Consider the following 115,343-nt stretch of genomic DNA (forward strand, 5'->3'; position numbering starts at 1 on the left):
TTGTTTTAACAATATCAAATGAAGATGTGGCAAACAGAAGAAGAAATGGAACCACAGCACAATAAAAGGCATTTTTTTGTAATGTTCTTTGTCTGCGACTGGCGTAAGGCCAGTGATAGGCCAATACTTCCCATTCGATTTTTTCCGGATCGCGCTTTATTTTTTCAAAAAGCGAGTGCGTTTCCTCCTCACTCGGAATCTCAGATTTTAATAACAGACTTTCTCTTTCATTCAGCATAATGTCACCCCTCAATATAAATTCTGACCTGCGGCTCAAAGCGCGTTTTCATCGGCCCCAGTTTATTCAACCCATGGTTACTTAGCGAATTAAACTAGAGAAAAAACATATCAAGCGAGCAACCCAAACATATGCATCAAACTATGATTTCCACTGAACTTTAGAATCAACACTTAACTTTATTCAAGAGCAATTAATTCAGTGGCAATCAAAAAAACACACATCACATACAAATCCGTTAAGTGAAATCACACATCCTGATATTCGGTGGGTATTCTTCTGCTTTCCTGAGAAAACAGGTCCACCATTTCAATATTAATATTACGGTTTTTTGAATTACTATTAATAAAATCAATTATTTTATTTTTATCGCCATGATTACAAAAAACATCAACCCTGAAGATGCCGTAATGAGAGAATCTTCTATCTTCATCTGACTCACCTTCAATATCCCAGGTTTTCATAAACAGTCTAAAATAATCTCTTGATTCATCAGAGTCATCATGAATTCGGATCAAAGCCACCTCATCTAGACTCCCAACCTGTCGCATTAATCCATATTTTTCAAAATTTACATTTGCTAATACGAGCCAGGTAATACCCAACCCGCCGGCACCAACCAATGCCACAGGACCAATCATGACCACAGAAATAACGGTCAGTACCGCGAGCACGCCTACCATTTTTTGTGCGATCTTTGTGGCTTTTGGAGGAGAATAAGCATGCTCTTCAGTGATCAAACCGTGCTTACTGAGCATGTAATGATGGCGGTGGTAATTAAAAACAGTGAGTCCTGAATAGTAATAGCCCACGAACATGCCAAATCCAACTAAAATCCAAGTCCAAGGCTCGGCCACCGTCTCTATAAGATCGAATCCAGACGCAAAAAAAATAAAAGCGAACATAGGAGCAGCACAATAAAAAGCATTCTTCTGTAAGGTTTTCTTTCTGCGACTGGCGTAAGGCCAGTAATAGGCCAATATCTCCCATTCAATTTTATCCGGATCATTCCTTATTTTTTCATAACGTGAATGCGTTTCCTCATCACTCGGAATCTCTGATTTTAATAACAGACGTTCTCTTTCATCCAGCAAAATGTCACCCCTCAATATAAATTCTGACTTGTGGCTCAAAGCGATTTTTCATCGGCCCCAGTTTTTTCTTCACTTCATCGTGACTTAGCGCGTTGGCAACCAGATTATCGGCGGTAAGTGAAAAGCTGAAATAGTACAAGTTGTCATTGTCTCGCTCATCACTGTTCGGATGCTGGCAATAAGCCAGAACCATGTCGATATTGCGCTGGTTTTCCTGCAGTGGCAGATAACACTGATATGTCAGTGTCGTTGACTTCTCTGTATCACTGTCTTGCTTTTTCCAGACGCCAAGCTTTTGCTCCAGCACGGTGCTCACCGCGTCTTCCGCTGACTCGACAAACATTACCCCCAGCAGTTTTCCGGCCACCAGCCTCGGCAGCTCAATATTCAGCCAGACCCCTTCCATCACTTCGGTCCGCCGTGTTGCTGCCGGGTAAGTACTGGTTTGTCTGTACTCTGTACGTCTGTTGGGCATCGCATGAATCACAGGACTCCAGTACAACTGGTGTAATGCCTGCAGCGCCTGTGTCAGTTTCGGTCTGTGGTAGTGATTGTCTCCGTCCGGTTGCCATACCGGGAGCTGATCGGTTCCCCAGGGGCCGCTCGCCAGCCACTTCTGAAAATCGTTGCGCTCAAAATAATCAATCAGCTGATTGATTATCATCAGAGAGAGGCCAATGCCAGCTGAAGCGAACAATACCCAGGGCGCAAATGCTGCCGCAACTGCCCCTCTGCTGGCCTGTAACAGCTGATAAGCACTGATATATGCCTGTCCCCCTAACGCCATTGTTTTTGCGCCATGTATTACTTTCAGTTCATCTTTCGCTTTCAACAAAGTAAACAAGGAAGGAACAAACTCCATCACGGCTGAAATTAACCCGAATGAAGCAGCGACTTTAGTCAAGTTAGCGAAGCGAATTCCAGCTTTGGCTTGATTAGCACTGATTCTTGTATCACCAGAAAACCGAATGTCTTTCAGATCGTAGTAAGTATGCTTAAAAGACTTACCCGCACTATTAAAAGCACTCCAGGCCGGAGCCTGAAATACGGCCACCAGACTGCTGCTGGTGGCTATCATCCGCTGAGTAATGCCGGACAATTCACTGACGGTATAGACATTATTGGTTTTCAAACTTTGGGTGTAACTGACCAAATCCCTCAAATTCACCAGCACCACCAGCAAATCAACACCGCTGGACACCATGACAGAGCCCATCCTCAGGCTGGCGTTTTCAATGTTGGCTTTGACGGTTTTTGTCCCTTCTTCTTTCAGGTAATCCGCTTCTATCTGCGCATACAGGGGTTTTTGAGCCAGGTGCGCATCACGGACAGCCATTAACTGGTTACGCCTTACACCGGCCTGATAAGTTTCCTCTGCGATCTGATCAACCGTTTTACCCAAAGCGCGCTCACTGAGCCTGATAAAAACGCGATGATCATGGTTCACCCGGGTCTGCACCACTTTCTCAGCCTGACTCAGATCTTTAGTAATTTGTTGTAACTTTTGCTCCCAGGCCTGAATCTGGCTCTGGTATGCCCCCTTGATGTGTACTTCTGCAGAAGTTGCAAAACTTTCAGCCAGGATACCGAGATCAAGGGCTTTCTTTGCATACGGATTGGCGCCGAAAAAGGTCAGTGAGGAGGCAAGTATGTGGGCAATGCCACTGACAGACTGAGTGGCTCCGGCTTTTAACGGAGCGCTGATGGTCTGCGTAAAACTGTCATGAATCGTCGACAAAAATGTCGCGAAACCACCCAATTTCGCGTGCGACTGCACGCCCGGATCATTCATAAAGGCTAAAAACGCCCCATAACTGATTGTGAAATCTTTTGATGCCGAGGCGCTGTCCACCGCCTCAGTGGTATCAGCATTGTCTGCCAGTGTAATATCGCCACGGCACTTGAGATATAAGTCATAAGCGTCATACAGCTCACAGCTGTAACCTGTTAAATACAAGGGGAATATCGTACTCGGGCTACCGTATTCATTCTCCAGCCACTCATTCTGAGCCTGAGTTAATCGACTGTAAAGTAAAGGCGTAACCAGATTACCGTGCAGGGCTTGCATGGCATTCTGGCCAGCAGGCGAGAAAATATCGACAAACGCTTTTCTGTAGACATCTTTACCAAACTGTCGCAGCATGGCCAACGTTGCGTCTCTGTGCGTCTCGACCAGCGGATAACAGGTGCCTTCCTGCTCAAGATAGGCGATCTTATCTTTGATCAGCTTATCACGGTCAATCATGCGGCGATTTTTTCTTACGTTGTACCAGTCTTTATAAAATGAGCGATAAGCAATATTTCCCCGTTGCTTGCGAAAGGCTGCTTCTGCTTTTTGTAATTCGATCCCTAGGCCATAAGCCCTGGCATCACCGCCGTTAGTGCCTAACATTGCTGCCGCTTCATACTGGCGCCGTTTCTCATACAGTTCACAAATTTCCTGATAAATCACCAGTTGCTCACTGCGTGGCATCTCATCCAGCAGATAGGGATAACGGATGTCCATTCCTTCCGGAATATCAGTCGCCGTAATCTGCATAACCGCTTCCATTAATTGGTTTTGCAGTACTTCATATTCCAGCCAGTCCTGCCACTCTGCCACAACTGCGGTAAAACGGATCCCCATCTCACACAGATCGCTGAACATATCGTGAATGGCAACCAGATAACCCGATTCATTGGCGGGCAGGCTGCTGGTGATATCCGTCGCTGCTGCGACAGGTTTCACCTCCAGATCTAAGGTCACGTCAATCTTTTCTGGCGTATCCGGGCTCTCTACGGTCACTGTGGTTTCGGCGGGCGTTTTGGTGTGTACCAGACCGGTAAAGCGTTCAATCTCTCCTGCCTGCGCATCAATATCAGCCACTTGGTCCAGCTGATCGATGCCAACGATATGATCGCCGGGATGGGTTGTCAGGCGGGAGCAGTCAATGTGACGGGCATGAAAACGAACACTGGGGCTTGTTGCAAACAGATAGAACATGGGCCAGGACCAGCGGTGTTTACTCCAGGCAATGCGAATGGATGTATCGCTGTTATAGGTCAGAAAAGGCTGGCTGGTTCCGAGCGTACCGCGCTCTGTTGGCCCCTCGACGGGATCCAGTGTTTTAAAATCATAGTTTTCCTGCTCATAGCGAGTCAGAGTCACACCGGATAACGCATACTCGTCCAGCGTTTTGGCCGTTTCGTTATACACATATAACCAGCCATCCCGTAGCTGACGCAGAGTATATTGATACGGTGCCACTGACTGACCAGAAAAATAGCCTCTGCCCCGCCATCCTTTCGGCAAACCATGCTTCGGCTTGCCATTCTCGTCGTTCTCATCCAAGGCATAGCGAACCGGAAACAAATGACAGGGCGTCACTGTTTTTTCTTTTCGCTTTTTAACAGGGGTTTGCGGTTCGACAGGCGGCTGTTTCAGCTTTTCATTTTCCCACATCATGGAACGCTCAGGTGGCTTAGCCACCGCCTTACCACCGTTTGCACTCAGATCATTCGGACGCGAAAGAGGCATCTCGCCTTGTTCATATAATGCTTTTGCCTGATCATATGTGTACTGGTGTTCTTCCCAATACATGGAATGCCGGGGAGGATACGGGAAAATTTTGCCTGCCATACTGAGATCTCATTATCGATTAATTCGTGCTATTCAAATCTATTTATTTATTTGATAAAGCAAGATTTGCGCCATTAAATCAATACTTATAAATCAGCATGTTACATGTTAACTGTGTTTCACCTTGCCAATAAGTTGGAAATTTTTCTCATTTTTTGGATCCTGACTTCAAATCTGGTCCGGCCCACCCCGTTTTTTCATCAAAAAAGGGAAACCAACGTTTCCCTTTTTATTTCCGGCAGATGAATGGCAGTGTCAGCCCGTTTCCAGAATCACAGTCGCGACAGCATAGTGTTTTTCATCTGCAATAGTCAGGTGAATATGGCGGACCGCCATCTGCGCGGCCAGTTCGGCCGCTTTCCCGGCCAATGTTAACTCTGGCTTACCACGTTCGTTATTGGTGACAGTAAAATCCTGAAACGAAACACCACAGGCTATGCCTGTACCCAGCGCTTTGGCGGCCGCTTCTTTGACCGCAAAACGCTTGGCCAGGTAGCGGCCTGCCTGCTTATGCTGACTGAAAATGATTAATTCTTCAGGTGTCAGTACCCGCCGGGCAAACGTCTCACCGGCACGGTCGAGTACATGCTCGACACGGGCAATTTCAGCAATGTCTGTTCCCAGACCGACGATGGCCATGTTACCAGCGCGCTTCCAGCATCACAGCTTTCATGTCTGCCACGGCTTTATGCAGGCCGTCAAACACGGCGCGGCCGATGATGGCATGACCAATATTGAGCTCGTAAATCTCCGGCAGGGCCGCAATCGGTTTGACATTGTGATAAGTCAGGCCATGGCCGGCATTGACCTTGATACCCTGATCATGGGCGTAACTGGCGGCGGCGGCAATTTTCTTCAGCTCAGCCTGTTGCTCAGTTTCCGATGTCGCATCAGCGTAATGGCCTGTGTGTAGCTCAATATAATGTGCGCCACAGGCCACCGCGGCATCAATCTGCGCGCGATCTGCATCAATAAACAGGGAAACCAGAATACCTGCAGCAGAGAGTTTCTCGGTCGCCGCTTTCACTTTGTCCAGCTGACCCACCACATCCAGACCGCCTTCTGTGGTCAGCTCTTCGCGCTTTTCCGGCACTAAGCAGACGAACTCAGGTTGAGTGTCCAGTGCTATTTGCACCATCTCATCGGTCACTGCCATTTCCAGATTCATACGCGTCTGAATGGTGTCACGCAGAATACGGACATCGCGGTCAGTAATATGACGACGGTCTTCGCGTAAATGAATGGTAATACCATCAGCGCCTGCGCGTTCTGCCACTTCAGCTGCATGCACCGGATCCGGATACCGGGTGCCGCGGGCATTACGCAAAGTTGCAACGTGGTCGATATTGACGCCGAGCAGTATATTCTTCATGTAGCGGTACTCCTTCCTCTAGGGATAAACAATTCCCTGCTTTTTAATGGTTTGCTGCCAAGATACGGTTTCAGGGCCATGCGTGTAAAGCGCTTTGCGGCCCTGAGCTGATCCTGGGTTTCAAAATGCCGGGCGGCAATGGCTTTGAGTTGTCGACCGGTAAACGTCAGCTGGCCGGCAACCAAAGAAGCAATAAACCCTTTTTGCTCCCGATAGTTATAGGTCATTTCATCGTCAACAGGCAGCCCGCTGCCTGCACAATGAAGGAAATCCACCCCGTAGCCCAAGTGATCCAGCAATGCCAGCTCAAAACGCCGTAATGCCGGTTCGGGATTGTCTGCCTGAGCAAGCTCCCGCAATACATTGAGATAATCCAGAAACAGCGCTGGATAAGGCGTCTGAACTTCCAGCACCCGGGCCAGGATCTCATTCACATACAAGGCGGAATACAGGATATAGCTGCGCATGGGCAGCCCGATACTGATAGGTTCGGCATGGGTCAGCACCGGCATACTGCCACGGCCAGTCCATTTAATGAATAGTGGGGTAAATGGCTGAAGCGCTCCTTTGAGATTGGAGCGCTTACGGCGGGCACCTTTAGCCATCAGGGTGATCCGGCCGGACTCTTCGCTGAAGACGTCCAGGATCAGGCTCGTCTCACTGTAGTGACGAGAGTGCAGAACAAAACAGCGCTGCAGCCCTTCCATCGCTGTCCTTAAAGATCGTCGATATAGCCAAGACTACGCAGGGCGCGTTCGTCATCTGCCCAACCGGATTTCACTTTCACCCACAGCTCAAGGTACACCTTGCGCTCGAACAGATCTTCCATGTCCAGACGGGCTTCGCGGCCAATGGTTTTGATTTTCTCGCCACCCTTGCCTATCACCATCTTCTTCTGACCTTTACGCTCAACCAGAATCAGGCCGTTGATATCAAAGCCATCGGTTTCCGGATTGTAGTCAAAGCGTTCAATTTCAACCGTCACAGAATACGGCAGTTCTTCGCCGGTAAACCGCATCAGCTTTTCACGGATAATTTCGGAAGCCATAAAGCGCTGCGAGCGATCGGTCACGTACTCTTCCGGGAAGTAATATTCCCCTTCCGGCAGACAATCGCGGACTATCTTCTCGACATCATCAATACCGGTACCGTGTTTGGCCGCAATAGGGACAATGGCCTTAAAGTCCATTTTTTTCGCCAGTTCCTGCATGTGCGGGAACAGATCGTACTTCATTTTGACGTTATCGACTTTGTTGACCAGCAGCACCACAGGCAGGCCGCTTTTTGCCAGCTTGTTGAGCACCATTTCATCGTCCGGCGTCCACATGGTGCCGTCTACCAGAAACAGCACCAATTCGACATCGGTCAGCGAGCTGCTGGCCGCACGGTTCATCAGGCGGTTAATGGTGCGCTTTTCCTCGATATGCAGCCCGGGGGTATCCACATACACAGCCTGATAGCCGTCTCGGGTATCCACGCCCATAATCCGGTGGCGGGTGGTCTGCGGTTTACGCGAGGTGATCGACAACTTCTGCCCAACCAGACGGTTCAGCAGTGTTGATTTACCGACATTCGGACGGCCAACGATGGCAATAAAGCCACAATGTGTTTTATCTGTCATGATTCTAACTGCTTCAATGCCAGTTCTGCCGCAGCCTGCTCAGCCTTGCGCCGACTACCGCCTTTACCAACCACAGGGTTATCCAGCCCCGAGACGTCGCACTGTACAGTGAATTCCTGATTGTGTGCTTCACCCTGCACCTTAGTTACAGTATATGCCGGAAGCGGCAAACGACGCCCCTGAAGGCACTCCTGCAGACGGGTTTTCGGGTCTTTCTGGTTTATACCGGGTTGTATGGTGTCCAGACGACTCTGATACCAGCTCAAAACGATATGGCGGACACATTCGATATCACTGTCGAGGTAAATTGCCCCAATTATGGCTTCGACACAGTCAGCCAGAATGGAATCGCGGCGATAACCGCCACTTTTCAGTTCGCCCGGGCCCAGCAGCAGATGGTCACCCAGCTCGAATTCGCGGCCTAACTCAGCCAGCGTTTTACCCCGAACCAGTGTGGCGCGCATCCGGCTCATATCGCCTTCGTCGACCTTAGGGAAGCGATGATATAGCTCATCGGCAATTACAAAGCTCAGGATAGAGTCACCCAGGAACTCCAGACGCTCGTTGTGCGTCCCGTTGGCGCTTCTGTGTGTCAGCGCCAGGGTGAGTAATTCGCTGTTCTTAAATTCGTGTCCCAGCTTACGCTGGAGTCTTTGTACAGGAGATGTCATTTTTTCCCGATCAGTCTATGCCTCCGATGCGGCTGAAGCGCACACCGGTAGGAATCCAAGAGGGAAGTACACTATCGGCACTTCGTTCAAATTCAAAGCTGATCCAGATCCCGACCGCCTTGCCAACCAGATTTGCTTCCGGCACGAATCCCCAGTAGCGGCTGTCAGCACTGTTATCACGATTGTCACCCATAACAAAGTAGTGACCTTCAGGCACCACCCACTCAGCCAGTCCGGGACGCGGTTGATAATCAAACGTCTGATTCGGCCTTAGCGGATGGATCAGAATGTCATGTTTCGCCTCACCAAGCTGCTCAGTAAACTGGATCAGCCGGGTTCTGTTCTGAACAAAGTCACTGTCGTGCATCTGGCTCATCATGACAGGTTTACATTCTGTGGTGCCTTTGGGTGCAATACAGATCTGCTTATTGTCACTATAGCGAACTAAATCGCCCGGTAATCCCACAACGCGTTTAATGTAATCCACGTTAGTGTTTACCGGGTATTTGAAGACAGCAATGTCTCCACGTTCAGGTTCACCGGTTTCCACCAGTTTATGACGGAATACAGGATCGCGCAGACCATAAGCAAATTTTTCAACCAGAATGAAATCGCCAACCAGCAATGTCGGCATCATCGATCCGGATGGGATCTGGAACGGCTCATATATAAACGAGCGAAATACCATGATAATTGCTATCACAGGGAACATAGAGCTGGTGGATTCAACCCAACCTGGCTGAGGCGCAACGGCTTCTAAGGTTTTAGCATCCACCTGACCACCGGCATTGGCCGCCGCTGCGTCGATTTTCAACTGACGCTTAGGTGCCCAGAGGAACCGATCCAGTGCCCAGATAATCCCGGTCACTATGGTTGCCAGCACTAAAATTAACGAAAACAGATTTGCCATTGCTGTTCCTAATGTCCCTATGATGAATTTTTCATGGTCTCTCAGGGTCTGATGACCCTAACCATTCCGCCGCATAATGCGGCGGAAGGCGGACTCGAATTATTTGTCTTTACCTACATGCAGTATGGCAAGGAAGGCTTCCTGCGGCAGTTCGACATTGCCGATCTGCTTCATTCGCTTTTTACCTTCTTTCTGCTTCTGCAGCAGCTTTTTCTTACGGCTCACGTCACCACCGTAACACTTGGCGATAACGTTTTTGCGTAGCTGTTTCACGGTCGAGCGAGCAATAATGTGGTTACCGATCGCTGCCTGAATCGCAATATCAAACATCTGGCGAGGAATGAACTCTCTCATTTTCTCAACCACATCACGACCACGCGATTGCGCATGATCTTTATGGGTAATAATAGCCAGTGCATCAACACGATCGCCGTTTAACAGGATATCTACCCGAACCATGTCGGATTCCTGATAACGCTGGAAGCCATAATCCAGAGACGCATAGCCGCGCGATGTCGACTTCAGGCGGTCGAAGAAATCCAGTACCACTTCTGACATCGGAATGTCATACGTCAGCGCAACCTGGTTACCGTGGTAAACCATGTCGACCTGAGAGCCGCGTTTTTCCACACACAGTGTGATCACGTTACCCAGGTATTCACTTGGCACCAGAATGTTACAGCGGGCAATTGGCTCACCAATGACTTCAATATCATTGATAGGCGGCAGTTTGGCCGGGCTGTCAACATACAGCATGTCGCCGTTACTCTTCTTCACCTCATACACAACAGTCGGTGCTGTGGTGATCAGATCCAGATCGTATTCACGCTCCAGACGCTCCTGAATAATTTCCATGTGCAGCATGCCCAGGAAACCACAACGGAAGCCAAAGCCCAGAGCGGCAGAACTTTCTGGCTCGTAGAACAGCGAGGCATCATTCAGGCTCAGCTTGCCCAGTGCATCACGGAAGTTCTCATAATCGTCAGACGATACCGGGAACAGGCCTGCATACACCTGAGGTTTCACTTTCTTAAAGCCTGGCAGCGCCTTTTCACAGCCATTCTTCGCCAGTGTCAGGGTATCGCCCACCGGCGCGCCCAGTATGTCTTTAATACCACAGACCACCCAGCCCACTTCGCCCGTCCTCAGGATGTCTTTATCCACCTGTTTCGGGGTAAAGATACCGATACGGTCAACGTTCCAGGTCTGCCCTGTGCTCATGACCTTGATCTTATCGTTCTTCTTCAGGGCGCCGTTTTTAATGCGGACCAGAGAGACAACACCGAGGTAGTTATCAAACCAGGAGTCGATGATCAGCGCCTGTGGCGGCGCATCCGGATCGCCTTCCGGCGCAGGGATTGAGCGCACGATATTTTCCAGCACCTCGTCAACGCCCAGACCGGTTTTGGCGGAGCAGCGGGTGGCTTCTAACGCATCGATACCGACGATTTCTTCAATTTCTTCCGCGACACGCTCAGGATCAGCGGCTGGCAGATCGATTTTATTCAGGATCGGCACAACTTCCAGATCCATTTCAATCGCGGTATAACAGTTAGCCAGTGTCTGGGCTTCCACACCCTGACCGGCATCGACCACCAGCAGCGCACCTTCACAGGCCGCCAGCGAACGGGAGACTTCATAGGAAAAGTCTACGTGCCCCGGGGTGTCGATAAAGTTGAGTTGATAGGTTTCACCATCTTTTGCCGTGTAATTGAGCGTCACGCTCTGGGCCTTGATGGTGATGCCACGTTCACGTTCAAGATCCATTGAGTCAAGGACTTGCGCAGCCATTTCACGATCGGAAAGGCCACCGCAGACTTGAATCAAGCGGTCAGATAACGTCGACTTACCGTGGTCGATATGTGCAATAATCGAAAAGTTACGAATGTGCTTCATGAATTGGCGTGACTAACTCGTGATTAAAAAATGAATGGGATCTTACGATCAAGTTGGCAGATTCTACCGAATTTCAACGGCTGCTGCTATCTTTCGATAGTGCATTTGTTTCCAGCCCTTGCGCAACAGGTTTTCCGAGTACCCGGATCAGGCTGGGTTGATAATCCCCCAGGGCCGATAATCTTCTGGCGCGATATCGTGCAATCAACAGTCCTATCGCCCCGCCCGCAAGGGCGCAGGCAATCACGCCTCCTTCGCCGCCACCGGCCAGTTCGACAAACCACCACTGGCCCAGCAAAGTCCCCAGTAACATACATAACAGCGGCAGCACGTAGACCAACAGTGCCGATTGCAGCACGCTGCGCTCAGATAACCCTATTTCGACCAGCTGCCCGATGTGGATAGACTCAGTAATATGGGACGTCGACAAGGTCAGTTGATGCTGGCGACCGGGCAACACTTTGCTAACCACGCCTGTGCCACAGCTGTTTTGCGAGGCACAAGATCCGCAGCTGGTTTGCTGCTGACAACTGACAGTGATCTGCTTTTTATCAACGGCCACGACTGTGGCCAGTGAATGCATCATGGCTGACTGGCTCCCTGAAAAGAGACCGATTCCGCCACCCGGCGTGCCGTTGCCGGTGGTATGTCACCGACTACCGTGATCTCTTTATCTTTCAGTAACTGGCTGTGCAGCGTTCGACGCCCCTGGCGAACCAGTTGCTCACGCACACTGAAACCATCTGCTGCCGAGACATAAATAGAGAAACTAAACAGCCCGTCCGTATACATCTGGCTTTCAACCAGACGCTCAGTCAGCATCAGGCGGTGCCGGTTATGCGAAATACTTTCAAAACCCAGCGGCAGCCAGTCGACCTGCCAGGACAACTCCACCTGCGGCTGTGGCGGTAACTGAACCACCTCCGGCAGTTTCACTGATTTCAGGCTTTCCAGTATATCGGCCACTTTGTCATTCACGACAAAAGACACTGCACGGTACTGCTCTAAAGGCTCACCATCCCGATCCAGTAAATCTGCCCGCAAGACTAAATGAGAACGGGTGTCCATCCACAGCAGGTAGGAATAGCGGGCGCCGTCTTTGGGCGCGATACGTACCACATCACAGGCTGTTCCCGCTTCGCGGGAGCGCCCCATGGGGATGAAATCATAAAACTGGGCCAGCTCAGCCACGTTGGTGCGCATAATCGGTGGCAAAGGAGCCACCATGCGATTACTGTCGATGGTAAACGGGTCCAGCCCGGGCTCAAAGTAACTGACTTCTTTGCCACGCTGAATCACCTCACGCGGCGGGCCGCTGAGATAAACCAGATGTGCAAATGTCTTCCCATCTTCTACCGCATGGCGATAGCGTAAGGGTTCAATACTGTTTTTCTTGATGAGGATGTAAGACACCTCATAGCTCAACTGCCTGGTTGCCTGATCCATTTGATGCAACAAAGCCTCTGCAGAAGTCATAGCGTCTTCTTCCGCAGAGGCTTGCCAAGGCATAGCCAAGCTGACCAGTGTCAGAGCACCGACCAGAATTTTCTTCATATCACCGCCACGAATCAGTGTGATTCCAACAGGGTTCTATCCAGACTGCCATCTTCCGCATTCAGGCGCAGTTGCAACTCATAGTCCTGCAACATCGCATTAATACGACGTCTTTGTTCCATCAGTTGTGCTTCGCTTGGCGATTCGGTCCGGGTACGAACAGAATCCCGCGTCAGGCTGACTGGTTCAGCAGTTCCGGCAAAAGGAATGGTCTGTAAAACAGGCACCTGAGTATTAGCATCACTCGCTAACCCAGCCTCTTCACCACCGTTATATTGTTGTACGCCGACAATCACTGCCAAAGAAACACAGGCAGCTAATGCCACCTGACCAAATTGTGTCAGCCAGGCTGGCATAGTGCGACGTGCCAGATGGGGCTTGGGTTGCTCCACATGCGGCAGAGACACGACATTCGCCGACGCCGCGACGCTGTCTGCATCAGCAAGGCTGTGCGCGGGTTCATTGTCGAGCGCCATCGCCACGTTTCCGGCGATATCCCACTTGGGATGCCCCGGCGCTTCACCGTGCATGACATCGCTCATCAATTGATAAGCTTGCCAGCTTTGCTTTGCATTATCATCCACCAGAAGCTGGTTTATGATACTTTGATCAACGTCTTCACCATCAAGCAAAGCCGAAATCTTTTCTTTATCAGCCATCTTTGTCACCGTTTGGCCCAAATATTAGCGCTGCATTAGGGGGGCAATACGTTTCTCTACCGCCTCCCGAGCCCGGAAAATACGGGAACGTACCGTACCCACCGGACAGCCCATGACTTCCGCAATTTCCTCGTAACTCAATCCTTCAAGTTCGCGAAGCGTAATTGCGGTTTTCAAATCATCCGGGAGGCTTTCTATGGTACTGAATACCACCCGCTTCAATTCATCTGACAACATTTGGTTCTCAGGGTTCGAAATTTCTTTTAATGCACTGCCATTTTCATAGTACTCGGCATCTTCCGCATCCACGTCTGTTGCAGGCGGACGGCGCCCCTGAGCCACCAAGTAATTTTTTGCTGTGTTCACAGCTATGCGATATAGCCAAGTATAAAATGCACTTTCCCCACGAAAAGACGGTAGCGCACGGTAAGCTTTGATAAAGGCTTCCTGCGCCACATCCGGCACATCACCGGAATTGCCAACATAACGGGCAATAAGGTTACAAACCTTGTTCTGGTACTTTACGACCAGTAAATTAAAGGCTTGCTTGTCCCCTCGTTGTACTCGCTCAATCAGTGCCTGGTCAGTTAACTGCTCGCTCATTCGAGCGTGTACTCCTCTGTCTGTGACAAGGTCATCTCTGCTCTGAACCGTACCGGATGCAGCCAATTTACCCATCCTGTGTTCAGAACTATTTATATTCTATGGACATAGAAGCCTAAAGAATTACTGACCCCAAAAAAAGCGCAAAGTTCCCGCACACCTTACTGGCACATTCGTCCGGGTGCAACTGCCATTCATTCTGGCAGATCTACACCGTCAGGGGCAATTTGCCTTACCTAGTTTTACAGATCAAAAAAGCCCCACATAAAGGGTTTTTTGGTAATATGGCGAGCTTACCACAGGGATATGAGATCAATATGAACGAGAACCGAGAACACAGTTGTGACGTCCTGGTCATCGGTAGCGGCGCAGCAGGCCTGTCTCTGGCCTTGCGTCTGGCTCCGATGTGTAAAGTGCTCGTCCTGAGTAAAGGCCCACGGAGTGAAGGGGCGACTTACTATGCTCAGGGCGGTATCGCTGCTGTTTTTGATGAAACAGACAGTGTGGACTCTCATGTTGAAGATACTCAGATTGCCGGTGCCCATCTTTGTGATGAAGAAGTGGTTCGCTTCATTGCTGAAAATGCGCGCGATTGCGTGCAATGGCTGATAGATGCCGGGGTGCCCTTTGATCAGGAAGACAACAGCACCGACGATCATCCTCGCTACCACCTGACACGCGAAGGCGGCCACAGCCACCGCCGGATTCTGCACGCGGCCGATGCGACAGGCATGGCCATGCAAATGTCGCTGCAGGACAATGTTCACAACCATCCGAATATTGAAGTGCTGGAGCGCCATAATGCGCTGGATCTGATCACCAGCCATAAAATAGGTCAGACCGATGCGCCCAACCGGGTTCTCGGCGCTTACATCTGGAACCGCCAGCGTGAATCCGTCGAAACCGTGCGGGCCAAATTCGTGGTGCTGGCCACCGGCGGGGCTTCTAAGGTCTATCAGTATACCTCGAACCCGGATGTTTCATCCGGTGATGGCATCGCCATGGCCTGGCGTGCTGGCTGTCGCGTTGCAAATCTGGAGTTTAATCAATTTCATCCGACCTGCCTTTTCCATCCAGAAGCGCGTAATTTCCTGCTGACCGAAGCTCTGCGTGGCGAAGGTGCGTATCTGCGCCGTCCGGATGGCTCCCGCTTCATGCAGGAGTTTGACGAGCGTGCCGAACTGGCCCCGCGGGACGTCGTTGCCCGTGCGATCGACTATGAGATGAAGCGACTGGGTGCAGATTGCATGTATCTGGATATCAGCCATAAGCCCGCTGATTTTGTGACCAAGCACTTTCCGACCATCTACGAGAAACTGCTCGGCTACGGTATCGACATTACCAAAGATGCCATTCCCGTCGTCCCGGCCGCCCACTATACCTGCGGCGGAGTCATGGTCGACAGGCAAGGACAAACGGACCTGAGCGGCTTATATGCTATTGGCGAAGTCAGTTATACCGGCCTGCACGGTGCCAACCGCATGGCATCCAACTCGCTGCTGGAGTGTGTGGTGTATGCCTGGTCTGCTGCTAATCACATCAGCCAGCATCTCAATGAAGTGACCTTACCGTCATCCATCCCGCAGTGGGATGAAAGTAAAGTCTCCAATTCAGATGAGGAAGTTGTGATTCAGCACAACTGGCATGAATTGCGTCTGTTCATGTGGGACTATGTCGGCATAGTACGTACCACCAAACGCCTGGAGCGAGCCATGCGCCGGATACAGTTACTGAAGCAGGAAATTGATGAGTACTACAGTAACTTCAGGGTGTCCAACAACCTGCTGGAGCTGCGTAACCTGCTGCAGGTCGCCGAGCTGATGGTGCGCTGTGCGCTGGAGCGAAAAGAAAGCCGGGGCCTGCATTACACCCTGGATTATCCGGATATGCTGGAGACGCTGTCACCCACCATACTGGACCCGCGCCATCCGCAATAAAAACAATACTTACGGGAGCCACACAGGCTCCCGTTTATTCTATCTGCCCTACTCAGCGCTCAGCTCATACTTGGTACGTTTTAATGGCCTGCGATAAGGTTTGTGCCTGCACGGAAACAGAGTGGGCCGCCTGCACATTTTCCTGTACCACTACCACATTGCTATTGGTGACATCGCGGATCGACACCACACGCGATCCAATATCGTCAGACACCTGGCTCTGCTGCTCCACCGCCGCGGCAATTTGCGTGCTGGAATCCAGTATCCGCTGCATATCGGCAATCACGGTTCGGATCTTAGCCTCCGCGCTTTGCGCCTGAGCCACACTGTCATCCCCTTGTGCCCGGCAGTGCTCAATATGACTGACCACTTGCTCCGTCTGCTGCTGCAGTGAACTGATAATACTGGTAATTTCCTGCGTTGACTGCTGGGTGCGCATTGCCAGAGATCGTACTTCATCAGCAACGACTGCAAATCCTCGTCCCTGCTCACCAGCCCGGGCGGCTTCAATGGCTGCATTCAATGCCAGCAGGTTGGTTTGCTCAGCAATGTTTTTAATCACCACAACCACTGAACCGATACTGTCTGATAAACCGGAAAGGCTGGAGACTTCCCGGCTACTCTGTGCCAGCCCTGCTGATAGCTGATCGATCCGTGAACGCGTTTCGACAACCTCCGCTAACCCCTGCGTAGCTTCATTATGGCTTCGGCCCGTCTGCGCTGCGGCTTCATGGGTAATGTGAGCCACTTCGCTGATTGTCGCTTGCATTTCTGTACTGGCCGCCGCCACAGAATCACTGTCCACCAATTGGGCTGCCAATGCCTGCTCTGCGTCCTGACTGCGACGCTGAAGCTGGGAAGAAGCCGCACCCAGTTCAGATACTGCAGACTGAACATCACCAACCAGCTTGCGTAAGCTGTTCAGCAGATAATTAAAATGCGTCCCCATAGCGGCAAGCTCATCGTTACCTGTCGTATCAGCGTTTAGAGTAAGATCATGACTGGTTGCAATACGATTCATTAAGCGACTCAAGCGCTCAACCGGGGCCAAAATAGACGCGCTGATTTTCCATGAAAGTACGCTCAGTCCTGTCATGATGAGCGCGACAAAGAGCCAGGTCATGCGGTTTATTGAATTCTTTACCTGGTCAGCTTCTTTATCTATCTGTTGCTGCATTTGTCCGAATTCAGCCTCAACCTGATGAGATAGCGTGCGGATCTGTCCTCTGAGGCCGTCTTTATGAGTCAGACCAATTCGGGTTTTCTGTGCCACCAGTTGATTAAATACCTGATTAAATTCACGGTAATCTTTACCTAACTGCTTATCAAGCAGATCCCCGTATTGCGCGACATGTGCCTGATAGTCCGCCAGCAACCTTTTATCATCGGTCGCTGCAAATAGTTTTGCAGTCAGAATCAAACGATAAGTATTCAAGGCCTGAGTACTCCCGGAACCCACTGCCATTAACTGCTCGCCGCTTTGATACAGTGACTGATATATTCCTTCTGAAGCTGTCAGTCCCAGCGTCTGATAACCCGAGACCACTGCCTGCATACCTGCATGATAATCATGTATCTGGCTCTGCAAAGATGCCACTTGCGGCAGATGAACCGACAAAGTGCTCAAATCTTGCTGTAACTGCACCAACTGCGACTGAAATTTACCGTAATTGTCATTGAAGGTCTTAAGGTACTTAAGATCCATGCGGGCCAGAAAATCTTTCTCGTTTCGCCTGAGGTTAAGCAAAGTGACTTCCAACTGATCAAGCTGGCTGCCGGCCTCTTCCATACTTAGGAGCTTATGATTGGTATAACTGTTGATTCCAAACAATAAAAAAATAGCTGTGATACTTAACCCTGCCAGCCCCAGCAGCTTATGCCTAACCTTCATTACACAAAATCCCTTAAAAGCATAAAATGTCAGCGGTTTATACACCGAGAAACTAAAAAGGCATTATAAATCCCCAACCTATCAATTACACCAAATATGAAGCAGAATATTACTCCGTGCTGTTTTCTAGGCGCAATACTGTAAAAACAGTCTGTTTAAGAATGACATTACTTCCAGAACCAGTTAATAACGGCAATCAATGTCACCCTTACCCTCAGCAGGTACGGCAAAAGAGGCTCAGCATACGGAAATCTTTGTCTGAGCAGGCATCACGGCTGACAGCAAGCCAGTAATACTGATGGGTGTGTTTCAACTCGATAACCAGTAACCGGGAGGTCAGCACACGGGTATGCATCAATTGCCAGCGGCAGTGCTGCCATTCAATATGCCGGTCATCAAATAACATCAGCGTGCCATGAAGGGAAGCGAGCTGGATTCTGGCGCAGAGGTACTCGCCCCACAGCCATTCACAACACAGCCACCACAAAGGCACGGGCAGCACATCGGCAAGCATCAGAAAAGACAGCAGGCTTGCCACTGCCAGATATGCTCCGGTTAAAGCGGCAAGCAAGAGAGAAGAAGGGTAAAGCGTAAGGTTAGCGAAGCTTGCTCTTGTTGTGGGCAACAATCTTGTCCACCATTGCAGCATGCGCAGGGTTAGTACTGCGTCCGTGCTCCATCAGCCAGTTGAACAGGTCCGGATCATCGCATGTCAGTAAAGATACAAAATCCTGGCGATCCTGCGGGTTTAAATCATCAAAGCACTCTTCAAAGAACGGCATGATAATAACGTCCAGCTCCAGCATGCCACGACGGCAGGCCCATCTAATTCGTGCTTTATCGTCTGCACCTATCATTTCCAACCTCAACTCCTGGTGGTGTTCATTCTGCGGCAATACTACCAGCCAGTTTTCCTGCCGACTATCTGCAGTCACATATGGCACAACAAAATGAGAGCTGGTCGTGATAATACCCGACACAAAAACTCAGGTACTTTTGCTTGCAGGCTGACAAAGCTCAGCCAGATCGATAACATAGCGCTTATTCGAAGCTTTTCTGAAGGCTGAAGTCAGCTTTCCTTATCAACGACGGATTCGACTATGAGCACCTGGTCAGATAATTTGCAATTCGACACACTTTCACTTTCCGCTGACGCTCCTCTGCCATCACTTGCCCTGGTAAATCTCACCCATTGGGGACTGGTGACTCTGGTTGGTCAGGACAGCATTTCCTATCTGCAGGGACAAGTCACCTGCGATGTGGTGTCTCTGGATGCCAGAAATTCAACGCTCGGCGCCCACTGTGACGCCAAAGGTAAGATGCGCACCATTTTCCGCCTCTTTCATCACAGGGACGGTCTGGGCTGGCTGCAACGTAAAAGTGTCATGGACACCCAATTACCTGAGCTGAAGAAGTACGCCATCTTTTCAAAAACCACCATAGAAGCCAGTACAGACGTCTTACTGGGCCTGACGGGTGAGCAGGCACAAGCCACTATAGACAGTGTGCTGGGTGGTGAGGGAGAGGTACGGGCATTTGACAAAGGTACCGCGGTGAAAATTGATGCCCAACGCTGGCTCCTGGCGGTTGATAGTTCGGTAGCAGGCGAGATCGCAGAAACAATCGCCGCCAAGGCCGTGTTGTCAGATGACTCACTCTGGGATCTGTACGATATTCGTCAGGCCCTGCCCCGTATTGATACCGAAACCGAGCTGGAGTTTATTCCACAATCCATGAACTTGCAGGCACTTAACGGTATCAGCTTCAAAAAAGGCTGTTATACGGGCCAGGAAACGGTCGCCAGAGCCAAATGGCGCGGCATCAACAAACGGGCGATGTATATTGTCTCTGGTCAGGCCGAACACTGTCCAAAAGCCGGGGATGTGCTGGAACGCAGTGTCGGTGACAACTGGCGCAAAGGCGGCACAATCATTGCCGGCTATCAGTTCAGTGATCAACAGTCTCTGGCTTTGGTCGTACTGCCAAACGATCTGGAGGAAAACACGGCTTTTCGTCTGGCTGCCGAGCCTGAAAACCAGTGGCAACAACTGCCCCTGCCGTATTCACTGGATGAAGAGGCATAATGCTCGATACACCTATCACGCGTTACCTGCAGCAGGAAGGGATTAACTTCCTGCTGCTTCCTCATAACAAGCCTGCCCGCACCATACAGGAAGCCGCTGAAGCGCGGGGCGTAGAACCCCATCGGATGGTAAAATCAATTTTGCTGCGGGATATGGGCGGATTACACGTTCTGGCGTGTGTCCCCGGCACCAGACAAGTTGATCCTAAAAAAGTCCGCACCTTATTTGGCTGTCGCCGGATGACCTGCGCAGACGCCCAAGACGTTGAAGAAGTCACCGGGCTGACTATCGGCACCGTTGCCCCTGTCGGGCTCAGACAGCCGCTGCCTGTGGTTTTTGATCTGTCACTCTCTCACTATCAGACAGTCAATATCAGCAGTGGTAATCGAATGGCGGGAATTGAATTGGCAATGCAAGATCTGGTTCAGCTGTGTAAACCGCTGTATGGCGATATCTGCCGCTAGTCAAAAACGGGCCTCGCTTCCATTTTTTGCGTAACCATTCATCCTTTCCGCAATTTAACGCACAGATCAGAGCAGTTGCACGGGTTAGCAGAAAATACTTTTTTGCTGTCTTAGCCTCATGCTTATGTACAAAAAAACACCAATACATTCCTGCTGCAAATACTGTAACCGTCAGCCAGTCTGAACGGACAAGATCACATAAAGCACTGATTAAAAACAATAAAAATTAATACCTCCTGAGTTGCATTTCCCTGAAAACCGCCCTGTTTTAATTGAGTATCCACACAGCAATTCAGAATAATACTCTGCGCAATGACAGATATGTAAAAATTAATTACACCAACACAGGATTTTACATAAATATTATGCTGAGAGTATCACAAATATTTCATAATCATTTCTCTATAATGGCCGCGATATAAACACAACAACAATAGAAATAAGGCAAGGTTGCTCATCATTATGCGCATGTTTAAACAATATTTACCGAAACTGGTAGCCAAACACGTTAGCAGGCTATTCAGTGGCCGCTTATACATTGACGGTCGTGGCGGGTATGAATTTGACAACGGGCTGCTCAAAGTGCCCGTAAAGGCAGAACAACGTCATTTCAAGACCGTGAAAGAAGTAAATATGGAGATCCGCCGGCTTAAAGAAGCGGCCTGATAGCCATATGTCAGGCCGGTCCAGTCACCGGCCTGATTATTAAGCTTAGCTGATATCACTCGTCTTCAGAGGTAAACTCCTGATATCCTTCGGCATCCAGCAATTCATCCAACTCACCTTCATCGTCGGCTTTTATCTGGATCAGCCAGCCATCTCCATACGGATCGTTATTCACCAGCTCAGGAGACAATTCAAGGTCTTCATTGATCGCCACCACTACACCGGATATAGGCGCATACACATCTGACGCCGCTTTCACTGATTCCGCCACCGCAAACTCTTCGCCGGCCTCTGTTACTCTGTCTACTTCCGGTAGATCAACAAAGACCATATCCCCCAGCATTTGCTGCGCGTGATCTGTAATGCCGACAGTATAGATACCGTCCCCTTCAGGACGTACCCATTCATGAGTATTGGTGAATTTCAATTCAGAAGGAATATGAGCCATAAGTAGATCCTTACCAAAACGGCGGCGCCGATATGTTCACAAAAAGAGGTCTAACCTTCCCTTACAAAGGCTTCGTCTTGCCTAACTGTTATTACTGTAGGAGAAAAAAAACAGATTGAAAGCAATTACACGCACAAAAAAAAACCGCCTCTTACCGAGACGGCTTTTTCAGAATTAGCATTCAGTTAAATTGGCCTTATTCAGCCTTGGCTAATGCCGGCAATTCTCCGCTCAGCCCCAGGGCACGGCGCATAAACTGATCTTTAACCCCCGGCGCATGATTAACCAGCAACAATCCCACATCGCGGATTAGCTTTTTCGCCGGATGGCTGCCTGCAAACAACTCCCTGAATGCTTGCATAGCCGCAATCATTTTCGCCGCTTCGGCTTTTCGCCAGCGTTCGAAATAACGCAGATGCTGTCGGGCACCTATATCCTTGTCCTGACGCCATAACGCACTCACAGTCTCCGCCAGACTGGCCGCATCCAGCAAACCAAGATTCACCCCTTGCCCGGCCAGCGGATGAATTGTGTGCGCGGCATCACCAATGAGTGCCACGCGGTCACGGACAAAATCACGGGCATAACGCATTTTCAGCGGCACGGACTGACGTTCACCTTCCAGACGGCACACTCCCAACCGGCAATCGAACGCCGCTGACAACTGATGGCTGAAGCTGTCGGCATCCAGGGCCATTAAGTCTTCCGCCTTCTGCGGGGAAACTGACCACACGATCGAGCACAGATCCGGCTCAGACAAGGGCAAAAATGCCAAAGGGCCGTCCGGTGTGAAAATTTGCCGGGCGGTTTGTGCATGAGGTTCTGCGCAGCGGATATTGGCAACAATGGCGTGATGACCATAATCCCAGTGAGTCAGCGGAATATCCATCTGGCTGCGCACCCATGAATTGGCACCATCCGCCCCCACGACCAGTTTGGCCGTCAGGCTTTGGCCATTGTCCAGTGTCAGCCAGGCTTCACGCTCGCCAACAACCATCTGCTGGCAGCGCACCGGGGCAATCATAGCCACATTGGGCTGAGCATTCACTTTGTCCAGCAATGCCAGCTGGATCACGCGATTCTCAACGATATGACCAAGATCAGGCTGCGCCAGAGAGGCTGCATCAAAGCTGATATCGGCAAAGCTGTCCTGCTCCCAGACATCCATTTGTTGATAAGGGCTGATTCGGCGCTCCGCCATGCCTTGCCAGGCACCGATACGGCGCAAAATCCGCTCACTGGCACGGCTTAATGCAGAGACTCGGACATCCGGTAACGGGGCCAGTTCAGGTTCGGGCAAGCGGCCTTCAATGACGGCAATACGGAGATCGGTGTCTGCCAGAGCTGCGGCCAGCGTTAAGCCAACCATACCGCCACCGATAATGGCTATATCCACATTTTGCATCATGATTATCTGTCTACCTGTCCCATCGCTCGCTTCATGAGCGGCGCTTTAATTGTATCCATTACACTCATCGCCATCAGGCCGGCATTACGTCCGGCAACCAAAGGCCAGTGTTCATTTGCAAACAGTTTCACCAGGCAGGTTGTCATCGCCACCGTGGCTGTCTGGTCTGGCTCCCGACGCTGACGAAAGCGGCTTAAAACCGCCGTTGAACCCGGATCTTCACCGGCCTGATAGCCGGCAACCACCTCTTCTGCCAGGGTCACAACATCACGCAAGCCCAGATTAAACCCCTGCCCGGCTATCGGATGCAGTGTCTGAGCGGCATTGCCGATCACGGCAAAACGGTGAGAAACCCGGCGCTCAGCCTGACGCAGACTCAGCGGATAGGCAAATCGCTGACCTGTTCTTTCCATCTTGCCCATGCGCCAGCCAAAGGCGGCCTGTAATTGCGCCAGAAACGTCTCGTCGTCCCACCCCATCACTTCCTGCTGCTGTTCTGGCGATATGCACCATACCAGCGAGCTTCGTCCGTGACTCATCGGCAACAAGGCCAGGGGACCATAAGGCGTGAATCGCTCAAAGGCTTCGCCCTGATGAGACAAAGCGGTAGAAATATTGGCAATCACGGCGACCTGTTCAAAGTCCACACTCTGATGGCCTATGCCCAATTGCGCGCAGCAGCCGGACACGCCGCCATCGGCCGCCACCAGTAACCTGGCCTGCAGAGATTCGTCAGTAGAGAGCTGCAAACTGACCACATCCTGCTCACGATGCAGCGTATGGATTCTGGCCGGGCAAAACAGATCAATCGCCGATCTTTGCAACAACTGCTCGAGGAACACAGAACCCGCCTGCGCCAGTTCAATCACATAGCCCAGCGCACTGATACCGTACTCACTGGCTGACATACGGGCTAACCCGGAATGGCCGCGATCAGACACATGAATACGAGAGATGGCCGTGGCGTCATCCGCCAGGGATGACCAGAGACCAAGTTGCTCCATTAACCGGACGGAGCCTAAAGACATGGCAATACTGCGGGCATCATAGCCGGGATGGCCTGTCTGTTCAGGAGAAACCGCTTCAACAACGGCAATACGCAATTTACCCTGGCTCAGGGTATCTAGCGCAAGGGCAAGGCTGGCACCTGTCATGGCTCCGCCCGCAATGACAACATCATACTGCTTCACGTCTGTCCTACCTCAAACCTGCCCTGTCAGTGCAGCGTTGGCGCATCGCTCTGCCCAGACTGGTGTCGTGACACCAGCTCGAAGTAACAGGTCAGGGTGCACATTCGAACATGCTCTATGACCTGCTCAAACAATGCCGCCTGCTCTTCCAGATCATCTTCATCATCGATGCCAAGCTGTGCTATATCCTGCAAATCGCCCAATGCTTCCTGCACTGAAGCTGGCAGCTTTTCTTGATTCAGTCCCATCAGACCCAATCCGGACAAAAAACAGTTAACCCATTCACTCAGAGCTTCCGCCCGCACCATCAAATCGGCATCATCATCTGGCAGTAGCAAAGACGCGTCAAAACCCGTACCAGCCAATTCCTTCGAAGTAATCTCCACCAGGTTTTGTGTCAGCGTTCTTGCATCACCGTCCAGAGACTCGCCATTATTGGCGTAATCTGAGATCGGACCAATCCAATGTTCACCGACAGCGGGTAACCCTCCGCACAGCATACCCGTCAGTAATCCGTGTAATTCTGAGGGCGTAACCGCCAGAGACTGACTTTTCAGCGCGGCTTCAACCGCTTCATAAGCCGGCAACTTTACTTCGCTCATGGGCTTTTTCACCTTAATAAGATTGGTGTCAGATGGGTTTGTGATATGCTACCACTAAGGCTGGATTCAGGCTAACCTAAAGCAAAAGGCGGTTGATTGAGTCGATATTTTTACTGTCATTCATCGGCCCTTTGGCAAAAATAACACCGAAATGATGAAGATTTGTCATCTCTCTTGCGGGTCGTTCATGCAGACAGGTCGCATGCTTGCAAGTTAAATAGGCTTTTTCTATATTAGCGGCCGATCTTCGCTTCACGAATTCACAGTGACTGACACGGATACAAAACAGCTATGAGCTCGCAGGCAGTTGAAATTGAAATTTTAGGCCGTACCATTAAGGTAAATTGCCCCGTTGGCCAGGAAACAGCGTTACGTGCAGCCGCGGCGGACTTTGACAATCGCCTGAATGAACTGTCACAGCGAACCAAAATATCCAACCCGGAGCAGCTACTGATGTTTACCGGGCTCAACATATGCAGTGAACTGCATAACGAACGAAAAGAATTTAACAGCAATGCCGATTCTTTGTCCGAGCGCATCGGTCAAATAACAGAAACTCTGACAGAGGCATTGCAAAATCAACCGCAACGTTGATAATGGATTGACCCTGGGGTGTGCGTCAGCGAATCGACGTCCCCGAGCCGATAAGCAAAAAACCAGGATTTGCTTTTATTAGCTATTGAGCATGCTCAGCACGACTGAGAAGCCTACGGTTAATGTTGCCGATCCACCTTGAACGTCTGGTTCAAGGGCTACCATTCGCAACGGCACCTTGGGGCACCCCCCTCTTTTTTCTATTCTGCTCACAGCCAGCAGTTCTCTCTTTGAGCAGGCGACGACAGGCATAGAATGTTATGGATGCATCTCACCCGCAAGGCTTCACGGCACAAACAACCCAAACCACACGCCAGCAACTTCGCCAGCAGGTTCGCCTTAAGCGCCAGGCCCTGACCCCGCAACAACAAGAACAGGCAAGTAAGGCTGTGCTGAGCCGCTTTTGTCAGCTCAGAGAGGTTCGCCAGTCGCAGCATGTGGCTTTATACCTCAACAATGACGGTGAGTTAGATACCGAACCGTTAATCGAATGGCTGTGGCACCAGAACAAGAACGTCTATCTGCCCGTGTTACATCCCTTCAGCAAAGGTCACTTATTATTTCTGCATTATCGGCCAGAAACGAAAATGCATTGTAACCGCTATGGCATTGCAGAACCTGTGCTGGATGTCCGCCTGGTGAAACCCGTTCACGAATTGGATCTGATCTGTACCCCTCTTGTCGCTTTTGATGAGCAGGGACAACGGTTAGGCATGGGGGGCGGATACTACGACCGCACATTAAGCCAGTGGCATTATAATGGCGCAGGTCCTCGCCCCCTCGGACTGGCCCACGACTGCCAGCAGGTCCGGCATCTGCCGGCAGAAGCCTGGGATGTGCCACTGCCAGCCATTATCACCCCCTCGGCACACCATCACTGGTAAACATCCCGGTGCCAGTTACCTAAACAGGGATCTTCATCATGATTTTAACCTGCCAGAGTATCAATGGTCGGCTATAATCAGCGCTCCGCAATCCATAGGCCATCACAAGGAAAAAGCATGACACAAGATGAAATGAAAAAAGCGGCTGGCTGGGCAGCCCTGGACTACGTGACCAAAGACAGCATTGTAGGTGTTGGTACCGGCTCCACCGTCAATCACTTCATCGATGCGCTGGCAACTCGCAAAGAAGAAATTAAAGGTGCAGTGTCCAGCTCTGTTGCATCAACACAGCGTCTGGAAGCTATCGGTATTCCGGTATTTGATGCCAATGAAGTGTCTGCGCTGGATATCTACGTGGATGGTGCAGACGAAATCAACCCTGACTTTGACATGATCAAAGGTGGCGGTGCGGCACTGACACGTGAAAAAATTGTGGCGGCCATTGCCAAGAAATTCATCTGTATCGTCGACAACACCAAGGAAGTCGATGTATTAGGTACTTTTCCTTTACCGGTCGAAGTCATTCCCATGGCCCGTTCCTACATTGGCCGTGAGTTAGTGAAGCTGGGCGGCGATCCTGTATACCGTGAAGGTGTCATCACAGATAACGGCAATATCATCTTAGATGTGCACAATCTGAAGATCACCGACCCAAAAGATCTGGAGAATAAGATTAATGCACTGCCAGGCGTGGTCACTGTGGGGCTTTTTGCCCGGCGCGGTGCGGATGTCCTGCTGGTAGGTTCTCCTGATGGCGTGAAAACTGTCACTAAATAACAGTTTCAGCGCGATTCATAAGGCTTGATGACTAAACGGCATAATATATGCCGTTTTTTATTATCCATTTCGTAATATTCTCGCCACTTCATCGAAATTTTTGATACTTTAATGTGAACGCAATCGTTTAAGCTCACCAGACGGCAACACAGGATGTACGCCTGTCACCGTGCGACATCACAATGTGCTGTTGCATGCACACGATATCCTGCCCGCTGTATGGAATCCCTGTTGTTTTTAAGGAAAAGGACCATGGCAAAAGTTTCACTGGATAAAGACAAGATTAAAATTCTGCTGCTGGAAGGCGTTCACCCCTCTGCGCTTGAAGTGCTCACACAAGCAGGCTACGAGAATATTGAATATCACAAAGGTTCGCTGGCGGGTGATGAACTGCTTGAGGCGATCAAAGATGCCCACTTTGTTGGTATTCGCTCCCGTACCCAGCTGACGGCAGAAGTCTTTGATGCGGCCAAAAAGCTGATTGCTGTTGGTTGCTTCTGCATTGGTACCAATCAGGTTGATCTGACTGAAGCCAACCGTCGTGGTATTCCTGTTTTTAACGCTCCCTTCTCCAATACCCGCAGTGTGGCCGAACTGGTACTGGGTGAAATTCTCCTGTTACTGCGCGGCATTCCGGAAAAAAATGCCAAAGCACACCGTGGTGAGTGGCAAAAAACAGCTGATTCCTCCTATGAAGCCCGGGGTAAGAAGCTGGGTATCATAGGCTATGGCCATATCGGGACTCAGCTCAGTATTCTGGCTGAAAACCTGGGTATGGATGTGTATTTCTATGACATCGAAAACAAGCTGACCTTAGGTAACGCAACCCAGGTGGATTCCCTGAGCGAGCTGCTCAATAAATCCGATGTCATCAGCCTGCACGTACCTGAGACACTGGACACTCAGAACCTGATGGGTGCCGAAGAGTTCGCGCGCATGAAGCCGGGTTCGATCTTTATCAATGCCGCTCGCGGCACAGTCGTCGACATAGATGCATTGTGCAGCGCACTGGAAAGCAAGCATCTGGCCGGTGCGGCGATTGACGTCTTCCCGGTTGAGCCTAAAACCAACAAAGATCTGTTCGAGTCACCTCTGACACGCTTTGATAACGTTATCCTGACCCCGCACATCGGTGGCTCGACTCAGGAAGCCCAGCAAAACATTGGTATCGAAGTGGCTGGCAAAATAGTGAAATACTCAGACAACGGTTCAACCGTGTCGGCCGTTGGCTTCCCTGAGGTGTCTTTACCTGAGCACCGTGGCTGTTCGCGTCTGCTTCACATTCATGAAAACCGTCCGGGAATCCTGAATCAGATCACCACCATTTTCGCTTCTGAAGGTATTAACATCGCAGCACAGTACCTGCAAACCAGCCCTGAACTGGGTTATGTGGTGATTGACGTTGAGACCGAACGCTCAGAAGAGGCACTGAATAAGCTGAAGGCGATCGACGGTACGATCCGTGCCCGTATTCTGCATTAATTCTGCCCCCTGAAACCAAAAAGCTCACCCTGAGGTGAGCTTTTTGCTATCTGGCTCGCTGAATTATTTTTCCAGACGAAAAACCACTTCCACTCTGTCACGGAAAGTAATCTCGGCATCCTGATAGGTAGCCTGAGTTTCCATCGCCGCATCCATTTTCATGTGTCCCATGACAGGACGAGGCATAGGATCAAAATAACGGATGTTCCACACTCCATCGATATCGGTATCAAAGCCTTGCGCCAGTGACTTGGCCTTACTCTGTGCATCTTTTATGGCTGCCTGACGGGCTTGTTCCATATACTTCTCGGCATCACTGACTTTCAACTCGATATTCTGAATCCGGTTGATGCCGTCACCCAGCGCCCTGTCCAGATAGGTATTCAGCTTTTCCAAATCCCGGACTGTCACAGTAACCTGACGCGTAGCCTGATAACCCACCAGTTCAGGGGGGGCATCATTGCTGCTGTGATACTGCGGATGCAGATAAATGTTAGCGCTTTCGATATCCGCCCGTTTTACGCCGCTTTTTTGCAAGCGGTCCATAAAGGCCGTAACGGCTTTATCTGCTGCCTGTTTTGCTTCCTGAGCCGTTTTACGATTTTCTTCAACCGCTACTGTAAAAACAGCCATGTCTGGCTGAGCAGTTATTTCCCCCACACCAATGGTTTCCAGACGGGGAAAACTGTCTTCTGCCATTGCCATCGGACTGATCAGTGTCGCTCCACTCAAACAAACAGCAAGTAAGGTTTTATTCATAACACCATCCAAATCATAACGTTAGGTTGAAGCTCATTGGCCTTATGCTGTTTTTGACACCGGACAGAGAAAAAATATCCCTGGATCGCAAAAAATTTTGCACATCATTTTATTAAAATGTCAGTTATCAATAATCACATGCGCTTGCTGGCAGATCTTCCTACTGGGGCAGACGCTTTCTTGCATGATCCAGTAACTGAGCCGTTACTTCACTAAAGACGCCGCTTTCCAGCGCCCAGTGATGCCAGTAAATTCTGCGTGTCAGCATGATACCCGGGGTCAGGTTGACTAACCCACCACTGTCCAGTTCTGACTCTATCTGTATTTTAGGTATCAGGCAGTATGCCACGCCCTGTAGCGCCAGTTTGACGAAGGCTTCTGAGGAACGCACTCTGTGGGTCAGCACGCTGCCACGAGGCAGATTAAAATGCTGCTGAATGAAGACTTCATGTAAGTCGTCATACTGGTCAAATGCCACAGCCGGGGCGCGCATCAGCGCCTCGCGGTCGACCCCATCAGCAAAATACCTTGCCTGGAAGTCCGGGCTGGCAACACACAGATAATCCATCCGGCCAAGGTAATCAGACACACAGCCGGGCATTGCCGTGGCTTCCATACTGATAGCCCCGACCACTTCCCCGCTGCGTAACCTGTCCAGGGTTCTGCTTTCATCTTCCAGCATCAGGTTAATTTCGATACGTCGTTGCCTGAGCAGCGGACTAAGCGCTGGCAGCAACCAGGTAGCCAGACTGTCAGCATTCGAGGCAATGGACATCTGTAATGGCTGGCTTTGCTCCCCGGGCCGGATATCCGGCAGCAGTTCTTGCTCCAGCAGACGAACACGGCGGTACAGGCCCAGCAATTTCTGGCCAGCCGGTGTAGGTCTGGGTGGCTGCTCCCGCACCAGCAGTGGCTGAGCCATGTGTTTTTCCAGCTGTTTTATCCGTTGCGAGACCGCAGACTGAGTGATGCACAGCATTTCTGCCGCCCGCTCAAAGCCTCGCTGAGACACCACGGCATCCAGCGCCTGTATCCAGCGATAATCCAGTCCTTCCATGCCACCCTCGAGTTATTAGAAATTCTTATAAATCATAAAAATTATTAGATTTACTAAATCATAGCGAGCGATTTAAGCTTTAGCCAGATGAAAGCTGTATAGCCCGTTATTTTCACCACAGAATAAGGACAATATCACTCATGAGCCTATGGCCGTTATTACAAGGCTTTGGCCTTGGCGCCAGCATGATCATTCCGATTGGCGCTCAAAATGCGTATGTACTCAATCAAGGCATTAAACGTAATCATCATTTAACCACTGCCGCAGTATGCAGTCTGCTTGATGTGCTGTTCATCAGTCTGGGTGTCTTCGGTGGCGGCGCGCTGCTGTCCAGCAATGAAAGCCTGTTGCTGGCCGTGACGCTGGGCGGGATCGCTTTTCTGCTGTTCTATGGCAGTCTGTCTTTAAAAAGCGCCTTTAGCCAGTCCTCTGAAGAAGAGGCACAGATGCAGGTAATGGCTCGTGGCAGGCGGGCTGTGATCGCTGGCGCGCTGGCCGTGACTGTACTTAATCCGCACCTTTATCTGGATACGGTTGTTATTCTGGGTTCAATTGGAGGACAGTTTGAAGGTCAGGACCGTATTGCTTTTGCCATAGGTACCATACTGGCATCTTTCGTTTGGTTCTTTACCTTGTCGATTGCCGCCGCGAAGATGGCGTCAACCTTGTCCAGACCCAAAGTTAAACGCGCGATAGATAGTGTTGTCGCCGCCATGATGTTCATCATTGCCGCCCATCTGGCTCACAGCCTGCTGGCACAGTATGTGTTCTAACATCAACAGAGTGCGTGCCATAAACAACAATGGAGCCAAACGGCTCCATTGTTGTTCCAATCCAGTTGAAATTTACTCTTCAACCTTGTTGAGATGTACATCCATTTGCGGAAACGGAATCTCAATACCTTCTTTATCCAGCTCTTCTTTGATCGCCTGAAGCAAATCAAAATACACAGCCCAGTACTCGGCCGTTTTCACCCAGGGACGAACCACAAAATTCACTGAAGAGTCAGCCAGTGCCACCACACCAATGGTTGGCGCAGGCGTTTTCAGCAAACGCGGCTCAGCATCCACAACACGCTTGAGCACTTCTTTGGTTTTCTTCAGATCCGATTTGTACGAAACCCCGATGACATAATCAATACGACGGGTTTCATGCTTGGAGTAGTTGGTGATAGCTCCGCCAATCACAGCCGCATTAGGAACAACCACCATTTTATTGTCCGGGGTATTCAGTACGGTTTGAAAAACCTGAATAGATTCGACGGAACCGGCCACACCGGCCACTTCAACATAATCACCTGATTTAAAAGGACGGAAGGCCACAATCAGCACACCGGCAGCGAAGTTGGACAGTGAGCCCTGCAAGGCCAGGCCAATGGCCAGGCCGGCGGCACCGATAATAGCGACCACAGAGGCCGTTTGCACGCCAACACGGCTTAATGCCGCAATCAGCACTATCACAAATAACAGGTAGCGAACCAGTGATTGCAGGAATTTGACAACCGCCTCATCCATTTGTTTACGGCGCAGCATTTTGCCGAATCCGCTCGCCACCCCTTTCGATACCAGATTACCAATAAACAGGATTAACAAAGCAGAAATCAGGTTAACGCCATACTGGATTAACAGTTCCTGATTATCGACAACCCAGTTTCCCGCTTGTTTAATACCATCAGCCAACTCATTATTGGCAATAGTATCCACTACTTTATCCGTTACACTCTCAGTCATAGCGATCTCTCTACATTGGGGATGATCCGGTAATGCTCAAGTCCCGTGATACCTAACAAACAGAACGAAATTACCCTAAAAAATCTCTTATCTGAACTCAGATAATTATGATACGACATGCGCAATCATTGCCGTCATAGCAGTCACAAGCAAGACTTTTTTATGCGGCTTAAAGTAACTTTATTCAGCTCTGGCTATTAAACCAAATAAAAAAGCCCGCAAAGCGGGCTTTTTACTATCTAATCTGCTCGGATGACAAATTACAGCACGTCTACGGCATTCAGATCAGAGAAAGCTTGTTCCAGGCGCTTCACCATAGAATCCTGACCTTTACGCAGCCATACGCGTGGATCGTAGTATTTCTTGTTAGGTGCGTCTTCACCGGTTGGGTTACCGATCTGGCCCTGCAGATAAGCTTCATTTTCCAGGTAGTATTCACGGATACCGTTCCAGGTAGCCCACTGAGTATCGGTATCGATGTTCATTTTGATCACACCATAGCCGATAGATTCGCGGATTTCTTCCAGAGAAGAACCTGAACCACCGTGGAATACGAAGTTCAGCGCGTTAGGTGCGATACCGAATTTCTCAGAGCAGTAAGCCTGAGAATCACGCAGGATAGTTGGTGTCAGAACCACGTTACCTGGCTTGTAAACACCGTGTACGTTACCGAATGACGCTGCGATAGTGAAACGCGGGCTGATCGCATTCAGTTTCTCATAAGCGTACGCAACATCTTCTGGCTGAGTGTACAGAGAAGATTGATCCAGGTGAGAGTTATCCACACCGTCTTCTTCGCCACCGGTACAACCCAGTTCAATTTCCAGCGTCATGTTCATCTTGCTCATGCGCTCAAGGTACTTGGCACAGATTTCGATGTTTTCTTCCAGAGACTCTTCAGACAGGTCAATCATGTGCGAAGAGAACAGCGGCTTGCCGGTTTCAGCAAAGTGCTTTTCACCCGCATCCAGCAGACCATCAATCCATGGCAGCAGTTTTTTCGCCGCATGGTCAGTGTGCAGAATCACTGGCACACCGTAGGTTTCAGCTACAGCGTGAACATATTTTGCACCTGCAATCGCACCCAGGATCTGGCTGTTCTGACCTTCCAGTTTCAGGCCTTTACCTGCAAAGAAACCTGCACCGCCGTTTGAGAACTGAACAACAACAGGGGCTTTCACTTTCGCGGCAGCTTCAAGCACTGCGTTGATAGAGTCCGTGTTAACTACGTTAACCGCTGGCAGAGCAAATTGGTTTTCTTTTGCTACTGCAAATACTTTCTGTACGTCGTCGCCAGAAATCACACCAGGTTTTACGAAGTCGAAGATCTTAGACATAACAATAGTCCTATTAGCTTTTAGCTTTGTTGTCTGGGTTTAAAGATAAACACATTGCTAATGTGTGCGGCCAAACACTTAAAGTTCACGCCACACACAGCGCATTCTAAGCGCAGGGCAAGTCCCCGCGCGCAGTTATCAGGCTTTCGCTCGTTCTTCCAGCATAGCAACTGCCGGCAGTTTTTTGCCTTCCACAAACTCCAGGAACGCACCGCCACCGGTTGAGATATAAGACACTTTATCTTTGATACCGTACTTATCAATGGCTGCCAGCGTATCGCCGCCACCGGCAATAGAGAAACCTTCAGAGTCAGCAATCGCTTGCGCCACGACTTCAGTCCCTTTGCCGAATTGCTCAATCTCGAAAACGCCGACCGGGCCGTTCCACAAGATAGTTTTGGCTTCTTTGATAATGCGGGCCAGCTCAGCAGCAGAATCCGGACCGATATCCAGTACCATGTCGTCTTCTGCAATATCAGAAGCTGACTTAATGGTCGCTTCAGCCGTGTCAGAGAATTCTTTGGCGCAGACTACATCAGTTGCAACCGGCACATTGGTTTGCTCCATCAGCGCTTTCGCTGTATCAACCAGTTCGGCTTCGTACAGAGATTTACCAACACCGTGACCTTCAGCTGCAATAAAGGTGTTCGCGATACCGCCACCCACCACAACCTGATCGGCAATCTTAGCCAGTGATTCCAGCACTGTCAGTTTGGTCGACACTTTAGATCCGCCAACAATCGCTACCATAGGGCGGGCAGGATTACCCAGCGCCTTACCCAGAGCGTCCAGTTCTGCGGCCAGCAGAGGGCCGGCACACGCCACAGGCGCAAACATGCCCACACCGTGAGTAGATGCCTGTGCACGGTGAGCCGTACCGAATGCATCCATCACAAAAACGTCACACAGTGCCGCGTATTGCTTAGACAGAGCTTCGTCATTTTTCTTCTCGCCCACGTTAAAGCGAACGTTTTCCAGCACTACCAGTTCACCTGCGTTCAGATCCAGACCATTCAGGTAATCTTTCGCCAGCTTCACATCACAATCGAGCGCGTCTTGCAGATAGTTCACGACAGGCTGCAGAGAGAACTCGTCAGCATATTCACCTTCGGTCGGACGACCCAGGTGAGAGGTAACCATTACCTTTGCGCCTGCTGCCAGGCATTGCTTGATCGTTGGCAGAGATGCCAGGATACGTGCATCAGAAGTTACTTTACCTGCTTTTACTGGCACGTTCAGATCGGCACGGATCAGCACACGTTTACCGGCCAGATCCAGATCAGTCATCTTGATTACAGACATGGTTTGTCCTCTCAATAGTCTTACTGTGTAAATGATAAATACGTTCAGCCCTGCGATTTTGCCTGGCTGGGAAATTCAGAAACGTCTTTTAGCTGACCACTCACCTGATGCATCACCAGTGCTGTATCCAGCATACGGTTGGCAAACCCCCATTCATTGTCGCACCAGATCAGTAATTTCAGCAGATGCTGATTACTGACACGGGTCTGGGTGCCATCAACAATGGCGCTGTGGGGATCATGATTGAAGTCAACAGAAACAAGTGGTGCTGTGGTGTAATCGACAATATCCGTCAATGTACACCTGGCAGCCTCAGCCAGGGCTTGATTTACATCATTAACTGAGACATTAGTCTTCACCGTGACGCTCAGATCCATCGCGGTGACGTTAATTGTAGGAACCCTGACTGAAATCGCCTCAAATTTATCCGCAAATTGAGGAAAAATACGGCCTATACCTAAGTGCAATTTTGTGTCTACCGGAATGATCGACTGGCTTGCAGCGCGTGTCCGGCGCAGGTCAGTATGGTAGGCATCGATCACCTGCTGGTCATTCATGGCGGAATGAATGGTTGTGATAGTGCCGGATTCAATGCCGAAAGCATCATCTAGCACTTTAATCACAGGAACAATGCAGTTGGTGGTACAGGAACCGTTGGAAACAATGCGATCTTGAGGTGACAGGCTATCTTGGTTAACACCGAAGATGATGGTGTTATCAATGTCATTGGCAGCAGGATGGGAAAACAGGACTTTCTTGGCACCGGCCTGAATATGGGCTTCGCCGTCGGCTCTGGATCCGAACACTCCGGTACAGTCCAGAACAATATCCACTTCCAGATCCCGCCACGGGAGCAACTGGATATCATTCAGATGAAGAATACGAATCGCGTCTTCACTCTGACCATTGGCAATGAACAGGTGCTCCTGATCATGGCTGACCTTGCGGCCAAAGCGACCATGACTGGAATCATACTGAAGCAGATGGGCCATCGCTTCAGGCTGAGCCAGTTCGTTCACCGCCACGACTTTTATCTGGTGATGTTTGCCGCTTTCATACAAGGCCCGCAGTACACTGCGGCCGATACGGCCAAATCCATTAATTGCGACTCGTAATGTCATATCCGTGCTACGTAAGTGAAAAGCCGCTCTAGTGTATACCAAGCGTTAACGAGATTCATCCTAATTGTGACCCGCCTCACTCCCCAGGACGATTGTCTGTGAGCGTAGCGCAATACCAGTAAATACGCCCACTGTAACTGCATCCTTCCTTTATAACAGATATGTAAATAGTGCTTTACCGGAATAAATAAATCTCCCGTCCGGCGTATTTTTTTCATTGTCCGAAATAATTTTTCTGCAACCTATCAATAACAATTGTTCCCAGCAGTGGATCACCACAGCTCAATCCGGCCATCACTGCTTAGAGAGTAATACGCACCGGGACATCAAGAGACCGGGATGCATTTCGCAAAGAGAAGACGAGGCTGCAAACTCACAAAGAAGGGGGATGGTCTGATTTTTCAATAAATACCAGTATTATTCACCAACAAGATTACAAACCACACGATGAAGATAATCGTTTGGCTGAAAAATATCTTATTTCCACACATATCTAGTTGTTGATTTTGATCCCATACCAGTTATTATAGCCGTCTAGACGGAGGTAGCTCTATACATACAGACTGATGATTTATCACGCAGACTGATGAAAATCACACCTCCAATCACCTTTAAAGTTTTTCTAATAGTGAGAATACTCATGGCGAAACACCTGTTTACTTCTGAGTCGGTATCGGAAGGCCATCCAGATAAAATTGCAGACCAGATCTCAGATGCAGTCCTGGATGCGATCTTAGAACAAGACCCGAAAGCACGTGTTGCGTGTGAGACTTACGTAAAAACCGGCATGGTCATGGTCGGTGGTGAAATCACTACCACTGCCTGGGTGGATATCGAAGAGCTGACCCGTCAGACGGTGCGTGAAATTGGTTACGTGCATTCAGACATGGGTTTTGATGCCAACTCTTGTGCTGTACTGAGCGCAATTGGTAAGCAGTCTCCAGACATTAACCAGGGTGTTGACCGCAGCGACCCGAAAGATCTGGGTGCAGGCGATCAGGGTATCATGTTCGGTTACGCCACCAACGAAACTGAAGTACTGATGCCAGCTCCTGTGACTTATGCTCACCGTCTGGTTGAGCGTCAGGCTAAAGTCCGTAAAAACGGCACCCTGCCTTGGCTGCGCCCGGACGCAAAAAGCCAGGTCACCTTTGCCTACGATCAGGGCAAAATCGTGGGTATCGATGCCGTAGTTCTGTCCACTCAGCACTGTGACAGCATTGAGCTTCCTGTACTGCAAGAAGCAGTAATGGAAGAGATCATCAAGCCAGTTCTGCCGGCAGAGTGGCTGACCCAGGACACCAAATACTTCATCAACCCAACCGGCCGCTTTGTCATTGGTGGTCCAATGGGCGACTGTGGTCTGACTGGCCGTAAAATCATCGTTGATACCTACGGCGGTGCAGCGCGTCACGGCGGTGGTGCCTTCTCGGGTAAAGATCCATCGAAAGTGGACCGCAGTGCGGCATACGCCGCCCGTTATGTGGCAAAAAACATTGTCGCGGCTGGCCTGGCTGATCGCTGTGAAATCCAGCTGTCGTACGCTATCGGTGTTGCCGATCCAACATCTATCATGGTGGAAACCTTCGGCACCGAGAAAGTCTCTCATGATCTGATCGTGGACGCCGTGCGCCATCACTTCGACCTGCGTCCATACGGCCTGATCGAAATGCTGGATCTGCTGCAGCCTATCTACAAAAAGACAGCGGCATACGGTCACTTTGGCCGTGAAGAGTTCCCTTGGGAGAAAACCGACAAGGCAGAGCTGCTGCGCGATTACGCCAACATCAAGTAATCCGTTCTGAATCAGCAAGGCTGTGATTCTTACTCGTGAAAAAGGAAGCTTCGGCTTCCTTTTTCATTGCTTTCCTTTCGCTCCGTCCGCTCCCCTGTACAGCTCTTTCAGCTTAGGGCCACCTATGATCTAAAAGCAGATCAAGCTGTTACCCCATCTCTAAAAAACAGATAACAACATGAAAATAAAAACATTTTAGTGCTTTTTACTTCCCATGTTCCAATCGCTCAATAAGCTGATCATCTGTGGCTGTACAGCTTACTGAGGTTTTGACCACCTATGATCCAAATGCTGTCATTGCTGTACAAGACGCATTTCAGGCCTGTCGCGGGTAGAAAATCAGCGCCAGACCTTTCATACTGAGTCCCTTGTTTGTTCACCTTTCAGCGTTATGGACTCACTACAACAAGCGATTATTGAGCGTACCCTCTCCTGCCTTCGCCTGGCTGAAAAAAAGCTTGGTAAACAGTTTCCTCAACCGGCAATTCGTTTTACCCAGCGCGGTAAAATTGCAGGCAGTGCCCGGATGCAGAGCTGGGAGATCCGCTATAACCCAATACTGCTGGCAGAAAACCCGCAGGCTTTTCTGAACGAAGTGGTTCCCCATGAGCTCGCCCACCTGCTCACTTATGCCTGCCATGGCAAAGTCCGTCCGCACGGCCCTGAGTGGCAGAAGATAATGACTGAGGTGTTTAATGTACCGGCACGAACCACGCACAGCTTCGATGTATCTTCTGTGGGCGGACGTACTTTCCGCTACCGCTGCCAATGCCGTGAGCATCAACTCACTGTCAGACGGCATAATAAGATTCTGCGTCAGCAAGCCATCTATCACTGCATGCAATGCCACCAGCCCTTAACGCTTGTTGCTGGAAATACGCCGCAGTGATACTGAAAATTTGATTTTTTACACACAGATAACGTGAAACACTTCTAAAAAATTCCGGTACTGATAACATCATCAACCCTGTATTCAGTCACCGGAAATCCCATGTTAATCAAGCTGAAATGGCGAATAGCCGTCGTACTGCTAAGCGTCAGTGCCCTGCCCCATCCCGTATTGGCAGACTCACCGCCAACCTTCTCCAAAGCCAAAAAACTGCTGGTAAATATTTATCAGGATCACAACGAGAGCTTTTACTGTGGCTGCCGGATTGAATGGCAAGGGAAAAAGGGCATCCCGGACTTAAACAGCTGTGGCTATCAGGTACGCAAACAGGAAAAACGTGCCAGCCGGATTGAGTGGGAGCACGTGGTTCCAGCCTGGCAATTTGGCCATCAGTTGCAATGCTGGCAGGATGGCGGGCGTAAAAACTGCCGTAAAGACCTGACCTTCAACCGGATGGAGGCTGACATGCATAACCTGACCCCGGCCATCGGCGAAGTGAACGGCGATCGTTCCAACTACCGCTTTACCCCCTGGCGTGAAAATGACGGTGCCTATTACGGTCAGTGCGATATCAAAGTGGATTTCAAGAACCGCCGGGTGGATCCGCCACCACGTGCCAGAGGCGCCATTGCCCGCACCTATCTTTACATGGAGCAGGAATACCGCTTCCGGCTGGCGAAAAATCAGCGTCAGCTGATGCAGGCCTGGCACAAGAGCTACCCGGTCAGCCCCTGGGAGTGTGAAAGGGATCGGAGAATCGCGAAAATCCAGAACAAGCACAACAGCTTTGTGCTGGAAGCGTGTCAGCAGGCCGGACTTTAATATAACAACGGCTGAGATCAGGGAATCTCAGCCGTTTGCCTGTGCTTAGTGACGCAGCATCTCATCTAAATAGCGTTTGCTGTTGTCCGGCACCGGCTCCTGACGGTAAACGCGCTCATATCGGGCAGACATGACTGACGTACGAGCCTGACACCAGCCATAACCGTATGGCAAATCCACTGGCGTGACGCTTTCTATGGATGCAAATTCCGCACTCAGATCCTGCTGCAATATACTTTCCGATACCAGCCTGGCGCGCGGCACAACCTCTTTCTGTGCCAGCCGATTGCGCTGCCCCCAGCCAATGATCAGATCGTCACAACTGTAGTTAGCAAAAGTCGGTGAAGAGGTAAACGCCACATCAGAGAACGCACCATATTCCCGCCACATCATGTAGGCTTCAAACAGCATGGCAACATCTTCAGCCCCGGTGTAATACCCGTAAAAATCGGCGGCACCATCGGGCTCGAACGCCGCGCCGGCCTGCTCAGGCGACATGGTGGTTGACGCAGATGCTCCGCCAAAATAACGCTCTGCCATCAACTGCAAACTGTCCGCAGAAAGCCCATGGGTTTGCTGCAATGCCGTCTGAATCCAGTGGCCTTTCATCAGCTGGATGTTTCTGCCTATGCTGGTTGTCACATCCAGCACACTGAGTTGATCCGGCGGCAGGAAGTCATTGGCATGAGCCAGTTCATGGACCAGCAGGTTAAACAGACCCGGTGCTATTTCAGACTTGCTACGCCAGTTATTGACATTCGCATCATAGCTGTTGCTGTAAGTGACATACTCTCCATTGCTGTGCACATAGCGCTGCATAGCCAGAAACGGCAGCGACTCGGTAAAGCCCGCACGGTAATCCTGCTGCTGGTAGATATCATTCCATTCGGCCTGATTACGCCACAGATAACGCGGATCGATATAAATACTTGCGGTGTCTGTGTGATAGAAAGACGGGCGGATATCAAGACTGAGTACGATGACATTAAGTGGCCTGAACAGGTTCAGCACATCCTGCGGTAAGTCACGCACCACATCCATAAAGCTGTCCCCCATCCAGTGATGAGACACCAGCAGCCGCTCGGCAATATCCTCCGGGGTCAAATCGCCCTGAATGTCATAGCCAAGCGGCGCGATATCCTGCATCTGGCAAGACTGCCTCTGCTTATAGATGACAGCACAATCCTCGGCTGCCAATCCGTACTCACTGGTACTCAGATACGGTTGCAGGCTGGCCAGCAAAGGATCGCCATCCACATTCAGACTGCGCTCGCCCGACTTGCCGTCACCACCACAGCCCGCCACCAACAAGGTCGTCATAAGGAGCGCCAGTCTGCGCGTTCCTTGTGTTATTGTCATTTTGGTTATATCCCCTGTATAACAGCCCCGCCGTAAAGCCGGCATTTTAGGGGATACGGGGTTCAATCCCTCTGACTTTTTGCCGGAGTTATGAGCCGTATCAATGTCGGTTCGTACAGCTTTTGCGCGAGATAACACTTCAGCGCAGTTCCGCAGCATTGCATCGCGCCTTATTCAGCACTGTGCAATGTTCGGTACATTAGCACCAAGCTTGATATACTGACGCCAGGAATAACCATCAAAGCCAACGAATTATTACTATGAGAGTGCCACGTATTTTTCATCCTGAGACTCTGCCTGCCAGCGGCAGAGTGCCATTAAGTGACGACGCCGCCAACCATGTCGGCCGCGTGATGCGCATGCAGCCAGGCCAGGAAATTCTGTTGTTCGACGGCAGCAATGCTGAATTTCCGGCCGTCATTACTGAAGCCGGTAAAAAGCATGTCGAAGTAGAGATCTCTGCCCGTGTTGAACACAGTGTTGAGTCCCCTTTGGATCTGCATTTGGGCCAGGTGATATCCCGTGGCGATAAGATGGAATTCACGATTCAGAAATCCGTCGAGCTGGGCGTAAACAGCATTACGCCACTGATCTCTGAGCGCTGCGGCGTCAAACTGACTCAGGACAGGTTCGATAAGAAACTGTCCCAGTGGCAAAAAATCGCCATCAGCGCCTGCGAGCAATGCGGCCGCAATGTGGTGCCGGAAATCCGTCCTGTAATGAAACTTGAAGACTGGTGCGCGGAAGAATTTGACGGTCTGAAGTTGAATTTGCACCCAAGAGCCCAATATTCCATTAATACCCTGCCCACACCTGTTAACCGGGTCCGTCTGCTGATCGGGCCGGAAGGCGGTCTGTCGGAGCAGGAAATCAGTATGACAGAAGCATTCCGGTTCAGCGAAGTGCTGCTGGGTCCCCGGGTTCTCAGAACTGAAACTGCCGCTATGACGGCGATAACTGCGCTACAGGTCCGCTTTGGCGATCTTGGCTAACCAAGGAGAAAAGACATGATCAAATTGGGTATTGTGATGGATCCCATCCAGTCCATTACCATCAAAAAGGATTCCAGCTTTGCGATGATGCTTGAAGCGCAGCGTCGCGGCTGGGAGATCCATTATATGGAAATGGCTGATCTGTCTCTGGAGCAAGGCAAAGCGATCGCCCGGACCCGGATCGTCAAACTAAAGGAAGATCCCAACGACTGGTTCAGCTTTCACGGTGAGCAGGAAATCGAGCTGAGCGAGCTCGATGCCGTGCTGATGCGTAAAGATCCGCCGTTCGATACTGAATACATCTACGCCACCTATATTCTGGAGCGTGCTGAAGAACAGGGTACCCTGATCGTCAACAAGCCTCAGAGCCTGCGCGACTGTAACGAAAAACTCTACACCGCCTGGTTCCCGGAGCTGACGCCAACCACCATAGTGACCCGCCGGACAGATAAGATCCGTGCTTTCCAGCAAGAACATGGCGATATCATTCTCAAACCGCTGGACGGTATGGGCGGCTCGTCGATCTTCCGCGTTAAGGCCGGGGATCCTAACCTGTCGGTGATTATTGAAACCCTGACCAATCACGGTGAATACTACTGTATGGCGCAAACGTTCGTGCCGGACATCAGTAACGGCGACAAGCGCATTCTGGTGGTAGACGGCGAGCCTATGCCTTACTGTCTGGCCCGTATTCCGGCCGAAGGGGAAACCCGCGGAAACCTGGCAGCCGGTGGTCGCGGTGAACCCCGCCCGCTGAGCGAGACTGACCGCAAAATTGCCGAAGCTGTTGCACCGGCACTGAAAGAAAAAGGGCTGATTTTTGTGGGTCTGGATGTGATTGGCGACAAGCTGACTGAAATCAATGTCACCAGCCCAACCTGTATCCGCGAAATTGAAGCAGCGTATGATATTTCTATTACGGGCAAACTCATGGATGCCATCGAACGCCGCCTGAAAACCGCTTAATACGGATACCGCCTGGACGTGTTGTCTGCTGACGTTGACAACACGTCACGTTTTCATTTTTAACGGCATCTCTCTCAGACTTACCATTTAGGCTATTTAGTTCTCATAATGTAGTTAAGAGAGTCTGTCTGAGAGTGTGTAAGGACTGAACGATGAATCTCACCAATCATTTTCTGGTGGCCATGCCCAGTCTGCAGGATCCACACTTCAAACGCAGTGTGGTGTATGTGTGCGAGCATAATGATGAAGGCGCAATGGGCATTGTCATTAACCTGCCTATTGATGTGTCCGTCGGCAGCATGCTGGAGCAGATCAAGGTCGAGCGCGACTTACCCGTTGCCCATCCTGCCAGTCTGGAAAAACCTGTCATGATAGGCGGCCCGGTGGCCGGTGACCGGGGATTTATCCTGCACAACAGTAAAGAAGAATACAGCTCCAGCCTTGATCTGACCGAAGAGATCAAGATGACCACATCAACCGATATCCTGCCATTGCTGGGTACTAAGGATGAGCCGAGCCAATTTCTGGTCGCGCTTGGCTATGCCGGCTGGACCGCCGGTCAGCTGGAACAGGAACTGGCCGACAACAGCTGGCTGACCATGGAAGCCGATCCTAAGGTAGTGTTCGAAACCCCGATCAATGAACGCTGGGACAAAGCCGTCGCCAAACTGGGGATCCATTCTGCTAACTTATCCACTGAAATAGGACATTCATGAGCACTTCTCGAACCGTACTTGCCTTCGACTATGGTACCAAAAGCATTGGTGCCGCCATCGGCCAGGAACTGACGGGGACAGCCAATCCCCTTTCGGCCCTGAAAGCCAACGACGGTATTCCCAGCTGGGAAGCGATTGAAAAATTACTGAAAGAATGGCAACCCGATCTGATTGTGGTCGGCCTGCCGCTGGATGTTTACGGCCAGGAGCTGGAAAGTATCACCCCACGCGCCCGCAAATTTGCCAACCGCCTGCACGGCCGGTTCGGATGCCAGGTCGAATTACATGATGAACGCTTGAGTACGGTCGAAGCGCGCTCCGATCTGTTTGCCCGCGGCGGCTACCGCTCGCTCAGCAAAGGCAATGTCGACTCTCAGTCTGCTGTCGTTATCCTCGAAAGCTGGTTCGAACAGCAATACGGTTGATCGCTCTGTACAGCGTTTTGAGTGTTGAGATCATGGGTGACCTAAAACTCTGAGCCCTGCAAATTAGCGATATCATCATAAGAGCCCTGAAAGTGAATGCTTTCAGGGCTTTTCAGTCACTTTGCGTTATCTGGCCACTGTGATCGTAAACTTATATTTACCCGGCCACAAACATCGCAAACGGAATCGCCAGCAGCAAACTCAGCGCGGTACGGATAAACCAGATCACCACCAGGCGCCCGACACTCAGCGGAATGGAGGTCGACAGAATGCAGGGAATCGAGGCAGAAAAGAACAGCACGCTTGACACACAAATCACGCCCGCAGCCATACGCACCACAAACTCAGCCTCGCGCAGCAACAAAGCAGGCAGGAACATTTCCGCCAGACCCGATGCCGAGGCCTGCGCCAGTTCTTTGGCGCCATCAATGCCCCACACCGCGGTAAACGGGTAAAACAGATAGCCCAGCCATTCAAACACTGGGGTGTATTTCGCCACCAGCAAACCAATCAGGCCCACAGACATGATGGAAGGCAGGATGGAAATGGTCATGACCAAGCCGTCTTTGATGGTAGATAAGACATTGCTGCCCACAGCCGGTGCCTGACGGGCCACATTCATGCCGGTCTGATACGCCGTCTGCAGTCGCCCCGCATTACCGGCCTCAGGCTCAGGATCAGCCACAGCTTCATCCATCTGACGTAGCGGCGGCAAACGGACAGTAATCGCAGTAACAATGAAAGTGATCACCAGAGTGCCCCAGAAATACAGGTTCCATACCGACATCAGATCCAGGGTTTTCGCCACTATGATCATGAAAGTGGCCGACACGGTCGAGAAGCCGGTGGCGATAATCGCCGCCTCTTTCGCTGAATATTGCCCTGATTTGTATACTCTATTGGTGATCAACAGACCCAGAGAGTAACTGCCGACGAATGAGGCAACCGCATCAATGGCAGAGCGCCCCGGCGTACGCCAGATGGGCCGCATCACAGGCTGCACCAGGATACCAATCAACTCCAGCAAACCGTAGCTCACCAGAAACGACAGAAACACCGCCCCGACAGGAACGATCAGCCCGACCGATATCACCAGCTTTTCAAACAAAAACGGCAACATGTCTTTGCTGTGCAGGAACTCTGGTCCTGCCCCTGTTACCGCCATCAGCGCAGCGCCGGCGCCCATGACTTTCAGTACAGAGAAAACTTTGTCTGTCAGACTCCTAGACCATTGGCCGCTGACAAAAGGATAGACGGCACCGATCACTATCATGGCAAAGGCATACCAGCCGACACCGCTCCCCAGCCAGACTTTGATTTGACTAACCAAATGATCCAGCGGGATCGTCGATTTTCCATTTACCGAAATTGGCACGAAAAAGAAAAATATCCCGACAGCACTGAGAAACAGTAAGCGGAAACGTGCCAGCGCATCCGATGCACTGACACGAGACTGAGATTGTTCCATGTTAATCACTCCCTCTACACGTTATTTGTATATACATATAAAGAGAGAGCAAACAGAGCGCAAGGTGGTTATTTTGAAACCACTAGGGGGATCACAAAGATTTAACCTAACAGTAACAAGATCACAGCCCGTACAGCTTATCCCGCTCTGGGATCATGGCTGTGCAAAAGCTTCCCTAGTCGTATCCGCTATCATTCAAACCGGATCGTGACCCCGTCCAGTCCGCCTCCCGAGCTCTGGCCAGACTGGCCGGTTTTGATCATCAGGCGCAAATCATTGGCCGAATCAGCATAACTGAGGGCATCGTTCTCGCGGACTTTGCCCTGTCTGAACAGCGCATACAGCGACTGATCAAAGGTGATCATGCCATGCTCACGGCCTTTGGCCATGGTCGCCTTCAGTTCATGCAATTCTCCGCGCCGGATAAGATCCGACACTCTGGGTGTGTTGATCAGTAACTCAAACACCGCATGGCGGCCCTCACCGGAAGGATCGGGGATCAGCTGCTGCGCCAGTATCCCTTTCAGGTTCAGCGACAAATCAAACAAAAACGATTCGCGCCGCTCTTCGGGCACTAAATGCAGTATCCGTTCCAGCGCCTGATTGGCATTATTGGCATGCAGAGTCGCCATGCAAAGGTGGCCGGTTTCGGCAAAATTGATGGCATGCTCCATGGTTTCCCGATTGCGTATCTCGCCAATCAGAATCATATCCGGTGCCTGACGCAAAGAATTTTTCAATGCCACTTCATAGCTTGCGGTATCTAGGCCGACTTCACGCTGGGTCACTATGCATTGCTGATGCTGATGAATAAATTCTATCGGGTCTTCAACCGTCAGAATATGACCGCTGCTATGGCGGTTTCTGTGCCCTGTCAGCGCGGCCATGGAGGTTGACTTACCCGAGCCGGTCGCCCCGACCACCAGGATCAAACCCCGTTTCGCCAGCGCCATGGCTTTCATGGGTTCAGGCAAGCTGAGGGAATCCATATCGGGGATGACGGTTTCAATACGGCGAATCACCATACCCGGCTGCTCACGCTGCCAGAAGGCGCTGATACGAAAACGGCGCTCACCGCGTACCAGTGCAAAGTTTGCCTCTTTCAGCCCGACAAACTCCTGCCACTGTTCAGCAGACATCGCCTGCTGACACAAGGCAGTCAGCTGCTCTGCCGACAAACATTCACCCAGAGAACACAGGCGCCCGTTCACTTTCAACTGGCAGGGCGCCGCCACGGTGAGATAAACGTCGGACGCCTGCTTGTCGGTCATCTGGCTGAGAATAAAATCCAAATTCATGGCTGATTTTCCTGCCTCATAATCCCTGATTACGCTCAACTACCCGGGCTGCTTCCTCGGGTTCAATCAATCCCTGAGCCATTAAGCGGTTCACGGCCTGCTCCATTGTCTGCATCCCCATTCCGGCTCCGGTCTGGATCATGGAATACATCTGGGCCACTTTATCTTCCCGGATCAGGTTTCGGATCGCCGGGGTTGCCAGCATAATTTCGTGGGCTGCCATCCTGCCACCGCCGGGGCATTTGAGCAGGGTCTGAGCGATCACCGCCCGCAGTGATTCCGACAGCATAGAACGCACCATGGCTTTATCATTACCGGGGAAAACATCAATGATCCGGTCGATTGCTTTGGCTGCCGAGCTGGTGTGCAGAGTGCCCAGCACCAGATGACCGGTTTCGGCCGCGGTCAGCGCCAGACGTATGGTTTCCTGATCGCGCAATTCGCCCACCATGATCACATCAGGATCTTCGCGCAACGCCGAGCGCAGCGCATTCTGAAAACTGTGGGTATCACGGTGCACTTCGCGCTGATTGATCAGGCAGCGCTTACTTTGATGAACAAACTCCACCGGATCTTCAATGGTCAGAATATGACGGTGAGTGTGGGTGTTAATATGATCCACCATAGCAGCAATGGTGGTCGATTTGCCTGAACCGGTTGCCCCGGTTACCAGCACCAGCCCACGCTGGCTCTGGGCTATCTGGTAAAAGACCTCAGGTACTTGCAGGGTTTCCAGCGAGGGAACAGACTGGGGAATAGTACGGAACACCGCGGCACACCCGCGGGACTGCTGAAACGCGTTGACACGAAACCGTCCGACATCGGGCAATAAAAAAGAAAAATCCACTTCCAGCTTTTCTTCATATTCACGCCGCTGGCCGTCATTCATAATGTCGGTAATCAGCCTGTGCGTCTCTTCATGGCTCAGAGGCGGTATGCTGAGCGGCCTGACATCACCGTCTACCCGAATCATTGGCGATACCCCAGCGGAAAGGTGCAGATCGGAGGCGTTATGCTTTACACTAAAGTCCAGTAGCTCGGTGATATCCATACATTTTCCCTAAAGAATCGATTATGAGTAGTATCAAACAAAATATTACACAGGTCACCCGCGAGATCCGGCAGGCCTGCGAAAAATGCGGCCGCGATACAGATTCAGTGCAACTGCTGGCGGTCAGTAAAACCAAACCGGTCAGTGCTATCGCTGAAGCCATTGCGGCGGGACAACGCGCCTTCGGTGAAAACTATGTGCAGGAAGGCGTTGAGAAAATTCAGCACTTTTCTCAGTCGGACCCAGCCTTAGTCTGGCATTTTATCGGCCCTGTCCAGTCCAACAAGACACGCCCGATCGCCGAACATTTCGACTGGGTGCATTCTGTCGACAGGCTTAAAATCGCCCGCCGCCTCAGCGAGCAGCGCCCGGCAACGCTGCCGCCACTGAAAATACTGCTTCAGGTCAACACCAGTGGCGAAGCCTCTAAATCAGGTGTCGACTTTGACCAGCTGGCAGAGCTGGCTGTCGAAGTTGCCGCATTGCCCAATATAGAACTGCGCGGATTAATGTCGATACCGGAAAAAGCCGACGATTATGCCAGTCAGTTCCAGGCTTTTTCTGCACTGGCGAAAGCCAGAGAGAGTTTGCAGCAACGCCTGCCGCAAACCACATTGGATACCCTGTCGATGGGAATGAGCGGCGACATGGAAGCGGCTGTGGCCGCAGGCAGCACTATGGTGCGCATCGGGACCGCTATCTTTGGTGCCAGGGATTACAGTTAACTTCGCTTGAAGCATCAGGCGCTTATTACGTTCAGAAGGATTTCTCATGGAACAACGTACAATCGCTTTTATCGGCGCCGGCAACATGGCCCGTTCCATCATCGCCGGCCTGGTTGCCAGCGGTTATCCCGCCGATAAAATCACCGCAACCGCGCCCAGTGCCGAACGCCGGGAACCACTGGCCCGTGAATACGGCATTCATACCGATAGCGACAACCTACGCGCCGCCCAGCAAGCCGAGGTCATCGTACTGGCTGTCAAACCCCAGCTGATGGCCAGCGTTTGTGAACCGCTGCAAGCCATCAACTTCGACGGCAAACTGGTCATTTCCATTGCTGCCGGTATCTCAGTGGCGCGCCTGCAGGAGATGCTGGCGGCCAAAGTCAGCCTGGTACGTGTCATGCCTAATACCCCTTCACTGATTGGTAAAGGAATGAGCGGTATGTATGCCGATTCATGTGTCAGCAGCCAGGATCGCCAATTTTCTGACAACCTGATGGCAGCGGTAGGCAAAACCTGCTGGGTAACGCAAGAGTCGGGAATTAATGGCGTGATTGCCGCTGCCGGCAGTGCGCCCGCTTACTTTTTTCTGTTCATGGAAGCCATGCAGAATGAAGCGATTCGTCAGGGCTTTGACAAGGATACCGCGCGTGAATTGGTTCAGCAGGCCGCACTGGGCGCAGCCGGCATGGTAATCGCCAACCCGGACACAGAGCTGTCGACCCTGCGTGAGCAGGTAACCTCAAAAGGCGGTACCACAGCAGAGGCAATCCGCACATTTAATGAAGCGCAACTTAGTGATATCGTAGCCAAAGCCATGCAGGCCGCTGTCAGCCGCGCACAGGAAATGGAAAAATTATTTTAAGGTAACAATATGAATGCTATTGCTTTTTTAGTCAGTACCCTTTTTGATCTTTATATCATGGTGGTACTGCTGCGACTGTGGCTGCAATGGGCCAAAGCGGATTTCTACAATCCCTTTTCCCAGTTTGTGGTGAAAGTCACCCAGCCAGTCCTCGGCCCGCTGCGTCGTGTGATCCCTTCAATCGGCTCGCTCGATCTGGCCACAGTGCTGTTTGCTTACCTGCTCACGGTAGGAAAGTTTATCGCTCTGCAATTAGTGCTGACCAATGGCGGAGTGGCATTCAGCCCTGATTTGTTCTGGATCGCCGGATTATCTTTGCTCAAGGCGGCCGGTGGACTGTTGTTCTGGGTGCTGCTGATCCGTGCCATCCTGAGCTGGGTCAGTCAGGGACGCAGCCCGATAGAATACGTGATGCATCAGCTGACAGAACCTATGACAGCGCCGATTCGCCGCATCATTCCGGCCATTGGCGGTCTGGATCTGAGCGTACTGGTGCTGTTTGTTGGCCTGCACTTCGCCAATATCCTGATGGGCGATCTGATTGGCCCTATCTGGTTCCAGCTGTGAGCCTGAGCCCAGTCAGTAGAGATAAAGCGGATCTTATGATCCGCTTTTATGTGCAACCCAGAGCCAGCCGGGATCAGCTTGTCGGTCTGCATGGCGAGGCGATCAAAGTGGCCATCACGGCCCCGCCGGTTGACGGCAAAGCAAACAGCCACCTGATCACGTTCCTGGCTAAGCAATTCAGAGTCAACAAAGGACACGTCATTATCGAAAAGGGAGAAACGGGCCGTCACAAACTCGTACGGATACAAGCACCGCAAACCATACCCCCGCTCGTCAGCGCCTTGCTGTAATTCTGATTCCCGCAAAGACGCTGTCAGCGTACCACTCTATACTTTAAACAGTTAACGCTTTATCCCTTTAGAATGTAAGGTCTTACTCCATCTGGCATACTTCAACAGGATAGAAGGACAACACCATGAAACAGTTACTGATTGCTGTTATTGCAACCATAGGTTTTGCCCTGCCAGCACAGGCAGAACAACTCAAAAATATCGGCGAGCTGGAAGTGCACTATTCCACCTTTCCGTCTACCTTCCTGACGGCGGATATCGCGAAAAATTACCGTATTCAGCGCAGCCGTTATTCAGCATTGATCAATATCACTGTGCTCGATACCAGCGTCGAAGGTAAACCGGCTGTCGCGGCAGTAGTTAAAGGCACAGCGCGTAATCTGGTCGGCAATGAGAAAAACCTCACTTTCCGTGAAGTACGCGAAGGCGATGCTATCTACTACATTGCCGAGCTGAGCCATGCCAATGAAGAACGCTTCCGTTTTAATATTGATGTCTCCCGCCAGTCCACCAGCGGTAATATTCAGTTCGAACAGACCTATTTCGCCGAATAAGCCACTCAGCCAGATAAAGAGGAAGATCACTCTTCTTTTCTGTCTTTGGCATTTGCTCTGGCTGTGGGTATCATAGCGCCCCAGCCTTACAGACCAGGAGTCTTCATGAGCAAACTAGTACTTGCGACCGGCAATCAGGGTAAAGTCCGTGAAATGGCCAACCTGCTTGCCGATTTCGGTTTTGAGGTCATCGCCCAGACTGAGCTTAACGTCTCTGACGTTGCCGAAACTGGCACAACATTCATTGAAAATGCCATCATTAAAGCGCGTCACGCCGCCAGAGAAACCGGCCTGCCCGCAATTGCCGATGACTCTGGCCTGGAAGTGGATGCCCTAAAAGGGGCGCCGGGGATTTACTCGGCCCGTTATGCCGGAGCAGGCGCCAGTGATCAGGCGAATCTGGAAAAACTGCTCGATGCCATGAAAGACGTACCGGAGGCTGAACGCACCGCCCGCTTCCACTGTGTGCTGGTGATGATGCGCCACGCCGATGATCCGACACCTCTGGTTTGCCACGGTAAATGGGAAGGCCGTATTCTCCGCCAGGCCAAAGGCGAGAATGGCTTTGGCTATGATCCTGTTTTCTGGGTACCGGAAGCCGATTGCGCCTCAGCCGAGCTCTCCCCTGAACATAAAAAGCAATTGTCACACCGCGGCAAAGCCTTGCAACACCTCTTTGCTGCCCTGAAGGACGCCTGATGTTAGTACCGCCACCACTGAGCCTGTATGTACACATTCCCTGGTGTGTCCAGAAATGTCCCTACTGCGATTTCAACTCCCATGCGCTGAAGCACGACATTCCCGAGCTGGATTACATCGACGCGCTGCTTGAGGATCTGGCTATTGACCTTGATCGCTATCAACTGACTGATGGCAGCCGGGCTCTGCACTCCATTTTTATCGGTGGCGGCACCCCGAGCCTGATTTCCGCACCGGAGATCGGACGACTGCTGGCGGGCATTGAAGCTAGAATACCGTTCAGCGACAAGATTGAAATCACCATGGAAGCCAATCCCGGCACTGTGGAAGCCGGTCGGTTTCAAGCTTACCGTGAAGTGGGCGTCAACCGGATTTCTATCGGCGTACAGAGTTTTCAGGATGACAAGCTCAAACGCTTAGGCCGGATTCACGGCAAAGATGAAGCTGTCCGCGCTGCCGGGCTGGCTCAGGAAGCCGGACTGAACAGCTTTAATCTGGATCTGATGCATGGCCTGCCGGATCAATCCGTTGAAGATGCCATGTCGGATCTGAGGCAAGCAATCGCCTTAAACCCGCCGCATCTGTCCTGGTATCAGCTGACTATCGAGCCCAATACGCTGTTTTATTCAAAGCCGCCGACCCTGCCGGATGACGATGATCTGTGGGATATTTTCGAACAGGGCCATGTGCTGCTGGCCGAGGCCGGTTATCAGCAGTACGAGATTTCCGGGTACAGCAAGCCCGGTATGCAGTGCCAGCACAACCTCAATTACTGGCGCTTTGGTGATTATCTTGGCATTGGCTGTGGTGCCCACGGCAAGGTGAGCTTTACTGACGGTCGCATCACCCGTACGGTGAAAGTGAAACACCCGCGCGGTTATCTCAATCCGCAAAAGGCGTATTTGGATCAGGAAACCCAGGTTGGTAATGAAGAGCGGCCGTTTGAGTTTTTCATGAACCGTTTCCGCTTGCTGGAGGCCTGTCCGAAGCAGGACTATGTGGAGCGGACCGGTCTGTCACTGGACACTATTCGCCAGCCGATCACCTGGGCGCTCGACAAGCAATACCTGCTCGATCAAGGCGACAGCTGGCAAATCACTGAACAGGGAAAACTTTTCCTCAATGATTTACTGGCCGCTTTTGTCGAGGAAGACCAGTAACAGGCAATCGTTCGCTGGCAGTGTACTGCCAGCGACTTTTCTTCATACGCTCTGTCCGTCTGAAGCTGTCAGAAGATAGAACGGCCGATGCGCTCTGCCAGTAACTCCAGTGCTGCGGTGCCGGCCACAGAATTTCCCGAGGCATCAAGCTCGGGCGACCAGACCGCAATCGACATTTCTCCCGGCACAATAGCGACAATACCGCCACCAACCCCTGATTTACCCGGCATACCGACACGATAGGCAAATTCACCGGCACCATCATACAGACCGCAGGTTGCCAGTAGTGCATTGATTTGTTTGCTTTGGGTAGAAGATATCAGCGGAGTATCTGTGCCCAATGGTAAACCTTTGTTAGCCAGATAACTGAAGGTCCGGGCTAGATCAACACAGCTCATTTTAAGCGCACAGTAGCCGAAATAATTACCCAGTACAGGCACAACGTCGTTGTTGAAATTGCCGAACGCACGCATCAGATAGGCAATCGCCGCATTGCGGTCGCTGTGCTGCATTTCCGATGCAGCCACGTCCTTGTCGTAGGCGATCTCCGGATTACAGGCCAGACTGCGCACCAGCTCCAGCATACGGTACTGCGGCGCGGAAAGCCGACTGTGCAACAGATCCGACACCACCAGCGCACCGGCATTAATGAAAGGATTACGCGGAATACCCTGCTCCAGCTCCAGCTGGATCATCGAATTAAACGCATGGCCCGATGGCTCTTTACCGACACGGGACCAGATTTCATCAGCCTCATACAATGTCATAGCCAGAGTCAGACTCAGCACTTTGGAGATCGACTGGATTGAGAAGCCTTCTTCGCTGTCGCCGGCCTGAATAATTTCACCGTCGTTATAGCAGACTGCGATGCCTAGCCTGTTGGCGGGAACCTGTGCCAGTGCAGGGATATAGCCGGCGACTTTGCCCTGGCCTATTAAGGGTCTGACTTCATCCAGAATCTCGTTCAGCAACTGCTTATTTGGCTTCATTCACTGTCTCCAGAGGACAAAAAAGCCAACTCAGAGGCTGGCTTTTCAGGCTAATAATGTTTTCAGGTCAACATCTTACTCTATGTTGGCCCGCAATGGCTTTGAACCATAGCACATTATTCTGTTCTCGCGAACTTCATATCCCACACACCGTGACCCAGTCGATGTCCACGGGCTTCAAACTTAGTCAGCGGACGCTCCTCAGGTCGGGGGATATAATCACCATCCTGCGCCGTATTTTCATAGCCAGGCGCAGCTTTCATCACATCCACCATGTGTTCTGCGTAATTTTCCCAGTCAGTGGCCATATGGAAAATACCGCCGATTTTCAGCTTTTTACGAACCATTTCCACGAAAGCAGGCTGCACAATGCGGCGCTTATGGTGACGGGCTTTGTGCCACGGATCAGGGAAGAACAACTGGACTGTATCCAGGCTGCCGTCCGGGATCATGTGCTCAAACACTTCAACGGCGTCATGGCACATCACACGCAGATTTGTCAGGTCTTCCGCTTCCGCGGCCATCAGACAGGCGCCTACGCCAGGGCTGTGCACTTCAATACCGATAAAGTTTTTCTCTGGCGCATTCTTTGCCATCTCAACCAGAGAGGCGCCCATACCAAAGCCAATTTCCAGCACCACATGGCCTTCACGACCATAAACCTCAGTCCAGTTCAGTGGTTGCTTGTTAAAATCGATCCCCATGTTTGACCAGTTATTTTCCAGCGCCTGTTGCTGGCCCTTGGTTAAACGGCCTTCACGACGCACAAAGCTGCGGATCTTGCGTACCAGCTTACCGTCTTCTGTATATTCAGTCAGGGTGACGTCAGCGTTTGTTCTGGATTCTTGGCTCATGGGTCCTTACCTAAAATATGGAGTGTTTGGCACTAATGGATCCGGCATTATCCAAAGTTCACGGCCGAGTGCAAGTGCCCTGACAGATTGAAGCCGGCAGCGCTTTGTGTTGCAATCAGCACCGCAGACGCAAACTTGCCTGCACCAATTCTATAATAAAGTGAGCAATTCCCTGTGAGCACTAGTTTTTCTGACGCCATTCTGGTCTGGTACGACAAATATGGCCGCAAAACCCTGCCCTGGCAGCACGAAAAAACGCCTTATAAAGTCTGGTTATCTGAAATCATGCTGCAGCAGACCCAAGTGGCCACTGTCATCCCCTACTTTGAACGTTTCATGGCACGCTTCCCAAGTGTCACCGATCTGGCCAAGGCCGATCAGGACGAAGTTCTGCACCTGTGGACGGGACTGGGTTATTACGCCCGCGCCCGAAATCTGCACAAAGCCGCCAAGCAAATAGTGTCTGAACACAATGGTAAGTTCCCGGAAACGATTGAGCAGGTTATGGCCTTACCCGGTGTGGGCCGATCCACAGCAGGGGCTGTGCTTTCGTTATCTCTCAAACAACATCACCCGATTTTAGACGGCAACGTAAAACGAACACTGGCCCGTTGCTATGCCATAGAAGGCTGGCCGGGGAAAAAGCCGGTCGAAAACGCCCTGTGGGAAATTGCCGAGAAGAACACTCCGGCGCAGGGCGTGGAGCGCTACAACCAGGCCATGATGGATATGGGGGCGATGATATGTACCCGCAGCAAGCCAAAATGCGAACTCTGCCCGGTGGCCGATCTCTGCCAGGCGAAAGCACAAAACCGTCAGGCCGATTTTCCAGGTAAGAAACCCAAGAAAACCCTGCCAGAAAAACAGACCTGGTTTGCCATCTTTCAGCATGGTCATGAAGTCTGGCTGGAACAGCGGCCTCCTGCCGGTATCTGGGGCGGATTATGGTGCTTCCCGCAGCACGACAGCGAAAATATCCAGCCTCTGCTCAGCCAGCGCCTTGGCGCATCGGTATCGGACCAACTGCAGGCTGAACACCTCAACGCTTTTCGCCATACCTTCAGTCACTATCATCTTGACATAGTGCCGCTGAGATACCAGCTCACTCAATTGCCATCAATGATCAACGAAAACAGCAAGGGGCAATGGTATAACCTGCTCAATCCACCACAGGTAGGATTAGCCGCCCCTGTCGTACAAATTCTGGAAAGCCTGCGTTACGAGCTTGAATCGTGACGGGATAACCGAGAAACTAGTGGTAAGAAACCAGTGACCAGTCTTTGATGACTGGCAAATAAAATAACTGAGGATCCCATGAGCCGTACTGTATTTTGTGCCCGACTGAAGAAAGACGCTGAAGGTCTGGATTTCCAACTGTATCCAGGTGAACTGGGTAAACGTATTTTCGATAACATTTCAAAAGAAGCCTGGGCTGAGTGGCAAAGCAAACAGACCATGCTGATCAACGAAAAGAAACTCAATATGATGGATCCGGAGCACCGCAAGCTTCTGGAAACAGAAATGGTGAAATTCCTGTTTGAAGGTCAGGATGTTGTCATCGACGGTTATACGCCACCGAGCGAGTAACACCCAGCACCAGTTTCATGTGCACGAATGTCACGTTCTCAGGCGCCGATGCCTGAAAAACGTACCGTGAACAATAATAAAATGACATTATTTGCCAAAAGCAAGTGATGTCATTTTTTATATGAATAACATGAAAAAAACACTCCTTCTTGCCACAGTAGCACTAAGCCTGAGTGGTTGCAGCCGTGAACTGGTTGAAAATATCTATGGTGTTAATTACGCACCGACTAATCGGTTTGCCAAAAATCTGGCACCATTGCCCGGACAATTTACCAAAGATACCGCGGCCCTTGACCGTCTGATCCATAGTTTCAGCGGCCAGGTTAAACAGCGCTGGGGAGATGATAACGTCCTGATTGCCAGTAAGCGCCACTACGTAAAATATACCGATGGCTACCAGAGCCGGGCCCATGTCGATTTCGACAAAGGGGTAGTGACCATTGAAACAGTCGCGACCACCAATCCCAAACAACACCTGATCAATGCGATTGCCACCACACTGCTCACTCCCGCCGATCCCGCTGAGGTGGATCTGTACTCTGCCCAGGATTTCGCCCTGAGTGGCAGCCCGTTCTTACTTGGCCAGATTCTGGATCAGGACGGCAAATCTATTGAATGGTCCTGGCGGGCTAAGCGTTATGCCGAATATCTGGTCAATAACCAGCTCAAGAAAAAACAGGTTCGCTTTCAACAGGCCTATTACGTGGATATCCCCATGGTGGCAGACCACGTCAGTAAACGAAGCTACAAATATGCCGACATAGTGCGGGAAGCTTCTCGCCGTTATGGCATAAAAGAAGATCTCATTTACGCCATCATTAAAACAGAAAGCAGCTTCAACCCTTATGCCGTCAGCCCGGCCAATGCCTATGGCCTGATGCAGGTTGTGCCTAAAACCGCCGGCGCCGATGTCTTTAAGCTGGTGAAAAAGCAAGCCGGGCAGCCATCTCCGCAATACTTGTTTGATCCGGCCAAAAATATCGATACAGGTACCGCCTATTTTTACCTGCTGCAAAACCGCTATCTGAAAGAGGTCCGCAATCCACTGTCGCTGCACTACAGTATGATCTCAGCCTACAATGGCGGCACCGGCGGCGTATTGAGCGCTTTCAATCGCAACCGTAAACGGGCAATGCAGGATTTAAACCAGCTGCAACCAAATCAGGTTTATTGGGCGTTAACCAACAAGCACCCCAAAGCAGAAGCCCGCCGTTATCTAGAGAAAGTGACCCGCTACCAGAAAGAGTTCCACAACGGAAAAATCTGATACAGAGTAATAACTTTGCGCTGAATGACCGGAATAACGCCGACGCCTGAACCTCAGCGAACAAAAAGCGAGCAAGCAATCGACATTCGCACTTTTTTATGGAAAAAGGTATTGACGATGAGGGCCAAAACCCGTTTAATAGCGCTCCGTTGCCTCGATAGCTCAGTCGGTAGAGCAGAGGATTGAAAATCCTCGTGTCGGTGGTTCGATTCCGCCTCGAGGCACCATATTTTTTATGGTGTTCTGGTAACGTCATAATGCAAGACAATTCCCCCTTAGTTCAGTCGGTAGAACGGCGGACTGTTAATCCGTATGTCGCTGGTTCAAGTCCAGCAGGGGGAGCCAATTAATTACATTGCTTAACTGCGGTGTATGTCCTCCAAACTGGTAAGCACTTAGTGCTTAATGTCGCTGGCCTGGCCGGCCGCGTTAAGTCCAGCAGGGGGAGCCAAATTCGTGTGCCGACTTAGCTCAGTAGGTAGAGCAACTGACTTGTAATCAGTAGGTCACCAGTTCGATTCCGGTAGTCGGCACCATTTATTTAGAGTAAAGCAGTAATGCTTTACCCTGCCTCGATAGCTCAGTCGGTAGAGCAGAGGATTGAAAATCCTCGTGTCGGTGGTTCGATTCCGCCTCGAGGCACCATATTTTTTTATGGTGTTTTGTTGACACTATAAAGTAAGACAATTCCCCCTTAGTTCAGTCGGTAGAACGGCGGACTGTTAATCCGTATGTCGCTGGTTCAAGTCCAGCAGGGGGAGCCAATTAATTACATTGCTTAACTGCGGTGTATGTCCTCCAAACTGGTAAGCACTTAGTGCTTAATGTCGCTGGCCTGGCCGGCCGCGTTAAGTCCAGCAGGGGGAGCCAAACAGCAAAGCGAAGATTACTCATCTTTGCTCTGCCTCGATAGCTCAGTCGGTAGAGCAGAGGATTGAAAATCCTCGTGTCGGTGGTTCGATTCCGCCTCGAGGCACCATACAATTCCCCCTTAGTTCAGTCGGTAGAACGGCGGACTGTTAATCCGTATGTCGCTGGTTCAAGTCCAGCAGGGGGAGCCAAATTAGAAACCCTGGTCGCAAGACCGGGGTTTTTCTTTATATGCCCGTTAAACGTCTCTATTCAGCGTTATTATCCCCTTAACCAGCAATGAATCATCCGACATACTGAATGCTGCGCATCCATTGTCGCTGGCCTGGCCGGCCGCACTTGGTCGCCACACATCTCTACCACTAAACCGCTCGGAGGTGCTGTATAACCTCCCCGCCCGCCTTTAATTTGTCCGGCTGAGTGACTGATATGATCTTTATCAACGAGTCAAAGCTGCAACTGCGTATCAGAAACCAGCTTTTAGTCCCAAGTATTTAATACGCGATGCAAATTATCATACAAGGTTTTGAGTCACTTCCCTTATTTACATTCCATGGATTGCCTGTTGAGCACACTTCGTCCAAACCCTTAGATGCAATTACGCACTATTCAACTTGTTTTAAGGAGAGAGAATGTTAGTTCAATGCGCTTCATGGAGGAAAGGGCTGCTGTGCCTGGGTATTACTTCAGTGCTCAGCTCATTATCAGCCACGGCTCATGCCCATGGCTATATGGACTATCCACCGGCCAGACAGGAAATCTGCGATCGTGACGGTGGTTACTGGGATACAACAGACGGTTCAACGATCCCAAACGCCGCCTGCCGGGCCGCCTTTTTACAATCTGGCTGGTATCCTTTTATTCAAAAGCCTGAGTTTGCCCGTCTGGTGTCAGATTACAATAATCAGGCTGCTGTCGAACAAGCCATTCCTGATGGCTCGCTGTGTTCAGGCGCCGATAACAAAAAATCCGGCATCGATCTCCCCTCCCCTTACTGGCAGAAAACCCTGGTCGATCTCACTGACAATGGCCAGCTGACACTGCTTTACCGAGCTGAAACGCCGCACAGTCCCAGTTTCTGGAAGTTCTATCTCAGTAAACCTGGTTTTGACAGCGCAGCACAGTCGCTAGCCTGGTCGGATCTGGATCTGGTGGCAGAAGTAGGAAATGTGCCGACCACCACAATTAACGGTCTGAAGTATTACCAGATGACCATCACCCTGCCAACGGATCGTACCGGTGATGCCGTACTGTTCACACGCTGGCAGCGCGCGGACCCGGCCGGGGAAGGCTTTTATAACTGCAGCGACATTCGTTTTGCAGGAACAGACACAGGGCAGCCTGACAGCTGGATCAGCGCGGGCGCTTATGTCAAATCCACCGACATTGCTCAACCCGGTGAGTCAGCCTGGTTCCGTATTTTTGATCAGAATGGTCAGGAAACCGTATCGGAGCAGTTAGCCATTACCACCGCCAACCAGTCTCAGGCTGTCTGGTCGGAAACCCTGGCTGCCACAGTCAATCAGGCTTACCCGCAAATGGTACAAGTCGGCAAGCAAGACACTAATGGTGCCATTGCTTTTGATACTCAGGATCTGTTCGGCAATCAGGTTTACCTGAAAAATCAGGGATACACCTACCAGCTGGATATCAAAGTGATACCGGCTGCCCCTGAGTGGATCGCCAGTCAGGTTTATGTCGCCGGCGACAAGGTCATCTTTCAGGGCCAGCTCTACACAGCGAAATGGTGGACAAAAGGAGATCAGCCCGGTCAGGCCGATGTCTGGCAGTTAAACTAACCGGACTCTGGGTGGTATTAACTGTAAAATACCACCCTTTGTTCGCTCTGCAGCACCAGCCCTTACCAGTCCAGAAAGCTATTGTCATATCAATCAGTAACCATAGTTCATTCAAAAGGTAAATAGCGAAAACTTATCCTCTCAAGCCAGATCATGTTTTGTCACTTTCCTTCTCTGAACGATTCACAACCTGAATTACTATTTTTTCACGACGAAAAATAACTCCTCCTTACCGCATGTCAGGAGGCCTCTTATGCATTACCAAGAGACCAGGGAATGAAACTCAGGACACAAACATATTGGCTATCAGGCATTATTCTGTTCGCTTTGTTATTTATCATGATGACTGGCCTGTGGACGCTGCGAATGGCCAGCAATCAAGATAATGAATCCAGAGTCACACAGTTATTTAACAGCACATTCAATATCTTGATTGAAATAGAGAAAATGTCGAAAGAAGGGATTCTCGAAGAGCCTCAGGCCAAAGCACTGGCGACCCGTCTGCTGCAAAAAAACATCTATAAGGACAATGAATATGTCTACGTTGCTGACAGCAAGCTGATGTTTATTGCTGCGCCGCTGGATCCTCAGTTGCACGGCACCAGCTTCCATGACTTCAAAGACGGCAACGGTAACAGTGTCGGTAACATTCTCAAACAGGCCGTGGCAACCAGCGGAGGCAAGCTCGCTCAATACACCTGGACGCAGAAACAGGCTGACGGCAGCATTGAAGAAAAACTGTCTATCGCCCGCCAAACGCCCCACTGGGGCTGGTATGTCGGTACCGGCATTGGCTATAACGAAGTCAATCAGCGTTTCTGGTCCACCGCCAGCTGGAAACTCGTCCTTTGCCTGTTCATCACAGTGGCGATTCTCAGCGTCCTGATTTTTGCCAGTAAGCGCATTATTCATCTGCTGGGCGGCGAACCCGACGATGTTCAGGCTGCAGTTCAGGCTGTTGCCGACGGCAAGATCACCACACATTTTGCCCACCGGGCTACGCCGGGCAGCATTTACTATGCCGTCCAGACCATGAGCCTGTCACTGGCGGAACTGATCAATAACCTCAAGCAATCCATGACGGCGCTGCGCAATGAAATAGACCAGGTCTCGTCACGTTCCGGCATGATTACAGGACTGACTGACAGTCAGCAGCAATCCACCGTTATGATTGCCACCGCAATGACAGAAATGGCCTCTTCAGCCAATAATGTCGCCGAATCGGCCAGTGAAACGGCCAGCAATACAGAGCGTGCCGATCAGCAAAGCCAGGTCACTCAGAACCTGATCTTGTCAACCGTCGATAATATTCAGGGACTGGCGGATCAGCTAGGTATCGCCAGTCAGGCTGTTGCTCATCTGGATACCGAAGTAAACAGTATCGCCAGAGTGCTGGAGGTTATAGGTGATATCGCTGAGCAAACTAACCTGCTGGCCTTAAATGCGGCTATCGAAGCGGCCAGAGCCGGCGAACAGGGACGCGGTTTTGCGGTCGTGGCCGATGAAGTCCGTAACCTGGCGGGTCGCACGCAAAACAGCACCAAGGAAATTCAGCAGATGATCAGCCGCCTGCAAAACGGATCGCGCAATGCCATTCAAACCATGGAAACCTGTGCCGAAACCAGCCAGTACACTGTGCAGCAATCGCGGGAAGCCTCGGATGCGCTGAACCAGATAGTCTCGGCCCTGGAGAGCATTACCGAAATGAGTCACCAGATTGCCACCGCAGCCGCCGAGCAGACACAGGTCAGCGACGATATCTCAGCGCGAATTAACATGATTGAAGAAAACGGCAATCAGTTGTCTGACGTGGTCAATCAAAGCCATAGCAGTACCCGTTCGCTGCAAGGGCTGTATCATGAACTGGAAACCTGGACCGGAAAATTCAGTCTGAAATCCTGACTTGATTTTGCGGACTGAGGATAACAGCCCCCACGTGTCCGTGGGGGCTGAATCTTTATCAGGAGAACCGGAAAAGTCACCAACAATTATCAGCTGACCGGCAACGCAAGAGCCTGAGCGTTTTTGCTTACCAACAGGCAGGAAAGATTAAAATCCAGCCAATCCGTACAAAAAAAGGAATCTTGTTCGTTTTTTTTTAAAAAAACCATTGACGGTATAACGCAAAACCTTTTTAATGCGCCCCGTTGCCTCGATAGCTCAGTCGGTAGAGCAGAGGATTGAAAATCCTCGTGTCGGTGGTTCGATTCCGCCTCGAGGCACCATATTTTTTATGGTGTTCTGGTAACGTCATAATGCAAGACAATTCCCCCTTAGTTCAGTCGGTAGAACGGCGGACTGTTAATCCGTATGTCGCTGGTTCAAGTCCAGCAGGGGGAGCCAATTAATTACATTGCTTAACTGTGGTGTATGTCCTCCAAACTGGTAAGCACTTAGTGCTTAATGTCGCTGGCCTGGCCGGCCGCGTTAAGTCCAGCAGGGGAGCCAATTTAGTTTTTAAGAATAACTTAAGAACAAAAAAAGCGCCGACTTAGCTCAGTAGGTAGAGCAACTGACTTGTAATCAGTAGGTCACCAGTTCGATTCCGGTAGTCGGCACCATCTTTTAAACCTCGCTTATGGCGAGGTTTTTTTTATCTGTACTTTTTGCACAGTTTCCACGACATTAAGCCCATTTTTTATTAACGACATTCTTAATAATCGATTTCAGAGCGCGATTGTGATACACATTTCACATAGCACGGAATAACCTCTCCCTTACCCGACTGTCAAAGCATGACAGGCACAGGACGCACCGTGCATTGCCCGCCTGAAATAGCAAATGCATAGAAAAAGGTAATGACAAGCATAGAACTCCCTACAGAGTGTTTAACTCCAGGTCTGTATATCAAACTGCCGTTACAGTGGACGGAACATCCGTTCATGCTTAATCATTTCAAAATTAAGGATAACCAGCAGATCCGTCTGATAAAAAACCTCGGGCTTAAATTTGTTATTCTCTATCCGGATAAAAGCGACACCCACCCTCTGCCGGAAAATTCGCTCAATACCGAGCAGGATGTCATCTCGGAACAAGAAGCCCGCTTTATCAATAAACAAACCGATAAGTTGTGGAAAGAAAAGCAACGACGCATTGAGCATCTGAAGAATTACAAACGCAGCCTCAACCGCTGTGAGAAGAGCTTTCAGCGCTCTTTGTCCAAGTTACGTGCTATTTCACAAAAAATAAAAAACCGTCCGGTGACGGCATTTGCCGATGCAGAAGAGCTGGTCAACGACATGGTGACAGCCTTACTGGATAACGACAATCTGGTACTGCACCTGATGAGCGATGCGAAAGAATCGGAAGATATTTACTACCATTCGCTGAATGTGGCCGTACTTTCCATGTTGCTGGCCAAATCCAACGGCATGTCAGCCAGCGATATCAAAACCATTGCGCTTGGTGCCCTGTTTCACGACATAGGGAAACAAAAAATACCCACACATATTCTGCGCAAAATAACCCCTCTGACCGAACCAGAAGCCAATTTCCTCAAGCTGCACCCGAAATACAGTCTTGAACTGGCAGAGCTGGGCGAAAACTTCCCGGAGGCTGCCAAACCCATTCTCAGTCAGCACCATGAACTGATGGACGGCAGTGGTTATCCACTGGGCCTGCAGGGCCACCAGATAAATCGCTTTGCACAATTGGTCGCTGTTGTTAACGCTTACGACAACTTGTGCCACCCTATGGATCCCGGCAAAGCCAAAATCCCCTACAGCGCACTTTCCTACCTGTTTAAACACAAGAAAGGGCAATACAGTGAGGAATTTATCGCGTTAATGGTACGTATGATGGGCGTCTATCCGCCGGGCAGTGTCGTGCAGCTTTCCAATCAGCAGGTCGGCATGGTCATTTCCGTCAATGCAAAACGACTGCTTTACCCCAATATTTTGATTTACGATCCGAGCGTGCCGTCCAATGAAGCACCTGTGCTTGATCTCGAACAAAGTGAGCTAACGATAGAACGGGCACTGCATCCGCAAAAACTGCCCGAACCTATACGTCAGTACCTCAATCCCAGAGCCCGTATTTCTTACTACTTCGAGCAGGAAAACGGATAAGGGCTGACAATTCAGCCCTATCGCTGGTGCGCTTTACCAGCTGAACATGTCTTTGATCCAGCCGTCAGGTTTACCCTCCCGGCAATGTGCGGACAGCGAACCCGTCGGATCCCAGGCCGGCAGCGACTGCTCGCCCTGGCAATCCAGGCCCAGCGCACCGTTTTGCAACCTGTGATACTTGAGCGTACTGAGTTTCTGCGGCCAGCTAAGCTGCAATCGCTCAGGCTGACGGCGCTCCAGATAGCCGCTGTAGAGGCGAAGAGCGCCGCTGGCTCCGGTCAGTTTCACCGGTTTATTGTCATCCCGGCCAATCCACACAGTTACCACTTCCCTGCCGTCCGCCCCGACAAACCAGCTGTCGCGGGTATCATCTGTGGTACCTGTTTTGCCGGCCAGAGCGGCCCAGCCAAATCTGGGTTGCAGATAACGTCCTGTTCCCTGAGTGACAACCCGTTTCATCGCATAAGTTGTCAGCCAGGCCGCTTGTTCGGGTACCACCTGACGGCCGGAAGGCAGATGACGGTAAAGCACTTTGCCCTGACGGTCGACCACAGCACGCAAGGCTGTCTGGTCGGCACGGCGTCCTCCGCTGGTCAGGCTCTGGTACATCTGGCTGACGTCAAACGGCGACAAGGTAAATGCCCCCAGCAAAATAGAAGGCAGGCGTGGCACGGCTTCTTGGGCGACGCCAAGATCAGCGAGCGTGGCTATCACATTATCCAGCCCGACCTGCAGGCCCAAATTCACCGTAGGGACATTCAGCGAACGTGATAAGGCATCATACAAAGGTACCTGGCCGCGGTATTTACGATCATAGTTTTGCGGGCGCCATTCGCTGCCCTGATTGCCTTTGAGCAAAATCGGCTTGTCGTCCAGTGTCGTTGCCAGACTGAACTTCTCAGGCTGGCGCAGAGCGCTCAGATAAACGGCTGGTTTCACCAGCGAACCAATCTGCCGGCGACTGTCGAGTGCCCGGTTAAATCCGGCATAGCCAGGGCGGCTGCCACCTATCATGGCCCGGATCTCACCACTGTGTCGGTCCACTGCCACCATAGCGGTTTCAATCGGACTCCCGGCTTTTTTCTCCAGTACCGGGATCCACTGAGCGACAGCGTTTTCTGCTTCTTGCTGAGACACTGGATCCAGAGTACTGAAAATCCGCAAACCGACACCCGGCGTGAAACGGTTACCGACTTTCTCTTTCAGCTCCCGCTGCAGCAGCTGGAAATACGCAGGCTGCCGACTGGCGATCACTGGCTGCTTTTGGACATCCAGTTTTCGAGACGCAGCCTGCTCATATTCAGCACCGGTCAGGATATTTTGATCCAGCATCAGTCTGAGCACCAGATCCCGCCTGTCTCTGGCGCGCTCGGTATGCCGCCATGGGTTGTAATACGACGGGCCTTTGACCATGCCCACCAGCATGGCCAGCTGATCTATGCGCAGCTCCTGCAAAGGCCGGCCAAAATACAAGCGCGCGCCCAGGCCAAAGCCATGAATTTCCCGGCTGCCGCTCTGGCCGAGATACACTTCGTTCAGATAGGCTTCCAGAATACGGTCTTTGCTGTAGCGGTAATCGATAATGATGGCGATATAGGCTTCCTGGATCTTGCGCCACAGCGAGCGTTCGCGGGTCAGAAAGATATTTTTTGCCAGTTGCTGAGTCAACGTGCTGCCGCCCTGCACGGTTCGCCCGGCTTTGAGGTTTACCAGCGCCGCACGCAATATGGCCAGTGGCGACACCCCGCCGTGGTGATAGAAATCCCGATCTTCAGTCGCCAGCAGCGCATCAATCAGCACTTCAGGAAACTCTTCTCTTGGCGTGAAAATCCGCTGCTCCCCTTCTTTGGTGCCCAACATCCCCAGCATTTTGGGTTCGACACGAAGATAACCCAGCGCCTTTTCCCGCCCGAGATCGTCAATCCGGCTCAGGCCGCTGTCACTAAATGTCAGCATCACGTGGCGCTGGCTTTCATACCCGTCATCAAACTCAAACGGACGGCGCACCAACTCAATGCGGGTCGACGAGGCTGAATATTCCCCGGCTCGCTGCGGGGTACGAACTTTGTGATACTGCAAAGCGTCCAGTTCACGCTTCACTTCACTCAGAGTGATCGCCTGACCGGGCTGCAGATCCAGTACCCTGCCGTACACAACGGCGGGTAAGTCCCAGAGCTGGCCTTCAAATTTGTCCCGCACCAGCGTGTCCAGATAGATACCCATCACCACCACCACGGCCAGAACCGCCAGCCCCAGCTTAAGGCCGGAGAACAGTACCCAACGCCCTATGCGGGCGAGGCGGCTGGTCGGCGGGGTGCGCCCGGATCGTGTCTGGGCCGCTTTTTTGCGCGGCTGGGTTTTGGCTTTTTTGCTGGCAGGAGCGGTTTTCCTGGTGGCTCTTGGCTGTTTTCCCGTTGGCTTTTTGGGCGCGGCCAGGCGATGCTTGGACTCTTGGATCATCATGATGTCTTAGCTTAGCTATCAGGCTGTCAGTTTCAGCGCAGCACATGCTGGCCGACTACATATATTTCTTGGTTTTTCGTGTCGGGGCATGATTGGCAGGATCATCAGGCCAAACATGCTTAGGGTAACGGCCCTTCATTTCTTTTTGTACTTCTTTGTAGGCACCTTGCCAGAATGCGGCCAGATCTGAGGTGATCTGCAACGGCCGCTGAGCCGGGGAAAGCAGCTCAAGGACCAACGCCACCTTTCCCCGGGCAATTCTGGGTGAGACCTGCTCGCCGAACATTTCCTGCATGCGCACCGCCAGCACAGGGGCCTGACCGGGCTGATACCGTATCGGGTAGCGTGATCCGGTCGGCACCTGATAATGGGTCGGCAGCGCTGCATCCAGGGCTTGAGTCTGCTCCCAGCCAATATACGCTTCCAGAGCGGCGCTCAGGTCCAGTTTCACCAGCGCTTTCATGCTATGGATCCCTGTCATGAAAGGCAGCAGCCAGTCTTCCAGAGCCAGCAACAAACTCTCTTCATCCATACCCGGCAATGCCATCTCAGGTAACCAGTTTACGGCACACCGGGCACGAGTCAGCAGGCCTTCGCTGCGCGTATTCCAGGGCAGTACACCCAGCCCCTGACGGCGAATAGCATTGAGCAAGGCTTCGCCGGCGCGGGCCGGATCAGGCTCAGCCAGCGCAATACGTTTAATGATCAGCTTGCCGCAACAATATTGCTTTTCAGCGACCAGGCGCCCTTTTTTATCATCCCAGTCGAGCCATTCTCTTTCACTGAACAATTGCGGCATCGCCTGCTGCAACTGCCCCATATCGGCCGCTACGGCTGAAAATACCCGGCTGTCGCCCTGCCTGGTTTTCACTACATCAGCCACCACCAGAGCAGGCTCACCCGCCAGAGGATGGTCATCTTCTATCACCACGCCCTGCCCGTTCGCCAGCTGAAAGCGACCGCTCTGCCCCCGCGAGATGGCAACGCGATCGGGAAAGCCCGCCGCCATCAAAACAGGCAGCCAGCGGCTGTCTGTCCGCCATTCTCCCCGGATCTGTTGCTCCGCCACCCCGAGTTTAGACAAGTGCTGTCTGGCTCGCTGCCTGTAGTAAGCACTGCGAGGTAGCTGGCCCGATTCCAGCAAATGCAGCTGGAACGCCAAATCGGGATTACTCATCCCTCTGGCCGGCTCTTCTAACAGCGCCACCAGCATGGCGGCAGTCATGCGCGCGTTCACCTCCAGCGATCTGGCATGCGCCAGAATGGCGGCCAGCCGGGGCTCAGTACCCAGTTGCTGGATGGCCTTGCCTTTGCCGGTGAGCTGGTGACGAGAGTCCATTGCGCCCAGCGCGACCAATAGCGCCTGAGCCTGCTGCAGCGCCCCCTCAGGCGGTACATCCAGCCAGCGCAGCTCACTGGCTGACACACAACCCCACTGGGCCAGTTCCATCGCCAGATGGCTCAGATCGGCACGCAGGATTTCCGGCTCAGGTACCGCGGGCTGCCGGGCCAGTAACTCTTCACTGTACAACCGCAAACAGATGCCAGGCGCCAGCCGCCCGGCACGTCCGGCTCGCTGTTCCGCCGATGAGCGGGCAATACGCACTAATTCCAGACGGCTGATACCGGTCTTGGCGTCCCAGCGGGCAATACGCTCTAAACCACAGTCCACCACCAAACGGATACCTTCAATGGTCAGACTGGTTTCCGCAATATTGGTGGCCAATACAATTTTCCGTTTCCCCTTGACGGCAGGCTGTATCGCCTGCTGCTGGGCTTTACTGTCCATTTGTCCGTACAGTGGCGCAATCATAACATCCGGGCTGACGGCCGTTTGCAGCCACTCGGCCAACCGGCGGATCTCTCCGGCGCCGGGCAGAAAGACCAGTACTGAACCCGCTTCGGCTGCCATCAGCCTGAGGATTTCGCGCCCGGTCCATTCAATCGAAACGCCATTGCCCTGCTGGGCGCTGGTCCCCTGACTCTGGTATCTGTAATCCACCTGATAGCTGCGGCCTTCTGATACCAGATAGTCAGCATCGGGCAGTAACGACTGCAAAGCCTGATGATCCAGGGTGGCTGACATCACCAGTAATTTCAGATCGTCACGTAAAGCCTCCTGCACTTCCAGCGCCAGTGCTAACGCCGTATCGGCATGCAGGCTTCGTTCATGAAACTCGTCGAAAATCAGCAGTTCTATGCCGGATAGTTCAGGATCTTGCTGCAACATCCGGTTCATTACCCCTTCCGTCACTATCTCCAGTCTGGTGCTATCACTGACCCGTGTTTCGCCCCGCACCCTGAGACCTATGGTCTGTCCGACTGTCTCGCCCAGCTGAGCCGCCAGATAGGATGCAATGTTACGGGCCGCCAGTCGGCGCGGCTCCAGCATGACAATTTTTCCGGCCACAGAGCCCGCCGCCAACAGTGACAGCGGCAACCGGGTGGATTTACCCGTACCTGGCGGCGCCTTGAGAATCATCTGTGCACTGCGCTCAAGCGCCTGATGCAAATCAGGCAGCACCGCATCAATGGGGAGTTGTGACAATATCTTTACCTTATGTCATCTTCTAAGGAGGAACCTGTGTTTCAGGCCACACAGAATGTTCAGAAAAATCGGATGTATTGTACTCAAACAAGGGTAACGGTGCCATCCAACCGGCAGGAGATCACTATGACACATCACTCCGGACAACCCGATTTTCCACCCCCACCAGACAGCCGCCGCATGTTTTTTGCCCTGCCGCTGACGGAACCACCAGCAGCTAATCAGGCACCGTACCAACGCCTGTGTCAGTTGAAGGATGCGATACCCGGTAAAGGGCGTACCGTACCGGATGCCAACCTGCATATGACGCTGGCTTTCCTCGGACAGATCACCGATAAGCAAGCCAGCCAGCTCATCAGGGATGTCAGCCAGCTCGCCATCCCGGCGTTCTCAATGCATTTCAATCTGCTGCGTTACTGGAAACGCAGCCGGGTACTCTGGCTGGGCAGCGATACCTGTCCCGAGCCTTTAGAGCTGCTCGCCACTCAGCTCAATGGGCTCGCCCAGGCGCTCGGGCTCAGACAAGACACCCGGCGCTACACTCCGCACATCACGCTCAGGAAGAACCTGCGCCAGCGCCCAGTCCTTCCTGACGAACAACCGGATTTTCTTTTTCACTTTCAGCGCTTTGGTCTGTATATTTCTGAAACCAACGGGCCAGGCGTCCGTTACCGGCTCGCGAACCAGTGGCCACTTATTCAACCAGAGATCGCCGTACAGGACAGCGAATGACTTACACACCCTCCCTGCAGCCAGCCACTCTCATTAAACGTTATAAACGCTTTCTGGCCGATATCGCGTTGCCCGACGGCACCGTCACGACCATTCACTGTGCCAATACGGGTGCCATGACAGGGTGCGCCGAACCCGGTTCCACTATCTGGTATTCCACTTCGGACAATCCTAAGCGGAAATACGCCCACAGCTGGGAATTAACACAAACAGAGGACGGACACTGGATTTGCATTAATACCGCCAGAGCGAATCAAATTGTGGTCGAAGCACTCAAAAATAACCACATTCCGGAATTATCCGGCTATGCTTCATTGCGCACAGAAGTGAAGTATGGTACTGAAAACAGCCGGGTAGATATTGTTCTGGATGATCCCTTACTGCCGTCCTGCTTCATTGAAGTTAAAAGCGTCACTTTGCTGGAAGATAATGGCCGCGGGTATTTTCCGGATGCTGTTACCACCCGAGGACAAAAGCATTTAAGGGAGCTGGCAGACGTTGCAGCCACGGGTCAGCGCGCTGTGTTATTTTTCGCCGTCCTGCATTCCGGGATTGAAAATGTCGCCGCGGCGCACCATATAGACCCGGTCTATGATGAGTTACTGGAACAGGCAGAAAAAGCAGGGGTGGAAGTCCTCTGTTACCGTGCAGAAATCAGCCCGACGGCTCTGACTTTGAGCCAGCGGATAGAATTTGCTCAGTAACGCGGAAAAATGATGCTTTCTTCACAATGGTATAAAATTGAAGATATGCAGTAATTGCCACGTTATATCCTTTCTGCTATAGATACCCGCCAAAATTAACCAGTGACGGTTATTCGGTATATGTTAGGAGATGCTATATGCCAGAGAGCAAGGTTAAAAAATCGTTAGGCATCCTGGCTATTGCTGGGGTTGACCCGTATCAGGAAAAAGCCGGCGAAGAATATATGGGTGAAGCGCAGCTAGAGCACTTCCGCAAAATTCTCGGAGCCTGGCGCAACCAATTGCGTGAAGAAGTTGACCGTACCGTTAACCATATGCAGGACGAAGCGGCTAACTTTCCGGACCCGGTTGACCGTGCAGCGCAGGAAGAAGAATTCAGCCTGGAACTGCGTAACCGAGATCGTGAGCGTAAACTGATCAAGAAAATCGAAAAAACGCTGCAACGTATCGAAGATGACGATTTTGGTTTCTGTGATTCATGTGGCGTGGAAATTGGTATTCGCCGCCTGGAAGCCCGTCCGACAGCCGACCTGTGTATCGACTGTAAGACACTGGCAGAGATCAAAGAAAAACAAATGGCTGGCTAAACTGCCCTTTGTAAACGTAATCTGACAAAAGGGAGCCAAGGCTCCCTTTTTTATTGTTATTGACTGCCTGCTATCCAACACCATGACAAGATTACCTTCGTATACTGGACGATTCGCCCCCTCACCTTCCGGTCCGCTGCACTTCGGCTCACTGGTGGCGGCATTGGGCAGCTATTTGCAGGCGCGATCCCGGCAAGGTCGTTGGCTGGTCAGAATCGAAGACCTGGATCCCCCGCGCGAAATGCCCGGTGCCGCAGACGACATACTGCGCACTTTGGACGCCTTTGGCATGACCTGGGATGGCAGTGTTATTTACCAAAGTCAGCGTCACGCCCTTTATCAGGCTCAGATTGAACACTGGCTGGCTCAGGGCGATGCCTATTATTGCCGATGCAGCCGCAAAGCGATCAAGGAAGCCGGCGGCTTTTATCCCGGCACTTGCCGCAATGCCGGTCTGGATAGCACTCACAGTGCGGTAAGGTTGAAAGTCGACCAGGCCATTACAGGGTTCCATGACCAGCTGCACGGCTGGATCGCAATACCACAGGCGCTGGCCAGCGAAGATTTCATCATCCGCCGCCGCGACGGTCTGTATGCCTACAACCTGGCGGTTGTGCTGGATGATATCGCGCAAGGTGTCACTGAGGTGGTCAGGGGAGCCGATCTCATTGAACCGACAGGACGCCAGATCGGCCTGTATCACCGGCTTGGACAACCCGAGGTGAGCTATTTACATCTGCCGCTTGCCGTCACGGAAAACGGCAATAAACTGTCTAAACAAAATCACGCGCCGGCTATCGACACGCGTCGTCCTGGGCCGCAACTGTGGCAGGCTATGAGGTTTCTCGGGATGAGTCCGCCGACAGAATTGCAGGACGCCGATCGCGACGACATTCTCCGTTGGGGGATCGCGCATTGGGATGTCGCGAACCTGCCGCCAACAACAGCGATCACGCTGAACCTAGCATCTTGAGGTGACTTGGGTATATGATATGCGGCTGTTCAGTCCGGCCTTATCACAATTACGAGGTGTGTTATCTTTAGTCGAGTCGCCAGCTTTTGCCGTAAAGTATTGACCCGAGAGCAAAAAGCTCTGGGTAACAAGGAGCCAAGCTTGCAAGTTTATCAACGCCAGGAGCACGGTATCTCCCGCAAAGACATCAGTGAAAATGCGCTGAAGGTCCTCTACCGCCTCAATAAAGCCGGTTTTGATGCCTATTTGGTCGGCGGCGGTGTTCGGGATTTGCTGCTGGACAAAGAACCCAAAGATTTTGATATTGCGACCAATGCAACGCCGGAAGAAATTAAGGCGCTGTTTCGCAATTGCCGCCTGATCGGCCGTCGCTTCCGTCTCGCCCATATACTCTTTGGCCGTGACGTGATTGAAGTGGCCACTTTCCGCGGCCACCATGATGCAGGCACAGTCAAAATGCCTGCCGGTAAGCAAGCCATTGCCTCACGCAACCATGAAGGCATGCTGCTGCGTGACAATGTCTACGGCACCATTGATGAAGACGCAGAACGCCGTGACTTCTCTATTAATGCCCTGTATTACAGCATCAAAGACTTCACTGTCAGTGATTACGCGAACGGTGTTGTCGATCTGCAAAACCGTCTGGTTCGTCTGATCGGCGATCCTGAGACCCGCTACCGCGAAGATCCGGTGCGCATGCTGCGTGCCGTGCGGTTTGCCGTCAAACTGGATATGCAGATTGAAGCCCGCACTGCAGCCCCGATTCTGGAACTGTCGACCCTGCTGAAAGACATTCCCGCCGCACGTCTGTTTGAAGAGAGCCTCAAGCTGCTGCAGGCCGGCAAAGGGCTTGAGACTTACAAAATGCTGCGCGAATACAATCTGTTCCAGCAGCTGTTCCCGATTCTGGCCGAACATTTTACCGAAGATCACAGCAGCCAGACCGAGAAGATGCTTGAGCACATTCTGGCCGCCACTGACGTCAGAATCGCAGAGGGTAAGCGTGTTAATCCGGCCTTCATGTTTGCGGCCATGCTCTGGTATCCGATGAATGTCCGGGCAGAAGAAATTGCCAGCACCAGCGGTCTGAGCGACTACGATGCCTTCATGATAGCGGCCAATGACATTTTGGATGAGCAGGTGAAGAACATTGCCATCCCTCGCCGTCTGACCACGACTGTGCGCGATATCTGGCAACAACAGCACCGCTTTAGCCGCCGTTTCGGTAAGCGCGCCTTTGCCATGCTGGAACACCCTAAATTCCGGGCCGCCTACGATTTTCTCGAAATGCGTGGCCAGTTTGAAGGGAAAGACGTGGCCGAGTTGGCGACCTGGTGGCACAAGTTCCAGTTTGCTGAACGTGACGAGCGCAATAAAATGGTGCAGGAGCTGGGTGGCGGTAATCAACGTCGCCGCCGTCGTCCGCAACGCCGCAAGAAACCACAGGCGAAATCGGCTTCATGATTCGTGCCTATATTGCCATCGGCAGCAATTTGAATGATCCGGTCAATCAGGCTTACCAGGCGATGGCAGCATTACGCCAGGCCAGTGAAGTGAGCGTGATTGCCGAGTCCTCGCTGTACTGCAGTACCCCTATGGGGCCGCAGGACCAGCCCGATTACATCAATGCTGTGGTTGCCGTTGATACTGAACTGACACCACTGGCGCTGCTCGATCTGACTCAGCAGATTGAACAGCAGCATGGAAGAGTCCGCAAAGCAGAACGCTGGGGGCCGCGCACTCTGGATTTGGATATCCTGCTTTATGGCGATTTGCAGCACCACTGTGAACGTTTAACTATTCCGCACTATGGCATGAAAGCCCGTGAGTTTGTGCTTTATCCACTGGCTGAAATTGCCCCTGAACTCGTCCTGCCTGACGGTACAGCGCTGACTGACCTGCTACCCGAGGTGGACCGTAACGGCCTGCGTGTGTGGTCATCCTGACACACCCGGGTGAAGGGAGATAACAATGAAGAAAATCACTATTAACGACCTGATGAAGTGGAAGCAGGAAGGTCGTAAGTTTGCCTCACTCACCTCTTATGATGCGAGTTTTGCCCAGTTGTTTGAACAACAGGAAGTGCCTGTCCTGCTGGTTGGCGATTCCCTGGGTATGGTACTGCAAGGCCAGACCGATACCCTGCCGGTGACTATTGATGAAATGGCTTACCACACCCGTTGTGTGCGTGCTGGCAGCCCTAATGCCCTGCTTCTGGCAGACTTGCCGTTCATGACCTACGGCACTCCTGAGCAAGCTTGTGACAATGCCGCCAAGCTGATGCGTGCCGGCGCCAACATGGTAAAACTGGAAGGGGGCAGCTGGCTGACAGACACCGTTAGAACATTGACCGAACGTGCCATACCTGTGTGCGCCCATCTGGGCCTGACACCGCAGTCGGTCAATATCTTTGGTGGCTACAAAGTTCAGGGACGCGACAAAGAACGCGCTGACCAGATGCTGGCCGACGCCATTGCACTGCAAAATGCAGGTGCACAAATTGTCGTGCTGGAGTGTGTCCCAGCCTCACTGGCCAAACGTATTACAGAGGCATTAGACATTCCTGTTATCGGCATCGGAGCCGGTAACGTGACTGACGGCCAGATTTTAGTCATGCACGACATGTTAGGCATTTCTGCCAACTATATGCCGCGTTTTTCTAAAAACTATCTTGCTCAGACTGGCGATATCCGCAAAGCGGTTTCACAGTATCTGAAAGAAGTGGAAGCGGGAACATTCCCGGGTCCAGAGCATACCTTTGAGTAAGGAAAACCCACCATGCAGACTTTTGCTGACATTTCCCCTGTTCGTGAACAGGTTCGGGCCTGGCGCCGTGAAGGCCGCCGTATCGCCTTTGTTCCGACCATGGGAAATCTGCATCAGGGGCACCTGACTCTGGTTCGCAAAGCCCGCGAACAAGCCGATATCGTCATTGTCAGTATTTTCGTTAACCCAATGCAGTTCGATAAAGCTGACGACCTGAATAACTATCCTCGTACGCTGGAAGAGGATCTGGCCAAATTGAATGGCGAAGGTGTCGAGATGGTTTTCACACCGACACCGGATATCATTTATCCCAATGGCATGGACCGACAAACGTTTGTCGAAGTGCCGGGCCTGTCTCACATGCTGGAAGGGGCTTTGCGCCCAAGTCATTTTCGTGGCGTCTCCACCATAGTGACCAAGCTGTTTAATATTGTGCAGCCAGATGTGGCCTGCTTTGGTGAAAAAGACTATCAGCAACTGGCGTTGATCCGTCAAATGGTCAGCGATCTCGCGATGCCGATTGAAATCATCGGTGTACCGACAGTGCGTGAAATGGATGGCCTGGCAATGAGCTCTCGTAATGGATACCTCACCGTAGATGAGCGTCAGCGCGCACCGGTACTGGCAAAAACCATGCGCTGGATCAGCAGCCAGATTCGCGGCGGACGCCGTGACTTTGATGAAGTTGTACTGGATGCCAACGATCAGTTGCGTGCTGCCGGTCTGGAGCCGGATGAAATTTACATCCGCGATGCCCGTACCCTGCAGGTTGTCGGCGAAGAGACCACGCAGGCGGTGATCCTGATGTCTGCTTTTCTGGGGAAAGCGCGTCTGATTGATAATCAGGTCATTGAGCTGGCCTCTGTCTCGGCAGACACCAGCCACTAACAGGCCAGACAGACATCTGTGATAAGCATCTGACTAAAACGCCCAGTTACTTGCCGGTAACTGGGCGTTTTTCATTGCGCATTAAAACCCGCTGTATCGACTCAGGAGCGCAAACCTATCCCTTTGGATATCAGATAATGGGCCAGGCCATACAAAGCAACCACAAAGGCCATAAGCACGCTAAAGGCTGTACCTATACCAACATCGGATACCCCGAGGAAGCCATAACGAAAGGCATTGACCATATAAACGATAGGATTGAGCTTTGACACCCACTGCCAGAACTCAGGCAACAGGCTGAGGGAATAAAACACCCCGCCTAAATACGTCAAAGGCGTCAGCACGAAAGTGGGAATAATACTGATGTCATCAAAGGTTTTGGCAAACACCGCGTTGATCAGCCCACCCAGCGAGAAGACGATCGAGGTCATGATCACAGTGGCAATAATCACGCCCAGATGCGCTATCTGTAAATCAACAAACAACAGCGACACAGCCGTCACTATCACACCGACTCCCAGCCCGCGCAACACACCGCCGCCAATATAGCCGGCGATAATGACAAAGTTGGGCACAGGTGCAACCAGCAACTCTTCAATATTGTGCTGAAACTTGGCACTAAAAAAAGATGACGCCACATTCGAGTATGAGTTAGTGATCACTGACATCATGATCAAGCCGGGCACTATATATTCCATGTAGGTAAAACCGCCCATCTCACCAATCCGGCTACCGATCAGGCTGCCGAAAATGATGAAATATAACGTCATGGTGATGGCTGGCGGTACCAGTGTCTGTACCCAGATGCGAGCGAAACGGTTAACTTCTTTACTGATTAAACTTTGAAAAGCAATCCAATACTGGTATCTCATGCAGACTGCTCTCCTTTACTCTGAGCAACAAGCGTCACGAACAACTCCTCAAGACGGTTGGCTTTATTACGCATAGACAGCACATCTATCCCCTGGGCACTCAACTGGCTGAACACAGTGTTCAGGCCGGTCCCCTTGTGAATGTCGATCTCCAGCGTGTGGTTATCCGGCATTTTCCATGCCACCCCCTCCAGCTCAGGTTTACTGCCATTAAGGGCAACATCAAGAATGAAGGTTTCGACCTCCAGCTTGGCCAGCAAAGATTTCATGCTGGTGCGTTCAATCAGCTCGCCGTGATTAATGATGCCGATATTACGGCACAGCATTTCGGCTTCTTCCAGATAATGCGTAGTCAGAATGATAGTGACGCCCTGGCGGTTAATTTCGCGCAGGAAAGTCCACATTGAGCGGCGCAGCTCAATATCTACCCCTGCAGTCGGCTCATCAAGAATTAACAGCCTGGGTTCGTGCATCAGGGCACGGGCTATCATCAAACGCCGTTTCATACCGCCTGACAAACTACGGGCACGCTCAGTACGCTTATTCCACAAATCCAGCTGTGTCAGGTACTTCTTAGCCCGCTCTTTTGCCAGCGCTTTGGGGACGCCATAAAAACCGGCCTGATTGATCACTATCTGCTCGACAGTCTCGAACTGGTTGAAGTTAAACTCCTGAGGCACCAGACCGAGCTGATTTTTCGCTTCAACCAGTTGCTTGTCGATGTCATAGCCAAACACTTTCACCTGACCGGAGGTTTTATTGACCAGAGAGCTGATCACACCGATTGTGGTCGATTTACCGGCACCATTTGGCCCCAGCAGAGCGAAAAAGTCCCCTTCTTCGACTGTCAGGCTCATATCCTTAAGGGCCTGAACCCCTGGATAGACCTTGTTTAAATCAGTAATTTCTAATGCATTCATACAATACGCTTTTTTATTTGGTATAAAGAGTAAAAAAATCAACAAATCGGATTTGCAAGCCGCCTCGCAAGTGTATAGTAATGACCTGTTTATCTTTGGCTTTGCAAGCGCATCATACCAGCCAAAGCCTGACCAAAGATAAACAACCCAATGTAGCAAACTAAGGTGTTGTCATGGCAGAAATTAAACAGCTATTTGCAAATAACTTTTCCTGGTCGGAAAAGATTAAAGCAGAAAACCCGGAGTTCTTTTCACATCTCGCGAAAGCGCAGCACCCCGAATATCTCTGGATCGGCTGCTCAGACAGCCGGGTTCCGGCAGAACGCCTGACGGGCCTGGATTCTGGCGAGCTTTTCGTACACAGAAACGTGGCTAATCAGGTCATTCATACTGATCTCAACTGCCTGTCTGTAGTGCAGTATGCAGTTGATGTGCTCAAGGTCAAACACATCATTATCTGCGGCCACTATGGCTGCGGCGGTGTGGCCGCCTCCATTGATAATCCGCCCTTAGGGCTTATCAATAACTGGCTGCTTCATATTCGCGATCTGTATCTTAAGCACCGCAGCGATCTGGGGACCCTGCCCCGCGAAGCCTGGGCCGATAAGCTATGCGAAATCAATGTCGCTTCGCAAGTATACAACCTGGGTAACTCGACCATCATGCAGCAAGCCTGGGAACGCGGCCAGAAAGTGAAAATTCATGGCTGGGTGTACGGTATTGGTGACGGCAAACTGACGGATTTGGGCGTTACCGCTACAAGCCGGGAGTCTCTGGAAGTTTCCTACCAAAGCGCGATGGCAACAATTTTGCCTCAAGAATAACCCATAAAGAAAAAGCGACCATCTGGTCGCTTTTTCTTTTATCACGCAGCGCAAAACCGAAAAATCAGTCTTCCAGCGGGATCACTTTTCCGATAAAGCGCAGATGGCGGTATTTCTGCGCATAATCGATGCCGACACCTACCACAAATTCATCGGGAATTTCAAAACCAATCCACTCGGCATCCACGGCGACTTCACGGCGCTCAGGCTTGTCCAGCAAAGTACAGATACGGATTGAGTTCGGATTACGCAGGGCCAGTATTTCCCGGACCTTATTCAGCGTGTTGCCGGTATCGATAATATCTTCAACCAGCAGCACGTCTTTGCCTTCGATTTCATCGTCCAGATCTTTCAGAATACGGACATCACGGCTGCTTTCCATTGCGTTTCCATAACTGGAAGCCGTCATAAAATCCACTTCGTGCGGCAGTTCAATCGCACGGGCCAGGTCAGCCATAAAGACAAAGGAACCTCGCAGCAATCCCACCATGACAAGGTTTTCTGAGCCCTGATAATAGGCGGTGATCTGCTCTCCGAGCTCTTTAATCCTTGCCTGAACATCCTGCTCAGAAATCATGACTTCAATGGTATGCTTCATTTATCTCTCCATATGCGCATTTGGCATGCACATGGGTCTCAGTGATTACTAAAAAGTTATTCTACCATCCTTGAACAAGAAAAGTTATTGCTTCAATTATTCGAGCCATATGACACAACGGGTATAAATCAGATTGAACCAAATCCATTGCTGAGGTAGAGTTATTAAGCAAAGTGCATATAAATCGATTGGCTAGGGAATTTGTAGCATGGACACCATAGTTAAAAAAACGAGGACGCGTCTCTCACCTGAGAAACGAAAACAACAACTTCTCAAGTGTGCGCTGGAAGTCTTTGCCCGCCGAGGTATCGGACGAGCTGGACACGCCGACATTGCTGATATGGCCAATGTCTCAGTGGCAACGGTTTTCAATTATTTTCCTACCCGTGAGGCACTTGTTGAGCAAGTTCTGTCTCAGGTGGAGAAAAATTTTAATGAGCTGCTGAATCTGTGCCTGGGAGAAGAACACGATACCCTTCATAGTCACCTTAGCTGCATTACTGGCTATATGATTGATGCGGTTATCGAACAGCAGGACTGGTTAAAGGTATGGTTTGAATGGAGTACTTCTGTCAGGACTGAAACCTGGCCGCAGTTTCTTGATGCAAACCGTCCGAACCTGAAGCAACTGACTAATATCTTTGAGCAAGGCAAACAGGATGGTCAGCTAAGTACGGATATCACGTCTTATGATCTGACCTGGCTGCTTCATGGCTTATGTTATGTGCTGTATTTACGCGCCAACATTGAGCCAGACAAAAACAGCATGCAAACACAGGCCGACGCTTACATCAGCCTAATGTTCCCGCAGGCATAACTGCTGCCGTTAGCTGGCAGCAGCAAGTATCCTGGGCTGGTATAAATCCAGCTCTACGGATACGCGTTGACCTGTTTGCAGGATCATGGGGGTATTCACTATCAAGTGGTGCCCCTCATAGTCTACCGTGTAGCGACAACTGTCACCCATGAACTGCTGTTCCAGAATAATCCCTTCACCGTCTTCGGTCGGTGTCAGCTTCAGGTTCTGAGGCCTGACAAGCCACTCAACATACCTGCCTTCACCAAATGTCACGGCTTTTGCCAGATCAACACGGCCAAACGGGGTCAGCAATCCATCCTGCCCGATAGTGGCCGGCAGATAAGAACCCGCCCCCAGGAAGTCGGCAACAAAGCGGCTGCAAGGTTGATAATATAGCTCAGCTGCAGTACCAAACTGCTCTATCACGCCATTGTGCATCACTGCCAGTTTGTCAGCGAAAGCAAAAGCTTCCTCCCGGCTGTGCGTCACAAAGATCGCCGTTACCCCCTGCGCCTTGAATATTCGCCGTATTTCCCGGATCAGCCCATGGCGAACCTGAGTATCGATATTCGAAAACGGTTCATCCAGTAGTATCAGATCGGGCTCGCACGCCAGGGCCCGCGCAATCGCCACACGCTGTTGTTGCCCCCCGGATAACTGATGCGGGTAACGCTGACCAAGGTTTTCCAGCCTGACCAGCGACAGCATTTCTTCTACTTTGGTTTGCGCACTGTTTTTTTCCCAGTCCCGCAGGCCAAAGGCGATATTCTCCGCCACCGTCAGATGGGGAAACAGCGCATAATCCTGGAAAATCATTCCTATATTGCGGTTTTCCGGCGGTACCCAGCTCACTTTATCCACGACTGTCCGGCCATTGATCTGCAGCTCACCCTGCTCTTGCGGCAATAAACCGGCAATAGCTTTAAGCAGAGTCGTTTTTCCGCAGCCGCTGGCTCCTAACAAACAGATGATTTCATTGTCTTCCACCACCAGAGACAGATTTTCCAGTACGGCGTGACCGTTATAACGACAGGTCAGATTATGGACAGATAACGCATGACTCATCAGTGTGATTGCTCCAGTGAACGGTTTACGACAACCAAAGGTACCAAGCCGACCAGCACCAGCAGAATAGCCGGCATCGCGGCCAGCTCCAGCTGCTCATCTGAGGCATAATTGAAGACATAGGTTGCCAGAGTTTCGAAGTTAAATGGCCGCAGTAGCAGTGCCGCGTTCAGCTCCTTCATCGACTCAATGAAGACTAACAGCCCTGCAATCAGACAGCCCCGCCGGATCAGCGGTAAGTGCACACGGCCCAACATAGACATAGGGGCGCAGCCCATGGTCTTGGCCGCCATATCCAGCGACGGCGGTATTTTGGCCAGGCTGCTTTCAATACTGCCCACGGCAACCGCACCAAAGCGCACCACAAAAGCAAAAATCATGGCAAACACAGTGCCGGAGAAAAAGAGTCCAGGGCGTCCCCAGTCCATATATCGAGCCAAATCATTGAGCCAATGATCGGCCGTGGTCAGCGGGATCATCACACCAATTGCCAGCACTGTGCCGGGTACAGCATAGCCCATCACACTTAAGCGCATCGGTGCGATGCTGGAGCGACGGCCATCCAGACGATGATAAAAATTGACCAGCAGTGCAACAGCAACCGCCAACAGAGCAGCACTCACCGAGACAATAAGACTATTGATGCTGAACTGCCTGAACTCCGAATTCCAGCTATCGGCGAAATACTGCCAGGCATAATAAAGCAGTTGAAGGATTGGCAGAAGAAAAGCAAATCCAATCAGTCCCCAGCACCAGCTCAGTGCCAGCCACTTCTTCCAGCCAGACAAGCGGTAACGGATATCTTCATTCGGCTCACTGTGCTGCTGAAACAATTTTTGACGGCGACGACTGAATCGTTCGGCACTGATCAGCAAAAAAATGGCCAGCAGCATCATGGCAGAAATTTTTGCCGCTGCGTTGAGGTTGGAATAGCCCAGCCAGGTGTCGTACACCGCAGTTGTCAGAGAATGGACAGCGAAGTAACTGACGGTGCCGAAATCGCCCAAGGTTTCCATCGCAATCAAAGACAGGCCGACCGCGATTGAAGGCCGGGCCAGAGGCAGAGAAATACGCCGGAAACTTTCCAGCGGCGAACAGCGCAGCAAACGGGCTGACTGCAGCAAACTGGCGCTCTGTTCCATAAAAGCCGTGCGGGCAAGCAGATAGATATAAGGATAAAGCACTAAAGCCAATACCAGACACGCACCACCTAAGGTTCGGATATCCGGAAACCAGTAATCCTGATAACTCTGCCAGCCAAACCAGTCGCGCAGCAGAATTTGTACCGGTCCGGCATAGTCAAACCAGTCAGTGTAGATGTAGCCGATGATGTAGCCCGGCATCGCCAGCGGCAGCACCAAGGCCCATTGCAGCCACTTTTCACCCGGCAGCCGGCACATGGCCATAAACCAGGCGGCTGGCAAGCCAAACAACGCGGCCAAGAATGCGGTACCGGTGACCAATACCAGAGTGTTGAAGGTATAGGTCCCCATGACTGTGCTCATCAGGTGCGCAAACACCTGATCTGATTCCCCCAGTGCCGTATAGAAAATGGCTAAAATGGGCAAAACCAGTAAAACACCAAACGTCCAGCCGCTGGTTTTCCAAATAGGGTATCTGTCTTTCATTGCCGACAACTTAGTATCCTTGAGCTGACACGAGATAGCCTGCCCACCAAGGGGGCAACACATGCGTCCAAGCGGTTCGCGAAAAAAAACGCCCCCAAAGATACCAGACAATAGAGAAAAAGGGGCCTACCGACCCCTGTTTTTCTTCTACTTACAGATCAAACTGTACTTCATCCAGTAATTTGGTCGCTGCATTGTGATACTCAGCAACCTTCTCCAGTGGCAGGGTATCAGCACTGAAGTCCCCCCAGGATGCCACCAGCTCAGATCGCTCTACACCCGCTTTCACCGGATATTCAAAGTTCACTTCAGCGTACATATGCTGCGCTTTGTCTGATGTCAGGAATTCCATCAGCTTCTGAGCATTGGCTTTATTAGGCGCGTATTTAGCCATCGCCATCCCGCTGATATTGACATGGGTACCGTTAGCCTGCTGGCCCGGGAAGTTAATGTAAACCGCTTCTGCCCACGCTTTCTGGTTTTCATCACTCAGCATATTGCCCAGGTAGTAGCTGTTACCAATGGCCAGATCACACAGGCCTTCTTTAACTGCTTTCACCTGACCACGGTCGTTACCCTGAGGTTTGCGCGCCAGGTTCGCCTTCACACCTTCAAGCCAGGTTTTGGTTTCAGCTTCCCCGTAATGCGCAATCATCGAAGAAACCAGGGAAATATTGTAAGGGTGCTTACCTGAACGGGTGCAAATTTTGCCTTTCCACTCAGGTTTTGCCAGATCCAGATAATCAAAACCTGCTGGCAGACGGCCGACACGTTCTCTGGATGAGTACACACTGCGGGTACGTAACGTCAAGGCAAACCACTCATCGTCAGAATCGCGGTACTGAGCCGGAACATTCTTGTCAATCACTTCACTGTCAACCGCCTGAACCAGGCCTTTATCGCTCAATTCTGCCAGACGGCTGATGTCAACAGTCAGAATCACATCGGCCGGGCTGTATTCGCCTTCCTGTGCCAGTTTTTCAGCAATGCCATCTTTGGCGAACTTGACGTTGACCTTAATGCCGGTTTCATCCGTAAATTCTTTCAGCATAGGCTCAATCAAAAACGGTTGGCGCAGAGAGTAGACATTGACTTCTTCGGCAGCCTGAACCATTTGAGGTGCCGACAATCCCAGTAATACAGCAGAAGCTAACAGTTTTTTCATTGAGCATTCCCTTAATACAAAAATGAATGATAACGTTTATCAGTATCGCTCAATTATACTGTAGCTGCTTCAGCCAACAATGTGTTGAAACAAACGAACACAAAAAAACGCTGCCATCAGGCAGCGTTTTTGATAATTTTGTGAATTAGCTCAACTTTAAAGCAATTACTTCACACTGACAAACTCAGGATAAGCATCTATACCACAGTCATGTAAATCCATACCGGCCATTTCTTCCTCTTCACTGACACGGATCCCCATGGTCGCTTTCAGGATGGCCCATACGGCCAGACTCGCACCAAATACCCAAGCGAAGATGACGACAGCCCCCAGTAACTGAGCACCAAAGCTGGCATCTGTGTTGCTGAACGGTACAACCATCAGGCCGAAGAAACCGCACACACCGTGCACTGAAATCGCACCGACAGGATCATCGATTTTCAGCTTGTCCAGACCGATGATGCTGAAGACAACCAGTGCACCGGCAATCACACCGATAATGACTGAAGACATAGGTGATGGAGACAGCGGATCTGCAGTGATAGCCACCAGGCCCGCCAGTGCACCATTGAGAATCATGGTCAGATCGGCTTTACCCCAGGTCGTTTTACACACCGCCAGTGCGGCGATGGCACCTGCTGCGGCGGCGGCATTGGTGTTAAGGAAGATTTTACCTACAGCCGTCGCATTCTCGAAGTCGGAAATCATCAGCTGCGAACCGCCGTTGAAACCGAACCAACCAAACCAAAGGATAAAAGTACCCAAGGTCGCCAGCGGCATGTTTGAACCGGGAATCGGCAGGATTTCTCCATTTTTCCCGTATTTGCCTTTACGGGCTCCAAGAAGCAACACACCAGCCAGTGCCGCAGACGCACCCGCCATATGCACAATACCTGAACCGGCAAAATCACTGAAACCTGCGGCCGACAGGAAGCCACCGCCCCATGTCCAGTAGCCTTCAACCGGATAGATAACAGCCGTCAGAACAACTGAGAATACCAGAAATGCCCACAACTTCATGCGTTCAGCAACAGCCCCTGAAACCACAGACATGGCTGTCGCGACAAAGACCACCTGGAAGAAGAAGTCTGATTCCAGCGAGTGGTCAGCCCCTTCAGCCTGAGTACCGAACAGGGTACCAAAGGAAGGCAGCCAGCCACCTTCGCCGTTATCGACATACATGATGTTATAACCCACAATCAGGTACATGGTGCAGGCAATGGCGTACAGACAAAAGTTTTTAGTTAAAATTTCTGTGGTGTTTTTTGAACGCACCAGGCCTGCTTCCAGCATGGCAAAGCCTGCTGCCATCCACATGACCAGGGCACCTGAGATCAGGAAAAAGAATGTGTCGAGCGCGTAGCGCAGCTCTGTCACCGTTGTTGATAATTCCATGGTTGTCGTCCTCTTATCACATCTTGTTGTTATAATGCTTCTGCATCTGTCTCACCGGTACGGATACGTACCGCATGATCCAGGTCGTAAACAAAAATCTTACCGTCACCGATTTTGCCTGTGTGCGCCGCCTTGGTGATGGCTTCAAGAATGATTTCCAGGTTCTCCGCCTGGGTGGCGATTTCCAGCTTGACCTTAGGCAGGAAATCAACCTGGTATTCCGCACCACGATACAGTTCAGTGTGCCCTTTCTGACGGCCAAATCCCTTGACCTCAGAAACGGTCATCCCCTCAACCCCTACGTCCGCCAGCGCTTCACGCACATCATCCAACTTAAAAGGTTTGATTATTGCATTGATGAGTTTCATTAACCTTGCTCCTTAAACCTGTGCATCCCTAACATACACAGGTTAATAAACAAGCTTCGTGCCAACTTTAAAAACCCTTTATAAACAAAATCTTAATATGAGAAGACAAAAATTGTATAAAAAAACCGCACCATGGTGGTGCGGTTAATTCCCCGAAAAGAAGCAAAGCAGGAATTTACACTGGATCTGACGCTTATCGTCCGCGGGTAAATGCACGCCAAGCATGCAAGACTTGTTCAAGATCCTCGAAGCCACACAGGGAAACTGCTTCATCGTCATAATGACTCATGTCTTCATCAAGCTGATCTTCATCTTGAAAAAACAGATAATTAGCCTGAACTATGGCTTCGTTATCTTCCAGGATCAGTGTCATTTCTTCCCCGCTTAACCGCCACTCGCTCGTGGTGCCCTTTAGTGCACCAAGTTGATTCAGGATCAAAGCTATCTTTGCCTCATCAGCCTGCACTTCTTCCACCAGCCAGCGGCCGAGGGCTTCATGACCCATAGAAAAAACCACATGATAGCTGCCATCCAGCATGTTTTTCTTAAATTCGTAGTCCATACCTGCCCTTTATTATTGTGATTAGTTATTGGTGATTAATTTTTGATGATTGGTGTCTGCCGTCAGGCGCCGTCTTACTTAACTATTGTCCGCATACTGCATTCAGTGAAGGAAGCCGGAATAATTCCGCCGCGCACCTTGTCAGGAACCCGGTAAAAATGCAACCTGAAGCCGCTATCAGCTGTCTTTAAGGCGTGAGTAAGGAGTCGCACACTTGCCGTGTAACCGTCGCTGGCGGGCTTAGCAGACAAACGGCGAAACGTAGCGCAGTAGAAAAGACATAAAGACAAAAAAAGACAGGGAGCCACTGGCTCCCTGTCTTGTTCACTCGCAGTTATCCTGGTCGGGTATAATTACACCGCAGCCTGGATAATCACTTCATCAGCACGCTTGGTGTACTGACCCATGCGGTGGAAGTTCAGATAGCGGTAAGTATCTGCTGCCGTTGCATTAATCTGCTTAGCATACTCCATGTACTCTTCCACAGTCGGGATGCGGCCCAGAATAGCACCAACCGCTGCCAGCTCAGCTGAAGACAGGTACACATTGGCACCGGTACCCAGACGGTTAGGGAAGTTACGGGTAGAAGTAGACATTACAGTCGCTTTGTCAGCCACACGTGCCTGGTTACCCATGCACAGTGAACATCCCGGGGTTTCAATACGGACACCGGCACGGCCGAAGATACCGTAGTAACCTTCCTCTGTCAGTTGATCACGGTCCATCTTAGTCGGTGGAGCAACCCACAAACGCGTGTTCAGCTGACCACCAAATTTATCCAGCAACTTACCGGCTGCGCGGAAGTGACCGATGTTGGTCATACAAGAACCGATGAAGACCTCGTCGATTTCCGTACCCTGAACCTCAGACAGCAGGCGAGCATCGTCCGGATCGTTAGGTGCACACAGAATAGGCTCTTTGATCTCAGCCAGATCGATTTCGATCACGTGAGCATATTCGGCGTCTTTGTCTGCTTCCATCAGTGACGGGTTATCCAGCCATTCCTGCATTGCAGTAATGCGGCGCTCAATGGTACGACGATCGCCATAACCTTCCGCGATCATCCACTTCAGCATCACAATGTTGGATTCCAGGTACTCAGCCACAGATTCCTGCGACAGTTTCACTGTACAACCCGCCGCACTGCGCTCTGCCGAGGCATCAGACAGCTCGAATGCCTGCTCAACCGTCAGGTGCTCAACACCTTCAATTTCCAGTACGCGGCCGGAGAATTCGTTGATCTTGCCGGCTTTCTCTACGGTCAGCAGACCTTGCTTGATACCGTAGTAAGGGATGGCATGCACCAGATCACGCAGCGTGATACCTTCTTGCATTTCACCCTTGAAGCGCACCAGGATAGACTCTGGCATATCCAGCGGCATCACGCCGGTTGCCGCTGCGAACGCCACCAGACCAGAGCCTGCCGGGAACGAGATCCCCAGAGGGAAGCGAGTGTGCGAGTCACCACCGGTACCGACAGTATCAGGCAGCAGCATACGGTTCAGCCAGGAGTGGATCACACCGTCACCAGGGCGCAGCGAGACACCGCCACGGTTCATGATGAAATCAGGCAGGGTATGGTGGGTGTTGACATCCACTGGCTTAGGATACGCCGAGGTGTGACAGAATGACTGCATGGTCAGCTCAGCAGAGAAGCCAAGGCAGGCCAGGTCTTTCAGCTCATCACGGGTCATAGGACCTGTGGTGTCCTGAGAGCCCACTGTGGTCATCTTAGGCTCACAGTAAGTGCCCGGACGGATACCTTCAACGCCACAGGCTTTGCCGACCATTTTCTGAGCCAGGGTAAACCCTTTACCAGAATCGGCCACTGGCTGCGGACGACGGAATACCGTCGACGCTTCCAGACCCAGACATTCACGGGCACGGTCAGTCAGACCACGGCCGATGATCAGCGGAATACGGCCACCGGCACGCACTTCATCAATCAGCACATCGGTTTTCAGCGAGAAGGTGGAGACCAGTTCATCACTGCCGTGACGACGCACTTCGCCTTTGAATGGGTAAACGTCGATCACATCGCCCATGTTCAGCGCTGTCACATCCACTTCAATCGGCAATGCACCGGCATCTTCCATAGTATTAAAGAAGATAGGCGCAATCTTACCACCCAGCACATAACCGCCGGCACGCTTATTCGGGACATTCGGGATGTCGTCGCCCATGAACCAGAGTACAGAGTTAGTCGCCGATTTACGGGATGAACCCGTACCGACCACGTCACCCACATAAACCAGCTGATGCCCTTTTTCTTTCAGAGCTTCAATTTGTTTTACCGGGCCGATGGAACCAGCTTGATCCGGCTCAATACCGTCACGTTCATTTTTCAGCATCGCCAGCGCGTGCAGAGGAATGTCCGGACGGGACCAGGCATCAGGTGCCGGCGACAGGTCATCGGTATTGGTTTCACCGGTCACTTTAAAGACGGTCAGGGTAATTTTTTCAGCCAGCTCAGGCTTAGACAGGAACCACTCGGCATCGGCCCAGGATTGCAGCACTTGCTTGGCGAAGTCGTTGCCGGCTTTTGCTTTTTCTTCGACATCATAGAAAGCGTCGAACATCAGCAGTGTATGAGACAGGGCTTTAACCGCAATCGGTGCCAGTTCGGCATTGTCTAACAGGCTGATCAGGGGCTCGATGTTATAACCACCCTGCATGGTACCCAGCAGTTCAGCCGCTTTTTCTTTGCTGACAATAGGAGAAGTCGCTTCACCTGTGGTAATCGCGGCCAGAAAGCCTGCTTTCACGTATGCGGCTTCATCAACACCTGGCGGGATGCGGTTTTCCAGCAGGTCGACCAGGAAGGCTTCTTCGCCTGCAGGTGGATTTTTCAGAAGTTCAACCAGAGCAGCAGTTTGCTCGGCATCCAGAGGCTTAGGGACAATCCCTTCAGCAGCACGCTCTTCGACGTGTTTACGGTAGGCTTCAAGCACGACATATTCCTCATTTTTCGGTTTAGCCAACCGGCTAAACATCCTTGGAAGTGATTGCCCTCTCCGGTTATCTCGCACGCATTATGCTTGACTTGATTCAGACCTTTTTGGCGTGCAGGAGAGACCAAAACCGGTTACGGAGCATACCATTTTTAACTAAACATTAAAATCAGGCGGACTTTTACAACATTCACAAAACAGGAAAAATCCCGGTATTACAAGGCTCCTCCAAAAAACAGATAGAATGAGCTTAAATCTTCTTCCGTTCTGCCATAAGCCAGAATGAATGGCCCGAATGGCGTGGTAATACCCGTAAATATGCTACCTGCATAATATCCCGGTATATCGGAGACAGACAGATTGGAATTATTGAACACGCCGCCCCATTCGACAGAGCCGCCCAGATACACAGCTGAGTTAAACAGACCAAAATCGTTATCCAGCAAATGGTAACGGTACACCAGGGCAGAAAAGACTTTATTGTTACCCGACAGGCTGTTTTTCGGTATGCCGGATAAGTTCAGGAAACCACCCAGTTCTTTGGGATCAAGCCGTAAGTCTTCGTCGGATTGCACGTTGCCGTATTCCGCCTTGCCCATCACAGTATGGCGGCCAAGGGTATACGCCCCTTTCCAGCCCAAATCAAAATGCAAAGAAGTATCTGACCTTTGCTCACCCTGAAAACGCTCACTGTCATCCGAAGAGGCGACCTCGGCAAGAAAAAAGTGGCCGTTGTTCGGCAGAGTGAAATCATCCAGGGTATCAAGGTTGTACCTCAGATAAAGACGCCGGCTGTTACGATCCTGATCGCCCAGATTCAGAATACCGGGAAATTGTGTTTTTCCGTCACCAAACAGGTAACCCAGTCTGAATTCCTGCCACAAGGCAGGCTGCCAGCCCAGCGAGCTGTCGATATTGACATCAATAAAACGTGCTGCAATAAAGTCATCAATGTTCTTCAGGTTCGGTTCTTCCCCCGAAACCGCGAGATAGGTATTGGTCACATCGTACTCGATCCCCATCACCGCGAACCATTCCTGATCGCTGCTAAAAGGCACATACAGTTCACTGGCGACACGCTTATCTGAACCATATTCGAGCTCGTTACGCCACTCGGCCCCGGTTTCTGACAGGCCGGTCGCGGTTAATCCCAGCCCAATGGAAAAATCGGTATTATTGGCAAAGTCATCTTCTAAGGCGAAACGCATATCGATAAAATTAGGCCCCCAGCTTTTGGCCTTTACTTCAAAGATCAATATATGGCGGTTGCCTAAACGCTCAAATCTGTAATCCACCCGTTCAAACCTGTCCAGCGCATACAGATCACGCACACTTTGCTCCAGCTGCTCGGTGTTGACCCTCATGCCGGGTTTCAGTTGCAGACGATCTAACAGGACTTCATCGGCATAAGGGCTGTTATTGAGCAATTCAATTTCGTCAATCCGGCCTTCTTCCAAAAATTCCAGCTCGCGCCGGGCTGCCTGTTTGTCATCAATATATGCCTGATAAGTACTGGCGTTGCCGAGTTCTGACAGCTGGAAACGCACGGCCTGCACACTGTGATAGCCGCTGTCATAGGCTTCCGGCATTCGGTGAAAGTCTGTGGTGCTGATGCCGCGAACATCCGGACGCAGCAATAGGTCGGTATCGGACAGCTGCGATTCCTGACGAGCAGAATTATCCCGCACCATAAAATCGGTCAGCTGATCCATGACCACCAGGTAGTCGGTCAGCTCATCGGCGGTTTTGAAATCGTTACTGATATCAACCGCGATCACCAAATCGGCGCCCATCTCCTTCACGACAGAAATGGGCAGGTTATTCGTGATGCCGCCATCAACCAGCATTTTGCCTTCCAGCATCACAGGCGGCAGCAAACCGGGAACAGACATACTCGCCTGCATCGCCTCGGCCAGATCGCCGCCGGACAACACAACAGGTTTAAGGTTTTCAATATCAGTGGCAACCGCACGGTATGGTACAGGCAAGGCATCAAAGCTGGCCATCCAGGGCAAATTGCCGGATGTGGTACGCAGTATCTCGCCCATGGTTTGCCCCTGTACAAACCCTTTCGGCACTTTGATTTCCCAGAATGTAAACCCCAGATCCGTCACTACCTGGAACCTGTCCTCTTGCTGCTTTTCACGTACCCGCCGCTCACTGCGCTGCACTCTGTCCTCATACCCCGACTCCCAGTCAACGGTGTTGAGAATGGCTTCAACCTCATCGGCGCTCATACCTGAGGCATACAGCCCCCCGACATAAGCGCCCATGCTGGTCCCCACAATGTAATCCACCGGGATCTGCAGCTCTTCCAGCGCCTTCAGCACCCCGACATGGGCCGCCCCTTTGGCACCGCCGCCGCCGAGAACAAGTCCGACCTTCAGGCGTTCAGCACTTTTTTGCTCCGCCTTCACTAAAGCTGAAGCAAATACGGCCGATATCACAATAAACAATGCAATAAAACGAAACATCCTTTTAGAAACACCATATTGATCACTGGGCCGATGTGGGGTCACACCGGCTAAAAAATACAATTAATTCGCACACTTATACCGCAGAAATCCCGGTAGCAACAGAGAATTGATGCATGAACCTCAAGCAGCTTTCCATCAGGCAAAAACTTACACTGGCAATGAGCATAGCCGTCATAGCCTCAAGTGCATTAGTCAGTTACCTCAGCCTCAGCACGTCGCAGGACATTATTCAGTCACGCCTGCTCAGCAATGAACTGCCTACCCGGCTGGCTCATTTCAGCGGACAAGTGGAATCAGAAGTCAGACTGCTGCAAAACGCCACTGAACAGCTGGCGAACAATACGGCCATGCTCAATCTGCTGACGCAGCCTGTCAGCGCCGCCGATGAACAGCAGCTTATAAACCAGCTGAACAGCCTCAAGCGCCAGTATGGCCTGAACGATGCGTCGATTGCCAACCGGGAAACCGGGGATTACTGGAACCAGAACGGTTTCCTGCGACGCCTGAACCGCACTCAGGATAGCTGGTTCTACAACTTCCGTGACAGCAACAAGTCAAGAATGACCCAGGTGTTCAGGGAAGCAAACGGCGAGCTGAAGCTGTTCGTCAATTATCAGCAGCTGAACGGCACAGGGATGTCCGGCTTTTCCCGCTCATTCAATGATATGGCGAATCTGCTCTCGCAGTTCAAACTGGAGCAAACCGGCTTTGTAGTTCTGACGGATGCACGCGGCGTGGTACAGCTTGATCCGAACAACCGCAACCCGGAGAAAACGCCTTTTACCGATCGCTTTGGTTCTGACAGCCGGGTATTACTCGATAAGAGCCCTTTCAATCTGTTTACCGTCCAGTATCAGGACCAGAAACTGCTGCTGGCTTCCAGCTATATTCCGGCGATGGACTGGTTCGTGATTGCTCAGGTGCCGGAACAGGAAGTCTTTGCCCAGTTAAATGAAACCCGTAACCACGTAATGCTGCTGGCCGTCCTGACCACACTGGCATTCATTGGCCTGGCGGTGTACCTGAGCCAGACCATCACCCGGCCGATCCGTCAGGCCGCTGATACCTTCCGCGAACTGGGTGAAGGTGATGGCGATCTGAGCCGACGCATTCCGGTATCGGGTAAAGACGAAATAGCCGAACTGGCGAATGGTTTCAACGCCTTTGCCAGCAAGATCCATGCACTGGTCGTCGATGTCGCCGCCACGGGCACAGAACTCAGAGTGGCCGCCGAGCAAGTCTCTGCCCAGGCGCAGGCCACACTGGATCACAGCCAGAATCAACGCGATCGCACCCTGCAAGTGGTCACCGCCATTAATCAGATGGGCGCCACTGTCAATGAAATTGCCGGTAATGCGGCTTATGCGGCGGAATCCGCCTCACAGGCCACCTCAGCCACCAGCAATGGCCAGCAGGTGGTTCTGAGCGCTCAGGACAGCATTGAACAGCTGGCCGGCGATATGCACAACATGGCGAAAGTCGTCGCGACCCTGGCAGACAATACCGTCGCCATTGGCGGTATTTTGGAAGTGATTCGCGGAGTCTCCGAGCAGACCAACCTGCTGGCTCTCAATGCAGCCATTGAAGCGGCACGGGCTGGCGAACAGGGACGGGGATTTGCCGTGGTCGCCGACGAGGTACGTAATCTTGCCAGCCGTACCGCGGCCTCAACCGATGAAATCCAGACCATGATTAACCGCCTGCAGCAGGAAGCGCAAAACGCCGTACAGGCCATGCAGAACAGCCAGCAGTTAACCGAAGCCGGCACGCAAGCCGCTGATGATGCCACCAAAGCACTGCTGCTGATCAACGAGCAGATCCTGCAGATTTCCGATCTGAACACCCAGGTCGCCACAGCAACCGAGGAGCAGTCCACGGTTGTGTCTGACATCAACATCAACATCGAAGATATCAACGAGAACACCCAGCGCACCTCAGACACAGCCAATGAGATGGTCGCGTCCAGTCAGAATCTGCACGCTTTATCGCTCCGTCTGGAGCGTATGGTCAGCAGTTTCAAGCAGTAATCAGATGTGCAACGCCTTCAGGTATCGTGCCCTGAACACCCCCTCCTAACCTCCCCCGCCACGAGGGGGAGGAACAAAGCACGCACCAGTCCTTGCAACTCAAACGCTTGCTTCCCCTTTGCAAGGCAGGCGCTAAAAGCCTTTACTCTGGTTCAAAACGTAAAAAAGCGCCTCAAGGGCGCTTTTTTCATGCAATAAGAAAAGGTAAAAACTTACTTTTTCTTCTTCGCTTTGGCGTTTGGCAGGTCAGTGATCGAACCTTCGAACACTTCCGCAGCCAGACCCACAGACTCGTGCAGAGTCGGGTGCGCGTGGATGGTCAGTGCGATGTCTTCAGCATCACAGCCCATCTCGATAGCCAGACCGATTTCGCCCAGCAGCTCACCACCGTTAGTACCTACGATAGCACCACCGATCACACGGTTAGTGTCTTTGTCGAAGATCATCTTAGTCATGCCGTCAGCACAGTCAGAGGCAATCGCACGGCCAGAAGCGGCCCAAGGGAAAGTCGCAACTTCATAGTTGATACCTTCTGCTTTTGCTTCTTTCTCTGTCTTACCAACCCAGGCAACTTCTGGCTCAGTATAAGCAATTGAAGGAATGACTTTCGGGTCGAAGTAATGCTTCTTACCGGCAATCACTTCTGCCGCTACGTGACCTTCATGCACACCTTTGTGCGCCAGCATTGGCTGACCCACTACATCGCCGATGGCGAAGATGTGAGGAACGTTGGTACGCATTTGCTTGTCGGTGTTGATAAAGCCACGCTCATCAACAGCAACGCCGGCTTTCTCAGCGTCAATCAGCTTACCGTTTGGCGTACGGCCGATCGCCACCAGAACCGCGTCATAACGAACAGGCTCAGCCGGTGCTTTCTTGCCTTCCATTGACACATAGATGCCGTCTTCCTTCGCTTCAACCGCAGTTACTTTGGTTTCCAGCATCAGGTTGAACTTCTTGCTGATACGCTTGGTGAAGACTTTGATGATGTCTTTGTCTGCCGCAGGGATCACCTGGTCAAACATTTCAACCACATCGATCTGAGAGCCCAGTGCGTCATACACAGTACCCATTTCCAGACCAATGATACCGCCGCCCATTACCAGCAGTTTTTCTGGTACTTCTTTCAGTTCCAGCGCGTCAGTGGAATCCCAGATGCGTGGATCTTCATGCGGAATGAAAGGCAGTTCAATCGGACGTGAACCGGCAGCGATGATAGCGTTGTCAAATTTCACTGTAGTGGCTTCTTCGCCTTCTACAACGATAGTGTTCGGATCGGTAAATTTACCGTAACCGTTCACGACAGTCACTTTACGCATTTTCGCCATACCACCCAGACCACCGGTCAGCTGGTTGATGACTTTATCTTTCCAGATACGGATCTTGTTGATATCGGTTTGTGGCTCACCAAATACCACGCCGTGCTCGGCCATGGCTTTCGCTTCTTCGATGACTTTCGCCACGTGCAGCAATGCTTTAGATGGGATACAACCCACGTTCAGACACACGCCACCCAAAGTGCTGTACTTTTCAATCAGAACCGTTTCCAGACCTAAGTCCGCGCAACGGAAAGCGGCAGAGTAACCGGCAGGACCTGAGCCTAGAACTACGACCTGGGCTTTAATTTCTTTACTCATTATTGACCTCGTTGTAAGTCATCTATCCCTAACTGGCTGTAAGGCAGAATGCGTTATTTTTTTATTTTCAGACCGCGCAACAGTTTACAGACCTGTTATCACCCTGAAAAGGAAAATGGCATTCCCTGTGAGCCATGCAACAATTCCTTGCCCGTTCATACGGGCAAGGAATCTCGGGTCACACCTTTTACAGCACCAGACGACGAATGTCGGACAGCATGCCGTTCAGGTAAGTAATGAAGCGTGCACCTTCAGCACCGTCGATCACGCGGTGATCGTAAGACAGTGACAGCGGCAGCATCAGGCGAGGTTCAAAGTCCTTGCCGTTCCATACTGGTTTCATCTCAGACTTAGACACACCCAGGATGCCCACTTCAGGTGCATTCACGATCGGGGTGAACGCCGTACCACCCAGGCCACCCAGGCTTGAGATAGTGAAGCAGCCGCCCTGCATGTCTGCAGCCGTCAGTTTACCGGCACGGGCTTTCTTAGAAACCACCATCAGCTCTTCAGACAGCTCGTAAATGCCTTTCTTGTTCACGTCTTTGAACACAGGCACAACCAGACCGTTTGGCGTGTCAACGGCAATACCGATGTTGACGTATTTCTTCAGGATCAGGCTTTCACCGTCATCAGACAGAGAAGAGTTGAACGCCGGGAAGGCTTCCAACGACTTGGCAACGGCTTTCATGATGAACACCAGCGGGGTGATCTTCATGCCTGAGTCTTTCTTCGCTTCGATCGCGTTCTGCTCTTTACGGAACGCTTCCAGCGCTGTGATGTCTGCGTCATCCCACTGAGTAACATGCGGGATCATCACCCAGTTACGGTGCAGGTTGGCGCCAGAGATCTTCTTGATGCGAGACAGCGGTTTCACTTCTGTTTCGCCGAACTTGCTGAAGTCCACTTTCGGCCAAGGCAGCAGACCCAGTGCCGCACCGTCACCTTTACCGGATGCAGATGCCGCGGCACCAGATTCCAGGCGTTTCAGCGCGTCTTTCACATAACTCTGAACGTCTTCTTTCAGAACGCGGTTCTTACGGCCGGTACCTTTGACTTTCGCCAAGTTAACGCCAAATTCACGTGCCAGACGACGAACAACCGGAGAGGCGTGTGCGTACTCGTTGTTCTCAACGAAATCGCCGCCCGCTGCAGGAGCTTCCGCTTTCGCGGCCGGCGCTGCGGCAGGTGCTGCCGTCGGAGCTGGTGCTGCTGCCTGTGGTGCTGCCGCAGGAGCGGCACCGGCTACTTCGAAGACCATGATCAGAGAGCCGGTAGAGACTTTGTCGCCGGTCGCAATCTTGATTTCTTTCACTTTACCCGCGAATGGCGCCGGTACTTCCATCGAAGCCTTATCGCCTTCAACCGTGATCAGAGATTGCTCTTCTTCCACCATGTCGCCAACGGCAACCATGATTTCAGTCACTTCAACTTCGTCGCCACCGATATCCGGTACGTTCACTTCTTTGTCAGCCGCCGCTGCCGGTGCTGCTGCCGGAGCAGGAGCCGCCGCCTGAGGCGCTGCAGCAGGTGCAGAACCTGCTGTTTCAAATACCATGATCAGCGAGCCCGTCGACACTTTGTCACCGGATGCGATCTTGATTTCTTTTACCGTACCGGCGAATGGCGCGGGTACTTCCATAGAAGCCTTATCGCCTTCTACAGTGATCAGAGACTGCTCTTCGTCGACGCTGTCGCCAACCGCCACCATGATTTCAGTCACTTCAACTTCGTCGCCACCGATATCCGGCACGTGAACTTCTTTCAGTTCAGCGGCTGCTGGAGCGGCAGGGGCTGCTGCAGGCGCGGCTTCTGCGGCCGGAGCAGGTGCAGCGGCTGCTGCACCCTCTGCTTCAAAGATCATGATCAAAGAGCCGGTAGACACTTTGTCGCCTTCCGCTACTTTGATTTCTTTTACGATACCCGCCTGAGAAGCCGGTACTTCCATGGAAGCCTTGTCGCCTTCAACCGTGATCAGAGATTGCTCTTCTTCCACCTTGTCGCCAACGCTGACCAGGATTTCAGTAACCTCAACCTCATCAGCACCGATGTCAGGTACATTAATTTCGATTGCCATTATTTATTGCCTCTTACGCGAATAGCGGGTTGATCTTGTCGGCATCGATGTTGAATTTCTTGATTGCTTCCGCAACGGCAGATTTCTCAACATCACCACGCTTGGCCAGCTCGTTCAGAGCTGCAACAACCACGTAGCCAGCGTTCACTTCGAAGTGACGACGCAGGTTCTCACGGCTGTCAGAACGGCCAAAGCCATCAGTACCCAGCACTTTATAAGATTCAGCCGGGATGAAGGCACGAACCTGATCCGCATAGTTCTTCATGTAGTCAGTGGCTGCAATGGCCGGTTCAGTACCCATCACTTCCGCGATGTAAGATACTTTCTGCTCAGCTTCCGGATGCAGCATGTTGTAACGTTCTGCGTCCTGACCGTCGCGAGCCAGTTCGTTGAATGAGGTTACAGAGAATACGTCAGACGCAATGCCGTAATCGTCGCTCAGGATCTGAGCCGCTTTACGCACTTCGTTCATGATGGTACCTGAGCTCATCAGCTGAACTTTCGCTTTATCACCCACGTAGGATTCCAGCTTGTAGATACCCTTACGGATACCTTCTTCAGCGCCTTCCGGCATAGCTGGCATCGCGTAGTTTTCGTTCATTAGCGTCAGGTAGTAGAACACGTTTTCCTGATCGCCATACATGCGACGGATACCGTCTTGCATGATAACGGCCACTTCGTACGCGAACGTCGGATCGTAAGAGATACAGTTCGGGATGGTGTTGGCCAAAATGTGGCTGTGACCATCTTCGTGCTGCAGACCTTCACCGTTCAGGGTGGTACGACCGGCTGTCGCACCCAGCAGGAAGCCACGTGCTTGCTGGTCACCCGCCATCCACGCCATGTCACCAACACGCTGGAAGCCGAACATAGAGTAGTAGATGTAGAACGGAATCATTGGCAGATCATTGGTGCTGTACGAGGTCGCCGCAGCTACCCACGAAGACATAGCACCCAGCTCATTGATACCTTCCTGCAGTACCTGACCGGCGGTGTCTTCTTTGTAGTAAGACACAACGCCACGGTCTTCAGGGGTATAAGTCTGACCGCTTGGGTTGTAGATACCGATTTGACGGAACAGGCCTTCCATACCAAAAGTACGGGCTTCGTCAGCAATAATAGGAACGATGTTCTTGCCGATGTTCTTGTTCTTCAACAGCACGTTCAGTGCACGCACAAAGCCCATAGTGGTTGAGATATCACGCTTCTGCTCTTCCAGCAGCGGCTTGAACTCTTCCAGTTCAGGTGTGATGAACTCTTGCGTGAAGTTCGGCAGACGCTTAGGCGTGTAACCGTGCAGCGCTTTACGGCGTGCGTGCAGGTATTCGTGCTCTTTTGAACCTTCTTCCAGTTTCAGGTAAGGCAGGTTCTTCACGTCATCTTCAGACACCAGATCTTGCAGACCCAGGCGATCACGCAGGTGCAGAACATGCGTCATGTCCATTTTCTTCACCTGGTGCGCAATGTTCTTACCTTCGGCCGCTTCACCCATGCCGTAACCTTTAACGGTTTTGGCCAGGATAACCGTTGGCTTGCCTTTGGTGTCTTGCGCGTTCTTGAAGGCTGCATACAGTTTGGAAGACTCGTGACCGCCACGCTTGAGCGCGAAGATTTCGTCGTCAGTCATGTCTGCTACCAGAGCGGCTGTCTCTGGGTATTTACCGAAGAAGTGCTCACGCACGTAAGCGCCGTCTTTGGATTTGAACGTCTGGTAGTCACCGTCGATGGTTTCGTTCATCAGCTGCAGCAGTTTACCTGTGGTATCTTTAGCCAGCAGAGAATCCCAGTTGTTACCCCAGATAACTTTAACCACGTTCCAGCCAGCACCTTTGAACAGACCTTCCAGTTCCTGGATGATGCTGCCGTTACCCATAACAGGGCCGTCCAGACGTTGCAGGTTACAGTTAACCAGGAAGCACAGGTTGTCCAGTTTCTCACGCGCAGCGAAAGAAATCGCACCACGTGATTCTGGCTCATCCATCTCGCCATCACCCAGGAAGGCGTAGACGCGCTGCGCAGAGGTATCTTTCATACCACGGCCGTGCAGGTACTTCAGGAAACGCGCCTGATAAATAGAGGCGATTGGACCCAGACCCATAGATACGGTCGGGAACTGCCAGAATTCAGGCATCAGTTTAGGGTGCGGGTAAGAAGACAGACCTTTACCGTCCACTTCCTGACGGAAGTTATCCAGCTGCTCTTCAGTCAGACGACCTTCAACGAAGGCACGAGCGTAGATACCCGGAGAGATGTGGCCCTGGTAGTACACCAAGTCGCCGCCGTCTGTTTCGTTAGCTGCGCGGAAGAAGTGGTTAAAGCACACTTCGTAGAAAGCCGCAGAAGATTGGAAAGAAGCCATGTGGCCACCCAGCTCCAGATCTTTCTTAGAGGCACGCAGTACGATCATTACGGCGTTCCAGCGGATAATGGCACGGATACGACGTTCCAGAGTGGTATCACCAGGATACGCAGGCTCTTGTGCGGCTGGAATGGTATTGATGTAGTTAGTGGTAATGCCCGTTGGCATGTCTACTCCACCCAGACGCGCTTTTTCCAGTACTTGCTCCAGCAGGTACTGTGCACGTTCTACACCTTCTTCACGAACGACGGACTCCAGGGCTGCTAGCCACTCTTGAGTCTCCAGTGCGTCCACGTCATGCTTCATGACTTCAGACATGCGATCTATCCTTTCGTTGATATTCTACAAAACCAGGGTTTTATCGCCCCTAACAATGTCGCGACTGTTTGATACCGACCTCGGCTTATATGAGGGAAGTATTAATCCAGCCCGTCCTTGCGTTGCTGAATCCTGCGAAGAGAGCGTTCACGTCTGCTATCTTCAAGCGTTAAATCCAACAATGTTTCCTCGATATAAGCCAAATGTGCATGCGATGCTTCACGCGCCATTTCCGGCTGCCCGGAAACGATCGCATGCACAATATCGGCTCGGTGTTTGCTCACCTTCTCCACCACCTCAGGGCGACGGTTCAGGAGTTCAAAGTTTTGTAATACGTTTTGTTCCAGCAAGGGGGCGAGACTGCGGATGATATGCAGCAGTACCAGATTATGCGCGGATTCGGTCACCGCAATCAGATACTGCATCACAGCGGCAGCTTCAGATTTGAGATCACCCTGTTGCTGGGCTTCCTGTATCCGGCTGTGGCAGGCGCGGATACGGTCGAAGTCATCTTCATTGCCGCGCAGAGCGGCATAGTAAGCCGCCAGGCCTTCAAGGGCATGGCGGGATTCAAGTAAGTCGAGTTGTGTTTCAGGATGGGCTGCCAGCAAATCCAGCAGGGGATCAGAAAAGCTTTGCCATAACTGATCCGACACGAAGGTGCCTCCTCCCTGACGACGGGTCAGCAGATGTTTGGCTTCTAAGCGTTGAATCGCTTCGCGAACCGATGGGCGCGAAACGTCAAACTGCCGCGCTAACTCTCGTTCAGGCGGCAGTTGGTCTCCGGGGGACCATATCCCCTCCAGGATTAATCGCTCAAGTTCTTGCTCTATGACGTCTGAGAGCTTGGCTTGGCGGATACGCTTATAAGTCATTTATTAGTATCTGCTTCTTGTATTTTTTTATCTTACAGTGCGACCCTACGACCGGTTAATTGGTCATACCAATTTAACTATATACAGAAATTTTACAGAAATAATTGAGGATGTCTACCGACAACTTGATTCATGTCATGGTAGTTCGAGCAATAAATCCCCTTAATTCAGGCCATGAAAGCCAAAAATTATCGCAACTTTAGACCATAATCCCGCATGTTGCGAACAAGATTCACACAGAAAGTTAATGGTCAGACCAATTTATTAACATTTTTGTCACATATAAAAATGTCACTTTTTGTAAAACAGCTCAAATTTTTTTTAATCTCTTAACCCGGTTTTATAATCCCGCCAGTCAAAGGCCAGTCCGGGGTCGGTCTTACGACCGGGAGCAATAAATTCATGGCCGGTAATGCGGTCGCGGGACAATTGCGGATAACGGGCTAATAAAGTGCGGGTGAGTTGGCGCAGCGTGTCATACTGCGCCGGGGTATAAGGCAGGATATCTGTGCCTTCCAGTTCGATACCGATAGAATAATCATTGCATTTCTCTCTGCCGGCAAACTCGGACACACCGGCATGCCAGGCTCTGGCATTAAAAGGCACAAACTGAATCACTTCGCCATCCCGGCGGATCAGGCAATGGGCAGATACCCGCAACTGATGAATTTCCCGAAAATAGGGATGCCCATCCGGATCCAGTTGTCCGGTAAAAAGCTGCTCTATATAAGGACCACCAAACTGCCCTGGCGGCAGGCTGATATTGTGTATCACCAGCAATGAGATATCGGTTTCATCCTGCCGGCTGTCACAGAACGGAGAAGGCACCCGTTTTACTTTGTCCAGCCAGTGTTGGTCGTTAATTCTGAAGTTCATGCCTGCTGCCCGTTTGCTTGATTTTCCTGACGCTAAGGATAAAACCTGTAGCCGCTCTCACTCAACCCGAGAATGCCTTCCCCTTGCCAGCATCTCACAGTATGATCGGCTTAATTTCGACAGCCTCAGCCAACACGGTATATAAGTTATGAGCCCTACGGAACAAAAACATGATACGCAGTCTCGCCTGGCCTACCTGCGCCAGCAGCTTCCCGAAGATATCCGCCGAAATGTGGCCGATGCGCTGCGCGAAGATTTGGGCGGCGAGATTGATGCGGCCCGCGATATTACTGCCAGCCTGATCCCGGCGGACAGCCAGGGAACGGCTACCATTATTACCCGTGAATCTGGGGTGTTCTGCGGCCAGCTCTGGGCCGATGAAGTATTCCGTCAGCTGGGTGATGAAGTGACCATAGACTGGCAGGTCAGCGACGGTGATCCGGTTGAGCCCAATCAGGTGCTGTGCGTGCTGCATGGTCCGTCGCGCATTCTGCTGACCGGCGAGCGCAATGCAATGAATTTCATCCAGACCTTATCCGGCTGCGCCACCCAGGTGGCCCGTTACGCCGACCTGCTGGATGGCACCTCAACCCGTTTGCTCGATACCCGCAAGACTATACCTGGCCTGCGTAATGCGCTGAAATATGCCGTGGCTTGTGGCGGTGGCTATAATCATCGCATCGGTGTATTTGATGCCTATCTGATCAAAGAAAACCACATCATTGCCTGTGGCGGGATCAAGCCGGCGGTTGAAACCGCCAGGCAGCTCAACCCGGGCAAGCCAGTGGAAGTGGAAACCGAAAGTCTGGATGAACTGAAACAGGCCATTGATGCCGGCGCTGATATCGTGATGCTGGACAACTTCACCACCGACATGATGCGCGCAGCCGTTACCTTGAATCAGGGACAAGTCGCACTGGAAGTGTCGGGCAATGTTACCGATCAAACCTTGCGTGAATTTGCCGAAACCGGTGTCGATTATATCTCGGTCGGCGCACTGACCAAGCATGTGCGGGCCATGGATCTGTCAATGCGCTTTAAATAAGCTCAGATGACTAAGAACAGAAAGGGAGCGCCAGAGCGCTCCCTTTTTTATTAACCGGCTCCCAGTCGCGTTAGCCGCGATTCAGGAAAGTCACAGCTTTATCCGGAAAGTCAGTGAATACACCATCCACTTTCACTTTGTTATAAAACACGTCCAGCATGTCATCAAAGTTATCCGCATAAGGGGCAATACGGCCTTCATCGGCGCGGAAGGTGTATGGGTGAACCACCAGACCAGCAGACTTAGCTTCTTTCATCAGCGGCAGGATGATCAGGTTATCCTGGGTTGACTTGTCATCCACCAGCATAGGCTTCCAGGGTCCGATACCATCGGCATACTGGGCCACTTTCGCCATGCCGCCTTTTTCAAACATCCAGTCATAGTTGTACGGCGCTGCTTCCTTGCCCTGGTACACCATAGTCTCGTTCCAGTCGGTGTAGGCCATCAGCTGTACCAGATTGAGATCCATTTTCATGGCCGGCATCAGTTCATCGTTGATGCGTTTGAGTTCAATCGGATCAAAACACTGCACAAAGGCTTTGTCGTCTTTGCTGTCGTAGCCGTACGCTTTCAGCACTTTCAGTAAGGCCTTGGAGATATCCTTGCCTTCGTGGCGATGGAACCAGGGGGCTTTGATCTCAGGGTAGATACCTATATTGTATCCCAGTGTTTTGTTCAGCCCCTGGATCAGCTCGATTTCTTCCGCCAGTGTCGGCACAGTAAACGACGATTTCCACAGCGGGAAACGGCCAGGAAAACCCGCCACCTTGTTGCCGTCTTTATCGATATTAAAGCCTTCGGTCAGGCGCAGGCCTTGAATTTCAGCCAGGGTAAAATCGATCGCATAATAACGGCCGTCGGCACGGGCACGATCCGGATAACGCTCCGCCACATCTGTGACACGATCAAGATAATGATCATGCAATACAACCAGCTGGTCATCTTTGGTCATCACCACATCTTGCTCGATGTAGTCCGGTTTCATGGCATAGGCCATGGCTTTGGCTTCCAGGGTGTGCTCAGGCAGGTAGCCCGACGCGCCACGGTGGGCAATCACCAGCGGATCTGCCAGAGAGAAGGAAGAGTAAGTCAGTGCAGCCAGAGTTAAGCCAATAACGTTCAGTTTCATTTTATTATCCATATGTTGATACATAGACACCCAAAAGAGTCAGGCCGTCACAGTTATGAAACGGCCTGAATAATATAAAGATTAAAGCATGAATTTACGCAAGTGCCTGCTCGCGTGCTTTTTGTTTATGGTGCGCTCGCTCACCCACAAAGGCATACATCAGGAAAATGATGGACGCGATACAAGAGCCCACCAGCACGATGAAACCGCCGTCCCAGCCAAAGTGATCCACTGTGTAACCCAGCACCGCATTCGCCGCGACGGCGCCACCCAGGTAACCAAACAGACCGGTCAGACCCGCCGCCGTGCCCGCCGCTTTTTTCGGCGCCAGTTCAAGCGCATACAGACCTATCAGCATCACAGGACCATAAATCAGGAAACCGATCGCAATCAGTGCCAGCATATCAACGGTCGGGTTACCTGCCGGGTTGAACCAGTAAACCAGCACTGCCAGTGTAACCAGTACCATGAACAGAATACCGGCCGGTGCACGGCGTCCTTTGAACAGTTTGTCTGAAATCCAACCGCACAGCAGCGTGCCCGGGATCCCGGCCCACTCATACAGGAAATACGCCCAGGATGATTTATCCACGGTAAATTCCTTGGCTTCTTTGAGGTACACAGGTGCCCAGTCGAGTACGCCGTAGCGGATCAGGTACACAAAGGCGTTGGCTATCGCGATAGACCACAACAGTTTGTTGGAGAATACGTATTTGAAGAAAATCTCTTTGGCCGACATTTCATTTTCATGAGACTTGTCGTAATCGTCCGGATAATCGTTTTTGTATTCTTCAATCGCCGGCAGGCCACATGACTGTGGCGTATCGCGTACCGTCAGCCAGATGAAAACAGCCACCAGAGCAGCAAAAAAGGCAGGGACATAAAAAGCGGCACGCCAGTCATCCTGGAAAGCCCACAGACCGAGTAGGAACAGCGGCCCAATCAGGCCACCGCCCACGTTATGAGCGACATTCCAGACCGAGACAATTTCGCCCCGCTCTTTACGGGACCACCAGTGCACCATAGTCCGGCCGCACGCGGGCCAGCCCATGCCCTGGAACCAGCCGTTCAGGAACAGTAGGATAAACATGGCGGTAATGCTGCTCGTCGCCCAAGGCATGAAACCGAAGCAGAACATCACCAGTGACGACATCAGCAGGCCGGCACTTAAGAAATAGCGTGGATCGGAGCGGTCAGACACGCTGCCCATCAGAAACTTAGACAGACCATAGGAAATAGAGACAGCTGCCAGCGCGACACCCAGATCACCACGACTAAAGCCTTGCTCAATCAGGTATGGCATCGCCAGACTGAAATTCTTACGTACCAGGTAATAACCCGCATACCCGAAAAAAATTCCAATAAAAAGCTGCCACCGCAGACGTTTGTAGGTGCTGTCAACCTTGTCTGCCGGCAGCAGCGGTTGATGCGCTTTGGGGGTAAAAATTCCAAACATTCAGAGGGAACCTCGTTGTTATGATTATTGCGATGGTTTTTGTGAGCGAGTGAGCGTATTCATCAAATTGATGAAAGTAAATATTTTCGTTTATGCTCATTTGTTATCTGTGATCTGTGTATTGTCTTGATAGATACCCAACAAAAATAGTGGTTTTTAAGTAACTTACCGCAATTACACTGCAGTTATGCCCACCTGGCACCTTGAGCACATTCGAGCAAACAGGCCGGATTTATAACAATCCAGCCCCTGATGCCGCCTGCCCAAGGCTGTTTTCTTCGAGAAGCCTCCAGTCATCGTCTGAATGTACAGGTTGTTGCAGCCAGAGTATTGAATAGCACCGAGAAACGAAAACTCATTGCTATCCATATGAATAATATGACTTATTTTCATTCGCACAGGTTCTTCAGGTGGATAGCATAATGACCAGGCACAGTGGATTTACATTGATCGAATTGATGATAGTGGTGGCTATCATCAGTATTCTGGCGGCGTTTGCCATGCCGGCTTATCAGGGATACACCCAGCGAGCCCATGCAACTGAGATGCTGCATGCTTCCTCGGCGATGAAAACCGCGGTCAGTTTATGCCTGATGACAGGGCAAACATCCGGTACCGCACAGCTGATCGACTGTCAAAGCGGCAGTAACGGTGTACCCGCCAGACAACTTTTCAGCAAAAGCAATGGTGACAGTTTTGAGATTTACTCCACGGTGACGGCAAGCCTGTCAGGTACCACACCAACCATCACGGACGGCACCGCCATAGTGGCGCGTATTCCGGAAGGACAGCGCAAAGGCAGCCTGCCAGCAGATGCCGAAATCCGGCTACAGCCACAGAGCGACTCCCACGGTATTATCTGGCGGACACTCTGCAGCGGTGATAACCAGTCGCAATTTTGTCCGGGGCAATAAGATGAGCAGCGCCCTGGTGAACACGTTACTGCAATCGAGCCTTATCAATCCGGCCGAAGCCGAACTTATCCTGGCTGAAATGCGCCGTCATCACCTGAACGATATCGCGGCAATAGTCAGCTCAGGTGTGTTCAGCGACTGGGATCTGGCCAAACAACTGGCCCATCTTGCTACGCTGCCTATGGACGATGTCCACCATTACGATTACCAGTCAGTCTGTAAAACGCTGAGCCTCAGGCCTCTGATAGAAAGACACAGCATACTTCCCCTCGCACTGGACAAAGATGTGCTCACCCTAGGGATCGCCAATCCCTTTGACACCCGTAGCCAGGACGAATGCCGCTTTGCCTCCGGCTATCAGATTTCACCGGTGGTTTTACCGCTCAGGCAGCTGGAAAACGCCATCAGGCGGATTTACGGCGACCCAATTACCAGCACGCTGCACACAGCCAGCCTCAACGACAATGAGATAGCGCAGCTCTCAGCCGCCCAGATTCAGCCAACCGAACCGGTGGCCGACAACGACGACGCCCCGGTCAGCCGTTATCTCAATCACCTGCTGCTGGATGCGGTAAGGCGGCAGGCGTCTGACATCCATATCGAACCCTTGGAGAAGCAGTGCCGGATCCGGTTTCGCTGTGATGGTCTGCTGCTGATTCATGCCACTCCCCCTTCGGATTTGGCTGCCCGGCTGGCCGCCAGGCTCAAAATACTCGCCAGACTCAACATAGCAGAACGCCGCCTGCCTCAGGATGGCCGCTTCAGGCTACCACTCAACCAAGAGCTAACCGTAGATATGCGGGTCTCGACCTTGCCTGCGCAGTGGGGAGAAAAAGTCGTCTTACGCTTACTCGACAGCAACCATATTCCGCTGGCACTTCACCGGCTGGGGTATACCGACGGCCAGCGCTATGTCTTTGAGCAGGCTCTGACTAAACCGCAGGGGCTGATTCTGGTTACCGGCCCGACCGGCAGCGGAAAAACACTGTCGCTGTATGCCGCCCTGAACTTATTGAACAAAGAACATCGCAACATCTGTACCGCAGAAGATCCGGTCGAAATTCAATTACCGGGTATTAACCAGCTCCACATTCACCCAGCCATAGGGCTGGATTTTGCCACGGCACTGCGGACCTTCCTGCGCCAGGATCCCGATGTGATCATGATAGGTGAGATCCGGGATCAGGAAACGGCAACCATGGCGGTACGCGCCGCGCAGACAGGACACCTGGTGCTCTCCACCCTGCACACTAATTCCGCGGCCGATACCCTGAACCGATTACAGCATCTGGGGATCGCGCCTTATGAGCTCAGCGCTTCCCTCAGTCTGATCATCGCCCAGCGACTGGTTCGCTGCCTGTGCCCGCACTGTAAGCAACAAGCTGACTTAACGTCCCACCAACGCCAAAAACTGGCCATAGATGCGTTAACGCCAGTGTTTGCCGCCAATCCTAAGGGTTGCGAACACTGTAATCAGGGCTACTTAGGCAGAACAGGGCTGTTTGAACTGGTCTCTTGCACTGCCAGTCAGGCAAACCCGTTAAGTGCAGCCACACTCTCCGATTCTATCGCTGAGCGGGCTGACAATCTGTCACTGGAGCAAGCCGGGATCCGCTTGCTCTGCAAAGGGATCACCAGCCTGAGCGAGCTGCAGCGGGTTCTGGGCTATGAGAGCCTGCAGTCAGAAACCGGAAGTGCCGGATAATGCCGGCTGAACGTTTAGGTTATTTTCGGTGGCGAGGACGCCACCGCAATGGCCGCAGCGCCAGCGGCGTGGGTGTCGCTTTCCAGCCCGGCGAAATCGAAGACTCGCTTCACGCTCAATCGATTACACCTCAGTCGATCCGCCGTATCCGCCCCGGCTGGATAACCTATCGCCGTCATCGTTTCCGCCCACAGGATCTGACCGACATGTTCCGGCAACTGGCCAGCTTACTGAATGCATCTCTGCCGCTGAGCGCAGCGCTGGCCATTATGACCAAAGAGCAAAACCGGATGGAAGCCGCCGCCATACTGAAGCGTATCCAGCAGCAGGTCACATCCGGCACCCCACTCTCTGAAGCTGTTGCCCGCCACACGCCCTGTTGCGATGCTATCGTCACCAGCCTGATCAAAGCCGGTGAGTTCGCCGGCCAACTGCCGCAAATCCTGGAACAGATTGCCTCGTACCGCGAACAGTATCATCAGCTGCAGCGCACCCTGTTCCATGCGCTGCTCTACCCTGCTGCGGTTTGTGTGGTGGCCATGGCGGTGACCGCACTGATGCTGGTGTGGATCATTCCGCAATTTGCCGGATTGTTTGCCACCATGGGCCACCAACTGCCCTGGTTGACCCGTACTGTGCTGACGTTGTCGGACTACGCCAGCCGGTACAGCCTGCCACTCGTGGCCGGTGTGGCCCTGATAACCGCGCTCTGCCGCTGGCAGTATGGCCGCAGCCTGCGCTGGCAATACCGTTTTCATCGTATAGCGCTGCTGTTACCACTTGCGGGCACCTGCTTGCATCTGGCTGCACAAGCGCGTTTCACCCGCACCTTGGGTACCACCTTTAAAGCCGGCGTCCCTTTGCTGGACGGACTGGACCTTGCCGCGAGTACCTGCGGCAATAAAGTGCTGGAACACACCTACCACCAGGCTGCCCGTCTGGTCGCCGGCGGACAACCGCTCTACTCCGCGATCCGGCAAGGAATGGGCAAACAACGCCCCTTCATTCCAGAGCGTCTGATACAGCTCATCAGGGTTGGTGAAGAAACCGGGAAAATAGACACTATGCTGCTCGAGCTGGCGGCTTATTATGACAACGCACTGTCACAACAGCTTAAAACGCTGACCACCCTGCTCGAGCCTGTACTGATACTTGTCATAGGGATGATTATCGGCACCTTGCTGCTGGCTATGTACCTACCGGTGTTTGACCTGATGAAAGCCGTCGGCTGAGTTCTTTTTCAGCGGCTCGCTACTGACAGCAAAATCAGGCTAAAATAACGGTTCTTCGGATATCTTGATGGAAAATGAGCAATCTCATGGCGTTACTGACCTACTATCCCTGGCTTTACCCTCTGGCGGCCGCTATTTTCGGCCTGATCGCCGGCAGCTTTCTGAATGTGGTCATCCTGCGCCTGCCTGTCATGATGGAAAGACAATGGCGCGCAGATTGCGCCGAGTGCTTTTCGGAACATGCAGAAATTGGCCCCCAGCCTGTCTTTAATCTCAGTGTACCGGCTTCCAGCTGCCCGCACTGCCAGCATAAGATCCGCGCCTGGGAAAACATTCCTGTCATCAGCTGGGTCTTGCTCGGTGGCCGTTGCAGTCACTGCAAAGCAAAAATCAGTGTCCGCTATCCTGCCATTGAACTTCTGACTGCGCTCACCGCGCTGGCCGTCGCACTGGTGTTACCCTTTTCGGCCTGGAGCCTGGCGGTGATTGGCGCCGGTTGCGCCCTGATCGCCCTGACGTTCATTGATATAGATAAAATGCTGCTGCCTGATCAGCTCACTCTGCCTCTGATGTGGGCCGGCTTGCTGCTGGCCCTGCTGGATATCAGCCCGGTCAGTCTGCAATCTGCCGTGATTGGGGCTATGGCCGGCTACTTGTCGCTCTGGAGCCTGTACTGGGTATTCAAGCTGCTCACAGGCAAGGAAGGCATGGGCTACGGCGATTTCAAACTTCTGGCCGCGCTGGGAGCCTGGGCCGGATGGCAGTTGCTGCCTTTTATTGTTCTGCTCTCTTCCTTGCTCGGCGCTATCTGTGGCATCATTTTACTGCGTATGCAACACAGCGACAGGCAGACAGGTATGCAAACGCCGTTTTCATTCGGGCCTTACCTGGCGCTGGCCGGGTGGATAGCCCTGCTTTGGGGGGCCCCTGTGCTTAACTGGTATGTAGGGACATATTTAGGATATCCATTATGACTTTGGTAGTCGGCCTGACTGGCGGCATTGGCAGCGGTAAAACCACAGTGGCTAACCTGTTTGCCGACTACGGCATCGATATCATTGATGCCGATCTGATTGCAAGAGAGGTTGTGGCTCCCGGATCAGCAGGCCTCAAAGCCATAGCAGAACGCTTCGGGAATGACATCCTGCTGACAGATGGTCAGCTCAATCGCAGTAAACTCAGAGACGCTATCTTTAATGAGCCTGCGCAGAAAGCCTGGCTCGATAGCTTGCTGCATCCCATGATTCGCCAGCAGATGAAGCAGGATATCAGTAAAGCCAGCTCGCCTTATTGCCTGTTAGTTGTACCCTTAATGGTGGAGAATCAACTGCAAGCCATGACCGACAGACTGCTGGTGATCGATGTTCGGGAAGACATACAAATAGCCCGCACTGCGGTCAGGGATAAGGTCAACGACGATCAGGTCCGTAAAATTCTGGCGGCTCAGGCCAGCCGGGAACAACGGCTTGCTGCGGCTGACGATGTGATTGATAACAATGGCGACAGTCACCAGTTACGCGGTGAAGTTGCCCGGCTGCATCAGCAATATCTGCTCATGAGCGAGCAGGCTGATCGCAATTGATACAGCGCTGATCAAAAGATGAATAACAGGCCCGCACTATGCAGACTACCCGGCAGACAACCCGTTTTGAGCATCCGTTAAACGAAAAAGTCCGTACTTACCTGCGACTGGAGTATTTATTGCTCCAAATGAATCACACCAGTGAATCGGACGATCCCTGGCAATATCAGCTCTTTTTCCGCGCTTTGTTCGATGTGCTGGATATTCTTGATCAGATCCAGGTGAAAAGTGAGCTGGCCAAAGATCTGGATAAGCAGCAATCTCAGCTCAAGCTCTGGCTGGATGTCGACGGTGTGGATCAAAGCGCCGTTCTGTCACTGTTGGATCAAATGGCTTCCATCCACCACCACCTGATCACAGCGCCGCGTCTGGGCCAGATCTTACGTGAAGATCGCTTTCTGGCCGGGATCAAACAACGCTTCTCGCTGCCAGGCGGCAGTTGCTGTTTCGATCTGCCCAGCCTGCATCACTGGTTACACCTGTCGCAGGACGGCAAACAGGCCGATATGGCATACTGGTTAGATCAACTCAAGCCAATGGCTCAGGCAATTCACCTATGGCTGAGAGTCACCAGAGAATCCGGCCACTTCAAACCCCAGATAGCCCGCAACGGTTTTTTCCAGCACGATGCGGAAAATGCCAGCCTGCTACGCTTACAAATTTGCCCCAGCTATGGGGTTTACCCTATGATATCCGGTCACCGTAGCCGGTTTGCCATCCGATTCATGCCCTTTGATGAAGGGCAGAGCACGACGAATAATCCGGTGACCGAAAGAATTGAATTCACACTAGCGATTTGCTGAGGTTCCCGTGTCGCAACAAAGAACACCCACGATAGTCAAATGCCCGACCTGCCAGGCCGACGTTGTATGGGGAGAAGTCAGTCCGTACCGGCCTTTTTGCTCCAAACGTTGCCAGCTCATTGATTTAGGGGAATGGGCAGCAGAAGAAAAAGCCATACCCGGTGCCCCTGACATGTCAGACTCAGACGGCTGGTCAGAAGATAACGCGTAACATAGCGGGTCAACAACCCGCTACCAAGCCTGCTGGTTTATCGGGCCAGCAGCTTGTCAATGACCGGATAGTTGGCTTCAGGGAAAGTGAACTCCCGCAGCGCATCCAATGTCACCCATTGCCCTGGCTGGCCTTCACGGCCGTAAGCTTCACCATCAAAAGCTTTGATCAGAAAGAAATCGAACTTTAACGCTTTTTCCGGATAGTCATGCTCTAGCTCAATAAAGTGCTCCAGCTCAGTGGCAGTGATACCGACTTCTTCGTTCAGCTCACGGATAACCGCTTGCTCGGCCGTTTCCCCCAGCTCTACCTTACCGCCGGCAAATTCCCAGAAGCCACCTTTATGTGCAGTTTCGGCACGACGGGTAATGAAGACTTTATCCTGCTGGCGGTTCAGGATAATGCCCGCCGATATCCAGACTCGTTTTTTAATCACGCTGCTTACCTGTTCAAATACTATTTCGCTCTGTCAGCAGAGCACTCACTTGACTGATTTTAACCTTTGACAGAAAAAAACAAAGGCCGCATACGCGGCCTTTGAATAATTACCTGCCAAATCAGCTGATTCGGCCATGGCATTGTTTATATTTCTTGCCAGAACCACAAGGGCACGGCTCGTTGCGGCCAACCTTACGCTCACCGGTTGAGAAATCTTCTCCGCCCTGGCTGGTTTCGGCCACTGCACTGGTTGCTTCCTGATGGTTGAATTGCTGGCGACGAGCCATTTCTTCCGCCATACGCTGGCGTTCAGCTTCAACGCGTTCTACGTCATCCTGCTGCTGCACCCGTACCTTGCTCAGGATAGCCACTACATCGTTTTTCAGGTTCTCAAGCATGCCTTGGAACAGTTCAAACGACTCGCGCTTATATTCCTGTTTCGGGTTTTTCTGAGCGTAACCGCGCAGATGAATACCCTGACGCAGATGATCCATCGCCGCCAGATGCTCTTTCCAGAGAGTATCCAGGTTCTGCAGCATCACAGTTTTCTCGAAGTTGCGCAGCACCGGGGCACCAACAGCTTCTTCTTTGCTGTTATACACACTGACAGCTTCGGCAACAATGCGCTCGCGTAATGCTTCCTCATACAGCTTATCATCGCTGTCCAGCCACTGCTGAATGGGCAAATCAAGATCGAAGTCCGCTTTCAGGCGCTCTTGCAGACCTGGGATATCCCACATTTCATCCAGAGACTGTGGCGGAATATAAGTATCAATCACGCTGTTAAGCACATCTTCGCGATTATGCGAAATCATTTCGCTGATATCATCGGCGTGCATCAGTTCATCACGCAGCTCATACACCACTTTACGCTGGTCATTCGCCACATCATCGAATTCCAGCAATTGCTTACGAATATCGAAGTTACGGCCTTCAACTTTACGCTGTGCATTTTCAATCGCTTTCGTCACCCATGGGTGCTCAATAGCTTCACCTTCTTCCATGCCCAGCTTTTTCATCATGGCAGATACGCGATCTGAGGCGAAAATACGCATCAGGCCATCTTCCATAGACAGGTAGAAACGTGAAGAACCGGCATCACCCTGACGACCCGCACGGCCACGCAACTGGTTGTCGATCCGACGCGACTCATGGCGTTCTGTGCCTATGATATGCAGACCACCCGAGTTCAGCACCGCAGCGTGCCGCTCTTTCCATGCCGCTTTCACGGCTGCGATTTGCTCTTCAGTCGGCTCTTTCAGGGCTTCGACCTCGCTCTGCCAGCTGCCGCCCAATACGATATCTGTACCACGACCAGCCATATTAGTCGCAATCGTCACCGAACCGGGTTTACCTGCCTGAGCCACGATATCTGCTTCTTTTTCGTGGAATTTGGCATTCAGAACCTGATGCGCAATACCGGCTTTTTTGAGCTGGCTGGAAAGCAGCTCAGACTTTTCAATCGAGACCGTACCCACCAGAACCGGCTGACCATTGGCCACACGGGCATGAATATCTTCGGTGATAGCGGCAAATTTTTCTCTTTCGGTCATGTAAACCAAATCACCCATATCATCACGGATCATAGGTTTATTGGTAGGCACGACCACAGTTTCCAGGCCATAAATACTCTGGAATTCAAAGGCTTCGGTATCGGCCGTTCCCGTCATACCCGACAGTTTTTCATACAGGCGGAAATAGTTCTGGAAGGTAATAGAGGCCAGCGTCTGGTTTTCATTCTGGATTTTAACGCCTTCTTTGGCTTCAACTGCCTGATGCAAACCCTCAGACCAGCGGCGGCCAGGCATGGTACGGCCCGTGTGTTCGTCAACAATGATGACCTCGTTATCTTTAACGATATAGTCAACATCACGCTCAAACAGCACATGCGCACGCAATGCAGCATTCACATGGTGCAGCAGAGAAATGTTAGCCGGTGAATACAAAGTGTCGTCTTCTTGCATCAACTCACGCTGTTTGAGTAATTCTTCGACAAACTCCTGGCCATTTTCAGTCAGGTGAACCTGCTTCGATTTCTCATCAACCGTGTAATGGCCTTCCCCGCGATATTCTTCACTGTCTTCCTTGTCTTCTTTAACAAGCTCCGGGATCAGGGTATTGATCTGGGTATAGAGCTCAGAGCTGTCTTCAGCAGGGCCGGAAATAATCAGAGGGGTACGGGCTTCATCGATGAGGATGGAATCCACTTCATCCACAACCGCAAAAAAGCGTTCACGCTGCACACGATCTTCCGGTCGGAAAGCCATGTTGTCACGCAGGTAATCAAAACCAAACTCGTTGTTGGTGCCATACAGAATGTCGCACGCATAGGCTTCTTTTTTCACCTGTGGTGGCATTTGGGACAGGTTCACGCCCACAGTCATTCCAAGGAACTCAAACAGTGCCCGGTTGGTTTCTGCGTCACGGCTGGCCAGGTAGTCATTGACCGTCACGATGTGAACGCCTTTGCCTGTCAGCGCATTGAGGTAGGCTGGCAAGGTGGCTGTCAGTGTTTTACCTTCACCGGTACGCATTTCTGCAATCTGGCAGTCATTGAGCACCATGCCGCCAATAAGCTGCACGTCAAAATGACGCATGCCGAACACACGCTTAGAGGCTTCGCGTACGGTTGCGAATGCTTCAGGCAGTAACTGGTCCAGCGATTCTCCCTGCTCCAGACGCTGACGGAACTCTGCCGTCTTGGCCTTCAGTTCTTCATCCTGCAGGCTTTCAAATTGTGGTTCTAGCTTGTTGATCTCATCAACAATTTTACGCAAACGTCGAATGGTACGGTCGTTGCGGCTGCCGATAACTTTAGTCAGTAGTTTTGATAACATGGCTATGCCGTTTTACTCTTTGTGATGTCAGATCCCAGCACAAGCGCAGGCTGAGTACTCAATAAATTGCAATCAAAACGAAGCCCTTCCATGCTCCGTTCTTCCCAATACTATTCGCTAACTTCAAGCTGGGTTGAAAACAAATGTCTGTGATGGAGATATTGTGTTTCCCTTGCTAAATTTCAAGGGCAATCAAGGCACAATATCACGCTTTACGAATTGGAACCATGCACCCCAACGCCAGAAAAAGCGCAGGCTGCTTCCTTAATTTGTTATGATAAAAAATATTCTCTGGTCCGCCTATCATTAAGGCGATAACTTAGCGACCAGATAGTAAAACTTAGATCTCACTCCGTTCGGTGCGTTCTTACATTCATCACATTCATTTTTTACGGCGACAAAATGAGAGATCACCGCCCACAAACAACGGCCAGCCTGCTGGATGATGAAACGGCATTGGGCAATATCCAGCAAAGAGCCATGGCACTACACA

The 115,343-nt window shown here is 51.6% G+C and carries 104 protein-coding genes, 10 tRNA genes and 1 other RNA gene (2 of these 115 cut by a window edge); 60 read left to right on the forward strand and 55 right to left on the reverse strand.

The genetic code is table 11. The features are described 5' to 3' along the window. The 14 genes from D6M16_RS18040 to rpoE form a co-directional block, all read right to left on the reverse strand. On the reverse strand, positions 1-238 hold the start of the coding sequence (locus D6M16_RS18040) for a hypothetical protein (protein ID WP_120513283.1). Its footprint begins 644 nt before the window's first position; the window shows 238 of its 882 coding nt (coding positions 1-238); its start codon is at positions 236-238; the stop codon falls past the left edge of the window. A gap of 248 nt (positions 239-486) precedes the next feature. Continuing rightward, the gene (locus tag D6M16_RS18045; protein ID WP_120513284.1) at positions 487-1,332 is read right to left on the reverse strand and encodes a hypothetical protein; all 846 of its coding nucleotides are present in this window, start codon (positions 1,330-1,332) and stop codon (positions 487-489) included. Positions 1,333-1,336: 4 nt separating this feature from the next. After that, complete coding sequence (locus D6M16_RS18050) at positions 1,337-4,951, reverse strand: toxin VasX (RefSeq protein ID WP_120513285.1); 3,615 nt, start codon at positions 4,949-4,951, stop codon at positions 1,337-1,339. 255 nt (positions 4,952-5,206) lie between these two features. Further along, positions 5,207-5,590, reverse strand: coding sequence for a holo-ACP synthase (acpS, locus tag D6M16_RS18055; RefSeq protein WP_120513286.1), 384 nt, complete (start codon positions 5,588-5,590; stop codon positions 5,207-5,209). 1 nt (position 5,591) lies between these two features. Continuing rightward, entirely contained in the window at positions 5,592-6,323 is a 732-nt protein-coding gene (pdxJ, locus tag D6M16_RS18060; protein WP_120513287.1) for a pyridoxine 5'-phosphate synthase, read from the reverse strand. Then, positions 6,320-7,030 carry a DNA repair protein RecO gene (recO, locus tag D6M16_RS18065; protein WP_120513288.1) on the reverse strand — a complete coding sequence of 237 codons (711 nt, stop codon included), beginning with the start codon at positions 7,028-7,030 and terminating at the stop codon, positions 6,320-6,322. Before recO ends, pdxJ begins: the two co-directional genes overlap by 4 nt. Positions 7,031-7,038: 8 nt before the next feature. After that, complete coding sequence (gene era, locus D6M16_RS18070) at positions 7,039-7,944, reverse strand: GTPase Era (protein ID WP_120513289.1); 906 nt, start codon at positions 7,942-7,944, stop codon at positions 7,039-7,041. Beyond that, positions 7,941-8,615 (reverse strand): ribonuclease III, encoded by a 675-nt coding sequence (rnc, locus tag D6M16_RS18075; protein WP_027253570.1) that lies wholly within the window; start codon positions 8,613-8,615, stop codon positions 7,941-7,943. Before rnc ends, era begins: the two co-directional genes overlap by 4 nt. Positions 8,616-8,625: 10 nt before the next feature. Then, the gene (lepB, locus tag D6M16_RS18080) at positions 8,626-9,525 is read right to left on the reverse strand and encodes a signal peptidase I (protein ID WP_120513290.1); all 900 of its coding nucleotides are present in this window, start codon (positions 9,523-9,525) and stop codon (positions 8,626-8,628) included. Positions 9,526-9,624: 99 nt separating this feature from the next. Continuing rightward, positions 9,625-11,421: a translation elongation factor 4 gene (gene lepA, locus D6M16_RS18085; protein ID WP_046222274.1), complete on the reverse strand. Its 1,797-nt coding sequence runs from the start codon at positions 11,419-11,421 to the stop codon at positions 9,625-9,627. 73 nt (positions 11,422-11,494) lie between these two features. Then, on the reverse strand, positions 11,495-12,007 hold the full coding sequence (locus D6M16_RS18090; RefSeq protein WP_120513291.1) for a SoxR reducing system RseC family protein: 513 nt from the start codon (positions 12,005-12,007) through the stop codon (positions 11,495-11,497). After that, entirely contained in the window at positions 12,004-12,975 is a 972-nt protein-coding gene (rseB, locus tag D6M16_RS18095; RefSeq protein ID WP_120513292.1) for a sigma-E factor regulatory protein RseB, read from the reverse strand. Before rseB ends, D6M16_RS18090 begins: the two co-directional genes overlap by 4 nt. A 14-nt stretch (positions 12,976-12,989) precedes the next feature. Beyond that, positions 12,990-13,634 carry a sigma-E factor negative regulatory protein gene (locus D6M16_RS18100; protein ID WP_120513293.1) on the reverse strand — a complete coding sequence of 215 codons (645 nt, stop codon included), beginning with the start codon at positions 13,632-13,634 and terminating at the stop codon, positions 12,990-12,992. A gap of 24 nt (positions 13,635-13,658) precedes the next feature. After that, positions 13,659-14,237, reverse strand: coding sequence for an RNA polymerase sigma factor RpoE (gene rpoE / locus D6M16_RS18105; protein ID WP_027253576.1), 579 nt, complete (start codon positions 14,235-14,237; stop codon positions 13,659-13,661). A 317-nt stretch (positions 14,238-14,554) separates the two neighbouring features. On the opposite strand from rpoE, the gene nadB reads away from it, so the two are divergent. Beyond that, a complete protein-coding gene (gene nadB, locus D6M16_RS18110) occupies positions 14,555-16,174 on the forward strand; it encodes an L-aspartate oxidase (protein ID WP_120513294.1) in 1,620 nt (539 codons plus the stop codon). Between the two features lie 64 nt (positions 16,175-16,238). On the opposite strand, the gene D6M16_RS18115 is transcribed toward nadB, so the two are convergent. The 3 genes from D6M16_RS18115 to D6M16_RS18125 form a co-directional block, all read right to left on the reverse strand. Beyond that, positions 16,239-18,065, reverse strand: coding sequence for a methyl-accepting chemotaxis protein (locus D6M16_RS18115; protein WP_120513295.1), 1,827 nt, complete (start codon positions 18,063-18,065; stop codon positions 16,239-16,241). A gap of 214 nt (positions 18,066-18,279) precedes the next feature. Next, positions 18,280-18,690 (reverse strand): protein YgfX, encoded by a 411-nt coding sequence (locus tag D6M16_RS18120; RefSeq protein ID WP_162941107.1) that lies wholly within the window; start codon positions 18,688-18,690, stop codon positions 18,280-18,282. Continuing rightward, a complete protein-coding gene (locus tag D6M16_RS18125) occupies positions 18,662-18,922 on the reverse strand; it encodes an FAD assembly factor SdhE (RefSeq protein WP_120513499.1) in 261 nt (86 codons plus the stop codon). The genes D6M16_RS18120 and D6M16_RS18125 overlap by 29 nt, the downstream gene beginning before the upstream one ends. A gap of 243 nt (positions 18,923-19,165) precedes the next feature. Between D6M16_RS18125 and ygfZ the strand changes: the two genes are divergently transcribed. From ygfZ to D6M16_RS18140, 3 genes are all read left to right on the forward strand, one after another. Further along, a complete protein-coding gene (gene ygfZ / locus D6M16_RS18130) occupies positions 19,166-20,149 on the forward strand; it encodes a tRNA-modifying protein YgfZ (protein WP_120513297.1) in 984 nt (327 codons plus the stop codon). Then, positions 20,149-20,613 carry an aminoacyl-tRNA deacylase gene (locus D6M16_RS18135; protein ID WP_120513298.1) on the forward strand — a complete coding sequence of 155 codons (465 nt, stop codon included), beginning with the start codon at positions 20,149-20,151 and terminating at the stop codon, positions 20,611-20,613. The genes ygfZ and D6M16_RS18135 overlap by 1 nt, the downstream gene beginning before the upstream one ends. Positions 20,614-21,075: 462 nt before the next feature. Next, positions 21,076-21,279 (forward strand): DUF1107 domain-containing protein, encoded by a 204-nt coding sequence (locus D6M16_RS18140; RefSeq protein WP_120513299.1) that lies wholly within the window; start codon positions 21,076-21,078, stop codon positions 21,277-21,279. A gap of 55 nt (positions 21,280-21,334) precedes the next feature. Here the strand turns inward: D6M16_RS18140 and gcvH are convergent, their stop codons facing one another. From gcvH to D6M16_RS18160, 4 genes are all read right to left on the reverse strand, one after another. Continuing rightward, positions 21,335-21,718 carry a glycine cleavage system protein GcvH gene (gene gcvH, locus D6M16_RS18145; protein WP_338048226.1) on the reverse strand — a complete coding sequence of 128 codons (384 nt, stop codon included), beginning with the start codon at positions 21,716-21,718 and terminating at the stop codon, positions 21,335-21,337. A 205-nt stretch (positions 21,719-21,923) separates the two neighbouring features. Beyond that, a complete protein-coding gene (locus D6M16_RS18150; protein WP_120513301.1) occupies positions 21,924-23,135 on the reverse strand; it encodes an FAD-dependent 2-octaprenylphenol hydroxylase in 1,212 nt (403 codons plus the stop codon). A gap of 2 nt (positions 23,136-23,137) precedes the next feature. Further along, positions 23,138-24,325: a 2-octaprenyl-6-methoxyphenyl hydroxylase gene (gene ubiH / locus D6M16_RS18155; protein ID WP_120513302.1), complete on the reverse strand. Its 1,188-nt coding sequence runs from the start codon at positions 24,323-24,325 to the stop codon at positions 23,138-23,140. Between the two features lie 26 nt (positions 24,326-24,351). Then, positions 24,352-24,927 carry a UPF0149 family protein gene (locus D6M16_RS18160; protein ID WP_120513303.1) on the reverse strand — a complete coding sequence of 192 codons (576 nt, stop codon included), beginning with the start codon at positions 24,925-24,927 and terminating at the stop codon, positions 24,352-24,354. Between the two features lie 291 nt (positions 24,928-25,218). On the opposite strand from D6M16_RS18160, the gene D6M16_RS18165 reads away from it, so the two are divergent. From D6M16_RS18165 to serA, 5 genes are all read left to right on the forward strand, one after another. Then, positions 25,219-25,521 (forward strand): cell division protein ZapA, encoded by a 303-nt coding sequence (locus tag D6M16_RS18165; RefSeq protein WP_027253588.1) that lies wholly within the window; start codon positions 25,219-25,221, stop codon positions 25,519-25,521. Positions 25,522-25,528: 7 nt separating this feature from the next. Further along, positions 25,529-25,710, forward strand: a non-coding RNA gene (gene ssrS, locus D6M16_RS18170) — 6S RNA. 71 nt (positions 25,711-25,781) lie between these two features. After that, positions 25,782-26,405: a 5-formyltetrahydrofolate cyclo-ligase gene (locus D6M16_RS18175; protein WP_120513304.1), complete on the forward strand. Its 624-nt coding sequence runs from the start codon at positions 25,782-25,784 to the stop codon at positions 26,403-26,405. Between the two features lie 117 nt (positions 26,406-26,522). Next, entirely contained in the window at positions 26,523-27,182 is a 660-nt protein-coding gene (rpiA, locus tag D6M16_RS18180; RefSeq protein ID WP_120513305.1) for a ribose-5-phosphate isomerase RpiA, read from the forward strand. A gap of 252 nt (positions 27,183-27,434) precedes the next feature. After that, the gene (serA, locus tag D6M16_RS18185; protein WP_120513306.1) at positions 27,435-28,664 is read left to right on the forward strand and encodes a phosphoglycerate dehydrogenase; all 1,230 of its coding nucleotides are present in this window, start codon (positions 27,435-27,437) and stop codon (positions 28,662-28,664) included. A gap of 63 nt (positions 28,665-28,727) precedes the next feature. Here serA and D6M16_RS18190 read toward each other — a convergent pair whose 3' ends face one another. Both D6M16_RS18190 and D6M16_RS18195 read right to left on the reverse strand, forming a co-directional pair. Continuing rightward, positions 28,728-29,423: an oxidative stress defense protein gene (locus D6M16_RS18190; RefSeq protein WP_120513307.1), complete on the reverse strand. Its 696-nt coding sequence runs from the start codon at positions 29,421-29,423 to the stop codon at positions 28,728-28,730. 160 nt (positions 29,424-29,583) lie between these two features. Continuing rightward, complete coding sequence (locus D6M16_RS18195) at positions 29,584-30,480, reverse strand: LysR family transcriptional regulator ArgP (RefSeq protein WP_120513308.1); 897 nt, start codon at positions 30,478-30,480, stop codon at positions 29,584-29,586. Positions 30,481-30,620: 140 nt separating this feature from the next. Here D6M16_RS18195 and D6M16_RS18200 point away from each other — a divergent pair, with 140 nt between their 5' ends. Beyond that, positions 30,621-31,253 carry a LysE/ArgO family amino acid transporter gene (locus tag D6M16_RS18200; protein WP_120513309.1) on the forward strand — a complete coding sequence of 211 codons (633 nt, stop codon included), beginning with the start codon at positions 30,621-30,623 and terminating at the stop codon, positions 31,251-31,253. Between the two features lie 72 nt (positions 31,254-31,325). Here the strand turns inward: D6M16_RS18200 and mscS are convergent, their stop codons facing one another. The 4 genes from mscS to epd form a co-directional block, all read right to left on the reverse strand. Continuing rightward, positions 31,326-32,210, reverse strand: a complete 885-nt coding sequence (gene mscS / locus D6M16_RS18205) for a small-conductance mechanosensitive channel MscS (protein WP_120513310.1) — start codon at positions 32,208-32,210, stop codon at positions 31,326-31,328. Positions 32,211-32,470: 260 nt separating this feature from the next. After that, complete coding sequence (gene fbaA / locus D6M16_RS18210; protein WP_120513311.1) at positions 32,471-33,547, reverse strand: class II fructose-bisphosphate aldolase; 1,077 nt, start codon at positions 33,545-33,547, stop codon at positions 32,471-32,473. Between the two features lie 138 nt (positions 33,548-33,685). Further along, the gene (locus D6M16_RS18215) at positions 33,686-34,849 is read right to left on the reverse strand and encodes a phosphoglycerate kinase (RefSeq protein WP_120513312.1); all 1,164 of its coding nucleotides are present in this window, start codon (positions 34,847-34,849) and stop codon (positions 33,686-33,688) included. A 44-nt stretch (positions 34,850-34,893) separates the two neighbouring features. Further along, the gene (gene epd / locus D6M16_RS18220; RefSeq protein ID WP_120513313.1) at positions 34,894-35,970 is read right to left on the reverse strand and encodes an erythrose-4-phosphate dehydrogenase; all 1,077 of its coding nucleotides are present in this window, start codon (positions 35,968-35,970) and stop codon (positions 34,894-34,896) included. A gap of 640 nt (positions 35,971-36,610) precedes the next feature. Here epd and metK point away from each other — a divergent pair. The 3 genes from metK to D6M16_RS18235 all read left to right on the forward strand — a co-directional run bounded on the left by metK (position 36,611) and on the right by D6M16_RS18235 (position 39,476). Next, on the forward strand, positions 36,611-37,765 hold the full coding sequence (gene metK / locus D6M16_RS18225) for a methionine adenosyltransferase (RefSeq protein WP_046220500.1): 1,155 nt from the start codon (positions 36,611-36,613) through the stop codon (positions 37,763-37,765). Positions 37,766-38,156: 391 nt separating this feature from the next. After that, positions 38,157-38,654 (forward strand): SprT family zinc-dependent metalloprotease, encoded by a 498-nt coding sequence (locus D6M16_RS18230; protein ID WP_120513314.1) that lies wholly within the window; start codon positions 38,157-38,159, stop codon positions 38,652-38,654. A gap of 102 nt (positions 38,655-38,756) precedes the next feature. Further along, entirely contained in the window at positions 38,757-39,476 is a 720-nt protein-coding gene (locus D6M16_RS18235; RefSeq protein WP_120513315.1) for an endonuclease, read from the forward strand. A 45-nt stretch (positions 39,477-39,521) separates the two neighbouring features. Here D6M16_RS18235 and D6M16_RS18240 read toward each other — a convergent pair whose 3' ends face one another. Next, entirely contained in the window at positions 39,522-40,796 is a 1,275-nt protein-coding gene (locus D6M16_RS18240) for a hypothetical protein (protein WP_120513316.1), read from the reverse strand. 299 nt (positions 40,797-41,095) lie between these two features. On the opposite strand from D6M16_RS18240, the gene rsmE reads away from it, so the two are divergent. From rsmE to ruvX, 4 genes are all read left to right on the forward strand, one after another. Next, positions 41,096-41,827: a 16S rRNA (uracil(1498)-N(3))-methyltransferase gene (rsmE, locus tag D6M16_RS18245; protein WP_120513317.1), complete on the forward strand. Its 732-nt coding sequence runs from the start codon at positions 41,096-41,098 to the stop codon at positions 41,825-41,827. 15 nt (positions 41,828-41,842) lie between these two features. Beyond that, positions 41,843-42,793 carry a glutathione synthase gene (gene gshB, locus D6M16_RS18250; RefSeq protein ID WP_120513318.1) on the forward strand — a complete coding sequence of 317 codons (951 nt, stop codon included), beginning with the start codon at positions 41,843-41,845 and terminating at the stop codon, positions 42,791-42,793. Positions 42,794-42,945: 152 nt separating this feature from the next. Beyond that, on the forward strand, positions 42,946-43,509 hold the full coding sequence (locus D6M16_RS18255; protein WP_120513319.1) for a YqgE/AlgH family protein: 564 nt from the start codon (positions 42,946-42,948) through the stop codon (positions 43,507-43,509). Then, positions 43,506-43,934 (forward strand): Holliday junction resolvase RuvX, encoded by a 429-nt coding sequence (gene ruvX / locus D6M16_RS18260; RefSeq protein ID WP_120513320.1) that lies wholly within the window; start codon positions 43,506-43,508, stop codon positions 43,932-43,934. The genes D6M16_RS18255 and ruvX overlap by 4 nt, the downstream gene beginning before the upstream one ends. 157 nt (positions 43,935-44,091) lie before the next feature. Here the strand turns inward: ruvX and D6M16_RS18265 are convergent, their stop codons facing one another. The 3 genes from D6M16_RS18265 to D6M16_RS18275 all read right to left on the reverse strand — a co-directional run bounded on the left by D6M16_RS18265 (position 44,092) and on the right by D6M16_RS18275 (position 47,751). After that, the gene (locus D6M16_RS18265; RefSeq protein ID WP_120513321.1) at positions 44,092-45,402 is read right to left on the reverse strand and encodes a YjiH family protein; all 1,311 of its coding nucleotides are present in this window, start codon (positions 45,400-45,402) and stop codon (positions 44,092-44,094) included. A 191-nt stretch (positions 45,403-45,593) separates the two neighbouring features. After that, on the reverse strand, positions 45,594-46,700 hold the full coding sequence (locus tag D6M16_RS18270) for a PilT/PilU family type 4a pilus ATPase (RefSeq protein ID WP_120513322.1): 1,107 nt from the start codon (positions 46,698-46,700) through the stop codon (positions 45,594-45,596). A gap of 16 nt (positions 46,701-46,716) precedes the next feature. Next, complete coding sequence (locus D6M16_RS18275) at positions 46,717-47,751, reverse strand: type IV pilus twitching motility protein PilT (RefSeq protein WP_120513323.1); 1,035 nt, start codon at positions 47,749-47,751, stop codon at positions 46,717-46,719. Positions 47,752-47,774: 23 nt separating this feature from the next. On the opposite strand from D6M16_RS18275, the gene D6M16_RS18280 reads away from it, so the two are divergent. The 7 genes from D6M16_RS18280 to hemW all read left to right on the forward strand — a co-directional run bounded on the left by D6M16_RS18280 (position 47,775) and on the right by hemW (position 52,611). Continuing rightward, positions 47,775-48,476: a YggS family pyridoxal phosphate-dependent enzyme gene (locus D6M16_RS18280; protein WP_120513324.1), complete on the forward strand. Its 702-nt coding sequence runs from the start codon at positions 47,775-47,777 to the stop codon at positions 48,474-48,476. 46 nt (positions 48,477-48,522) lie between these two features. Then, a complete protein-coding gene (proC, locus tag D6M16_RS18285) occupies positions 48,523-49,341 on the forward strand; it encodes a pyrroline-5-carboxylate reductase (protein WP_120513325.1) in 819 nt (272 codons plus the stop codon). A 9-nt stretch (positions 49,342-49,350) separates the two neighbouring features. Beyond that, on the forward strand, positions 49,351-49,908 hold the full coding sequence (locus D6M16_RS18290) for a YggT family protein (RefSeq protein WP_120513326.1): 558 nt from the start codon (positions 49,351-49,353) through the stop codon (positions 49,906-49,908). 35 nt (positions 49,909-49,943) lie between these two features. Continuing rightward, positions 49,944-50,198, forward strand: coding sequence for a DUF167 family protein (locus tag D6M16_RS18295; protein WP_240435654.1), 255 nt, complete (start codon positions 49,944-49,946; stop codon positions 50,196-50,198). A gap of 125 nt (positions 50,199-50,323) precedes the next feature. Continuing rightward, entirely contained in the window at positions 50,324-50,752 is a 429-nt protein-coding gene (locus tag D6M16_RS18300; protein WP_120513328.1) for a DUF4426 domain-containing protein, read from the forward strand. Positions 50,753-50,857: 105 nt separating this feature from the next. Next, positions 50,858-51,451, forward strand: coding sequence for an XTP/dITP diphosphatase (locus D6M16_RS18305; protein WP_120513329.1), 594 nt, complete (start codon positions 50,858-50,860; stop codon positions 51,449-51,451). After that, positions 51,451-52,611 carry a radical SAM family heme chaperone HemW gene (gene hemW / locus D6M16_RS18310; protein ID WP_120513330.1) on the forward strand — a complete coding sequence of 387 codons (1,161 nt, stop codon included), beginning with the start codon at positions 51,451-51,453 and terminating at the stop codon, positions 52,609-52,611. Before D6M16_RS18305 ends, hemW begins: the two co-directional genes overlap by 1 nt. A gap of 68 nt (positions 52,612-52,679) precedes the next feature. Here hemW and glsB read toward each other — a convergent pair whose 3' ends face one another. Both glsB and trmB read right to left on the reverse strand, forming a co-directional pair. Continuing rightward, on the reverse strand, positions 52,680-53,600 hold the full coding sequence (gene glsB / locus D6M16_RS18315; RefSeq protein WP_120513331.1) for a glutaminase B: 921 nt from the start codon (positions 53,598-53,600) through the stop codon (positions 52,680-52,682). A gap of 116 nt (positions 53,601-53,716) precedes the next feature. Further along, a complete protein-coding gene (gene trmB, locus D6M16_RS18320) occupies positions 53,717-54,454 on the reverse strand; it encodes a tRNA (guanosine(46)-N7)-methyltransferase TrmB (RefSeq protein ID WP_120513332.1) in 738 nt (245 codons plus the stop codon). A 174-nt stretch (positions 54,455-54,628) separates the two neighbouring features. Here trmB and mutY point away from each other — a divergent pair, with 174 nt between their 5' ends. The 16 genes from mutY (at position 54,629) to D6M16_RS18400 (ending at position 64,044) form a co-directional block, all read left to right on the forward strand. Further along, positions 54,629-55,690, forward strand: coding sequence for an A/G-specific adenine glycosylase (mutY, locus tag D6M16_RS18325; protein ID WP_120513333.1), 1,062 nt, complete (start codon positions 54,629-54,631; stop codon positions 55,688-55,690). Positions 55,691-55,768: 78 nt separating this feature from the next. After that, entirely contained in the window at positions 55,769-56,041 is a 273-nt protein-coding gene (locus D6M16_RS18330) for an oxidative damage protection protein (RefSeq protein ID WP_120513334.1), read from the forward strand. Between the two features lie 130 nt (positions 56,042-56,171). Next, entirely contained in the window at positions 56,172-57,308 is a 1,137-nt protein-coding gene (mltC, locus tag D6M16_RS18335; RefSeq protein ID WP_120513501.1) for a membrane-bound lytic murein transglycosylase MltC, read from the forward strand. A gap of 151 nt (positions 57,309-57,459) precedes the next feature. Continuing rightward, a tRNA-Phe gene (locus tag D6M16_RS18340) sits at positions 57,460-57,535 on the forward strand. A gap of 42 nt (positions 57,536-57,577) precedes the next feature. Next, a tRNA-Asn gene (locus D6M16_RS18345) sits at positions 57,578-57,653 on the forward strand. A 115-nt stretch (positions 57,654-57,768) separates the two neighbouring features. Continuing rightward, positions 57,769-57,844: transfer RNA gene (locus tag D6M16_RS18350), tRNA-Thr, on the forward strand. 33 nt (positions 57,845-57,877) lie between these two features. Beyond that, positions 57,878-57,953 (forward strand) — tRNA-Phe (locus D6M16_RS18355). Positions 57,954-57,996: 43 nt separating this feature from the next. Then, a tRNA-Asn gene (locus tag D6M16_RS18360) sits at positions 57,997-58,072 on the forward strand. 139 nt (positions 58,073-58,211) lie between these two features. Next, positions 58,212-58,287, forward strand: a tRNA-Phe gene (locus D6M16_RS18365). A gap of 6 nt (positions 58,288-58,293) precedes the next feature. After that, positions 58,294-58,369 (forward strand) — tRNA-Asn (locus tag D6M16_RS18370). Positions 58,370-58,810: 441 nt separating this feature from the next. Next, entirely contained in the window at positions 58,811-59,977 is a 1,167-nt protein-coding gene (locus D6M16_RS18375; protein ID WP_120513335.1) for a lytic polysaccharide monooxygenase, read from the forward strand. A gap of 276 nt (positions 59,978-60,253) precedes the next feature. Next, positions 60,254-61,879 (forward strand): methyl-accepting chemotaxis protein, encoded by a 1,626-nt coding sequence (locus D6M16_RS18380; protein ID WP_120513336.1) that lies wholly within the window; start codon positions 60,254-60,256, stop codon positions 61,877-61,879. A gap of 247 nt (positions 61,880-62,126) precedes the next feature. Next, positions 62,127-62,202 (forward strand) — tRNA-Phe (locus D6M16_RS18385). Positions 62,203-62,244: 42 nt separating this feature from the next. Beyond that, a tRNA-Asn gene (locus D6M16_RS18390) sits at positions 62,245-62,320 on the forward strand. 142 nt (positions 62,321-62,462) lie between these two features. Beyond that, positions 62,463-62,538 (forward strand) — tRNA-Thr (locus D6M16_RS18395). Between the two features lie 237 nt (positions 62,539-62,775). Then, complete coding sequence (locus D6M16_RS18400; protein ID WP_120513337.1) at positions 62,776-64,044, forward strand: cyclic di-GMP phosphodiesterase; 1,269 nt, start codon at positions 62,776-62,778, stop codon at positions 64,042-64,044. A 33-nt stretch (positions 64,045-64,077) separates the two neighbouring features. Here the strand turns inward: D6M16_RS18400 and mrcB are convergent, their stop codons facing one another. Both mrcB and hrpB read right to left on the reverse strand, forming a co-directional pair. Further along, positions 64,078-66,504, reverse strand: coding sequence for a penicillin-binding protein 1B (mrcB, locus tag D6M16_RS18405; RefSeq protein WP_120513503.1), 2,427 nt, complete (start codon positions 66,502-66,504; stop codon positions 64,078-64,080). A 58-nt stretch (positions 66,505-66,562) separates the two neighbouring features. After that, on the reverse strand, positions 66,563-69,055 hold the full coding sequence (hrpB, locus tag D6M16_RS18410) for an ATP-dependent helicase HrpB (RefSeq protein WP_120513338.1): 2,493 nt from the start codon (positions 69,053-69,055) through the stop codon (positions 66,563-66,565). A gap of 126 nt (positions 69,056-69,181) precedes the next feature. Here hrpB and thpR point away from each other — a divergent pair, with 126 nt between their 5' ends. From thpR to panC, 8 genes are all read left to right on the forward strand, one after another. Next, the gene (gene thpR / locus D6M16_RS18415) at positions 69,182-69,787 is read left to right on the forward strand and encodes an RNA 2',3'-cyclic phosphodiesterase (protein WP_162941108.1); all 606 of its coding nucleotides are present in this window, start codon (positions 69,182-69,184) and stop codon (positions 69,785-69,787) included. Beyond that, the gene (gene sfsA, locus D6M16_RS18420; protein ID WP_120513340.1) at positions 69,784-70,491 is read left to right on the forward strand and encodes a DNA/RNA nuclease SfsA; all 708 of its coding nucleotides are present in this window, start codon (positions 69,784-69,786) and stop codon (positions 70,489-70,491) included. Before thpR ends, sfsA begins: the two co-directional genes overlap by 4 nt. A 137-nt stretch (positions 70,492-70,628) precedes the next feature. Further along, positions 70,629-71,078, forward strand: a complete 450-nt coding sequence (gene dksA, locus D6M16_RS18425) for an RNA polymerase-binding protein DksA (RefSeq protein ID WP_027253634.1) — start codon at positions 70,629-70,631, stop codon at positions 71,076-71,078. Between the two features lie 82 nt (positions 71,079-71,160). Then, on the forward strand, positions 71,161-72,051 hold the full coding sequence (gene gluQRS, locus D6M16_RS18430) for a tRNA glutamyl-Q(34) synthetase GluQRS (RefSeq protein ID WP_120513341.1): 891 nt from the start codon (positions 71,161-71,163) through the stop codon (positions 72,049-72,051). 99 nt (positions 72,052-72,150) lie between these two features. Next, the gene (pcnB, locus tag D6M16_RS18435; RefSeq protein ID WP_205576945.1) at positions 72,151-73,515 is read left to right on the forward strand and encodes a polynucleotide adenylyltransferase PcnB; all 1,365 of its coding nucleotides are present in this window, start codon (positions 72,151-72,153) and stop codon (positions 73,513-73,515) included. After that, positions 73,512-73,997, forward strand: coding sequence for a 2-amino-4-hydroxy-6-hydroxymethyldihydropteridine diphosphokinase (gene folK / locus D6M16_RS18440; RefSeq protein ID WP_120513343.1), 486 nt, complete (start codon positions 73,512-73,514; stop codon positions 73,995-73,997). Before pcnB ends, folK begins: the two co-directional genes overlap by 4 nt. Positions 73,998-74,022: 25 nt before the next feature. After that, the gene (panB, locus tag D6M16_RS18445) at positions 74,023-74,817 is read left to right on the forward strand and encodes a 3-methyl-2-oxobutanoate hydroxymethyltransferase (RefSeq protein ID WP_120513344.1); all 795 of its coding nucleotides are present in this window, start codon (positions 74,023-74,025) and stop codon (positions 74,815-74,817) included. 12 nt (positions 74,818-74,829) lie between these two features. Then, entirely contained in the window at positions 74,830-75,705 is an 876-nt protein-coding gene (gene panC / locus D6M16_RS18450) for a pantoate--beta-alanine ligase (RefSeq protein WP_120513345.1), read from the forward strand. A gap of 101 nt (positions 75,706-75,806) precedes the next feature. Here panC and D6M16_RS18455 read toward each other — a convergent pair whose 3' ends face one another. Both D6M16_RS18455 and D6M16_RS18460 read right to left on the reverse strand, forming a co-directional pair. Beyond that, a complete protein-coding gene (locus tag D6M16_RS18455) occupies positions 75,807-76,577 on the reverse strand; it encodes an ABC transporter permease (RefSeq protein WP_120513346.1) in 771 nt (256 codons plus the stop codon). Then, complete coding sequence (locus tag D6M16_RS18460) at positions 76,574-77,497, reverse strand: ABC transporter ATP-binding protein (protein WP_120513347.1); 924 nt, start codon at positions 77,495-77,497, stop codon at positions 76,574-76,576. Before D6M16_RS18460 ends, D6M16_RS18455 begins: the two co-directional genes overlap by 4 nt. Positions 77,498-77,670: 173 nt before the next feature. On the opposite strand from D6M16_RS18460, the gene can reads away from it, so the two are divergent. Beyond that, the gene (gene can / locus D6M16_RS18465) at positions 77,671-78,321 is read left to right on the forward strand and encodes a carbonate dehydratase (protein WP_120513348.1); all 651 of its coding nucleotides are present in this window, start codon (positions 77,671-77,673) and stop codon (positions 78,319-78,321) included. A 64-nt stretch (positions 78,322-78,385) separates the two neighbouring features. On the opposite strand, the gene hpt is transcribed toward can, so the two are convergent. Further along, positions 78,386-78,919: a hypoxanthine phosphoribosyltransferase gene (gene hpt / locus D6M16_RS18470; protein WP_027253643.1), complete on the reverse strand. Its 534-nt coding sequence runs from the start codon at positions 78,917-78,919 to the stop codon at positions 78,386-78,388. A 208-nt stretch (positions 78,920-79,127) separates the two neighbouring features. Here hpt and D6M16_RS18475 point away from each other — a divergent pair, with 208 nt between their 5' ends. Beyond that, positions 79,128-79,736, forward strand: a complete 609-nt coding sequence (locus tag D6M16_RS18475) for a TetR/AcrR family transcriptional regulator (protein ID WP_120513349.1) — start codon at positions 79,128-79,130, stop codon at positions 79,734-79,736. Positions 79,737-79,745: 9 nt separating this feature from the next. On the opposite strand, the gene D6M16_RS18480 is transcribed toward D6M16_RS18475, so the two are convergent. The 8 genes from D6M16_RS18480 to D6M16_RS18515 all read right to left on the reverse strand — a co-directional run bounded on the left by D6M16_RS18480 (position 79,746) and on the right by D6M16_RS18515 (position 91,326). Further along, complete coding sequence (locus D6M16_RS18480) at positions 79,746-80,783, reverse strand: ABC transporter ATP-binding protein (protein ID WP_120513350.1); 1,038 nt, start codon at positions 80,781-80,783, stop codon at positions 79,746-79,748. Beyond that, positions 80,783-82,411: an ABC transporter permease gene (locus D6M16_RS18485; protein ID WP_120513351.1), complete on the reverse strand. Its 1,629-nt coding sequence runs from the start codon at positions 82,409-82,411 to the stop codon at positions 80,783-80,785. Before D6M16_RS18485 ends, D6M16_RS18480 begins: the two co-directional genes overlap by 1 nt. Positions 82,412-82,562: 151 nt before the next feature. Then, positions 82,563-83,576 carry a Fe(3+) ABC transporter substrate-binding protein gene (locus D6M16_RS18490; RefSeq protein WP_120513352.1) on the reverse strand — a complete coding sequence of 338 codons (1,014 nt, stop codon included), beginning with the start codon at positions 83,574-83,576 and terminating at the stop codon, positions 82,563-82,565. 165 nt (positions 83,577-83,741) lie between these two features. Next, positions 83,742-84,971: an ammonium transporter gene (locus D6M16_RS18495; RefSeq protein WP_120513353.1), complete on the reverse strand. Its 1,230-nt coding sequence runs from the start codon at positions 84,969-84,971 to the stop codon at positions 83,742-83,744. A gap of 29 nt (positions 84,972-85,000) precedes the next feature. Beyond that, positions 85,001-85,339 (reverse strand): P-II family nitrogen regulator, encoded by a 339-nt coding sequence (locus D6M16_RS18500; RefSeq protein WP_120513354.1) that lies wholly within the window; start codon positions 85,337-85,339, stop codon positions 85,001-85,003. 193 nt (positions 85,340-85,532) lie between these two features. Beyond that, complete coding sequence (locus D6M16_RS18505; RefSeq protein WP_120513355.1) at positions 85,533-85,901, reverse strand: YacL family protein; 369 nt, start codon at positions 85,899-85,901, stop codon at positions 85,533-85,535. Between the two features lie 353 nt (positions 85,902-86,254). Continuing rightward, the gene (gene acnB, locus D6M16_RS18510) at positions 86,255-88,852 is read right to left on the reverse strand and encodes a bifunctional aconitate hydratase 2/2-methylisocitrate dehydratase (RefSeq protein ID WP_120513505.1); all 2,598 of its coding nucleotides are present in this window, start codon (positions 88,850-88,852) and stop codon (positions 86,255-86,257) included. A 215-nt stretch (positions 88,853-89,067) separates the two neighbouring features. Next, positions 89,068-91,326: a patatin-like phospholipase family protein gene (locus tag D6M16_RS18515; RefSeq protein WP_120513356.1), complete on the reverse strand. Its 2,259-nt coding sequence runs from the start codon at positions 91,324-91,326 to the stop codon at positions 89,068-89,070. Positions 91,327-91,442: 116 nt separating this feature from the next. Between D6M16_RS18515 and D6M16_RS18520 the strand changes: the two genes are divergently transcribed. After that, positions 91,443-93,356, forward strand: a complete 1,914-nt coding sequence (locus D6M16_RS18520; RefSeq protein ID WP_120513357.1) for a methyl-accepting chemotaxis protein — start codon at positions 91,443-91,445, stop codon at positions 93,354-93,356. A 212-nt stretch (positions 93,357-93,568) separates the two neighbouring features. Here the strand turns inward: D6M16_RS18520 and lpdA are convergent, their stop codons facing one another. From lpdA to ampD, 5 genes are all read right to left on the reverse strand, one after another. Further along, the gene (gene lpdA, locus D6M16_RS18525; RefSeq protein WP_046220544.1) at positions 93,569-94,993 is read right to left on the reverse strand and encodes a dihydrolipoyl dehydrogenase; all 1,425 of its coding nucleotides are present in this window, start codon (positions 94,991-94,993) and stop codon (positions 93,569-93,571) included. 187 nt (positions 94,994-95,180) lie between these two features. Beyond that, positions 95,181-97,070 carry a pyruvate dehydrogenase complex dihydrolipoyllysine-residue acetyltransferase gene (gene aceF / locus D6M16_RS18530; protein WP_120513358.1) on the reverse strand — a complete coding sequence of 630 codons (1,890 nt, stop codon included), beginning with the start codon at positions 97,068-97,070 and terminating at the stop codon, positions 95,181-95,183. 13 nt (positions 97,071-97,083) lie between these two features. Then, positions 97,084-99,747 (reverse strand): pyruvate dehydrogenase (acetyl-transferring), homodimeric type, encoded by a 2,664-nt coding sequence (gene aceE, locus D6M16_RS18535; protein WP_120513359.1) that lies wholly within the window; start codon positions 99,745-99,747, stop codon positions 97,084-97,086. Positions 99,748-99,848: 101 nt separating this feature from the next. Beyond that, positions 99,849-100,622: a pyruvate dehydrogenase complex transcriptional repressor PdhR gene (gene pdhR, locus D6M16_RS18540; protein WP_027253657.1), complete on the reverse strand. Its 774-nt coding sequence runs from the start codon at positions 100,620-100,622 to the stop codon at positions 99,849-99,851. A 321-nt stretch (positions 100,623-100,943) separates the two neighbouring features. After that, entirely contained in the window at positions 100,944-101,498 is a 555-nt protein-coding gene (gene ampD / locus D6M16_RS18545) for a 1,6-anhydro-N-acetylmuramyl-L-alanine amidase AmpD (protein WP_120513360.1), read from the reverse strand. Between the two features lie 148 nt (positions 101,499-101,646). Between ampD and nadC the strand changes: the two genes are divergently transcribed. Next, a complete protein-coding gene (gene nadC / locus D6M16_RS18550; RefSeq protein ID WP_120513361.1) occupies positions 101,647-102,543 on the forward strand; it encodes a carboxylating nicotinate-nucleotide diphosphorylase in 897 nt (298 codons plus the stop codon). A gap of 70 nt (positions 102,544-102,613) precedes the next feature. On the opposite strand, the gene glpQ is transcribed toward nadC, so the two are convergent. Beyond that, on the reverse strand, positions 102,614-103,672 hold the full coding sequence (gene glpQ, locus D6M16_RS18555; protein ID WP_240435655.1) for a glycerophosphodiester phosphodiesterase: 1,059 nt from the start codon (positions 103,670-103,672) through the stop codon (positions 102,614-102,616). 94 nt (positions 103,673-103,766) lie between these two features. Continuing rightward, on the reverse strand, positions 103,767-105,128 hold the full coding sequence (gene glpT / locus D6M16_RS18560) for a glycerol-3-phosphate transporter (protein ID WP_120513363.1): 1,362 nt from the start codon (positions 105,126-105,128) through the stop codon (positions 103,767-103,769). Positions 105,129-105,550: 422 nt separating this feature from the next. Between glpT and D6M16_RS18565 the strand changes: the two genes are divergently transcribed. The 7 genes from D6M16_RS18565 to yacG all read left to right on the forward strand — a co-directional run bounded on the left by D6M16_RS18565 (position 105,551) and on the right by yacG (position 111,575). Next, positions 105,551-106,042 carry a pilin gene (locus tag D6M16_RS18565; RefSeq protein ID WP_120513364.1) on the forward strand — a complete coding sequence of 164 codons (492 nt, stop codon included), beginning with the start codon at positions 105,551-105,553 and terminating at the stop codon, positions 106,040-106,042. Position 106,043: 1 nt separating this feature from the next. Then, positions 106,044-107,747: a GspE/PulE family protein gene (locus tag D6M16_RS18570; protein ID WP_120513365.1), complete on the forward strand. Its 1,704-nt coding sequence runs from the start codon at positions 106,044-106,046 to the stop codon at positions 107,745-107,747. Then, on the forward strand, positions 107,747-108,979 hold the full coding sequence (locus D6M16_RS18575) for a type II secretion system F family protein (RefSeq protein WP_120513366.1): 1,233 nt from the start codon (positions 107,747-107,749) through the stop codon (positions 108,977-108,979). Before D6M16_RS18570 ends, D6M16_RS18575 begins: the two co-directional genes overlap by 1 nt. 86 nt (positions 108,980-109,065) lie before the next feature. Next, a complete protein-coding gene (locus D6M16_RS18580) occupies positions 109,066-109,953 on the forward strand; it encodes a prepilin peptidase (protein ID WP_120513367.1) in 888 nt (295 codons plus the stop codon). After that, the gene (coaE, locus tag D6M16_RS18585) at positions 109,950-110,561 is read left to right on the forward strand and encodes a dephospho-CoA kinase (protein WP_120513368.1); all 612 of its coding nucleotides are present in this window, start codon (positions 109,950-109,952) and stop codon (positions 110,559-110,561) included. The genes D6M16_RS18580 and coaE overlap by 4 nt, the downstream gene beginning before the upstream one ends. A 38-nt stretch (positions 110,562-110,599) precedes the next feature. After that, a complete protein-coding gene (gene zapD / locus D6M16_RS18590) occupies positions 110,600-111,364 on the forward strand; it encodes a cell division protein ZapD (RefSeq protein WP_120513369.1) in 765 nt (254 codons plus the stop codon). Between the two features lie 7 nt (positions 111,365-111,371). Then, positions 111,372-111,575, forward strand: coding sequence for a DNA gyrase inhibitor YacG (gene yacG, locus D6M16_RS18595; protein ID WP_120513370.1), 204 nt, complete (start codon positions 111,372-111,374; stop codon positions 111,573-111,575). Positions 111,576-111,612: 37 nt separating this feature from the next. Here the strand turns inward: yacG and mutT are convergent, their stop codons facing one another. Together mutT and secA are read right to left on the reverse strand one after the other, a co-directional pair. After that, on the reverse strand, positions 111,613-112,011 hold the full coding sequence (gene mutT / locus D6M16_RS18600; RefSeq protein WP_120513371.1) for an 8-oxo-dGTP diphosphatase MutT: 399 nt from the start codon (positions 112,009-112,011) through the stop codon (positions 111,613-111,615). A 121-nt stretch (positions 112,012-112,132) separates the two neighbouring features. Further along, the gene (secA, locus tag D6M16_RS18605) at positions 112,133-114,850 is read right to left on the reverse strand and encodes a preprotein translocase subunit SecA (RefSeq protein WP_120513372.1); all 2,718 of its coding nucleotides are present in this window, start codon (positions 114,848-114,850) and stop codon (positions 112,133-112,135) included. A gap of 402 nt (positions 114,851-115,252) precedes the next feature. On the opposite strand from secA, the gene D6M16_RS18610 reads away from it, so the two are divergent. Further along, on the forward strand, positions 115,253-115,343 hold the start of the coding sequence (locus D6M16_RS18610) for a DUF721 domain-containing protein (RefSeq protein WP_120513373.1). 368 nt of this gene lie beyond the right edge of the window; 91 of the gene's 459 nt are visible here — the first part of the coding sequence; the start codon lies at positions 115,253-115,255; the stop codon falls past the right edge of the window.

This window comes from Photobacterium salinisoli (assembly GCF_003614885.1).
GTDB lineage: Bacteria > Pseudomonadota > Gammaproteobacteria > Enterobacterales > Vibrionaceae > Photobacterium > Photobacterium salinisoli.

Excerpts from the sequence above, each read along its gene's own strand:
- lepA (WP_046222274.1), bottom strand. The coding sequence starts at position 11,421 with ATGAAGCACATTCGTAACTTTTCGATTATTGCACATATCGACCACGGT.
- D6M16_RS18305 (WP_120513329.1), top strand. The coding sequence starts at position 50,858 with ATGAGCAAACTAGTACTTGCGACCGGCAATCAGGGTAAAGTCCGTGAA.
- gshB (WP_120513318.1), top strand. The coding sequence starts at position 41,843 with ATGATCAAATTGGGTATTGTGATGGATCCCATCCAGTCCATTACCATC.
- D6M16_RS18160 (WP_120513303.1), bottom strand. The coding sequence starts at position 24,927 with ATGAGCGAAGTAAAGTTGCCGGCTTATGAAGCGGTTGAAGCCGCGCTG.
- ygfZ (WP_120513297.1), top strand. The coding sequence starts at position 19,166 with ATGAGCACCTGGTCAGATAATTTGCAATTCGACACACTTTCACTTTCC.
- fbaA (WP_120513311.1), bottom strand. The coding sequence starts at position 33,547 with ATGTCTAAGATCTTCGACTTCGTAAAACCTGGTGTGATTTCTGGCGAC.
- D6M16_RS18200 (WP_120513309.1), top strand. The coding sequence starts at position 30,621 with ATGAGCCTATGGCCGTTATTACAAGGCTTTGGCCTTGGCGCCAGCATG.
- sfsA (WP_120513340.1), top strand. The coding sequence starts at position 69,784 with ATGACTTACACACCCTCCCTGCAGCCAGCCACTCTCATTAAACGTTAT.
- D6M16_RS18375 (WP_120513335.1), top strand. The coding sequence starts at position 58,811 with ATGTTAGTTCAATGCGCTTCATGGAGGAAAGGGCTGCTGTGCCTGGGT.
- nadC (WP_120513361.1), top strand. The coding sequence starts at position 101,647 with ATGAGCCCTACGGAACAAAAACATGATACGCAGTCTCGCCTGGCCTAC.
- rseB (WP_120513292.1), bottom strand. The coding sequence starts at position 12,975 with ATGAAGAAAATTCTGGTCGGTGCTCTGACACTGGTCAGCTTGGCTATG.
- ruvX (WP_120513320.1), top strand. The coding sequence starts at position 43,506 with ATGAGCACTTCTCGAACCGTACTTGCCTTCGACTATGGTACCAAAAGC.
- D6M16_RS18090 (WP_120513291.1), bottom strand. The coding sequence starts at position 12,007 with ATGATGCATTCACTGGCCACAGTCGTGGCCGTTGATAAAAAGCAGATC.
- panC (WP_120513345.1), top strand. The coding sequence starts at position 74,830 with ATGCAGACTTTTGCTGACATTTCCCCTGTTCGTGAACAGGTTCGGGCC.
- D6M16_RS18520 (WP_120513357.1), top strand. The coding sequence starts at position 91,443 with ATGAACCTCAAGCAGCTTTCCATCAGGCAAAAACTTACACTGGCAATG.
- D6M16_RS18505 (WP_120513355.1), bottom strand. The coding sequence starts at position 85,901 with ATGGACTACGAATTTAAGAAAAACATGCTGGATGGCAGCTATCATGTG.
- D6M16_RS18490 (WP_120513352.1), bottom strand. The coding sequence starts at position 83,576 with ATGAAAAAACTGTTAGCTTCTGCTGTATTACTGGGATTGTCGGCACCT.
- nadB (WP_120513294.1), top strand. The coding sequence starts at position 14,555 with ATGAACGAGAACCGAGAACACAGTTGTGACGTCCTGGTCATCGGTAGC.
- lepB (WP_120513290.1), bottom strand. The coding sequence starts at position 9,525 with ATGGCAAATCTGTTTTCGTTAATTTTAGTGCTGGCAACCATAGTGACC.
- D6M16_RS18495 (WP_120513353.1), bottom strand. The coding sequence starts at position 84,971 with ATGGAATTATCAACAACGGTGACAGAGCTGCGCTACGCGCTCGACACA.
- D6M16_RS18280 (WP_120513324.1), top strand. The coding sequence starts at position 47,775 with ATGAGTAGTATCAAACAAAATATTACACAGGTCACCCGCGAGATCCGG.
- aceE (WP_120513359.1), bottom strand. The coding sequence starts at position 99,747 with ATGTCTGAAGTCATGAAGCATGACGTGGACGCACTGGAGACTCAAGAG.
- era (WP_120513289.1), bottom strand. The coding sequence starts at position 7,944 with ATGACAGATAAAACACATTGTGGCTTTATTGCCATCGTTGGCCGTCCG.
- D6M16_RS18235 (WP_120513315.1), top strand. The coding sequence starts at position 38,757 with ATGTTAATCAAGCTGAAATGGCGAATAGCCGTCGTACTGCTAAGCGTC.
- hemW (WP_120513330.1), top strand. The coding sequence starts at position 51,451 with ATGTTAGTACCGCCACCACTGAGCCTGTATGTACACATTCCCTGGTGT.
- serA (WP_120513306.1), top strand. The coding sequence starts at position 27,435 with ATGGCAAAAGTTTCACTGGATAAAGACAAGATTAAAATTCTGCTGCTG.
- recO (WP_120513288.1), bottom strand. The coding sequence starts at position 7,030 with ATGGAAGGGCTGCAGCGCTGTTTTGTTCTGCACTCTCGTCACTACAGT.
- D6M16_RS18300 (WP_120513328.1), top strand. The coding sequence starts at position 50,324 with ATGAAACAGTTACTGATTGCTGTTATTGCAACCATAGGTTTTGCCCTG.
- D6M16_RS18570 (WP_120513365.1), top strand. The coding sequence starts at position 106,044 with ATGAGCAGCGCCCTGGTGAACACGTTACTGCAATCGAGCCTTATCAAT.
- rnc (WP_027253570.1), bottom strand. The coding sequence starts at position 8,615 with ATGACATCTCCTGTACAAAGACTCCAGCGTAAGCTGGGACACGAATTT.
- lpdA (WP_046220544.1), bottom strand. The coding sequence starts at position 94,993 with ATGAGTAAAGAAATTAAAGCCCAGGTCGTAGTTCTAGGCTCAGGTCCT.
- secA (WP_120513372.1), bottom strand. The coding sequence starts at position 114,850 with ATGTTATCAAAACTACTGACTAAAGTTATCGGCAGCCGCAACGACCGT.
- D6M16_RS18475 (WP_120513349.1), top strand. The coding sequence starts at position 79,128 with ATGGACACCATAGTTAAAAAAACGAGGACGCGTCTCTCACCTGAGAAA.
- pdhR (WP_027253657.1), bottom strand. The coding sequence starts at position 100,622 with ATGACTTATAAGCGTATCCGCCAAGCCAAGCTCTCAGACGTCATAGAG.
- D6M16_RS18165 (WP_027253588.1), top strand. The coding sequence starts at position 25,219 with ATGAGCTCGCAGGCAGTTGAAATTGAAATTTTAGGCCGTACCATTAAG.
- proC (WP_120513325.1), top strand. The coding sequence starts at position 48,523 with ATGGAACAACGTACAATCGCTTTTATCGGCGCCGGCAACATGGCCCGT.
- thpR (WP_162941108.1), top strand. The coding sequence starts at position 69,182 with ATGACACATCACTCCGGACAACCCGATTTTCCACCCCCACCAGACAGC.
- pdxJ (WP_120513287.1), bottom strand. The coding sequence starts at position 6,323 with ATGAAGAATATACTGCTCGGCGTCAATATCGACCACGTTGCAACTTTG.
- dksA (WP_027253634.1), top strand. The coding sequence starts at position 70,629 with ATGCCAGAGAGCAAGGTTAAAAAATCGTTAGGCATCCTGGCTATTGCT.
- glpT (WP_120513363.1), bottom strand. The coding sequence starts at position 105,128 with ATGTTTGGAATTTTTACCCCCAAAGCGCATCAACCGCTGCTGCCGGCA.
- rpoE (WP_027253576.1), bottom strand. The coding sequence starts at position 14,237 with ATGAGCGAGCAGTTAACTGACCAGGCACTGATTGAGCGAGTACAACGA.
- D6M16_RS18255 (WP_120513319.1), top strand. The coding sequence starts at position 42,946 with ATGAATCTCACCAATCATTTTCTGGTGGCCATGCCCAGTCTGCAGGAT.
- D6M16_RS18190 (WP_120513307.1), bottom strand. The coding sequence starts at position 29,423 with ATGAATAAAACCTTACTTGCTGTTTGTTTGAGTGGAGCGACACTGATC.
- D6M16_RS18290 (WP_120513326.1), top strand. The coding sequence starts at position 49,351 with ATGAATGCTATTGCTTTTTTAGTCAGTACCCTTTTTGATCTTTATATC.
- glsB (WP_120513331.1), bottom strand. The coding sequence starts at position 53,600 with ATGAAGCCAAATAAGCAGTTGCTGAACGAGATTCTGGATGAAGTCAGA.
- mscS (WP_120513310.1), bottom strand. The coding sequence starts at position 32,210 with ATGACTGAGAGTGTAACGGATAAAGTAGTGGATACTATTGCCAATAAT.
- D6M16_RS18265 (WP_120513321.1), bottom strand. The coding sequence starts at position 45,402 with ATGGAACAATCTCAGTCTCGTGTCAGTGCATCGGATGCGCTGGCACGT.
- D6M16_RS18240 (WP_120513316.1), bottom strand. The coding sequence starts at position 40,796 with ATGACGACCTTGTTGGTGGCGGGCTGTGGTGGTGACGGCAAGTCGGGC.
- D6M16_RS18460 (WP_120513347.1), bottom strand. The coding sequence starts at position 77,497 with ATGAATGCATTAGAAATTACTGATTTAAACAAGGTCTATCCAGGGGTT.
- D6M16_RS18115 (WP_120513295.1), bottom strand. The coding sequence starts at position 18,065 with ATGAAGGTTAGGCATAAGCTGCTGGGGCTGGCAGGGTTAAGTATCACA.
- hpt (WP_027253643.1), bottom strand. The coding sequence starts at position 78,919 with ATGAAGCATACCATTGAAGTCATGATTTCTGAGCAGGATGTTCAGGCA.
- zapD (WP_120513369.1), top strand. The coding sequence starts at position 110,600 with ATGCAGACTACCCGGCAGACAACCCGTTTTGAGCATCCGTTAAACGAA.
- glpQ (WP_240435655.1), bottom strand. The coding sequence starts at position 103,672 with ATGAAACTGAACGTTATTGGCTTAACTCTGGCTGCACTGACTTACTCT.
- D6M16_RS18125 (WP_120513499.1), bottom strand. The coding sequence starts at position 18,922 with ATGATAGGTGCAGACGATAAAGCACGAATTAGATGGGCCTGCCGTCGT.
- panB (WP_120513344.1), top strand. The coding sequence starts at position 74,023 with ATGAAGAAAATCACTATTAACGACCTGATGAAGTGGAAGCAGGAAGGT.
- D6M16_RS18485 (WP_120513351.1), bottom strand. The coding sequence starts at position 82,411 with ATGAAAGACAGATACCCTATTTGGAAAACCAGCGGCTGGACGTTTGGT.
- D6M16_RS18230 (WP_120513314.1), top strand. The coding sequence starts at position 38,157 with ATGGACTCACTACAACAAGCGATTATTGAGCGTACCCTCTCCTGCCTT.
- D6M16_RS18515 (WP_120513356.1), bottom strand. The coding sequence starts at position 91,326 with ATGTTTCGTTTTATTGCATTGTTTATTGTGATATCGGCCGTATTTGCT.
- can (WP_120513348.1), top strand. The coding sequence starts at position 77,671 with ATGGCAGAAATTAAACAGCTATTTGCAAATAACTTTTCCTGGTCGGAA.
- D6M16_RS18480 (WP_120513350.1), bottom strand. The coding sequence starts at position 80,783 with ATGAGTCATGCGTTATCTGTCCATAATCTGACCTGTCGTTATAACGGT.
- D6M16_RS18215 (WP_120513312.1), bottom strand. The coding sequence starts at position 34,849 with ATGTCTGTAATCAAGATGACTGATCTGGATCTGGCCGGTAAACGTGTG.
- D6M16_RS18575 (WP_120513366.1), top strand. The coding sequence starts at position 107,747 with ATGCCGGCTGAACGTTTAGGTTATTTTCGGTGGCGAGGACGCCACCGC.
- coaE (WP_120513368.1), top strand. The coding sequence starts at position 109,950 with ATGACTTTGGTAGTCGGCCTGACTGGCGGCATTGGCAGCGGTAAAACC.
- D6M16_RS18380 (WP_120513336.1), top strand. The coding sequence starts at position 60,254 with ATGAAACTCAGGACACAAACATATTGGCTATCAGGCATTATTCTGTTC.
- D6M16_RS18195 (WP_120513308.1), bottom strand. The coding sequence starts at position 30,480 with ATGGAAGGACTGGATTATCGCTGGATACAGGCGCTGGATGCCGTGGTG.
- D6M16_RS18270 (WP_120513322.1), bottom strand. The coding sequence starts at position 46,700 with ATGAATTTGGATTTTATTCTCAGCCAGATGACCGACAAGCAGGCGTCC.
- D6M16_RS18500 (WP_120513354.1), bottom strand. The coding sequence starts at position 85,339 with ATGAAACTCATCAATGCAATAATCAAACCTTTTAAGTTGGATGATGTG.
- D6M16_RS18565 (WP_120513364.1), top strand. The coding sequence starts at position 105,551 with ATGACCAGGCACAGTGGATTTACATTGATCGAATTGATGATAGTGGTG.
- D6M16_RS18275 (WP_120513323.1), bottom strand. The coding sequence starts at position 47,751 with ATGGATATCACCGAGCTACTGGACTTTAGTGTAAAGCATAACGCCTCC.
- epd (WP_120513313.1), bottom strand. The coding sequence starts at position 35,970 with ATGACATTACGAGTCGCAATTAATGGATTTGGCCGTATCGGCCGCAGT.
- rsmE (WP_120513317.1), top strand. The coding sequence starts at position 41,096 with ATGAGAGTGCCACGTATTTTTCATCCTGAGACTCTGCCTGCCAGCGGC.
- rpiA (WP_120513305.1), top strand. The coding sequence starts at position 26,523 with ATGACACAAGATGAAATGAAAAAAGCGGCTGGCTGGGCAGCCCTGGAC.
- trmB (WP_120513332.1), bottom strand. The coding sequence starts at position 54,454 with ATGAGCCAAGAATCCAGAACAAACGCTGACGTCACCCTGACTGAATAT.
- D6M16_RS18140 (WP_120513299.1), top strand. The coding sequence starts at position 21,076 with ATGCGCATGTTTAAACAATATTTACCGAAACTGGTAGCCAAACACGTT.
- mltC (WP_120513501.1), top strand. The coding sequence starts at position 56,172 with ATGAAAAAAACACTCCTTCTTGCCACAGTAGCACTAAGCCTGAGTGGT.
- ampD (WP_120513360.1), bottom strand. The coding sequence starts at position 101,498 with ATGAACTTCAGAATTAACGACCAACACTGGCTGGACAAAGTAAAACGG.
- D6M16_RS18330 (WP_120513334.1), top strand. The coding sequence starts at position 55,769 with ATGAGCCGTACTGTATTTTGTGCCCGACTGAAGAAAGACGCTGAAGGT.
- acpS (WP_120513286.1), bottom strand. The coding sequence starts at position 5,590 with ATGGCCATCGTCGGTCTGGGAACAGACATTGCTGAAATTGCCCGTGTC.
- D6M16_RS18050 (WP_120513285.1), bottom strand. The coding sequence starts at position 4,951 with ATGGCAGGCAAAATTTTCCCGTATCCTCCCCGGCATTCCATGTATTGG.
- metK (WP_046220500.1), top strand. The coding sequence starts at position 36,611 with ATGGCGAAACACCTGTTTACTTCTGAGTCGGTATCGGAAGGCCATCCA.
- D6M16_RS18100 (WP_120513293.1), bottom strand. The coding sequence starts at position 13,634 with ATGGCTGATAAAGAAAAGATTTCGGCTTTGCTTGATGGTGAAGACGTT.
- D6M16_RS18580 (WP_120513367.1), top strand. The coding sequence starts at position 109,066 with ATGGCGTTACTGACCTACTATCCCTGGCTTTACCCTCTGGCGGCCGCT.
- D6M16_RS18150 (WP_120513301.1), bottom strand. The coding sequence starts at position 23,135 with ATGATGCAAAATGTGGATATAGCCATTATCGGTGGCGGTATGGTTGGC.
- mrcB (WP_120513503.1), bottom strand. The coding sequence starts at position 66,504 with ATGATCCAAGAGTCCAAGCATCGCCTGGCCGCGCCCAAAAAGCCAACG.
- D6M16_RS18455 (WP_120513346.1), bottom strand. The coding sequence starts at position 76,577 with ATGAGATACCAGTATTGGATTGCTTTTCAAAGTTTAATCAGTAAAGAA.
- gluQRS (WP_120513341.1), top strand. The coding sequence starts at position 71,161 with ATGACAAGATTACCTTCGTATACTGGACGATTCGCCCCCTCACCTTCC.
- D6M16_RS18295 (WP_240435654.1), top strand. The coding sequence starts at position 49,944 with ATGATCCGCTTTTATGTGCAACCCAGAGCCAGCCGGGATCAGCTTGTC.
- aceF (WP_120513358.1), bottom strand. The coding sequence starts at position 97,070 with ATGGCAATCGAAATTAATGTACCTGACATCGGTGCTGATGAGGTTGAG.
- D6M16_RS18400 (WP_120513337.1), top strand. The coding sequence starts at position 62,776 with ATGACAAGCATAGAACTCCCTACAGAGTGTTTAACTCCAGGTCTGTAT.
- D6M16_RS18175 (WP_120513304.1), top strand. The coding sequence starts at position 25,782 with ATGGATGCATCTCACCCGCAAGGCTTCACGGCACAAACAACCCAAACC.
- D6M16_RS18135 (WP_120513298.1), top strand. The coding sequence starts at position 20,149 with ATGCTCGATACACCTATCACGCGTTACCTGCAGCAGGAAGGGATTAAC.
- folK (WP_120513343.1), top strand. The coding sequence starts at position 73,512 with ATGATTCGTGCCTATATTGCCATCGGCAGCAATTTGAATGATCCGGTC.